Genomic DNA, 102,258 nt, shown 5'->3' with positions numbered 1-102,258 from the left:
GTCCTTGTTACCCTCAGTTCCTAGCGTGTCTCGCTGCTCGCCTCCGGTGAAGCGGTGTTTAGGCCGAGTAACTAACACCCGCAACCCCTTTTTTCAGAAAAATCCGAGTTTTTTCACAGAACTGTTAAAAACCCTTATTTTGAGCGTTTCTGCGCCGGAAGTTTTTTCAAATTCTCTAAAAACTTTTGGAAAAGTAACAGCCCGTTAACCGCTACCCTGTTGTTTTTAAAAGTTATCCACAGGTTTTGAGTGGAATCGGGTGATTTACGCAGGGGGAACAAGGCCGACTCGGGCGAATCCGGTGAATCGGGGATCCGAGTCGGGGAATCGCCTTAACGGATGGCTTTCCAGCCACGATACCCTACCAGCACCACAAAGATCGCCAGATAGGTAAGGGGTTCGACCTGCCATGTCTTTTTCAGCAGTACAAAATGCAGCGCGCCCAAGATCACGGCGGCATAGACGCCCCAGTGCAGCCTGCGCCACACCAAAGGGCCCAACTTGCGGATCGACAGGTTGTTTGATGTCACCGCCAAGGGCAGCAAGATCAGGAAGGACAGAACCCCGACGATTATATAGGGCCGCTTGGTGATGTCCTTAATGATCGCAGACCAGTCCAACTGCTGGTCTAGGAACAAATAGACCGTCAGATGGGCAAATACGTAGAAGAACGCCATCAGGCCAATGGCGCGGCGATATTTGATCAGGTTGATTTTCAGCAGGTCTCGGATCGGGGTGATCAGCAGCCCTAATATCAGGGCCTTTAGGGCATATTCCCCTAACCCGTGTTCCAATGCTTCAACCGGATTTGGGCCCGGGTTTTGCAGTACTGTCCAGAACAGCAATGCGCCCGGGATCAGAAGGATGAAATAGAGGGGCCAAGCGGGAATCGGGCGGAGTGCCCCGTTCACTGTTTGTGAAATCGTCATTGGCTACCTTTATTCAACTATTCGCATTCATTCTTCAGGCATCCATCCCGACAGGATCAGGGCGGATGCCTGTTTTGGGACTTAGAAAAACTTTGACAGGTCCATGCCCTCATACAGGCTGGCCACATCGTCACCATAACCGTTGAACATCTGGGTCGGCTCTTTCTTGGCGAACAACCCGCCGCCGATCACCCGATGGGACGCCTGTGACCAACGCGGGTGGCTGACCTCGGGGTTCACATTGCTGTAAAAGCCGTATTCCCGCGCGTTGATGATGTTCCACGTGGCGGGCGGTTCTTTTTCGGTCAGAGTGATCTTCACAATGGATTTGATGGATTTAAAGCCGTATTTCCATGGCACCACCAAACGCAAAGGCGCGCCGTTCTGGTTCGGCAGCGGTTCATCATACAGCCCTGTGGCCATTATGGTCAGCGGATGCATGGCTTCGTCCATACGCAGACCCTCTACATAAGGCCACGGAAACGATCCGTTCTTTTGGCCGTGCATTTCTTCGGGGCGCTGCAAGGTTTCAAAAGCCACGTATTTGGCATTGCCTTGGGGATCGGCCTTGGCGATCAGGTCGGACAGTTGAAAACCGACCCATGGAATCACCATAGACCACGCCTCTACACAGCGGAACCGGTAGATGCGCTCTTCAAGGGTCATGTCTTTTAGAATATCTTCGAGCGCATAACTGCCCGGATTGTTCACCAAACCGCCGATTTCAACCGACCACGGGTCTGTGGTCAGGGCTTTGGCATATTGGGCAGGGTCACCTTTTCCGGTGCCAAACTCGTAAAAGTTGTTGTAGCTGGTGATGTCCTCCAGCGACGTTGGCTCCGCATCCGTGGACCATTTGCTTTTGGCAGCATTCAAAGCAGCCGCAGCGGGTGTAGCCAATCCGGTTGTAATACCGCCTGCCATTGTCAGGCCAGCAGCCCCTGCCATAAGTTGACGGCGGTTCAGAAAATCCGCCTTTGGGGTTACTTCAGAATATTTCAACGCGGTTTTAAAACGGGCCATAGAAAACCTCCCTTTTCGTGGTCTGTTAGCAGCTTTACCTACAGATAGCCCTGCGCCAATGCAAAACACGCCTGATCACGCGCTTGTTGGAAAGGTTACAAAATCCTGTCACAGCTTGGGCCGTGGATAGATCACATCCATCCCCACCGACCTGCCGTTATTCTGCACAAGCCGCACATGACGCCGTCGGATCGCACGGGGTTCGGTGACACCGACGGAATGGGCAATGATTTCCACCTCTTTAATGATCATCAAAGCATAGGCCGCGACTTTTTCGAACTTGTCTTGGGGCACCAGCCCTTTTTGAAGGCGCGGATCATGGGTGGTGATCCCTGTGGGGCAGGTGTTGCGATTGCACTTTAGCGCCTGAATACAGCCAAGGCTGAACATAAAGCCCCGCGCACTGACCACAAAATCCGCCCCTGCCGCAATGGCCCAGGCCACATCACCGGGGTTCATCAGTTTGCCACTGGCAATCAGCCGGATGCGGTCACGCAGCCCGAATTCTACGATCAGATCAGACACCATCGGCAGGCTTTCGCGAATGGTCACCCCCACCAGATCAATCAAGGGCATCGGGCTGGCCCCGGTGCCGCCATCACCACTGTCCAGCGTAATAAAGTCAGGGGCGCTTTCGATACCACGGGCGCGGATTTCCTCGAACAAGGCCCGGATCGCAGAATCCTCGCTAACCACGGTTTTAATGCCCACAGGCTTTCCCGTCACTTCGCGCACATGGTGAATCGCATCCAGCAACTCGGCCATAGAGCCAATTTCAGGGTGCCGATTGGGCGAGACCGACGCCTCTCCGACAGGAATCCCCCGTATCTTGGCAATTTCTTCGGTCACTTTAGCGGCGGGCAGGATCCCCCCCTTGCCCGGTTTTGCACCCTGCGCCAGTTTGATTTCAAACATGCGCACCTGTTTATGGGCCGCAATCTCGCGCAGCTTATCGTCGGACAGGCTGCCATCGGCATCGCGCACGCCGTATTTGGCCGTGCCGATCTGAAACACCACATCACAGCCCCCTTCCAGATGAAACGGGCTTAACCCGCCTTCACCCGTATTCATCCAGATGCCGGCTTTCTTTGCCCCCCGCGACAAGGCTTCTACCGCTGGACGGGACAAAGCGCCAAAGCTCATGCCAGAGATGTTGAAAAACGAGGGCGCATCATAGGGCTGGCGTGCATAAGGGCCGATTTGTAACGGCTCGGTCTTGGCAGCTTGTTGATCCAACGGCGGGAAGGCCGCATTCACAAAAATCGCAGTGCCTGGGATGGTCAGATCGCGTGTGGACCCAAAAGCAACCGTATTCCCCTTGCCCGAGGCCGCCCGCTTCACCCAATCCCGCTGCGCGCGGTTAAAGGGCAATTCTTCACGGTCCATCGCAAAGAAATACTGGCGGAAGAATTCACCAAGTTCGGTGAAAAGGTTTCGAAACCGCCCGACCACGGGATAGTTGCGCCGCACAGCATCACTGGTCTGGGTGCGGTCAATGATGAACATCACCACAACTGCTGCAAACGCCAGTCCCACCGCACAAATGAACGCAATGGCGAAATAAAACAGAATGCTGGACACAAGGTTCATCAAAAACATGGGGGTGTGGTCTCCGTTACTTTACAGATCATGTTTAGCCCCTGCGCCGCAAAACACAAACGCGCAGCACCACACACCTACGTCAGAAATATTTCAGATAGATGAACAGGGCCGCCGCCAATGTGAACGGCCAGACGATCAAGGCCATGCGTATCGTCAGAAAGATCACAATGCGCAGGATCCACTTGATCAAAGCCCCGCCCCCTATAGTAGTATCATCGGTTGAAAACGCCCCGCACGGAAAGGGTCTGCGGGGCGCTCGCTGTCTTTATACCTTAGTGGACCGGCACATCATTGGGCTTGCGCGGCGTGCGCCCGACCCCGTTGATCACCAGACCGTTGTCATCAACCCCAACCGTCACATTGGACCCGTCCAGCACCTTGCCCGACAGCAGCAGTTCTGCCAACGGGTCTTGCAGCGCCTTCTGGATCACCCGTTTCAGCGGACGGGCCCCGTAAACAGGGTCATACCCCTGATCCGCCAGCCATTTGCGGGCGGGTTCGTCCAGATCAATGGTGATCTTGCGGCCAGCCAGACGATGCTCCAACAACCCCAACTGAATATCCACGATCCCGTCCATATTGTCCCGGCTCAGCCGGTCAAACAGGACGATCTCATCCAGTCGGTTGATGAATTCAGGACGAAAGTGGCCCTGCACCGCCTGCATCACATCCGCTTTGGCCTGTTCGCTGTCCGCACCTTCGGGCAACTGGCTTAGCGCCTGCGACCCAAGGTTACTGGTCAGGATAATCAGCGTCTGTTTGAAATCCACAGTCCGCCCCTGCCCGTCGGTCAGAACACCGTCGTCCAGCACTTGCAACAGCACGTTGAACACATCGGGATGGGCCTTTTCCACCTCGTCAAACAGCACGACCTGATAGGGGCGACGGCGCACGGATTCGGTCAGAACACCGCCTTCGTCATAGCCAACATAGCCCGGAGGCGCGCCGATCAGTCGAGAGACCGCGTGTTTTTCCATGAATTCGGACATATCAATCCGCACCATGGCCTGATCGTCATCAAACAGGAATTCCGCCAGCGCTTTGGTCAGCTCTGTTTTCCCTACGCCAGTTGGCCCAAGGAACAGGAACGACCCCTGCGGACGATTTTCATCCGACAACCCCGCACGGGACCGCCGCACCGCATTTGATACAGCATGCACCGCATCAAACTGACCGATCACCCGCTTGCCCAGATCATCCTCCATGCGCAGCAGTTTCTCGCGGGTGCCTTCCAGCATCTTATCCACGGGAATACCCGTCCAACGCTCGACCACACTGGCGATGTGTTCTGGCCCCACGGCCTCATCCACCATCACATCACTTTCCGCACCTTCGGCAGCGGCTAGCTTTTTCTCCAGCTCGGGGATCACACCATATTGCAATTCGCCCATCTTGGCCAAATCACCCGCACGGCGTGCGGTTTCAAACTGAACCCGTGCATGGTCCAACTCTTCCTTGATGTCCCGCGCACCAGCCAGCTTGTCCCGCTCGGCCTGCCACTGGGCTGTCATTTCAGACGATTGTTCCTGCAACTCGGACACGGATTTCTGCAACGACTGCAAACGATCCTTGGATGCCGCATCTTTTTCGGTTTTCAACGCCTCAACCTCGATCTGCTTTTGCAGCAACTCGCGGTCAATGGCATCCAGAGCCTCGGGCTTGGAATCCACCTCCATACGCAACCGCGCGGCGGCTTCATCCATCAGGTCGATCGCCTTATCGGGCAGGAACCGGTCCGTAATATAACGGTTGGACAGATTCGCCGCCGCAACCAAAGCACTGTCGGAAATCCGAATGCCGTGGTGCAGCTCGTATTTTTCCTTAATACCGCGCAGGATTGAAATCGTATCCGAAACTGTCGGCTCTTGCACAATCACAGGCTGGAAGCGCCGCGCCAAAGCCGCGTCTTTTTCCACATGCTTGCGGTATTCATCAAGGGTGGTCGCCCCGACACAGTGCAATTCCCCCCGCGCAAGAGCAGGTTTCAACAGGTTAGACGCATCCATCGCGCCTTCGGATTTGCCGGCCCCGACCAAAGTGTGCATCTCGTCGATGAACAGAATGATCTCACCCGCAGCCTCGGTCACTTCGGTCAGGATAGATTTCAACCGCTCCTCGAATTCACCGCGATATTTTGCGCCCGCAATCAGTGCGCCCATATCCAGCGCCATCAGCGACTTGTGTTGCAGGCTTTCAGGCACATCGCCATTGATGATCCGCAGGGCAAGGCCCTCCGCAATTGCGGTTTTACCCACACCCGGTTCGCCAATCAGCACAGGGTTGTTCTTGGTGCGACGGCTCAGCACCTGCATGGTGCGACGGATTTCCTCGTCGCGCCCGATAATCGGGTCGATCTTGCCCTCACGGGCCGCCTCGGTCAGATCACGGGCATATTTTTTCAGCGCATCATAGCCACTTTCGGCACTGGCACTGTCTGCCGTCCGCCCCTTGCGCACGTCATTAATGGCAGCGTTCAAATTTTGCGCCGTGACACCGCCATCCTTCAGCAAACTGGCCGCATCGGATTTCACAATCGCAAGCGCCGTTAACATCCGCTCGACAGGGACAAAAGAATCCCCTGCCTTCTGCGCCAGCTTCTCGGCCTCGGCGAAAACCTTGGCAGTTTGCCCGTCCATATAAATCTGGCCGTTGTCGCCGGACACTTTCGGCATCTTGGCAAGGTTCACATCCAGATCCTGCAACACGCGGGACGGATTGCCCCCCGCGGCTTTGATCAGATTGGCCGCCAAGCCCTCACTGTCATCCAGCAGCGCCTTCAGCAAATGTTGTGGTGTAAAGCGCTGGTGATCCTCGCGCATTGCAATGGTCTGGGCCGATTGAATCATCCCCCGAGACCGTTCTGTGAACTTTTCTAAGTTCATGGTCGTCTCCTTTTACAAGCGCTTGCGATGAAATGTGACGCCCTTCAGAGGCACGTCAGGGTGCAAGCCTTACACTCAAGATAGGAAGCCCGCCCCCAACCGACAAGGCCCTGAACCCGTTTCAATGTTCCAAAAATACTCTTTCCCGAAATAGGTCTTTGACGGCGCCTTAACGGATGTTCTTACCGTCCTTGCTAAAAGCATAGGCCACGCAGCCAAAGAGCAGGCACAGCCCGAAAAAGCTGAACAACCACTGATAAGCCAACACTGGTCCGCTTCCAGAGTCTGCAATGGCATAGACCTTGCCCGATACGGATTGCACCAGTCCCGTGCCCCCCATGCCAAACAGGTTTAACAAGGTAACACCCCGCCCCGTCAGATGATCCGGAAAAAAGGTTTTCGCATGGGCAATGATTACAACAAAAGATGCCCCCGACAGCCCAACTGCCGCCAGTAAAACAGTGGACAGCACAATGGAATGCCCGGCAAAAACGAACAACATCCCAATGACGGCCACACCGATCAGATTGCCCCCCAGCACAATCGCCTTACGCGACGGGATCAGACGATCCATCGGGCCGTACAGAAAATTCCCCGCCACCATAGCAAAGCTCATAATCAGGGTGACGACGCCAATCGTTTCCGCACTGGCGCTAAAAACTTCGTCCAGATAGGGGCCAACCCACAGCCCGCGCAGACCCGCAACGGGCACATAATTCACCATCATCATAAGCAGGATCGGCCATAAAACCGGCATCCTCAGCAAATCAAGAACCGTGCCTTTCACTGAAGTTTGCACCTGCGCCGGATCGCGAACCCACACAGCCGCCATAACAGCAATAAACAGGGACGCAGCCGACAGAACCCACATAGTCCCACGCCAGCCAAACCAGTCGAGCGCAAAAGTCAGCGGCAGTGCACTGCCGATATTGCCAATTGTGCCGATCCCCAATGTCACCCCTGCCAGCGTGGCAAACACCGCAGGGGAATAGGAGCGCGCAAATATATAGTAAGAGGCCATCAAAACCGGCGAACAGCCGACCCCGATCAGCATCATTGCAATATTTATGTGAACCGGACTGGTGGCCATGGCGAACACAGCCGCACCGCCGCCCCCGCCCAGCGCAAACAGAACACTCGCCGTGCGCCTTGGGCCAATGCGATCCAGGGCCTCGCCCACAGGGATTTGCATGGCGGCGAACACCAGAAACCACATCCCGCTGGCAAAGGCCAAATCCTCGGGGCCAGCACCGATATCCGCGCCCAAAGCAGGGGCCATCACGGCCAGAAAAGCGCGGTAAAACTGGCTCATGACATAGGCCAAAACAAGAAAAACGATGCCAGCATTCATCTTCGGACTTCCCTCCCGTGAAATCAGAACGCTCAACAGTTAGGGGAATTCACCCCCCTTGCCAATTCGCAAATTCGAAAGGGGAATCAGGCGCTATTGGGCGTCTTTTGAAGTGTTGCGCACGTCATAGGCGGCCACCAGCCCCAGAATGCAGACCAGAAACAGGATCGCCATAAGAACAAACACCCCGTTACCCTCATTTAGAACCGCGCCGGTGACAGATGTCAGCACCGCGCCGAACCCCACAACCGCCGCCCCTGACAACCCCGAGGCACTGCCCGCCAGATCAGGGCGCACGGATAAAGCGCCAGAATTGCTCGACGGTAGGGTCAACCCGTTGCCAATGCCAATAAACACAACGGACCCGAACAGCACGACAGGGTGTAAAAAGCCTGCCACCAACAGGACAAACCCCAAGCCAACACCCGCAATCGCCACAATCCGACCGGCAATCATCATGGACGGCAAAGAATAGCGCCGCGCATAGCGCCCCGATAAAAAGTTACCAAAAACAAAGCCCCCGGTGATTGCCCCCATCCCGACCCCAAGCATCACAGGCGTCAGACCAAAAGCCGATTCCCCGACCAGCGGCGCGCCCGCAAGAAAGGTATAAAACGCCCCGACGGAACAGGCCTGACAAGCCACATGTCCCCAAAACAAGCGCGATCCGAACAAGGCAGGGTAGGTGCGAAACTGGGCCATCAATGTATCGGATTTGGCCGCGTTGGTTTCCCCCAGATCGCGCCAGCACAGCGCGAACACGCCCGCCCCCATCACCGCGAACAGGAAAAAAGTCATACGCCAGCCGAATACTTGGTCCAGAACGCCGCCAATCACCGGCCCCACCATCGGGGCCAGCGCCATAACCATCGCCACATAGCCCATCATACTGGCGGCCTCTTGGGGCGGGGCCATGTCGCGGATCACCGCACGACTAAGCGCCATTCCCGCAATCACCGCCCCTTGCAACAGGCGGAACCCGAGGAATACCCAGATGTTCGGGGCCAGCCAGCACCCTACAGAGGCCACTGTGAAAATCGCCATGGCCCACAGCAGGATCGGCCTGCGCCCCCATCTGTCAGACAAAGGCCCCATAACAATCTGCAACACCGCCGAAATCGCCAGATACCCCGCGATGGACAGGTTCATCAGCCCGTAATCCACCTGAAAATCCCGCGCCATATTCGACAGCGAAGGCAGGAACATATTCAACGACACCACGGAAATGGCGGTCAGCAAAACAAGCGTTACAAAACGCGGCGGAGACTTAGAGGAAGGAAACAATACGGTTCGTCCAATTGCGGTGCACGCCAGATACCACAGCCCCCCCAAACGCGCAAACCTGTTTCAAAGGCACAGGCCTCACAGCCCCGCAAATCCTCCAACCGCCTTGACTTTAGCCAAGCACAATCGCAAACCCCAGAAAACCCTGCAATCGGAGCCTTGCCATGCCTGCTGATGACCGCCTGATAGTCGCCCTTGATGTCCCGAACGTTCTGGATGGTATGGCCATCGCAGACCAGTTGGGCGACAGCGTATCGTTTTATAAAATCGGGCTGGGCATGTTAACAGGCGGCGGGCTTGCGCTGGCCAATGAGCTGAAATCAAAAGGCAAACGCATCTTTCTGGATATGAAATTCTTTGACATCGGCGCCACTGTGGAACGGGCGGTGGCAGGCATCACACAGTTCGATCTGGATTTCCTGACCGTCCACGGCGACCCCCACGTGGTGCGCGCCGCAGTGGCGGGTCGCGGGGACAGTGATCTGAAAATCCTTGCCGTTACCATCCTGACTTCGCTTGATCGCAACGATCTGGATGACTGCCTGATCCAATCGGGCGACATACAGGATCTGGTGGTGCAACGCGCCCGCGCCGCTCTGGTTGCAGGGGCTGACGGGGTGATCGCCTCCCCGCACGAAGCCGCCCTGATCCGCGCCCTGCCCGAGGCTGCGGGCAAACTGATCGTCACCCCGGGCGTACGCCCCACAGGAGCCGCATCTGGCGACCAGAAACGCATTGCAACACCGTCATACGCAGTGGCGCAAGGGGCTGACCACATCGTTGTTGGCCGCCCGATTGTTCAAGCCGCTGATCCCGTGGCGGCCGCACAGGCGATTCTGGCGGAACTGGCGGCGCTCTAAAGCCAGTCTGACGCCAGTTTAATCAAATCCGACAAAACGTAATTTTATCTTTAACCCCGCAGTAACCCTCTGCGGCGATCTTTGCTTCAAATACACAAACGGAGCATGAAATGGATATCTTTACAAAAATCGGACTGGCCGCGATTCTGGGCACCAGCTTGCTGGCGACAAATGCAAAAGCCGGATTGTTCAGTAAAAAAGCAGACTCAATCACACATGCAGCTGAACACATGCCACCTGCGGGCCACGACAGCCGCTGGTGGGTCCATCCCTCGGGCTGTGAATATTCCCGTGCGGGACGGCCCGGTGAAATTGTCTGGTATGTGATCATCAACAGTATCGGCAAACGCAACTGTCCCACAATGATCGTGCAAAAAGCTCACGCCGATTTTCAGCTTTAGCATCACGTGCTGACTGGTATTGGCAGGGGAAATTTGGGATACTCACCCCATGCCGATACCCGCCTTCTGCCGTGACTGTCTGAAACAATGCGCGCCCAAACCGCGCTGTGAACATTGCGCGTCGCCACGGGTGTTGCGCCACAGTGAACTGTTCAATCTGTCCATCGCCCATATGGATTGCGACGCCTTCTATGCCTCGGTTGAAAAACGCGACAACCCTGAAATCCGCGACAAACCCGTGATCATCGGCGGCGGCAAACGGGGGGTCGTATCAACCGCCTGCTACATCGCGCGGATCAACGGGGTGCATTCGGCGATGCCGATGTTTCAGGCACTAAAGCTGTGTCCCAATGCGGTGGTGGTCAAACCCCGTATGGACGCCTACGTCGAGGTTTCGCGCGCCATCAAAGCCATGATGCAGGATTTGACCCCGATTGTGGAACCCCTGTCGCTGGACGAGGCCTTTCTCGACCTGTCCGGCACGGCAAAACTGCACGGTGCGCCGCCCGCGATCATGCTCGCCCGTCTTGTCAAACGGATGGAGGACGAGTTGGGCATTTCAGGCTCTATCGGCCTGTCCCACAATAAGTTTCTGGCGAAAATGGCCTCTGATCTGGATAAACCCCGTGGGTTTTCGGTGATCGGGCAGGCTGAAACGCTGGACCTGATTGCACCGCTGCCGATCAAGAAAATCTGGGGCGCGGGCCCCGTGCTGCAACGCAAACTGCAAAGTGACGGTATCCAGACTTTTGCCGACCTGCGCCGCCGCGACAGGAAGGCGCTTGGCGAACGCTATGGCACAATGGGCGACCGTCTGTGGCATCTGGCCCGCGGTCTTGACCAGCGCCGCATCACAGGGCGCGATCCGGTCAAAAGCATTTCAAAAGAAACCACATTTTTTGAAGACACGGGAAACCTAGACCTGCTGGACGGGCATCTTTGGCGGCTGGCAGAACAGGTTTCAGACCGCGCCAAAGCCAAGGAATACGCAGGCAAAACCGTAACACTGAAAGTGAAAACCGCCACTTTCAAATCGCTCAGCCGGTCGTTCACCCTTAGCGAACCGACCCAGATGGCAGATCGAATCTATTCAAACGCCCGCCAGATGCTGGACGGGGTGATTAGCAAAGGTCCGTTCCGTCTGATCGGTGTTGGCATCAGCCAATTGACCCGCCCCGAAGAGGCCGATCACTATATGGATCTGCTGGAACAAGACGCCGCCAAACGGGCTAAGGCCGAGCGGGCCACCGACGCCATCCGCGAACGCTTTGGCAAAGATGCGATCCTTAAAGGTCGCGCTTTACGCTAACCCCCGCCGCGCGGCGCAGCATCCTATTTTGGGCGGAGCCCAGCAGCACCGCGCCAAATCCGATTACAAGCACCACGATACAAATTTGCAAAAGCTGCTCGTATTTATGCCCGTCATACAGCAGCGCCGAAATGCCATCCTGCGCCCTTAGAACATAGACAAATGCCCCCAAGATCGAGGCCGCAAAGCTGACCAGATAGGCCCAAAGCGCGATGGGGCGCCCTGCGACCAGTCCGACCAACAAAACTGGTGTCAAAAACATCGACGCCGTGCCCGAAACTGCAACTGCGTCAAACAGGCTTTGGTTACCCCAAAGCGTCAGCCCCGCCCCGACCAGCGCAAAGGCGACCATCGCCAAGCGCCCACCCGTCAAGCTGCGCGGCGCAAGGTGCAATTCTTCAACCACCAGCCGCGCAGCCGAAGACAAGGCAGAATCGAGAGTGGATAAGGCCGACACCAACAAGGAAACCATCAGCGCAGCAAACATCCAAGCTGGCAGCATATGCGACCAAGTGCCGATCAGTTGGCCTTCATAAGCGGCCCCATCAAGGGCGGCTTGAATGCCGAAAAACCCGAAAGCAATGATGCAAAGCGTGGAAATCCAAAACGCGTGCAGAAAGCTTTTGCGCATGGTCGCCTCGTCACTGACAAAGCCGCGATCCATCATTACGGGGTCATGCACCGGATAGGAAAACACCTGCAAGAACGCGACCCCCAACAGCACCCAACCAGTATAAGATCCTGATGTCCCGTCTGCGGTGACTGTCGCCAGCAGATCGAATTCGGGGCTGACCACCAGCGCCAGAAAAGCCGCGCCAAAGACCGCCAGAAACAGAAGCATTTGCACAACATCCGTGCGCAGCGCAGCGCTCAGCCCGCCCCAAGCCGAGTAGGCTAGCGCAAGCAGCCCGACCAGTAGCACCACACTGTTTTGCATCTGCGCGAACTGCGGCAGGATCGCAGAGAAGATCAGGCCAATAACAATCAGATTGGCAAACACCTCTGACAACAGGCGCAGGGCGATCACCAGATTATAACAGGTGGTTCCGATTGGGCCGAACCGTTGGTTCAACCACCCCTGCACCGATTGCGCCCCCTTGGCCCGCAACCGCGCAACCACAAAGCCACCGGTCAAAAACGAGATGTAATAAGCCCCATAGGCCAGAACCCCCGCGATGCCATAATAGTAACCCAGAATAGCCGCGTTCATCAGCGAGCGGGCAAAAATCCACGTGGTTACCTGACTAAGCACCAACACCCACAGCCCCGGCGCCGCGCCTGTTTCCGCCTTCCCGCCAAAGAAACTGGCGACACTGACGCGGCGGGGCGCTGCCAGCAGGCTTGCCAGTACGACAAGGGAAAAAACGATAAGAATAGGAATGGGGTGCATGGTCTGTTCCGCAAACAAGGTTGGAAAACCGCCTAGCAGGCAGGTGGATCACGCGCCATTAACTTGACTGTGAACCAAGGCCTATTTTTCGGTAAATTTCAGCTCGATCCGACGGTTCTGCGCCAAAGCCTCTGGCCCTTCGCCGTCTACAATAGGCTGGAATTCCCCAAACCCGTTGGCCGCCAAACGGTTGGCTGGAACCCCAAGATCAGAGATCAGGTATTTCACCACCGACAAGGCCCGCGCCTGACTCAGTTCCCAGTTGTCCCGATATTCACCCAGACCTGACAGAGGAATTTTATCCGTGTGGCCATCGACCCGCAAAATCCAGTCGATTTCGGGCGGGATTTGATCGGCCACATCCAGAATAATGCTGGCCACTTTGGCGATCTCTTCCTTGCCGCGTCCACCCAAATCAGCAGAACCCGCCGCGAACAGAATTTCTGAAGAAAACACAAAGCGGTCGCCCACGATGCGAATGCCGTCCTGCGCTCCTAGAACATCGCGCAAGCGGCCAAAGAATTCAGACCGGAATTTCTTGAGGTCTTTTGCCTCGGCTTCTAGCCGTTCCCGCTCGGCCTCTTCCAGCGCAATGCGTTTTTCGGTTTCGGCCACCCGTTTCTTTTGCTCTGCCGCAACCCGTGCAAGGGCAGTGTTCAAATTCGCCCCAAGAGATTCGATTTGCACCTGACTGGCCGAATCCGCCGCATTGGATGCATCAAGCAAGCCTTGCAAACGATCCAATTGGCTGCGCAATTCTACCGTCTGTTGGTTCAACAATGCCAGTTTGCGCGCCGACTCCTGACTGACCGCCTTTTCAGCCGCCAGTTCCTGACGCGCCACAGAAAGCAATGCCGCCTGCTTTTCCTGCGCCGTCATATTTTCTGCCGCTGCCAAATCCGCCGCCGACAATTCCGCCTTGGCCGCCGCCAACAGGGTCAAGGTGTCCTCGGCCTCTTTTCGTTTCGCCTCAAGCGACAGGGTCATAGCAGTCAATTCATCCTCGGCCCCTTGTAGCTTTTCGCGCAGCGCAGCAGCGGCGGCGGCTTCGGCCAACTTGGCCTTTTCCGCGTCCGACAACCCGTTCACCAGAACCTCTATTCTGGCCCGCAATTCTTCCTCGGTTAGCCCCCGCGCCACCAAATCCGCCTGCGCTTTGGCCAGTGCTTCACCTTGGGCCGCATTGTTGGATTGCGCCGCAGCAAGGGCCGCACGGTCAGCCTCCAAGGCGCTTTGTGCTTGCCCCAATGCGCCACGGGTTTCGGCCAGTTCGGAATTCGTCGTGCTGATCCGCGCCAAAGCATCACTCAGCGATCCGCGCGATTGCGCCAGATCCCCCTGCGTGCTGGCCAGCAGCGCCAGCGCATCGGCAAGCGAGCCTTGTTTGTCACTGACATCCGCACGCAAATCCGCGATCAGCCCTTCCAGAGCCTCGCGTTTTGCGGCGGCCAGACGGGCGGCCTCGGTGCTTGCGTCGATTTCATCCCGTGCCTGTGCCAGCGCCAGTTGCAACGCCTCTTTCTGGGAAAGCACCGTCAAATTGGCCCGCTCCAGCGCGTCTTTATCTGCTAGCAACAGACGGTTCTGGTCTTGCAATGCCGCTTCGCGATCAGCGGCATCCGCTACGGATTGATCCAACGCCGCCGCGCGATCCGTCAGTACCGAGACACGGTTCTGGCTATCAGACAGGCGCGTATCCAGATCGGTGTTGCGGGCCAAAAGGGATGCGACTTGTTCTTCAAATCCTGCAATCTGCGCGGCCTGTTCATCTGATTGTGCGTTCAGCGATGCAATCAGCGCGGCTTGTTGTTGCGCCTGCCTTTGTGCATCCGTCAGACTGGCGTTCAACTGATCCACGTTATCCGAAAGCCCTGCGGCCCGCGTGCGTTCCAGGCCCAACGCATCCGACAGGCCCAGAATTTCCGTAGACAGCGCGTCCAACTCTTTGTCCTGCCCGCTGATTTTTTCCTGCTGAACAAATTGCACCACCATAAAAATGGTCAGCACAAACATCAAAATCAGCAAAAGCGCGGTCATGGCGTCCACGAATCCCGGCCAGATATTCGCTGAAAAGCGGTTCGCCGCGCGGCGGTTCAGGGCCATGGATTACCCCCTGTTCGCCGGATCTTCAGAAGCCGTGATCGCTGCCCGCAGGGTTGACGTCAGCCCCAGCAAATCGCCGCGCAATTCGCTGATGGCCCCTTGGCGGCCCGCGGTCATTTCTTCGAGTATCCGCAGCATCTGGGCGTCGATATTGCGCAGACGCATCTTGGCCTCGGCATCCCAAACTTCGTTGTTTTCCGAACGTGACATCTGTCCAGGCAAGGCGGTCACGGCCTCGATCAGTTGTTTCTGGCCATAGGCAATCTGTTCGGCTAGACGCTCCCCGCCCCCCCGACCAGAAGCGGCCACATCCGCCAGTCGATCCACCACCTGCGCAAGACGTTCGACGCGGCTGTCGGTTTCGTCGCGGCGTTCCTGACTTTGGCGCAAAAGATCGTGCAGGCTTTCGATTTGATAGGTGGTGTGTTCCAGCATATCTGCGATGGCGAAATTCTCAACGCCGCCCATATCCCCGTCGCCCGAGGCAATGCCGATGCGGGTGATCGAGGACAACCATTCCTCTAGCTCGCGGTAAAACCGATTTTGACCGCGACCTGCCATCAAATCCAGCAATCCCACAACCAACGATCCGGCTAGCCCCAGCAAGGACGACCCGAAAGCCGTGCCCATGCCGCCCAATTGCCGTTCCAGCCCGGTCATCAGATTGTCAAACACATCGACCGAGCTGCCGTCTTCTTGCGGTGCAAGAGAACGGATCGTGTCCACAACCGCAGGTACTGTGGTGGCCAGCCCATAGAACGTGCCCAATAGGCCAAGGAAAATCAGCAGATTGATCACATAGCGGGTGATCTCTCGGCCTTCGTCCAGACGCGTGGCGACGCTGTCTTGAATGCTTTGTGTACTGGTCGATGTCAGCGAGGACCGCGCGCTGCGTTTGCGTAACAGATGCGCCAAAGGGGCCAGCAAGCCCGGCGGTTGCACAAACTCGTGACCCGGCCGATCCAGCGCCAGACCTTCGATCCAACTGACCGAACTGACCAGCGTAAACACTTGCCAGAAACAGGCGATGATGCCGAAAACGAACACCAGCCCGATAAAGCCGTTCAGATAGATATTCGCCATAAAGATCGGCAAGAGCGACTGATAGGACAGAAATGCCCCGATTGCGACGATGACGACAAACATCAGCATCATCAGGATTTGCCGCACCGGTTGGGTGAAGTGCGGGTCGATCTTCGTGTCTGCCTTCAACATCGTATTGGAGCCTGCTCCCTGCTTGGGCGTACCCTAACCTGTCCATTCAGTGATGCCAAATGGTATGTTGCACCCGATTTAGCAACTAAACCATTGTAAAAACCCTGTGAAATCCCCAAATAGTGGGTGTAATCCGTGTTCTTTTGGAGGGATCATTTTGGACCAACTACCTGGATTTGAATCTATTGGCCTGACTGCAATTGCGATTTTTGTCTTTGCGATCGTGCTCATTTTCATGATGGTACGTTCCATCCCGCAGGGCGAGGAATGGACGGTTGAACGCTTTGGCCGCTACACCCGAACCCTAAAGCCGGGCTTGCGCTTTTTGATCCCTTTCATGGATAAAGTGGGCGCCAAGATCAACATGATGGAAACCGTGCTGGATATTGACAGCCAAGAGGTCATCACCCGCGACAACGCTATGGTTGTGACCGATGCGGTGACGTTTTATCAAGTGGTCGATGCAGCCGCCGCCGCCTATGAGGTGCGTGATCTCTACCGCGCGTTGGCCAATCTGACACAGACCAACATCCGTTCCGTGCTGGGGTCGATGGATCTGGACGAAAGCCTGTCCAACCGCGAAGTCATCAATGCCAGACTGCTGACTGTGATTGACGAAGCCGCAAATCCTTGGGGCGTGAAAGTCACCCGCGTTGAAATCAAAGACCTCGCCCCGCCGCCGGACATCAACGAGGCCATGGCCCGCCAGATGAAAGCCGAACGGGATAAACGCGCGTCGATTCTGCAAGCCGAAGGCATGAAGCAATCCGCTATTCTGAAAGCCGAAGGCGAAAGAGAGGCCCAAATCCGCGAGGCCGAGGGCCGCAAGGAAGCCGCCTTCCTGGACGCCGAAGCCCGCGAACGTATGGCCAAAGCCGAAGCCGAAGCCACTCGCATGGTGTCTGAGGCCATCGCAGCTGGGGACATTCAGGCGGTGAATTACTTTGTCGCGCAGAAATACACCGAAGCCCTGCGCGATGTGGCCGCCAGCCCATCCGCCAAGACCATCATGATCCCGCTCGAAGCTTCTTCGCTGATCGGGTCTATAGGCGGGATTGCGGATATCGCCAAAGCGGTCACATCCGGCAGCAAAACCTAAACAGGAGTCGTCATGGCTGTTCTTGATATCCTCGTTGGCCTGTCCCCTTGGTGGTGGGTCGCCGCCGCCTTTGTGATCGGGGCGCTGGAAATGCTGACAGGCACCGCGGTGCTGATCTGGATCGCGCTTGCCGCATTGGTGATGGCGGTTCTACACGCTTTGGTGCCCAATATGTCAGGCGAAATGCAACTAACCCTGTTTGCTGTGCTGTCTGTCGGGCTGACCTTTGCAGGCCGCTGGACCGTGCAACGGTTTGGCGACGGGGCCAAAGCCCACGACACATTGAACCAGCGGTCAAACCATTTGATCGGGCGCACTGCAAAAGTGCTGGATTTCGACGCCCCTTCGGCCAGTGGTGCGGTTGAAATCGAAGGCATGCGCTGGCGGGCAAAATGGCCTGCGGGCGCGGCCACCAAACTGGGTGACACCGTCCGTATTCGCAGCGCTGACGGCATGACCCTAAACGTCGAGCCAAGCTAAAATCCTGCCCATCCCCAGCTGTGTCTGCCTAGGATGGGCAAATCAAAAATGTTTTAAACCGTTACGCCCATCTGCAAGACCCGCTGGGTCAACCATTCCAGATCAGGGTCACCAAGGCCCAGTTCGGCCAGATGGCGCGTGACCTCAACCAGATATTCCGTATTCGGACCCCGCCCGCCCACAGCCGAGGCAATCACCTCGGCTTGGCGTTCCAAGGTCAGATCCCCGCAATATTGTACGTGATCGCGATCAATCACATAGGCGTAGCTTTCCACTTGCCGTCCATCGCGCAATTGCACAGGGTGGATTTCCTCAAGATAGGCAGCTGAAACCAACTCGCGTTCGCGCAGATAAGCCAGTGTTTGTTCGGCCGTTTCAGCGGGCACAAAAAATGCGACCCCGTCACAATAGGCATCTTTTGCAGCATCCAGTGCCAACACCAGCCCCGGCTGATCTTCGGTGCCACGATGATGGATCGACCACATGCAAAAGCTGCGCGAATATCCATTCATCCGCGCGATCTGGCGTTCGGAAAATTCAAACCCCGGTTGCCACACCAAAGAGCCATAGCCGAAAACCCAAAAGCCGCTGTTCATATTTGTCACTGGTTCACCTCTTTCAGAATGCTATAACCCGCGCGAAACGGAATTGAAAAGGGGCTGGCCGTGGTTCGTGTTTTCTTTGGTATCTTGATTGTCGTGACGTTAGGCTGGTTCGGCTATTGGTGGATCGGGTCCAGCGCCCAGCAAACTGCGCTGACCAAATGGCTGCAAGACCGCCGCGAAGCGGGCTGGGTTGCGGATTACGACAGTTTGGATGTGCAGGGTTTTCCCAGCCGCTTTGACACCCGCGTGGTCAACCTGAACCTTGCCGATCCGGCCACGGGCTGGGCGTGGCAAGCACCGGAATTTGAAGTTCTGATGCTCAGCTATAAACCCAATCACGCCATTGCCGTTTGGCCCCATGAACAGATCATCGCCACCCCGAAGGAACGCATCACCGTCACATCCGACGACATGCGCTCCAGCATCAAGTTCGACGCCAATACCGATCTGGCCCTGCAAGCAACCACCGCGGAACTGGCCGCCGTGACGCTGACCTCGAATGCAGGCTGGGTTACCGAAATGAAATCCGCAAGCGTTGCGACGCGGCAAGCGGCAGGCGTGGCGTTTGCCCACGATCTTTTCCTCCAAACCAAAGATTTAAAGCCCGCGCGGATTTTCAAAAACATCATCGACCCTGACAATCTGTTGCCTGATGTGTTTGAAACCGTGCGTATTGATGCCACCGCAGGCTTTGATGCGCCGTGGGATCGCCACGCGGTTGAAGGGCGTAAACCCGAACTGACCACGCTGGACATCAAAGAGTTCACCGCCACTTGGGGGCAGTTGGATTTTCAGGCCACCGGTGCTGTTGATTTTGATGCCGAGGGCTATCCCACTGGCAAAATCGCGGTGCGGGCGAAAAACTGGCAGGATATGCTGGATCTGGGCGTCAGCGCGGGGTTTGTCCCAAGCGAGTTACGCAGCACTTTGGAAAGCGGGCTGGGTCTGCTGGCGAAACTGTCGGGCAACCCCGATACAATCGACGCGCCTTTGTCGTTCAAAAACCGCACCATTTCCATTGGACCGTTCCCAATCGGCCGCGCCCCGCAGTTGCGGATCAACCCCTAAACAGGATTAACGGCAATAGCTGCCACCGCCGCGATGTTTGGCCACATCAAAATGAAAATGATCTTGGTGGAACCGGTTGGCGTTCGGGCCAAGCACGGTCTTAAACGGCCCACAGGCTGTTTTGTGCAGACGTTTTAACGTAGGCCCGCTGCCAGTTGAACGCCAATCGCGCAGCACGCTCATGGACGTACCATTTTTCAGGATAAACCCTGAAATATCAATGGCATTACCCTTTGCATGTTCAGACAACCTCCCCCCTTTGGCACTGTTACGATTGCGACAGGAATAGCCTGCGATCACTTGAATTTTTGCCAAACCACCGCCTCTACGCCCGACAGTCGGCTTGGCTTTTTGCTGTACCCAACCATAAAGCGCGCGGGCCGCATCGCAGCCCACCAAAGCCTCACGCGTCAGCTTAACGCCGTCGATTTCGGTGATTTTCACGGGTTTATTTATGCCGCAGCCCCCTTTGCCGCGCACCCGCTTTACCGAATACCCGCGAATGCCTTTGATCCCGCAGACCGAGCCTTTTTTGCGGTATTTCACCGGCTTGCCCGCTTTATCCTTGCGCACAGCCATGGCCAGTTGCAGGTTTGAGGGCCGCGTTTGCGGGCGCGGCGACAGCGCTACCGCTTGCGGATTGGCCAGAACGGTTTTCACCGTCACCAAATTCGGCGGATCATTGGCCAGCGTTTGGGCCGGTTCCTGTGCTTTACTCACTTTGCGCAGGGTGATGTCTTCGGTAATGGTTTGCTCTAGCACCACCTTTTGTATCATGGCGGCGGGGCGGCTTTGTCCTTGATCAAACGGGCGTAATTTGGGGCGGTTCACAAACACAGGCGCGGCGGTCTTATTGTGCTTTGCTTCCAGCGCCAAAGGGCGCAGCACAGGGCGCGCTATCCGATCCTGCGCCGCCGCGGCCACAACAGCCCCGATGCTTAGCATGGCACAGGCCACAGCTATGATCCGCCATCCCGCCAAATTATGCGTCCTTTTTCGGCGCACGTCCGAAATTTGGCGCATCCGTGTCCTGACCTGCATCAATGATGCCACGGCGAATCGCACGGGTGCGGGTGAAATGTTCGAACAGATGATCCCCGTCGCCCCGCCGGATCGCCCGTTGCAGGTCAAACAGTTCTTCGGTGAAGCGGCCCAGAATTTCCAGCGTGGCCTGCTTGTTGTTCAGAAACACATCGCGCCACATGGTCGGGTCGGATGCCGCAATCCGCGTGAAATCACGAAAGCCTGCGGCGGAAAAGTCGATGACCTCTTTGTTCGTCACCCGCTGCAAATCCTCGGCCACACCTACCATAGTATAGGCGATCAGATGGGGTGTGTGACTGGTGACGGCCAGTACCAGATCGTGATGCTCGGCGTCCATCTTTTCAACATTTGCACCCATGGCGGTCCAGAAACGGGTCAGATTTTCCAGTTTTTCGGGATCGGTATCCGGCAGCGGTGTAAACAGGCACCAGCGGTTTTCAAACAGTTCCGCAAAGCCCGAACGGGGGCCGGAATGTTCAGTGCCTGCCAGCGGGTGGGCCGGAATAAAATGCACATGATCGGGCATATGGGGCAGCACGGCGTCGATGATCGCCTTTTTTACCGACCCCACATCCGAAACTGTGGTCCCCTGTTCCAGATAGGGCGCGATTTCTGCCGCGATATCGCCCATCGCACCGACAGGCGCACATAAAACCACCAGATCAGCGCCCGCAACCGCCGCTGCTGCGGTTTCAAACACGGAGTCACACAGACCGATTTCCAGCGCCGTGGCACGGGTTTCAGCCGAGCGCGCATGGCCTACGATTTCACCCGCTAGCCCAGCGCGGCGCATGGCCAGTGACATGGACCCCGCAATCAAACCCAGCCCGATCAGGGCAACTTTGTTGTAAATCTGCGTCACGCCGCCCAACTTTCTTTAAAAGCCGCCAGTACCGCGATCACCCGTTTGCAATCCGCGCCCTTGCCGACCGTGATCCGCAAACACTCTGCCAGACCATAACTTTTCACCGCCCGCACGATCAGACCTTCCGCCCCAAGGGCCGCATCTGCGGCATCCGCCTCGGCTTCGGAACTGAACCGTGCCAACACAAAATTTGCGTTGCTTGGATCACAGGGAATGCCCAGCGCGTTTAACTGTTCGCAAAGATAATCCCGCCACTGGCTGTTCTGCGCGTGGCATTTTTCGGTGTACTCCACATCGCGCACCGCAGCCTCGGCAGCGGCCATCGCGGCGGCATTTACGTTGAACGGACCGCGCAACCTGTGCAGCGTGTTGACGATTTCCGCAGGGCCATAGCCCCAGCCTATCCGTAGCGCCCCAAGGCCGTAAATTTTGGAAAACGTGCGGGTCATGAAGATGTTTTCACGAGTGTCGACCAATGCCGCGTGGCCGTCAAACCCCTCGACATATTCCGCATATGCCCCGTCAAGCACCAGCAGCGCCTGTTCAGGCAGACCATCGGCCAGCCGTGCAATTTCGGATTCAGGAATCATGGTGCCCGTGGGATTGTTTGGGTTGGCCAGAAAAACCAGCTTGGTATTTTCCGTGGCCGCCGCCAACAGGGCATCCACATCCGTGTGACGGTTGGATTCGGGCACAGAAACGGGGGTGGCCCCTGCGCCTTGGGCGCTGAGCTTATACATCAAAAAGCCATGCTCGGTGAACAGAACTTCATCGCCTTCGCCTGCATAGGCCTGACACAGAAAGGAAATCACCTCATCCGAGCCGTTAGCACAGATGATCCGATCCGCGTCCAAACTGTGGATTTCAGCAATCGCCCCGCGCAATTCGGCGTGGTCGGATGACGGATAGACATGCAGATTGCCAGCAACCGCGCGAAAGGCTTGTTTAGCCTTTTCGCTGGCCCCCCAAGGATTTTCGTTGCTGCTAAGTTTTACCGTATTGGACACGCCGTCCACATGGGCCTTGCCGCCCACATAAAGTTCGATGTCCATAATTCCCGGTTGTGGCTGGATGCGCGCCGTCATCTGAATGATCCCTTTTGGCCTTCTGCACATGTGTTTAGCGGCGCAACCCCCCCTGATAAAGGGTTAATAGGGCCTAATAAAACGTCTGCGGGTCGATATCTATGCTGATGCGCAGGTTGTTGGGCGGCTTTATGCTGGCCTGCCACGCTGCCAGTGCGGGTTGCAACTGGGTGCCTTTGGCCGCTTTCACCAAAATACGCACACGGTGCCGCCCGCGCACACGTGCGATCGGCGCGGGCGCTGGGCCAAAGACTTCAGCGTTGATACGGTGCAGAGGTTCGGCGTTGCGCACCATATATTGCGCCACATCAAACACCACCGCCAGATCGGGACCAGACAGCACGATCCCCGCCATTTTACCATAGGGCGGCACCCCCGCCTGTTCACGTTGTGCAGCTTCTGCGGCCCAAAAGGCTTCTTCCTCGCCCGATAGAATCGCCTGAATAACAGGGTGATCGGGTTGCAGGGTCTGGATATAGGCAGTGCCTTTTTTATCGGCCCGCCCCGCACGCCCCGCCACCTGACGGATCAGTTGAAAGGTCCGCTCCGCAGCCCGCAAATCGCTGCCTTGCAGCCCCAGATCCGCGTCGATCACGCCAACGCAGGTCAACAGCGGAAAGTTATGGCCCTTGGCCACCAGTTGCGTGCCGATGATAATGTCGGCCTCGCCGTCTGCGATGGATTTGATCCTCTCTTTCAGACTACGTGCGGTCATGGACATATCAGACGACAACACGGCGATGCGGGCATCGGGGAATCGCGCTTCGGCTTCTTCGGCCAGCCGTTCCACACCGGGGCCGACAGCGGCCAGTTTACCTTCGGCCTGACAGGACGGGCAGACCTCGGGCATGGGTTTGGTTTCACCGCATTGATGGCACATCAGGCGGCCCTGAAAGCGGTGCTCCACCATCCGCGCATCACAATCGTCACAGCCAATCTGATGCCCGCAGGCCCGACAGACCGTCACAGGCGCATAGCCGCGGCGGTTCAGGAACAGCAGGGATTGCTCTTTGCGATCCAGCCGCGCAAAGACCTCGCGCGCAAGCGTGTCAGATATCCAATGCCCGCTGGCCAGTTCATCCTTGCGCAGGTCAATCGCCTGCATATCGGGCAATTCCGCCGCACCAAACCGCTGGGCCAGATCAAAACGTTGGTATTTCCCCGCCTTGGCATTGGCCCAGCTTTCAAGCGAGGGCGTCGCGCTGGCCAACACCACCGTCGCCCCGCAGATAGACGCCCGCAGCACCGCCATATCCCGCGCGTTATATAGAACACCGTCTTCTTGTTTGTAGGATTGGTCGTGTTCCTCATCCACCACAATCAGGCCCAGATTTTGGAACGGCAGGTATAATGCAGACCGTGCGCCGACGACCAGCTGCGCCTTGCCTTCGCCGATCATCCGCCAACACCGGCGGCGTTCGGTGACCGTGACGCCCGAATGCCATTCCGCAGGGCGCGCGCCAAAGCGTTCCTCGACGCGGTCCAGAAATTCAACCGTTAGGGCGATTTCGGGCAGTAACACCAGCGCCTGGCGACCTTGGGCCAGGCATTCGGCCACGGCTTCCAGATACACTTCGGTCTTCCCCGACCCTGTGACACCTTTCAGCAGGGCGGTGGAATAGGTTTGATCCGCCACTTTTTCCCGCAGGATCGCCGATACCCGCGCCTGATCGCCAGTCAGCTTTTTACCTGCCTGTTGCGGATCAAGATGGGGATAGGCCACATCGCGCGGGGTTTCATATTCGATCAAAACCCCCAGCTTGACCAACCCCTTTACCACCGAAGACGTCACCCCCGCCATCGCCGAAAGTTCCCCCGCAGTGAACCGCATGCCGTCATGGTCTTCGAGAACGCCAATCACCTTTTCCCGCGCAGGGGTCATCCGGTCCGGTTCCACATCCCCCAGCCCGTAGATCCGCCGCATTCCGGGCGTATCGGTCAACCCCGGCGCACGGGTGGCCAGCCGCAGCATGGCCGACAAAGGCGTCAGCGTGTAATCCGCGACTTTGGCAAGGAACTTTTGCATTTCCTCGCGCATGGGGGGCACGTCGATCACACCGATGATCGGGCGAATCTTTTTCGGGTCATAGCCGCCCTGCCCCACGCCCCAAACCACACCGATGACCTTGCGCGGGCCAAGGGGGACTTCGACGTAAGCGCCCAGAAAACAGCCGCCAGCGGGGGCCTTATAGTCCAGCAAACGGTCAAGCGGCTGGGCTGTCAGAACAGCCACAAGCTGACCCGCTTCAAAATAGCTTTGATCGGTATATTCAGGCACGATAAGCGGGGTTCTCATTCACGGCGTGTTGCGATAAACCCCAACATGACACCTGCGCAAGCCACGCGCAAGAAACCAACCTGACACAAGGAACCCTTGGGATGAAATTTTTTGTTGATACCGCCGATGTGGATGCAATCGCCGAACTGAATGATCTGGGCTTTGTGGATGGTGTGACAACCAACCCGTCCCTGATCATGAAATCGGGCCGTGACATTCTGGAAGTGACCAAAGAAATCTGCGCCATGGTTGATGGCCCTGTCAGCGCCGAAGTGGTTGCCCTGAACTATGACGATATGATCCAAGAAGGCCGCAAGCTGGCGAAAATCGCTGAAAATATCGCGGTGAAAGTGCCTTTGACCTGGGACGGTCTGAAAACCTGTAAGACCCTGTCTTCTGAAGGCACCATGGTCAATGTGACCCTGTGTTTTTCCGCCAACCAAGCGCTTTTGGCGGCTAAAGCGGGCGCGTCGTTTATCTCTCCGTTCATCGGGCGTCTGGACGATATCAATCTGGACGGGCTGCAACTGATCGAAGATATCCGCCTGATTTATGACAACTATTCCTATGACACTGAAATTCTGGCAGCCTCTATCCGCACTGCAAATCACGTGTCCGATTGTGCCAAAATTGGCGCAGATGTGGTAACAGCGCCACCCAGCGTGCTGCACAGCCTTGCAAAACACCCCCTGACAGACCAAGGTCTGGAAGCGTTTATGAAGGATTGGGCGAAGACAGGGCAAAAGATCCTGTAACGCCCGCAGTAGTTACGAGGCGTAGCGAATGGCAGAGCAAGCGAAACCGCAAGATGCGGTGCGTGAACATATTCTATCCGACCCTATTCAGGTTCTCGAAGACCGCGATATCATGCGCGCGCTTATCTCGGCAGACGAGGTGGCGCGTGGCAAAAATGTTATCGACCTGCGCGCCATCGCGCTGGAACGGCTTGAGGCCCGCCTCAACCGGCTGGAAGACACCCACCGCCATGTGATCGCTGCGGCCTATGACAATCTGGCCAGTACCAACCAGATTCACCGCGCCACGCTGGCGATTCTGGAACCGCTGACTTTTGCGGAATTTCTGGTATTGCTCCAAGACGAACTGGGCCGGATCCTGAATGTGGCCTCGGCCCGTCTGGTTCTGGAAAGTCCTGCCGCCACCCCTGAAATGGAAACACAGCTTCAGGCCGAATTTGGCAGTGGTGTGTGTTTCTGTGCACCCGGGGCTGTGCAAGACTATATTTCACGGGGGCGGGCCACATCGGTGCGCCCCGTTACCCTGCGCACCCTGCAAGACCCTGATCCGGTGCTGTTCGGCGATGCCGCACCAACCGTCACATCCGAGGCCTTGCTGCGTCTTGATCTGGGCAAGGGAAACCTGCCCGCGATGCTGGTGCTGGGGTCATCCACCAACGATCAATTCACTCCGCAAAAAGGCGCAGACCTGCTGGTGTTTTTCGCCAGCGCCTTTGAACGTGTGCTACGCCGCTGGTTGAAATAATGCCAGCCGCAAGCGGCGCATTCGATCTGTTGGGGCGCTGGTTGTCCAGTATTACAGCTTTGCAAGGGGCCTCGGTCAAAACGGTTGAAGCGTATCAGCGCGATGTTTCCGGCTTTCTGGGCTTTTTGACCAACCATCTGGGCGGCGACCTTGGCCTTTCTAAATTGGGCGAAGTGAAAATTGCCGACATGCGGGCTTGGATGGCGTTTGAGCGGCGGCGCGGCGTTGGCCCCCGATCGCTGGCACGCGAGTTATCCGCCGTGAAATCCTTTTACCGCTGGCTTGGTGAATCCGAGGGCGTTGAAGTCACCGCTCCTCTTGCCACCCGCGCCCCGAAATTCAAAGCGCAACTGCCCCGCCCTATGGCGCAGGATCAGGCGAAGGCCATGATCGAAACCGTTGAATTGCAAACGCTGGACGGTTGGACCGGCGCACGCGACGCCGCTGTGATCACGCTGCTTTACGGCTGCGGCCTGCGCATATCCGAGGCTTTGGGCCTGACCTGCGCCGCCGCCCCGCTAGGCGAGACATTGCGAATTCGCGGCAAGGGCGAAAAGGATCGTGTGGTCCCCGTCCTGCCAGCCGCGCGCAAGGCCGTAGACAGCTATCTAGCGCTCTGCCCCTTTAGCCAGACCGCCGACAGCCCGCTGTTTCTGGGTAAAAAAGGCAAAGCCCTGAACCCGCGTCACATTCAAAAAGTGATGGAACAGACCCGCATGCAACTGGGCCTGCCCGCCACCGCCACCCCCCATGCCATGCGCCATTCTTTTGCCACGCATCTGCTGGAAGCAGGCGGCGATCTGCGTGCGATTCAGGAATTGCTGGGCCATGCATCCCTGTCCACAACCCAAGCCTATACCGCGCTGGATCAGGCCCACTTGATGGCCGTCTACAAAAAAGCCCACCCCAAAGGCGGTTAAAGGTCGCCTTTTTTGCAAAAAACTGTATGAAAACGCCCATGACACAACAGATCAAAGCTCTCTCGGTTCATCTCTTCACTGCCACTGGTGCTGTCTTTGCCATGCTGGCCATGTTGGCGGCTGTGGATGCCAAATGGGACCTGATGTTCCTGTGGTTGGTGGTGGCGTTTATTGTGGACGGGATCGACGGGCCACTGGCACGTAAATACGATGTGAAAACAAACTCGCCGCAATATGACGGTATGATCCTTGATTTGATCATCGACTATTTGACCTACATCTTTATCCCGGCCTTTGCCCTGTTCGAAAGCGGCATGCTGCCGGACTGGACTGGTTGGGTTTGTATCCTGATCATCACGTACACCTCTGCCTTGTATATGGTCGACACGCGGATGAAGACCAAAGACAACAGCTTTTCGGGCTTTCCCGCCACGTGGAATATGCTGGTTCTGGTGATTTTTGCGACCGAGCCGAATTTCTGGATTATTCTGTTTCTGGTGGTGGCCTGCGCTATCACAATGTTCACGCCGCTGAAGTTTATCCACCCTGTGCGCACGGAGCGCTGGCGCTGGATCAGCCTGCCTGTGGCACTGGTCTGGACGGCCACCGCTGGCATGGCGGCTTGGGTTAATTTTCACCCCGGCCCGCTGGTCACAACCATACTGGCAGGGACAAGCATTTATTTGTTGATCGCAGGCATCCTGCAACAACTCATCCCGCAGAAATCGTAAAACGGCGGCGTGCCCGTTGAATCCTGCACCCGCTAAATTCGAATTGCGATAACCCCCAAGACGATCACCAAAGCGGCGATCAGCTTTCCCGCGTCTGCCTTATCCTTAAAGGACAGGATGCCAATCAGCACCGCGAATAGCACCGAAACCTCGCGCAGGGCCGTGATCAGGGCAATCGGAGCCACCGTCATCGCCCAAACCGCGATCCAATAAGCCCCGACCGAAGCACAGCCCGCGATCAACCCCAAGGTCCAAACCCGCGGGGAACTGGGCAGCACAGCACGCCCCCGCAGCACCAGCCCGCCGATGGTGAACAGGAACGCATCCAGAAAAAACAACCAGCCCACAAATCCCGAAGCATTGCCCGAGGCCCGCGCGCCCAACCCGTCAAACAACGAATAGCCCGCTGTGCCAACCGCAGCCATAAGGGCAAAAGGGATCAGTCCCCGTTCTTCGCCTTGGGTAAACACACCGCGCGCCATCAGCACAATTCCAAGCCCCACCAAAAGAATTCCGCCGATCTGTGTACCTGTCACCACATCGGACAGGATCACCAGACTGACCGCCAGCACAATCATCGGCGCCGTGCCCCGCGCGATAGGATACACGCGGCTAAGATCACCGCGCATATAGGCCACGGTCAGGAAAGATTTATAGATCAGATGACACAGGATCGACCCTGCTAACAGCCACCAGCTTTCAGGGGCGGGCGCGGGAAACACCGCGATCATCACCAGCCCGATCACCCCATGGGCAATGGATAACAACACCATGCCCTGAAATTTATCATCGCCGAATTTGACAATGGCGTTCCAACTGGCATGCAACAATGCTGCGAATAAAACAGCGCCAAAAACAAAGATCGACATTACAGGCCTTTCACAGCAACAGCGAGTACGCGCCTTCGGCTTGTAGTAATTTCACTTTGGTTTCCACGCCCCCATCCCCTGAAAACCCGCCCAAATGACCGGTCCCAACGACGCGGTGGCAGGGGATGATGACGGGGATGGGATTGCTGCCGCAGGCCTGACCCACAGGCTGTGCAGGCACGCCCAGTTCCGCAGCGATCTCGCCGTAGGTGCGGGTTTCCCCGCGCGGGATCGCCGACATGGCCGCATAGACCTGTTGCTGGAATTCCGTGCCTTTGGGTGCAAGGGGCAGATCGAACCGATCCAGCCGACCTGCGAAATAGGCGGTCAACTGGTCCAGCGCGTCCTGTAAAACGGGCGTAAGCTCACCCTCGGTCCAACCGTCCCAGACAAGTTGCGTGATCGCGCCGTCTTGCTCGATCACCCCAAGAACCCCGACGGGCGTGTTTAAATGTGCTGCATTCATCGCACCAGCTTTCACCTGTTCGCAAGACTTGGCAAGAGGGCAAAAAGCAATCGTCTATTTACCATGTAAAACCGCAGCGCGGCTTAGTAGCACCCGGAATGATCCTCACCCGCGCCAGCCAGATAGATCACCGATGGCGTATTGCCATAACCGCAAACAAACACGTTCACCAAAAACGGCTGACCACTGCGTGCCATGCGACTAAGGCTGCCGCGATTGTTACCTCCTGCGTTCACCATATCCGGTATGCGCGCCCGCAAACCGCGATCAGCAAAGACAGGATCACTTTCATCTTGGGCGTGACGCAGCCCAAACCGATGGAAATTAGCCCGATCCTGTTGCAGCACCCCGCCGAGCGTGGTCACAGGCGCCCCACGGGAAGAACGCATATCTTCGGGTCCGATATAGGCCAGATAATACGCCAGTTCATTCCATTCCTGTGCCTGTAGCGGCAAGGAAAGGACGGTGAAGGCGATCGACAATAAGACTTTTTTCAACATCTAAGTCACCAAAATATTGATTAATATAAGAATTTTCAGGAAAGCTGCTCATAACCCTGACCAGCTTGCACCCGATGAATTCCAATCAATATGAAACCGTCCTCATTCTATCGCAATGATTCGCTCCGATGGCGGGCCTGCCCCGTTTAAGCGAAACGCCGAAAAATAAGGTGTTAGTCGCGCCTACAGGCCCTAATCCCGCAGTCCGTCTTCGCCCAGCAGATGCCGTCCTGCGCGGTCTTCAACCTCGATCACCCAGATGTCCGGATCAAACGACCGCTGCCGCGCTACCGCCGCGTCCACATCTTGCTCTGCCCCTGCGGCCAAAGTAACCCAAACGCGGTTTCCATCCAAATCATAGGACCGCTGGAACAGCGTTGCCGTGCCATCAAGGGGCGCTTGTTTAATCAGAACCGCCCCTGCGGTAGCATCCCCTTTGGCTGTCACAAACGCCGCAATATCAGCCAGAGCAAGGCGGCGCAGATAGGCTTTGACCCAGAAATCACTGGTCACACGGACCATGGATCAGTCTTTCGTGTCTTTAAAATCCAAGCCCATTTCGGTGAACCGTTCGGCTTCGCTTTCCCATTTCGGGCGCACTTTAACCTGTAGGAACAGATGCACCTCAGCGCCCACCAGCTCTTTTAATTCTTCGCGCGATGCCATGCTGACCGCTTTGATGGTTTCGCCTTTGGGCCCCACCGCAATACCTTTGTGGCCTTCGCGGGTCACATAAATCACCTGATCAATCCGCACTGATCCGTCTTTTTTCTGTTCCCAGTTTTCGGTTTCCACCGTCAGGAAATAGGGCAGTTCCTGATGCAATCGCAGCATCAGTTTTTCGCGAGTGGTTTCTGCGGCGATCATCCGCATCGGTACATCGGCGATCTGGTCTTCGGGATACAGCCACGGGCTTAGCGGCAGGGTTTCCGCCAGATAAGTGGTCAAATCTTTAACCCCGTGGCCTTTTTCAGCCGAGATCATAAAGACCTTTTCGAACGGATAAGCGTTGGACAATTCCTGCGTCAACGCTAACAAGCGGGATGCCTCGACCTTGTCGATCTTGTTGATCGCCAGCGCAACTTTGGTGTTCTTGCCAACCTTATTGCCCAGTTCTTCAAGGATCATCCGCACGCCCGGTGACATGCCGCGATGTGCCTCGACCAGCAGAACGGTGATATCCGCATCCCCTGCCCCTGCCCAAGCTGCCGCAACCATGGCGCGGTCCAGATTACGCCGCGTGCGGAACAACCCCGGCGTATCCACAAAAACGATCTGGCTGTCGCCCTCCATCGCGATACCGCGAATACGCGCCCGCGTGGTTTGCACCTTATGAGTCACAATGGACACTTTCGCGCCCACAATACGGTTCATCAACGTGGATTTCCCCGCGTTCGGTTCACCGATCAGCGCCACGAATCCGGCCCGTGTGTCAGTCATTTTCTGTCTCCAACTGCGCCAGAACGGCCTTGGCCGCCTCTTGCTGCGCATTGCGTTTGCTTTCGGCAGAGCCTTGTCCGCTCAGCCCGTTGCTTAATTGTGCTTCGATTTCGAACATCGGCGCATGATCCGGGCCTGTGCGGCCCACTTCTACATATTGCGGCGGCTTCATGCCACGGGCCTGTGCCCATTCCTGCAAGGTGGTTTTGGCATCGCGGGCGTCGTCTTTGGCGGCGTCGATCCGGCTGTCCCACAGACGCAGGATCAACGCGCGGGCCACATCAAATCCGGCGTCGCGGTAGACAGCGGCGATCACCGCTTCCATTGCATCTGCCAGAATCGCCTGTTTACGGCGCCCCCCTGATATCATCTCAGAGCGGCCCATCTTCAGCGCCGCTCCCAGATCCAAATCGCGGGCAATGTCGGCGCAGGTTTCCTTGCGCACCAATGCGTTGAACCGCGGTGCCATCAGCCCCTCAGAGGCTGTGGGATCACGATCCGACAATGCCTCCGCAATCACCAGACCCAAAACACGGTCGCCCAGAAATTCCAGCCGCTGGTTATCAGACCGCGTGGCCGAGGACAGCGACGAATGGGTCACCGCCTGAATCAGGACTTCTGGATCAGAAAAATCATGCCCTAAACGGACACTGAATTCACGGAGTTCGGCAGCCAGCTTCAATTCAACGCCTTAAAGAAACGATCCCCGCGCCATGTCCAGAACGCCAGAATGGAACTGCCCGCAGAAGAGAACATCACCCGATCCGCACGGCCAATTAAATAGGAAGCAGGGACAAAGCCAACGCCATTTGGCTGGCGAAAGCGGCTGTCGGTGGAGTTGTCGCGGTTATCGCCCATGAAGAAATAGTTGCCCTCAGGCACGGTATAAACAGGGGTATTGTCACCCGAACGATCGGCGATGTTCAGGGTCAGATGCGATACCCCATTGGGCAGGGTTTCGACGAATTGTTCCTTAACGCAGTCAGCGCCAAGCCCCACAGCGCCATTGCCACAGGCGGGCAGATTGCCCATCGGGCCTTGTGCGTCATAGGTTTCGACAAAGTTTCCGTCTGGCACCATTTCAACAGCCGTGCCGTTGATTTGCAGAACGCCGTCAATCATCTGGATTTTATCCCCCGGCAGACCGATCAGCCGTTTGATGAAATCCGCCTCGCTGGCGGGGTGTTTGAATACGATAATATCACCGCGCTCGGGCTCTCCACCGAACAGTCGGCCATCCCAGTCTTTGGCAAAGCCGCAAAAGTTGAAACCGCGCAGGGTTGGGCAGGACGCCCAGCTGTAGCCATAGGTGAATTTGTTGACGAACAGGAAATCCCCAATCAAAAGCGTTGATTTCATCGAGCCTGACGGAATCCAGAACGGTTGAAACAGAATGGTGCGGATGATGCCTGCCAGAAACAAAGCCCAAAAGATGGTCTTGAATGTTTCTGTAATACCGCCCGATTTTACGCTTTTATCTGCCATAGTCGCCGCCTGTGTTCTGATGTCTTGGCTACATGACCCTTCAAAGGGATTTAGTCAACTGGTGTAGCCTCGATCACCACAAAGGCCTGCGCCCAAGGGTGATCATCTGTTAGGGAAACATGCACTGTGGCCTTGTGCCCTGCGGGGGTCAGATCGTCCAACCGCTTGGCGGCCCAGCCCGTCAGTTCCATCACCGGCTGGCCGGTGCGCAGGTTGCGCACGGACATGTCTTTCCACGCAATCCCCATGCGCAGCCCTGTACCCAACGCCTTGGAACAGGCCTCTTTGGCGGCCCAGCGTTTGGCATAGGTGCCGACCGTGTCTTTGCGCCGTTCGGCCTTGGCCTGTTCCACATCGGTAAACACGCGGTTGCGAAAGCGGTCCCCGAACCGATCCAGCGTGCCTGCAATCCGGTCGATATTCGCAAGGTCTGTGCCAATCCCAAGGATCATGTGATCCGCGCCGTCAGAATTTTGATGCTGGCAAAGCCGAAGAACCCCGCAAAAGCCAGATTGAACCCGCGCTGCGCCTTTTTATAGCCACGCACGATCCCCGGGGTGGAAAACAGAAAGGCATAGCTGATGAACACCAGAATAGAGGCCATGAACAGCACCCCGAAATATGTGAACAATTCCCCTAAACTTGCATCATGAGGCGCCACAATCGCATAAATGGACCCCCAGCTCAGGATCGCCTTGGGGTTGGTCAGGTGCAGCGCCATGCCTTTGGCAAACAACCGGCGCGGCCCACCGGTAAATGGCGTCCCCACAATTTCATCCGCAGGGCGCAGCGAAGACCGCAGCGCTTTAATCGCCAGAAACAACAGATAGGCCGCGCCAAAATAGCGGATGATTTCAAACACCCAAGCATTGCCCAGCATGATCGCGCCCAGACCCAGCGCCGCGGCCAGCCCCAGACTGGCAGAGCCCGCCAATATGCCCAGCGCCACCATCAAGGCCGCAGACCGCCCCCGTTGCATCGCCGTGCCCGCCACTGAAAGGGTCGCAGGGCCAGGGCTGCCCCCCGCCAAAAGCCAGCCGAACCACAACAGGATGAATTCCGGCGTCAGCATTACAGGCCTGCTCGGGCTTCATCCATCAAGACCCGCATCCGCAGAATGGCATTTTCGAGACCGGTGAAAATTGCCTCGCCGATCAGGAAATGCCCGATGTTCAGTTCCTGTACTTCGGGCAAAGCGGCAATGGGTTTTACCGTGTCATAGGTCAGCCCGTGACCTGCGTGAACTTCTAACCCGAGGTCTGCGCCAAAAGCCGCCATATCGCGCAATTTGGCGAATTCCGCGTCGCGCAGATCAAAGTGACCTTCGGCATGGGCATCGCAGTAAGCCCCCGTGTGCAATTCGATCACAGGCGCACCAATCCGTGCCGCAGCTTCGATCTGGCGCTTGTCAGCGGCAATGAAAATTGACACGCGACAGCCCGCGTCCTGCAAAGGGGCGATGAAATGGGCCAGTTTGTTTTCCTCACGCGCCACCTCCAATCCGCCCTCGGTGGTGCGTTCCTCACGTTTTTCAGGCACGATGCAAACCGCATGGGGTTTGTGACGCAGGGCAATCGCCTGCATTTCATCGGTTGCCGCCATTTCGAAATTCAACGGAACGGTCAGCCCTTTAACCAAGGCTTCGATATCGGGGTCGGTGATATGGCGGCGGTCTTCGCGCAGATGCGCCGTTATCCCGTCCGCACCCGCAGATTCGGCCAGCAAGGCCGCGCGCAGCGGGTCTGGCGTGTCACCGCCCCGCGCATTGCGCACCGTAGCCACATGGTCGATATTCACACCCAGTCGCAATTTTCCCTGCGCCATGAGCCGCTCCTTTTAGTCTGCTTTTTGCTGTCTTTTGACCCGCAGGTCCTGAATCTTTTTCATCAACGCCCCTTTGCGGCGGCGCTGGTAGGCGGCAATCATCGGCTTAGAGGCAAAATAGATCGCCACAGCGCAGATCAGTCCGGGGATGATGCCGCCCACAAGATAGGGCACAAACACATCATAAAAGAACGAGGTCACGCCTTCCCATGGGCTGGGCGGGTAGCCGAACATGGATTTGGCATTGGCAAGGATCGTGCTCCAGGTTTCAACAACCCCATGTTTGACCCTGTGCCAGACCCGACCTTCATGTCCCTCTCCCATCATCCACAGACCTAAGCGAAAGCTGGTGGCTGCGATGAACGGGAAGGTGATCGGGTTGCCAACAAAAGTGCCAAGCAGTGATGCCAGAACATTGCCGCGCAGCACAAAAGCCAGCCCCGCGGCAAGGAAAAAATGCAGCCCGAAAAACGGTGTAAAAGTTACAAAAGTGCCACAGGCAATACCAAGCGCAATTTTATGAGGCGTGTCAGGCAGGCGTTTGATGCGGTGTTTTACATACTCAAAGGCGCGCTTCCATCCTGATTTGGGATAGAAGAACTCTGCAATTGTTTGCAGCCAAGTCCTTTGGTTTCTGCGTTTGAACACGCTCGCGGCACCTTTTGGGCAATCGTTGAACTGCTCTTAACGTCCTTGGCGCCAACACGCCAGAACCCGCAGGTCACTCTGTTTGGTTTTTCCGACTTTTGCGCAACACTTGCGCCACATCCGAATCGGCTTCGACGGCCGTCAGGACGTGCATCAAATGTTCCACATCCCGCACCTCTATATCAATCGTCATTCGGTAAAAATCTTGTTTACGGTCGGTAAATTCAAGGTTCGAAATATTGGCGTTATGTTCGCCGATCAAGGTGCAGATCCGCCCCAATACACCCGCGTCATTGGCCATAGTCACTTCGATAGTGACATTCTGATCGGCAACGCGCTTGCCATCCAGCCAGCGCAAGTCGATCCAGCGTTCGGGGGTGTCTTCGTATTCAACCAGCCGGTCACAATCAATCCGGTGCACCAAAACACCGCTGCCCCGTGTGGCAATGCCGACAATCCGTTCCCCGGGCAAGGGTTGGCAACAGATGCTGGTCTGGGCGAATTGGTCCGCATCCAGACCGATGATCCGTTCAGCGGGTTCTTCGTGGGAAATATCATCCACCCGCACCAGTTCGGGATAGAGAACACTGACCAGTTCTTTGCCGGTCATTTCAGCGCTACCGATTTTCGCCAGCATTTCCTCGGCGGATCCGATGCCCATATGGGCCGCAGCCGTGCCCAGCGCCTTATCGGTGGCTTTCTTGCCGACCCGTTCCAGCGCCACACGGGCCAGTTCACGACCCAGCCGCACAAAGCCTTCGCGGTGTTCTTCGCGCAGGGCCCGTCGAATGGCCGATTTGGCCCGCCCCGTCACCGCAATATCCATCCATGTGGATTGCGGGCGCTGGCCCTCGGCTGTAGTGATTTCCACCGATTGGCCGTTGCGCAAACGCGTCCACAGCGGCACCCGACGCCCATCCACTTTGGCGCCCACACAGGCAGAGCCGATGCGCGTGTGAATAGCGTAGGCGAAATCAATCGGCGTGGCCCCGCGCGGCAGTTTGATCACATCGCCCTTGGGGGTAAAACAAAACACCTGATCCGCGAACATATCCAGCTTCACATGTTCGAGGAATTCCTCGTTCATGTCATTGTTGGCCACGTGTTCGGTCAGTTCTTCGAGCCATTTGAACGGATCAACCGCAAAGGGATTTTCGACCCGCTCGCCGTTGCGATAAGACCAGTGCGCTGCGACTCCTGCTTCGGCAACATCGTGCATTTGCTGGGTGCGGATCTGGATTTCCACCCGTTTGCCATCGCGCCCTGAAACCGTGGTGTGAATACTGCGGTAGCCGTTGGTTTTGGGCTGGCTGACATAATCTTTGAACCGCCCGGGAACTGCCCGCCAGCGGCGATGCACCTGCCCCAGCGCAGCATAAACATCGTCTTCGGTCTTGGTGATGATCCGAAAGCCAAAGATGTCGGACAGACGCGAGAAACCCTCTTTCTTTTCCTCCATCTTGCGCCAGATGGAATAGGGTTTTTTCTCGCGCCCAAACACAGTGGCCTCGACACCGGCCTTGGCCAGCACGTCGCGAATGTCCTGGGTGATCTGCGGCGTGACATCACCGGTTTCTTTGCGCAGGGTCAGGAAACGGCGCATGATGGAATTGCGGGCTTCGGGGTTCAGCACCCGAAAGGCCAGATCCTCTAGCTCTTCGCGCATCCATTGCATACCCATGCGCCCTGCTAGCGGGGCATAGATTTCCATGGTCTCGCGGGCTTTGCGCTCCTGTTTGTCATCCACCATATGACGGATTGTGCGCATATTGTGCAGGCGGTCGCTCAGCTTGACCAGAATCACCCGCACGTCTTTGGACATGGCCAGCAACAGCTTGCGGAAATTCTCGGCCTGTTTGTTATCTTTAGAGGACAGTTCCAGATTGGTCAGCTTGGTGACACCATCCACCAGTTGGGCCACTTCGGTGCCAAAGCGTTTTTCGACGGCCTGATAGGTGGATTTTGTGTCTTCGACTGTGTCGTGCAGCAAGGCGGTGATGATCGTGTCATCATCCAGCCGCTGCTCGGCCAGAATCATCGCCACAGCAATGGGATGGGTAAAATACGGCTCCCCCGACTGGCGCGTTTGCCCCGTATGCATCAGCTTGCCATAGTCATAGGCCGCTTCGATACGTTCCGCGTCGCAGTTCGGGTTATAGGCCTTCATCAGGTCAACTAAGACCTGTGCCGGCACCATTTCAGAGTTGTTTTGAACCGAAGGCCGCATAGGGCCTTATTTCATTTCTTGCGCTTCCATCAGCGCGCGCAACAGGTTCTCTTCAGACATATCGTCGTCAGGTTTGTCCTGTTCAGTGCCCATCAGCAACGCCATTTGATCTTCTTCAGGCTCGTCCACCTCAATCTGGGTTTGATAGCTTTCAATTGCAGCTTCACGCAGTTGATCGGACGTCAGCGTTTCCTCGGCGATTTCGCGCAGGGCCACAACTGGGTTTTTGTCATTGTCGCGGGGCACAGTGATTTCTGCGCCTGTGGTAATTTCCCGTGCCCGATGCGCGGCCAGCATAACCAGCTCGAAACGGTTCGGAATTTTATCTACGCAATCTTCAACTGTTACACGTGCCATATTGGGGCGCTCCGGCGGTTTGGGGATATCAAGGGTGGGCAAATAGCTGCTTTCAGGCAGGATTGCAAGGGCTAAGCCCCTATCGCGGCACACAGAGCCTGCGAACCAGCGTCGATCAGCCCAGCCGCTGAATTTCAGCACGGGCGGTGGCGTCAAAACTCTCAATCATTTCATCCAAACTTAACCCCAACACGGGATGGTGCCAGTCAGGAGAAACATCTTTAAGGGGAATCAGTACGAACAATCGGTCCTGAACACGCGGATGGGGCAGAATCATTTGGTCAGGCGTGCGCTTCATCTGCTGCGTGAGCGATAATTCACGCCATTGTGAAAATGTCGCAGGGTCGGGCAAAATCGCCCCGTCGTAATCTATCAAATCGAGGTCAATAACACGCGCTTCCCATCGCTCGTTGCGCGTGCGGCCAAGTTTTGACTCAACCTTATGTAGTGCCGCTAAAACAGACTCTGCAGAGAGTGAAGTTTCGCAGCACACAGCGGCATTTACGAAATCCGGACCCGAGCCGATCGGGAACGCAGGCGTGCGAAAAAAACCGCTTATCTCAACCGCAAATAGACCATTGCTTGACATATCTTCGATTGCAGCTTCTACTAAATCGACTGAAGCGCCAATTTCGTTTGACAGGTTTGATCCCAGAGCAATTAAGCACTTTGAAAGGACTTTTCGGGCATTTTGTTGTTGCAGTGCCAAAATATAAACCTATTTACCGCGGAACTTCAGCTGGGTCATACAACACGCCAATAAACGACACCGCACCAGCTGAACAGACATTTTGGAAGGATCATTTATGTTCTATCGCGACGAGCGTCTGGCATTGTTCATTGACGGCTCAAATCTCTATGCCGCTGCCAAGGCCTTGGGCTTTGACATCGACTACAAACTCTTACGATCAGAGTTCATGCGTCGGGGCAAATTGCTTCGCGCGTTTTATTATACTGCATTGCTGGAAAGTGACGAATACTCCCCGATCCGCCCGCTGGTTGATTGGCTGAACTACAACGGCTTCAATATGGTGACTAAGCCCGCCAAAGAATACACAGACAGCATGGGTCGCCGTAAGGTGAAGGGAAATATGGATATCGAACTTTGCGTCGATGCCATGGAGCTCGCCCCGTTTGTAGATCATATCGTTCTGTTCTCTGGTGACGGCGACTACCGCCCGATGATTGAATCCCTGCAACGTAAAGGCGTCCGTGTTTCGGTTGTTTCCACAATTCGCAGCCAGCCCCCGATGATTTCCGACGATCTGCGCCGTCAGGCCGATAATTTCATCGAACTGGACGAATTGCGTGATGTAATCGGCCGCCCCCCCCGCCCTGAAGGCGCGGAAGGCCAACGCGACGAAGCCGAATACGAGACTGAAGATTAAGAACAAAGGGCACCGCAAGGTGCCTTTTTTGCGTTTAGAGGCTTGGGTGAATATCAGCCACAAATGCCTGAACTATGCCCAAGCCCTTAAACAACGTTAACCTTACGACGACACCGCCCTAACCCCATAGACTCGCCCCATGACCCGCGATGAATTCAACGATTTCTGCGCCGCCCTGCCCCAGACCACCCATGTGATCCAATGGGGTAATGCGGATGTGTGGAAAGTCGGCGGCAAGGTATTTGCCATTTGTGGCTGGAACGACGGCAAAGACGCGTTCACCTTCAAAGCGGCCCCAATCGCATTTGAAGTTTTGTCAGATCAGCCCGGCATTCGGCCCGCCCCCTATCTGGCCTCTCGGGGGCTGAAATGGTTGCAACATTACGACACGCCCGGCCTGTCTGACACCGCGCTCAAAGAGCATCTGCGTGACAGCTATGATATGGTCGTAGCGAAACTAACCAAAAAGAAACGAAGCGAGCTTAGTTTGTAAGGAACGCAGGTTGCGCAGTCAGACTCCGTAGCTTAGACCAATGCGCAACAACAAGATGAAAACAGGCAAGGAAACCATCCTTCATGGCCCACCCCCAACGCGCGGATGCGCCACAAGCATCCGAGAAAAGCGCACGCGACTGGGCCCAAAGCCTTGCTCAATACCGAAAACCTGACACCGCGCGGGCGGTTTTCGAACTCTGTGCCAGTATTTTTCCGTTTATCGCCCTATGGGCACTGGCTTGGTGGGCGATTTCGATCAGCCCTGTGCTGGCCGTGCTGATCGCAATGGTAAACGCGGGCTTTCTTGTACGGCTCTTTGCCATTCAACATGATTGCGGCCACGGCGCGTTTTTGCAAAACGCCACCGCCTCGAACTGGATCGGGCGCTGTATTGGCGTGCTGACCCTGACGCCATATGCGGTTTGGCGCAAATCCCATTCCCATCACCACAGCACGTCTGGCAATCTGGATCACCGTGGGATGGGGGATGTTCACACCAAAACCGTTGCCGAATATGCGCAACTGACCCGCTGGCAGAAACTGGGTTATCGTCTGTACCGCTCGCCTCTCGTTTTGTTTGGCTTGGGGCCTATCTACTTGTTTGTATTACAAAACCGCATCCCCGTCGGGTTGATGAAAGCGGGATCAAAATACTGGGGTTCTGCGATGGGCACCAATGCGATGATCCTGCTGGCGCTTGGTATCGTTGCTTATTTCGGCGGGATCTGGCCATTGGTTCTGGTCTTTGCCCCCACCATCATTCTGGGCGCCGCTGTTGGGGTCTGGCTGTTCTACGTCCAACACCAATTCGAAGAAACTCACTGGGACCGGGATGACGAATGGAACATCCAAGACGCCGCATTTCACGGCAGTTCACACTATAAACTGCCCGCAGTTTTGAACTGGCTAACTGCCAATATCGGCGTGCATCACGTCCACCACCTGAACTGCCGTATCCCGTTTTACCGCCTGCCAGAAGTCCTGAGCGACCACAGCAGACTGGCCGACATTCAGACCATTACGCTGGCCCAAAGCTTTCAATGCGCCCGCTTGCACCTGTGGGACGAAAATCAACGCCGCTTGCTGTCTTTCGCCCATGCAAACAAACTGATTTCCGAACAACAGCCTCATTACACGCGCTCGGCAGCCTAGGCTGCTTTCGCCTGTGAAATAGCGGTTTCCAGCATCTCGATCGGCATCTTATGTTGCGCCCCGCCCTGATGGCTGGCGTGTCCGAATGCCAGATCGGTCCGGATAAAGTCGACCTGAATAAAGGCTTCGTCCAAGCGGGTAACCAATTGACGGACTTTATCACACAGCTCCACCGCCTGAGCAGCCGAAAAATGGGGCGTTTGTACAGAAAACGACCCGCCGCCGTAATATGAATAAAGGCAGCCTTCTTTTTCGAACAGACGGGACAGCCCCGCGACAAGCTGTTGAACGTAATAGTTAAACCCGTCCTGACTAAGCCGCCCATGCAGCGCATCCAGGTTTTTTAACTGGATCGCCATAACGTTTAAACTTTCAGGATGTTTGCTTTTTAACTGGTACAGATAGTTTTCAAACGCAACTTTGGTAATCAACCCCGCTGGCGCGTCGCCCACTGTCATTGTTGACCGTTCGACCCACCGCCCAAAGGTTTTCTCAATCTCTGAAACATTAACTTCCGGATTGGTTTTGCGATTGCGTAGGGTCGCCAAGCGCAATTCAGCTGCGTGTAAGCGGGTCTCAACCTCAAAGAACTCGAAGGGTTTGACGATGTAATCCAGCGCGCCGCCGGCAAAAGATTTTGACAGGTTTTCCTGATCACTCATCGCTGTCAGTTTAAGGACTGGAACCTCGCTGTACTGCGGCATGCTACGCAACCGCTTCATCAACTCTGTACCTGTCATGCCTGGCATTTGAATGTCCAATAAGAAACATTCAAACGGCTCGCGAGCCTGTTCCACCAAGGTCAAAGCCTCAGCCGCCGAATGCGCGGTTGCAACATCCTCATAGCCAGCATGTGCCAAAAATGCCCCTAAAATTTCCAGAATTTCCGGATCATCGTCTACCGCCAATATCTTCATAGTGCCTGCCTCATTGCGCCAAGCCGTAGACCCCAGATCGGACCCAAGCTTAGCGTATTAGAATTGAAGAAAAAATAGAAACCCACTACCCACATTCAACCCTACCAAGTAAACTTGACTTATCAATTAGTTGATAGAGCTGTTACGGTAATTTTACCGCACAAGTAGTACGAATATGCAACACCTCATCCACACTAAGCGCCACCGAGGCACGCACAAACCGCTTCAAAACGCCAATTGGTGGAATTATCCCTGCCGCAGGCTCGACCTGTGCGGGCAGATGCCCTAGGTATTGGGCCAACCTCACTGTAATGCTGCGGTGAACCCCTGCGCCACACCCTAAAACGGGCCAATTCGATGACCAAACCACCTTTGACCCTCTACCTTGCTGCCCCGCGCGGATTTTGTGCCGGCGTAGACCGCGCCATTAAGATTGTGGAAATGGCCATCGAAAAATGGGGCGCACCCGTGTTTGTGCGCCATGAAATCGTGCACAATAAATATGTGGTGGATGGCCTGCGCGACAAAGGCGCGGTTTTTGTCGAAGAGCTGTCTGAATGCCCTGACGACCGTCCGGTGATTTTTTCCGCCCACGGCGTACCGAAATCCGTCCCCGCCGCCGCCCAAGCCCGCGAAATGATCTTTGTGGATGCCACCTGCCCGCTGGTCAGCAAGGTCCACATCGAAGCGGAACGCCACCATCAAAACGGTCTGCAAATGGTGATGATCGGTCATGATGGCCACCCAGAAACCATCGGCACCATGGGCCAACTGCCCGAGGGCGAGGTCTTGCTGGTGGAAACCCCCGCAGATGTGGCGAAACTGTCTCCCCGCGATGCGAACCAACTGGCCTACATCACCCAGACAACCCTGTCGGTGGATGACACAATCGAAATCGTCAGCGCCCTGAAAGCACGGTTCCCCGCCATCGTTGGCCCCCATAAAGAAGACATCTGCTATGCCACGACCAACCGGCAGGAAGCAGTCAAAGCGGTTGCCCCGTACATCGACGCACTACTGGTGATCGGCGCGCCAAACTCGTCCAATTCCAAACGTCTGGTCGAGGTCGGTAAAACCGCTGGCTGCGCCTATTCGCAACTGGTGCAACGGGCCACAGACATCGACTGGCGCGCGCTCGACGGGATCACTTCTATCGGTATAACTGCAGGCGCATCCGCCCCCGAGGTGCTGATAAACGAGGTCATCGACGCTTTCAAAGCCCGCTATGACGTCACCAGCGAAGTGGTCGAAACCGCCGTGGAAAACGTCAGCTTCAAAGTGCCCCGTGTGCTGCGCGACAACGCCGCCTGATGGCGCTGGCCCTACCGCCGCGCACCCCACTGGCGCTGGCAGCCCTTGGAACTGCGCCATTTATCATCGGCGCAATCGGGGCGGCCACGGATACCGTCTTCACCCCCTTTCCCTCCAGCAGTGTTGAATCCGTCATCCACTACGGCATTGTTATAATGTCCTTTTTGACGGGAATTCTGTGGGGCTTTGCGTCCCACTCCCCAAAGGGTCAGTCGTCTTACGCCTATATCACGGGGGCAATTCCAGCCCTTTACGTGTTTTTCGCCGTAGCTGGCAGCGATGCCGACAAGCTCGAGGCTTTGATGTTCGGCTTTCCAGCCCTTCTCGTCATCGACACGTCGTTTCAAAAATCCACCCTAACCCCGCCTTGGTGGCTAACCCTGCGCATCCCCACCACAATCGTGATCATCGCCTGCCTGACTGTGACCCGCCTGAGTATCTAACCTCCGGTGCGCAGACGAATCCCAGACAAAGCCGATTGATTCCAGCGCCCCATCCATGACACAAACGAACCACCCAATCAGGAGAGCGCCATGTCCCCCGAGTTCCTTGTTACCGCATTGATCGTCTGCCTCGCGCCCGGCATTGGTGTGGTGTTCACCCTGTCTATGTCCTTGGGGGCGGGCCTGAAAGCGGGGCTTTGGGCCGCATTGGGCTGCACCTTGGTCACGGCTTTTCACCTTGGGGCTGCACTGGCTGGTTTGGCGGCTGTGTTACACACTTCGGCGCTGCTGTTTTCAGCCGTGAAATTCGCAGGGGTCGGGTATCTTTTGTATATGGCGTGGGGCACATTGAAAGGCACAGGCGGCCTGTCTGTCAGCCCTGACCGCTCTGCCGCCAACCCGTTAAGGATTGTCTGGCGTGGTATCATCCTGAACCTGCTGAACCCCAAACTACCGATGTTTTTTCTGGCATTCCTGCCCCAGTTCATCACCCCTGACACCGCCAACACAGGTCAGGCAACAGGCCAACTGTTGCAACTGGGGTTTGCTTTTGTGGCCATGACGGGCTTGGTGATGGTTGGCTATGCGCTGGCCGCGGGCAGCCTGCGCCGCTATGTGGTTGAAAGCCCCCGCGCCATGGCGTGGATGCGCCGCACCTTTGCCATCAGTTTTGCAGCACTTGGGGCCAAGCTGGCATTGGAACGCGCCTAAGATGGACCGCCAGACCATAGAAATATATGACGCCAAAGCCGCAGACTACGCCAAGCTGATCACCAGCGACGCGCCCTCCCGTCATTTGCGCGCCTTTATGGAGGCCCTGCCGAAAGGTGGCCACGCCCTTGATCTGGGCTGTGGCCCGGGCAATGCCGCCGCAACGATGCGCGACGCAGGGTTTCGCGTCACCGCCCTCGACGCCAGCGCTAAGATGGTGGAATTGGGCAAGGAACGCTATGGTCTGGACATCACCCTTGGCACTTTTGACGATGTGATCCAGACCGCCGAATATGATGGCATCTGGGCCAGTTTTTCACTGCTTCACGCCCCCCGAGACCACATCCCCCGTCACCTGACCGCGATCCACACCGCGCTGAAACCCCAAGGGATCTTTGTGATCGGTGTCAAAACCGGAACAGGTACCGAACGGGACAGCCTCGGGCGGCAATACACCTATTTTGAACCCGCAGAACTGGACGCCTTGTTGCGCGCCGCCGGTTTCACTCCAACCTCCTCTGCCACCGGCTCTGATACCGGGCTTGCTGGCGACATCTCACCTTGGATTATTGTAACTGCCCATGCCTGACTTATACGCTTACACAGACGGTGCCTGCTCTGGAAACCCTGGCCCGGGGGGGTGGGGCGCCATGCTGATCGCCCGCGATGGTGACACTGTGATCAAAACCCGCGAATTGAAAGGCGGAGAGCCTGACACCACCAACAACCGCATGGAACTTTTAGCTGCGATAAACGCGCTAGAGGCTTTAGAAAAACCCAGCACAATCACCCTTGTGACCGACAGTAACTATGTCAAAGACGGCATCACCAAATGGATCTTCGGCTGGAAGAAAAACGGCTGGAAAACAGCCGCGAAAAAACCGGTAAAAAACGAGGAATTGTGGAAATTGCTGGACGCAGCAACCACCCGCCACAGCATCACGTGGAAGTGGATCAAGGGCCACGCAGGTCACGCTGAAAACGAACGGGCTGACGAACTGGCCCGCGAAGGCATGGAGCCTTTCAAACCCGCCAAACGCAAATGAACCCGCTTGATGCCCTTGATTATGCAGCGGTTTTTGTCTTTGCCCTGACTGGCGCGCTGACCGCCAGCCGTGCCCAGCTTGATATCATCGGCTTTGTGTTTCTGGCCAGCCTTACGGCAGTGGGTGGCGGCACCATTCGCGATCTGTTGCTGGACCGAAACCCGATATTCTGGATCGAAGACCCACGCTATATCCTGATCGCCAGCCTTGCGGCGGCACTGGTGTTTGTCACCGCGCACCGCTTTGAAAGCCGCCTGCGCCTGATCCTGTGGCTCGATGCACTGGCCCTCTCCGTGGCGGTTTCCGCAGGGGTTGGGGTGGCACTTTCAACGGGCCAATCCGCAATCATCGTTGCCTTGATGGGGGCCGTCACAGGTACAATGGGCGGGTTAATGCGCGATGTGGTGGCCAATGAAGTTCCACTAGCCCTGAAACAAGGTGAACTCTATGTCACCGCCGCCTTTGCAGGCGCAATCGCGGCCTTGTTTACGACGGAACTGACCAACCACCTCTTCGCCCCACTGGCCGCCTGCACCGTGGTAACCTTGGTGCTACGCGCAGGTTCCATCGCTTTTGGCTGGCGCCTGCCCGTCTACAAAAGCCGCCCCCCAAAACAATAGTTTTTTGTTTTTCAAACATCCCCGCCGGAGGCTTTAAGTCTCAGTCTCGCCGCCAAAAACAGCGCCCTTGGGAATAGGGAAACCGCGTAAAAAATCCAGAGGCTCCATCGCCCCTTTACCCGCCCGTTGCAAGCGCAGCAAATCCACGGCACCTGTACCACAGGCCACCCGCAAATCAGCGTTCAGCACCGTGCCCGCAGACCCAGAGTCAGCCCCGTCCACAACACGGCTCATCAACAGCTTGACCCGCTGCCCCTCCATCACGCTCCACGCGCCTGGAAACGGGGAAAGCCCGCGAATTTGGCGATCCACTTCGGTGGCGGGCAATGCCCAATCCACGGCGGCTTCGGCCTTGTCGATTTTGGCGGCATAGGTGACGCCGTCTTCAGGCTGCGCCACGGCGGGCATGGACACATCTTTATCCAGAACCGACAGGATCGCATCCCGCCCCAACAGGCTAAGCCGGTCATGCAAACCACCCGTGGTGTCACCGTCAGAAATATCGGTGGTTTGCGTCAAAAGCACCGGCCCCGTATCCAGTCCCGCCTCCATCTGCATCACGCAAACACCGGTCTGCGCATCCCCCGCCAGAATTGCACGGTGGATCGGCGCGGCCCCGCGCCAACGGGGCAACAGGCTGGCGTGAATATTCAGGCAGCCTTTGGCGGGCGCGTCCAGCAAGGCTTGGGGCAGGATCAGCCCATAAGCGACCACCACGGCCACATCCGCCTGCAATGCCGCAAATTCATCCCGATCCGCCGCATCCTTAAAGTTCACCGGATGGCGCACGGTAAGACCCAGCGCCTCTGCCGCTTTTTGTACAGGCGAGGGACGATCCTTCTTGCCCCGCCCCGCAGGACGCGGAGGCTGGCAGTAAACTACACAGACCTCATGCCCTGCCGCAACAATACCTTGCAGGATCGGCACTGAAAAATCCGGCGTGCCCATAAAAATCACTCTCATGACTCGCGTCCGTTTTTCAGGGCCAGCTTGCGGGCCTTGGCCACCAGCATCTTGCGTTTGACCGCACTCAGGTTGTCAAAATACATCTTACCGTTCAGATGGTCGATCTGGTGCTGCACGCTTGTCGCCCAAAGCCCCACCAAATCCTTGCGCGTCTTCACACCGTTTTCATCAAGATAGGTCACCGTCACCCCGCGGGGCCGCGCGATCTTGGCCGAAACCCCCACCAAATTCGGCGAGGCTTCGGTATGTTCGCGCAGCTTTAGACTGGCATCAATAATTTCAGGGTTCGCCATGCGCAGCGGCTTGTCACCCTGTTCCGACGCATCCACCACCGCAAGGCGCTGCATCACGCCGATCTGACAGGCCGCAAGCCCGACACCCGGCATGGCATACATTGTTTCAAGCATATCATCCCAGATCTCCCGCACCTGATCGTCCACCGTTTCAACGGGGTCACAGACACTGCGCAGCCGTTGGTCGGGCCAAGGAATAAACGGACGTATGGTCATGGGGTTTCCTCTAAATAATCAAGCACCAAGCGACCCTCTAGGTGGTCGGCTTCATGCTGTACAATCACGGCGGCATCCCCGTCGAATTCCTGCCTGTGGCGGGCACCGTTAACATCCTGCCAGACCAGCAATATGCGCGCAGGACGTGTAACCGCAACAGGCTGATCTGGAATCGAAAGACATTGTTCCGGCACTGTACGGGTTTCATCCCCCATCGCGGTTATGACGGGGTTCACACAGACAAACGGACAGGGCGCACCCTGTTTCCATTCCGCATCAAACACAAACATACGGCGCAAATCACCCACTTGCGGTGCCGCCAAACCACGCCCCTGCGCGTGATACATGGTATCACACATATCCGCGGCCAGTCGGGCTAAACCGTCATCAAACACTTCCACCGCAGAACACACCTGCCGCAAAACCGGATCAGGATGCATCACAATGGGCAACAGGCTCATTCGCGCGCCCGCTCTTTTTTCAGCTTCAGCATTTTCTTGGTGATCATCGAACGTTTCAACCCGCTCAGGTAATCAATGAACAGCTTACCATTCAAATGGTCGATTTCATGCTGCGCACAGGTGGCCCAAAGCCCGTCGAATTCACGTTCTTGCTGGGCGCCTTGCAGATCAAGAAATTGCACCACAGCCCGCGCAGGCCGTTCTACATCTTCATACATTTCAGGGATCGACAAACACCCTTCGTTGTAGACGTTTTTCTCATCGCTGGTCCAGACAACGGCGGGGTTTATCAGAACCAGTGGCTCCGGCTCTTCTTCCTTGCTGGTGCAATCCATCACAAACAGACGCCGCAACGCACCCACTTGCGGCGCTGCAAGACCAACGCCCGGCGCATCATACATGGTTTCCAGCATATCACGGGCCAAAGCCTGCACATCTGCATCCACTGCTTCCACAGCGGCACAGACCTTTTTCAACAACGGGTCGGGGTGTATCAGGATTTCTTTTACAGACATGCCCGCCATTTAGGATAATCCCAGCCGCCATGCAAGCGTCTGAAAAACCGCTTGCACCTGCTGGTCCAGATCGTAGCATCCGCCAAACTCTAAGACAGGAATAGAAGAATGAGCTTTGACGACATCATCGACCGCCGTGGGACCAAATGTGCAAAATGGGATGCAATGGAAGCGATTTACGGGGTCTCGCCCGATGAAGGTCTGCCCATGTGGGTGGCTGATATGGATTTCCGCTCGCCCGATTGCATCATCAAAGCGGCCCAAGACCTGACCGATCAGGGTATATTTGGCTATCAATCCGACTATTCCGACTATCACAACGCCATCATATGGTGGATGAAAAACCGCCACGGCTGGGATGTGAAAGCCGAAGAAATTTTTACCACCTTCGGATTGGTGAACGCCGTTGGCATGTGCTTGCAGGCCTACACCCAGCCTGATGATGCAGTAGTTCTGTTCACCCCAGTCTATCACGCCTTCGCCAAAGTGATCAAAAACGCAGGCCGCACCGTCAAAGAATGCCAGATGGTCGAACAGAACGGCCGCTATGAACTGGATTTTGACGCATATGATGCCCAAATGACTGGCGCGGAAAAAATGCTGATCCTCTGCTCGCCTCACAACCCCAGCGGGCGGGTCTGGAGCAAAGAAGACCTGCAAAATCTGGCCGCTTTCGCCAAGCGCCACGATCTGCTGATCGTCTCGGATGAAATTCACCATGACATCGTATTTTCAGGCGCCACCCATCTGCCCATGCCGGTGGCAGCCCCCGAATGCATCGACCGTCTGATCATGCTAACCGCGCCTTCAAAAACCTTTAACATCGCGGGCAACCACGCAGGCAATGTGATCATTCACGACGAAAAACTGCGCGCCACGTTTTCGGCCACAATGATGGCCTTTGGCGTCTCTCCCACAATCTTTGGCACCGCCATGACCGCCGCCGCCTATTCTCCCGAAGGTGCGGCCTGGGTTGACGGGCTTGTCGCCTATATCGAAGAAAATGCCCGAATCTTTGACGAAGGCATCAATGCGATCCCCGGTGTCAAATCCATGCCGCTCAGCGGCACCTATCTTGCTTGGGTCGATTTCACCGACACCGGAATGGACATGGCCGAGGTCACAGACCGCGTCCACAACACCGCAAAAATCGCCCCCAACGCAGGGCCGACCTTTGGCACCGGCGGCGAAACTTACCTGCGCTTCAACCTCGGCACCCCCCGCGCCAATGTAATAAAGGCCGTGGACCGCATGCAAAAGGCCTTTGCCGACCTGCAATAAATCCCCGAACCCCCCCTCTTTTTGGGCAAAATATCCAAAACCAACGCTGCGGCATGCCGCGCCTTTACAGGCTGGATCCAAAATGCCGCAGCGCAGCACTTGCAGGCTAAAGCGCAATAATCTACCAATCAGGAAGCCGGATTCGAAACATCATTACCCGAAGGATGCCCAGACATGAGCTTCAAAATACAACCAGCCCCCCTTGCCCGCCCAAACCGCTGTCAGTTGTTTGCCCCGGGCTCTCGCCCCGCGATCTTTGAAAAAGCCGCCGCATCAGACGCGGATGTGATCAACCTTGACCTCGAAGACAGCGTTTCCCCCGCCGACAAGGCACAGGCGCGGTTGAATGTGATCGAAGCCATCAACACCATCGACTGGGGCACCAAAACCCTGTCGATCCGCATCAACGGTCTGGACACGGAATTCTGGTATAAAGACGTGGTCGACATCCTGGAAAACGCAGGCGACCGGATCGACCAGATCATGATCCCGAAGGTCGGTAACGCAGGGGATATCTACGCCGTAGACGCGTTGGTTTCTGCCGTTGAAATGGCCAAAGGCCGCAAAAAACCGATTAAATTCGAAGTCATCATCGAAACCGCCGCGGGTCTTGCCCACGTCGAAGAAATCGCCGCGGCCTCCCCCCGCATGGCGGCCATGTCGCTGGGGGCTGCGGATTACGCAGCATCCATGGGCATGCAAACAACGGGGATCGGCGGCACACAAGACAACTATTATATGGTGCAAAATGCCGATGGCGACGCGCCCCGCGCAACCCACCTGGGCGATCCGTGGCACGCAGTTACCGTGGCCATCGTCTCAGCCTGCCGCACCCATGGCCTGCTGCCTGTAGACGGCCCGTTCGGTGATTTTTCGGACGAAGAGGGCTTCAACGCACAGGCCCGCCGTTCCGCCACGCTGGGCATGGTCGGCAAATGGGCAATCCACCCGAAACAAGTGGCCCTTGCAAACGCGGTCTTCACCCCCTCCGAGGCCCAAATCACCGAGGCCCGCGAAATCCTCGCCGCCATGGAAGAGGCCGAAAAAGCCGGCCAAGGTGCTGCGGTTTACAAAGGCCGTCTGGTGGACATCGCCTCAATCCGTCAGGCACAAGTCATTGTAAAACAGTCAGAAATGATCAATTAACCCAAGGCGCGGGTGGCCTGTTTCACCCGCGCCTTCCCATCCAAAGGACACCCCATGACAGACGCCCCGAACGCAGAGCAAGCCGAATTCTGGTCTGACGGCGCGGGGCTGGATTGGGTCACTTTCGAAAACAAACTGGACGCGCAGTTTGCAGGGGCCAACGCCGCCCTGATCGACGCGGCACGGCCAAAATCGGGCCAATCCGTTCTGGACATCGGCTGCGGCACGGGCGCCACCACACGGGATTTCGCACAGGCCGTTGGCCCAAACGGCAGTGTGCTCGGGTTAGACATTTCCACCTCCATGCTGGCCCAAGCCCGCAAATCCGCCGCATCACAAGGTCTGACAAACACCAGTTTCACCTGCGCCGATGCCCAGACCAGCCCTCTGGAATCAGCCAAATACAATCACATCGTTTCCCGCTTTGGCGTGATGTTTTTTGCCGATCCTGTCGCGGCTTTCACCAATCTTTACAGCGGCCTGACCGCAGGCGGCCAGCTCACGATGGCCTGCTGGGGCCCGTTCAAAGAAAACCCGTGGTTCACGCTGCCCCGCCGCATCGCGACTGATCTGCTCGGCAGCCCCCCTTCGGTTGATCCCCGCGCGCCCGGCCCTTTTGCCTTTGCCGAAGCGGATTATGTGCTTGAAATCCTGACCAAAGCGGGGTTCTCCTCCGCCTCTGTCACCACGCTCGACATCCCGCTTGTCCTGCCCGGCGACGCTGCAAACGCCGCTGAGTTATCCTCCTACATCGGCCCCGCAAACAGCGTAATCCGCGCGCAAAACGGCACCGCAAAAGACAAGGCACAAATCGTTGCCGCCACAAAAACCAAGCTGCAAGCCTTTGAAATCAATGGCACCGTCACCGTGCCTGCCAAAATCCACATTTACACGGCCCATAAACCCGCCTGAGCCAGCGCCCTCCCTATCCATTTTCCACAAATATCCCCGCTGGAGGCACCAAACTTCTGCACCACACCGCCCCCGTGGCACCCCATTGCAATTCCCGCCTCAGACCGCCATATAATGCCTAATCAAAATAACGCTGACGCGGGTGACAATGCAAAACTACCTCGAGTTTGAAAAGCCTCTGGCCGAAATCGAAGGCAAAGCCGAAGAGCTGCGCGCCATGGCACGCCAAAATCCGGAAATGGATGTGGAAAAAGAGGCGCAAGCCCTTGATAAAAAAGCCAAAGACATGCTGGTGGATCTATATCAGAAGCTGACGCCTTGGCGCAAATGTCAGGTGGCCCGTCATCCCGATCGCCCCCAGTGCAGCGACTATATCAACGCAATTTTCACCGAATACACACCGCTGGCGGGGGATCGTAATTTTGCGGATGACTATGCAGTGATGGGCGGGTTGGCCCGACTGGATGACAAACCCGTGATGGTGATCGGCCACGAAAAAGGCAAAGACACCAAATCGCGCATTCACCATAATTTCGGCATGGCCCGCCCCGAGGGCTATCGCAAAGCGATCCGTTTGATGGATTTGGCTGACCGTTTTGGCCTGCCGGTGATCACTTTGGTAGACACCCAAGGCGCCTACCCCGGTAAAGGCGCCGAAGAGCGCGGCCAGTCCGAGGCGATTGCCCGCTCTACCGAAAAATGCCTGTCGCTGGGCGTGCCGCTGATCTCTGTCATCATCGGTGAAGGCGGCTCTGGCGGCGCGGTGGCCTTTGCCACAGCCGACAAATTGGCGATGCTGGAACATTCGGTTTATTCGGTGATTTCCCCCGAAGGTTGCGCATCAATCCTGTGGAAAGACGCCGGCAAAATGCGCGAAGCTGCCGAGGCTTTGCGCCTGACCGCCCAAGACCTGACCAAATTGGGCGTGGCGGATGTTGTGATTCCCGAACCCATTGGCGGCGCGCAACGCCACAAGGAAGACACGATCAACAACGTGAAATCCGCCCTGCTGACCATGCTTGGCCAGCTTGAGAAAAAGAAACCCGACACCCTGCGCAAAGGCCGTCGGAAAAAGTTTCTGGATATGGGTGCCAAAACGCTGGTGTAAATCCCACCAGCACCCCTACTGCAATATCATCCTCGGCGGATCACACCTGTGACCGCGGCCGCGCCCAGTGCCGTAATCACCCAGCCGGTAACTTTTGCCAACCAGCGAATCCACCAGCCGTGCCAGCCCCAAGGGCTGCGCGATGTGGATGGGCCCCAAGCCTCTTCCTGGCCAAGGTTCACGATCGGGATCAGCAGGTCCGCCGCATAGGCAAAGGCCTGAAATGTTTCGTAATCCTGCCCTGCCTGCCCCACCGCGGACCAGAACGCACCGGGGTTTTCAGGATGTTCTAATGTTGCGGCTACCCAAGGAGCCGATATCAGGATCGGGGCCGCCGCAGGGGTCATATCCCCCGCATCCCATGTTTTCTGGAAATAAACACCCAGCCCCAGTATAAGAACAAGCGCCCAAAGGATTACCCGCGACGGACGATAGCCATAGGCGATCAGGAACCAGCCCAAACCGTCGCGCACCGTCATAACACTGCGCAGGGCAAGGCTTGCCGCAGCGCGGTTGGCGGCCCGTTGCAGACGCTCTTTCTCGATCAGAACCTTTTCCGCATCTTCACGGTGGCCAATCCGGTCCAGCACCCGCGCCAGATGTTCGTAGGGTTGCGCCCGAAAGTCGATCCCGTCTGGCCGCCGCGCCAGCCAGTCGAGCCTGACCGCCACAGAAGTATCCGTATGTTGCGCAAAGTCCTGATATTCAAACCCATCAAGGCGGATCGCATGTCCCGATCCCGCGCCATTTGGTTCATCATTCAACCGCCGCGTCTGTGCACCCGACAGGTTGATGATCCCCCCCGACACTTGGTTCTGTTTGAAATACAGCACCCCGCGAATTTCGCAGCGGGTCAGGGACAGGGCGATGGCGTTGCTGCCCTCGGCCCCGTCTGCAATGGAATGGCCCGCCTGATTGGCCGCCGAAACCGCCACGTTGCGGCAATAAAAATCTTCTTCTATGTCGCCGTTCGACAGAATAATCGCCCCATCGGCGCGCAACTCACTGTCTTCGCTGTCAAACGGATAGTCCCCCAGATAGACTGATCCGCCTACCCGCAGGGAGTTTGCAAACAGCGCCGCGCGGCCATTGCCATCAATCTGGGCATCACATATTTGCAAATCCCCACTGATCCGCGCGCCTGGCAAGGCGATTTCCGCCGTGCTGACAAATCCGTTGCGTAAATAAACAGACCCGTCAAACAAGGCGTTATCCGCACTGATGCCAGGGCAAATACAGCCCGACAGGAACACGCCGCGCATCCGTGCGTTCACAAATACCAGTGTTTTATCCATTACACAGCGCGACAGGCTTAGGTCATTGGCGCAATCCACCCCCTGAAAATCCAGCGTACCCGTGATCCGCGCGCCGCGCACACGGATGCCTTTAGCATGGGGGATGGCCGTTGGGTCCAGTTCCAGCAAGATCAGGCGGATCAGCCCTGCGCGGATTTCCACATCCTGTGCATCGGAGTCCGGCAGCTCTCCGTTTCCGATTTCAACCCGCGCACCTGTTGCTGCTTGGTCAACCAATCGGCGCTCTGCGGGAAGTAGGGGTTCAAATTCACGTAAACTCTGCATATGAAACAGCTAACACGCGTCCTTGTCCCAAGAAAGCCCTGCTCATGTCTGATCCTGTTCTTTATGCCATTGGTGATATTCACGGCGATCTGGAGCAAATGTTAATGCTGCACGAACGGATTGCAGCAGATATTGCGGCGCAGGGCATCGGCGCGCATCAGATCATCCATATCGGCGATCTGGTGGATCGGCGGTTCAACAGTAAAGAGGTCATCGACTTTCTGATCAAAGGACTTGCCAAAGGAGAGCCATGGGTGGTGCTAAAAGGCAACCACGACCGAATGATGACCCTGTTTCTGGATCACAAGGCGCAAGACCCGATCCTGCGCAAAGACCTGACATGGCTGCACCCGCGTCTGGGCGGGCTGACCACGCTGGACAGCTATGGCGTTGACGGGTTCGATCACACGCAAGAGGATGAAATTCTGGCCGAGGCACGGGCCAAAGTCCCCGAAGCCCACCGGAATTTTCTGCGCGATCTGCCCAATTTCTACGACACCCCGCGCGCGTTTTTCACCCACGCGGGGATCAATCCCACCCTTCCCCTCTCCAAACAGGTTGAAGACGACCTGATCTGGATTCGCGCGCCCTTTCATGAACACCACGGCCCTTTTGAAAAGCTGATCGTTCACGGCCATACCCCTGTGGATATTGTGACCCATTACGGCAACCGGTTGAACATCGACACAGGCGCTGCTTACGGGCGTAAAATGTCTGCAGTGGTTCTGGATGACAGCGGTATCTGGGAATTGTCGGAAAGCGGGCGCACAGAGATTTTCCGCGAGGAAACCTAACCGCCCGCCCCCGTTATGGCCCGCTCCGTCACAGACGGCAGCCCTTACAGATCGACGATATTCGTCACCGTTTCCCGAAAGAAATCCACTTTCCCCTCGCTTTCATGCGATGTGATATAGGTCTGGCTGCTCACCTCACGCCCACGCACGCCGTAAAAGAACTGCTGGTGAAAACGGGTGAAATGCCAGCCGTTCCCCAGACTATATGTGTCAATTCCCAGCGCTTTCGTGCCTTGCGGAAACACATCCTGCGCCAATTGCCCCAGCAGGGCGATCAGCTCTGGCAGGGTCTTTGCGGTTTGCCAGCTAACATCGGCTTCATCGTCATAATGGTCGATGCGAAAGTCGATGGTTTCTGCCACATGGGTCAACAAGCTGGTGTCCCCTTGCGCAAATTTGTGCAGCAACAGGTGAATCGCCGCATCACTGGTCATAACGCTGGCGGGGTCGGTTCTGGTATGTGTGTTCATCTCTATGGCTCCTGTTTTCAGATAGATGCAGGATGCCACGGGGTAATTGCATTTGATATTGCGATGCGTTCTATATTTAGTATAGTCAATAACTATGCTAGACCTGACATCCCTCACGTATTTCCTAAGCGCTTATGAAGCAGGCACCTTCAGCCGCGCCGCCCGCGCGAATGAGGTCAGCCAGCCCACAGTGTCGATTGCCATCCAAAAGCTGGAAACCCTGCTCGGCGAATCCTTGTTCCAACGCTCAAAATCAGGGCTGACGCCGACAGCGCTCGGTGAGCGGCTGTACCGCGATGCGGCAGGCAGCGTATCCCAGCTTTCCGCGTTGGAAAGCCGTTTGCGCAGCCGCCCATTGCAAAAACTGCGGATTTACTGCCATCCCGACATCCTGCTCGCGCCGTTTGCCCCCACGTTGCACACTGTCAGCCGGGCCTTTGGAAACCTGCAATTCCATTTTTCCAACACGCCCGAGAACAGCGATCTGGCCTATACATCGCAAAGCTGCATACCAAGCGGGCATGGGTTTTTACCGATAATGAGCGAAAGCTACGGCGTGGCCCTGCCGCTGCACCATCCGCTTGCAAGGGCAGAGAGTTTGACGCTTGAGGATTTGGCCGGCCAGCCCTTGATACACCGCCCCTATTGCCCGGGCGCTGACAGATTTGCGGCGGGGTATTCTGATCGGTTTGACGGGACAAAAGACGGGCAAGGCACTGCGCAGCATTCCACACCTGCCCATGCAACCCACGACCAGCAGGTTCTCGACCTGATCGCCGCGGGGCTGGGCATTGCGCTTGTTCCCATGTCCCACGGGAAATCCCATTCCGGCCTTGTTGTGCGCCCGATCACAGGTGCCGATCTTGGCACCCGCACAGTGGGGGTTTCTCATCGCCACACAGTCTTTGCCGCTGATCTGGCAAAACGGCTGGTGGCGGCGACGGGCCTCGGGCTTTAGGTGTTCAGCCCGCTTGTTTGGCCAGTTCCATAGCGCGGCGCAACACGGCGCGGTCGCCGACCACATTAGACAGCAACAACACCAGCCGCGCATTCAGCGCGTGGCTTTCAGCCTCACTCAGGCCTTCGTGGGCGCCTAACAGCTCGGCGTAAAATCCATCGGCATCTTCGATATTGGGCGTAAAGAGTTTATCCACGGGCTTAGCCTCCCATCGCGGTTTTTAGGGCAGCGGTCACATCATCCGCAGTGGGATCAACCCAGCGGGCTGCGATAACCTGATCAGGGCGGATCAAATACACCGCAGAATCTGCATCCCCCAGATAGCGTTCTGCAATCAGGTCTGTCGGGGCCACGATCACATCAACCAAATCCAGCCCGTCATAGGCAAAATCACTGTTCACCGTCAGCAGTTGGAACTTCCCCCCGATCCGGTCAATCAACCAGCCCCGATCTGTGGGCGCATCCACCAGCGTGGCGCCAACCCGCGTGCGCGCTGGCAGGCGGCTGTCGTCCGGCCCGTTCAACGACGACCCGTCATAAACACAAGGCACAGACAACCGACCCGAGTTCACCAGCGGACGCATGGCATCGGTATGTTCTACCAGATCCAGCACGCTTTCGCGGAACAGTTTGGCAATTTCAGTCTTGGGCGTCATAAAATCCGTGGTCCGGCTGGAGTTGAGGATATTCTCATCCGCGCCGTGTTTGCGTTCTTCGTGATAGGTATCGAGCAACCGCGCGCTTGCGTCCCCGTTGATCACCGCAGCCAGCTTCCAGCCCAGATTGTCTACATCCTGCACGCCGCCATTACAGCCCCGCGCCCCGAAAGGGGATACCTGATGGGCACTGTCACCTGCAAAGAAGACACGACCGTGCCGATACTCATCCATGCTCATGCACTGGAAGGTGTAAACGCTGACCCATTCGGGTTCGAATTCCACGCCCTCGCCCAGCATGGCCTGCACTTTGGGCATGTAGTATTCGGGTTGGACCACCGCCTTGCGGTCGATGTTCCAGCCCAGCTGAAAGTCAATGCGCCAGATGTCATCAGGCTGTTTGTGCAGCAGCACCGACTGGCCCCGATTGAACGGCGGATCAAACCAGAACCAGCGTTCCGTCGGGAAATCCGCAGTCATTTTCACATCGCAAATCAAGAAGTTATCTTCAAACACACGGCCCGTGAAATCATGCCCCAACAGGGTGCGCACAGCGGATCGCGCCCCATCACAGGCCACCATATAGTCGGCCTCCAGTCGGTAGGGGCCATCAGGTGTATCCACCTCGAGCACCACATGATCGGGCTGGTTGTCTACCGCCAGAACTCGGTTTTTGCCGCGAATTTCTATCGGCGCGCCGTCAGCTTGTGCGGCGCGAATCCGTTCAACCAGAAACTTTTCAAAATAGGGTTGTTGCAAATTGATAAAGGCAGGGCGTTTGTGGCCTTCCTCGGGTTGCAAATCAAAGTCATAAATCTGCCGTTCATCGCGAAACACACGGCCCACGTTCCAGACCACGCCCAGATCGACCATGGCATCGCCCGCGCCCATACGGTCACAGATTTCCAGCGTGCGTTTGGCAAAACAGATAGCGCGGCTGCCCACACCAACCCCGTCGTGGTCATCCAGAACCACACAGGCCACGCCCTTTAACCCCAGCTCTAGCGCCATGGCCATGCCCACAGGACCACCCCCGACAATCACCACAGGATGGCGGGTTTGCGCCCCCTCATCCTGATCACTCGAGCGTGCATAAGGATACAGCGTGAACGCTGTCTGATATCTTACATCAACCATGGATTACTCCCAATAAGGCGCGGCACTGGGCACGCGCCCGTCCTCCAGATAAAAATCATCCAACTGCGGCGGGGTGATCCCTGCCGCGCTTAACATGGTGTGAACCTGCCCTCGGTGATGCACCTGATGCTGGATCAGATGCAAAAACAGCCAGTCCACACGTTCCTGTTTCACACCGTCCGGGCGCTGCGTTTCGCGCATTTCCCCCAACACGGGTTCCGTCAAACCACTTGCCAAAGCGATCAACCGCCCATCCGCATCACCCTGTGCAAGGCGTAATGGCGCCAAGGCCCGAATATCCTGCCGATCATAAACAGACCGCCCAGCGCCGCCCGCTTCCAGCGCGTCGATGTAATACAGATCCACCTCATAAATGTGGTTCAGCGTGCGGCCAATGGATCCGAAAAACCCCGGACGCGCGTCCCACACCCCCGCGTCGGAGAGCGCCACACAAGCGTCATACAGCACGCCATTCGCCCAAGCGTTATTCTGCGCCATCCTGACAAAAAGCGCCGTCATCCGTGTCATTCGCCCCGTACCAGAACCAGAGGCTGCGCCACGACGATCAGCATCAGCAACACCGTGACCCAGATCAACTGGCGGCGTTCCGTGGCCACTGACGGGTCACTAAAGAACCCGCCAAACGCCCGCAAGCCATGGCCAAACCAGGTAACATAGCCACCACCCGTACGATCATGTTCCCGAATCGACTGGCGCGTCAGACGCCCCATCATTCGGAACATCAGATACACCCAAATGGCAAAAACAATGCCCATAAGGGTCAGAACTGCAATGTTGAGTGGTGGCATGATACTCTCCTTGGTTTAGCCTTGAAGTGCCTCCCACATGTCCAGATCGCGCTGTGCAGTCCAGATGCGGGGATGGGCGATGCCGCGGGCCTCGTCATAAGCGCGCGCAACGTTGAAGGGCAGGCAATGCTCGTAGATGGCATAGTCCTTGAATTTCGGGTCACAAACCTCGCGGCAGGCATCCCAAGCGTCTTTCAGCGTGCCATTACGCGCGGCAACCTGCGCAATAGGCTTAAAGGTGCTGTCCACGAAATCACGTGTCAATTCAATGGCTTCATCCACTGCCGCACGGCCAACCAACGCGTCACCACGCCCGGGAGCAATGGACTGCGGATCATAGGCTTTCACATTGTCCAGCGTCTGGCCCCAATCGCCGAAATACCCATCGCCACAATAACAGGCGGAATGTTTTTCAACAATGTCGCCTGTGAACATAACCTGCTCGTCCGGAACCCAGATCACAGAATCTCCAGCTGTATGGGCGCGACCAATTTGTTTGATTTCAACCTTACGATTGCCCAAATAGACGGTCATGGAATCCGAAAAAGTGGTCGTTGGATAGGTCAGACCCGGAATGCTTTCATGGCCTTCAAACAAGCGGGGGAAACGCTGGAACTCGGAATCCCAATCTTCCTGTCCCCGCTCCATAACCATACCACGGGCCACATCGGACATGATGATCTGATCCGCATTGAAAGCAGACGCCCCAAGAACCCGCACAGCATGATAATGGGTCAGAACCACATGGGTGATCGGCTTGTCGGTAATGCTGCGCACCTTTTCAATCACCATGTTCGCCAGACGGGGTGTTGCCTGCGCTTCTACGATCATCACCGAATCATCGCCAATAATCACACCCGAATTCGGGTCGCCTTCAGCAGTAAACGCCCAAAGATCCTTGCCAACTTCGGTGAAGCTGATCTTTTTCTCTGCCATGTCGCCTTGCGATGCAAAAGCCTTTGCCATTGTCTTGTCCTAACGTGTTCTGTCCAGAAACCACATGGTTTCATCGTTCAAAAAATACTCAAAGCACCGCCCACAACAGGCGGTGCGCTGCCTTACGGAAATTTCACCGCTGGCAGAATTTTTCCGGTGCAATCGCCAAACCCGATGGTGAAACCGTCGCCCTTACAGGCGCCGCGCAACGTCACCGTGTCCCCGTCTTCAAGGAAGGTCCGGCTCTCACCGCTCTCCAGTTCAATCGGCTCTGCACCCGCCCAAGTGATTTCCAGCAAGGCGCCACGCTGGTCTTTTTCCACACCGGAAATCGTGCCAGACCCCAGCAAATCACCCGTGCTCATCTCGCAACCACCGCTGGCGTGATGGGCCAGTTGCTGCGCGGAGGAATAATACATCTCGTTATAGTTGGTGCGGCTGATGACGGTTTCGTCCTTGCCTTCAGGGGCAAGCGCCACTTCCAGATCAATGTTGTACAGCATGGGGCCGGGTTCCTGCAGATAGGGCAGCAATTCGAATTCCCGCTCGGGCGTGGAACACCGGAACGGTTCCAGCGCTGCTTTGGGCACAACCCAAGGGCTGATGGTGGTGGCAAAGGCTTTGGCCTGAAACGGGCCAAGCGGTTGGTATTCCCAAGCCTGAATATCCCGCGCAGACCAGTCGTTCAGCAATACATAGCCAAAGATCATCTCGTCGGCTTCCGCCACAGAAACAGGTTTGCCCATTGCGCTACCAGTGCCCACAACCGCGCCCATTTCCAACTCGATATCCAGACGTTTGCATGGGCCAAAAGATGGCACCGCATCATTTGGGCCTTTCAACTGACCGTTGGGACGGTGGAAATCGGTGCCTGATACAACAACAGTGCTGGCCCGTCCGTTATAGCCGATCGGAATATGCAGCCAGTTTGGTGGCAGCGCGTTTTCCTTGCCACGGAACATGATCCCCACATTGGTGGCGTGGTTCCGCCCCGCATAAAAGTCGGTATATTCGCCCACCACAAATGGCATCCCCATTTGCACATCGGCTTGCGCTATCAAGGCCGCCTCTAGCAGGTCAGAATTGCCAGACAGCGCGTCATCGCCACCCTCGGCCAGCAGGTCTGTCAAACGGGCACGCACTTCGGCCCAGGCGTCTTTGCCAAGATCCATGAATTCATTCAGGAACGGCACGTCAAACACCGGGTCTTCGCCGCCTGCATCAATCAGGCCCTCGTCTTCGAGCACACCCAGATCAACGATCATATCGCCGATGGCAACACAGGGGCTGCCTGCGCCGTCTTCATCCAGAAACACACCATACGGCAAGTTGTTCAGGGGAAACTGGCTTTCGGCTGCGTTCGCGGATTCTATCCAACTTTTGTTCAAACCCAAGGTTTTCTTCCTTCTTTTGTGCAGACCCGACAGGGCCGCCTATTCCATTTCGCGCGGGGCATCCGGTTTGGGCACTCCACGCGTATTCTTGTCAAAACGCTGCTGCGCCCATCCGATACACAGCACAACACCAACCACCAAAGCCAGCAAAAGCACTGCGCCCGTCAGAACGAGCAGATGAAAGCTCAATCCTTCAAACCGGGCGTACCGTCGAATTTCTTTTCAAGCCCGTCCCAGCAATCCACATAGTCATCCTGCAACGGCGCCTCATCCGCGGCAAAGCGGGTCAGTTGCTGCGGGAAGCGCGTTTCAAACATGAACGACATGGTGTTCACCAGCTTCACCGGATCCCAGCTTTCCTTGGTGGCTTTTTCGAACGCGTTGTTGTCCGGTCCGTGGGGCAGCATACAATTATGTAGACTGATCCCACCCGGAATAAACCCTTTGGGCTTGGCGTCATAAATACCATACACGTTGCCCATCAACTCGGACATGATGTTCTTGTGATACCACGGCGGACGGAAGGTATTTTCATTGGCCAGCCAGCGTTCGGGGAAGATCACAAAGTCGATATTCGCAGTGCCTTCTTCGGCTGTGGGGGCTGTCAGAACAGTAAAGATTGACGGATCGGGATGGTCAAAACTGATTGACCCGATGGTGGCATAAGTACGCAGGTCGTATTTGTACGGCGCGTAATTGCCATGCCAGGCCACCACATCCAATGGGCTGTGACCGATTTCGCAGGTGTGGAACTGGCCGCACCATTTGATCGTCACGCGGCACGGCGTTTCTTTTTCCTCAAACGCGGCAACTGGCGTTTTGAAATCCCGTGGGTTCGCCAGACAATTCGCCCCGATTGGCCCACGGTTCGGCAGCGTAAATTTCGCGCCGTAGTTTTCACAGACAAAGCCACGGGCCTGCCCATCAGGCAGCGAGACTTTGAACACCATACCGCGCGGCAGCACACAGATTTCCAACGGTTCCAGATCAATGATGCCGAATTCGGTGAAAATCTTCAATCGTCCGTCTTGTGGCACCACCAGCAGCTCGGAATCGGCGGAATAGAAATATTCGTCCTCCATATCCGTATTGGCCAGATAAACATGGCTGGCCATACCCACCTGCGTGCCCACATCCCCCGCAGTGGTCATGGTGCGCATACCGGTGACAAAGGTCAGCGGTTCATCCGAAAACGGCACCGGATCCCAGCGGTACTGCCCCAAAGACACAACATCGTCGATCACATGAGGCGCGGTTTTCCAATAAGGCATCGCCACTTTTTCAAAGCGGCTGACGTGTTTCACGGATGGGCGGATGCGGTACATCCAGGACCGTTCCAGTGTGGCATGGGGCGCCGTGAAAGGCGAACCGCTAAGCTGTTCGGCATAAAGCCCGTATTCCACCCGTTGCGGGCTGTTGCGCCCGACAGGGATAGCACCGGGCAAAGCCTCGGTTTCAAAATCATTGCCAAAGCCCGGCATATAGCCATCGGTCACTCCGATGTTCGACGGGGCCTGAACAAACCCTTTGGGCTGTGTTTGCTTGTTCATGTTTACTCTCCTCTGCACGGATTCGGCTGTGGGTAGTGTATCGTTGCAAATGCAACGATGTCAATTCAAGACTTTAAACCGCCTCCAACACCAGCCAGTCCCATGTCACCCCTGCCGCGATATTTGCAGGCTGGATCGACCCGACTGCCGCGCGGTGCGTCAGAGTAAACCCCACAACCAATGCCTGCTCTATCGCGACATCCGCAAAACCGCCAAAGCCGGGGCGATCCGCAGGGGCCGGCCCGTTGCGTACCGAAAGTATCACCCGCCCGCCAGTCGCACACAGCCTGCGCAGGTTTGCCATCGCTTCGCCCCGCACCCCCAATTCAAGATGATGCCAGACCCCGTTCAAAACCAGCAGATCGTAGACCGCGTACTGTTCCAAAACTTCGGTCAATTCAGGCAGCCGATCAGCGAACCAGATCAGGCCCAGCGCCTTGTGGCGAATCTGCCCTGCCCGCCGAAACGCTGCCACAGGCTCAACCGCCGTCACTTCATGCCCCTGCGCTGCAAACCACGCCGCATCCCGCCCCGTGCCTGCCCCCAGATCCAGCACGCGACAGGCCGTATCAGGCAAAAACGGCAAAACAGGCGCAAAGGCCTGCGCTGTGTCCAATGCTTCGAACCGGTCGATCAAATCTTCGGCGACAGCGGCATAGCCTGCCAAAACCTGACCGGATGATCCCTCTTGTGACGCCATCCTACACACTCCCCTTGATCCAAACGCCGCCCCGTCGCATACTCGTCTCACTTGCAACGATCCCAGAGCCCCGCCGTGTCCCAATTTTCTCTCGATGATTTCCTCCCCTACCAGCTGGCTGTGGTTTCTTCGCGGGTCAGCCGCGAGTTCTCGGAAATCTACGCGGAACATTTTGACATGACAGTGCCCGAATGGCGGGTGATCGTCCATTTGTATAACGCAGGCCCCGTATCCATCCGTGAAATTCAGGCCCGTGTGGATATGGATAAATCCAAAGTCTCACGCGCGGCCTCCCGTCTGGAAAAAACCGGGTTTATCACCAAAGAAACCAACACCGACGACCGCCGCCTGCTGAAACTTGCCTTAACGCCAGAGGGTCAGAAACGCATGCAGCAGATCATTCCGCTGGCCAACGCATTTGAGTCTAAACTGGTTGAACGCCTTGGCCCTGATGTGGACCAGTTCCGCACAACCCTTCTAAACCTTCTGAAAGAGACCCCATGACCATCACGCTTTACGATTACTGGCGGTCCTCTGCCGCATACCGCCTGCGCATTGCTTTTGGCATCGCAGGACTGGACTATGATGCGGTGCCCGTCAATCTGTTAACCCAAGAACACCGTGCCGCGGAAAATCTGGCCCGCAACCCCCAAGGGCTGGTGCCAACCGTGCTGATCGACGGGCAAACCTTGACCCAATCCCTCGCAGTGATCGAATATCTGACGGACGCAGGGCATTACAATTTCCTGCCCAAGGCCCCCTTGGACAAAGCCTATGTGCGCGCACTCAGCTATGCGATTGCCATGGAAATCCACCCTGTCTGCAACCTGTCCGTCGCCAAATACGCCACACAGCATTCAAACGGCGAAATCACAATGGAAAGCTGGATGCAGCAGTTCATTCCCAAAGGTCTGGCGGGTTTTGAGGCCATGCTGACCCGAAACGGACGTTATTGTCTGGGCGATACCGTCACTATGGCCGACCTGTGCCTGATCCCGCAGATTTACAACGCAACCCGCTGGGGGGGAGACCTGACGGCGTTCCCCAAAACCATGGAGGTTTTCCGAAACCTCGAACGGCTCGACGCAGTGCAGGCGGCTCATCCTGATAAGGTCCAGCCTGCCTAGCCCAGCGTGTCTTGCGGTCTTAGAATTTGGATATTTAAACCAAAAAGAGCCGATAGGGCATGTGCGCTTTATGGCTCTTTTTGGGGGAAATATCCAATTTCACAGTCCCAACATATACCGACGTTAGACGTGTTGCCCGCCGTTCACCTCTATTTCTGTGCCAGAGACATAGGAACTGGCCTGTGTGCATAAGAAATAGATCACATCGGCCACTTCGGAAGGCTGCCCAAGGCGGCGCATGGGCAGACCCTCGACGATTTTATCTGTGCCCGGCGACAGAATGCTGGTTTCCACCTCGCCCGGTGCAATTGCGTTGACCCGCACGCCAAGCGGGCCGAAATCATGGGCCATTTCACGGGTCAGTGCGGCCAAAGCCGCCTTGGACGTGGAATAGGCAGCCCCCGCAAAGGGATGCACCCGCGCACCTGCGATGGATGTTACATTGACCACAGCGCCTTTGGCCGCAGCCAGTTCAGCCTGCAAGCCCCGTGCAAGCACCACAGGGGCGAAAAAGTTCACGTGGAACACCTGCCCCCAAGTGCGCAGATCGGTGTCTATGGTGTTCAACCGCGCGCCTTCGGGGCCTTTCGGGGAAATCCCTGCATTGTTCACCAAGGCGTCCAACTGCCCTGATGGCAACAGTTTCTTTACCTGTTCCACCGCAGCAATCGTGCTGTCAGGGCTGGCCAGATCCACCTGAATGTGATTTTCAGCCCCCCCTGGCCAAGGGCAATGTTCCGAAAACGGATGCCGCGAACAGGTCAGCACGCGCCATCCCTCGGCGCTGAATTTCTTTACCGTCGCATGGCCGATGCCGCGGCTCGCCCCCGTTAGCAACAGGTTTTTGCGTTCCATTTCCACATCCTTCTGGTCTGGAATGAAACCTAGCCCTTGGCGCAAGGTTCGCAAAGGGGTAAATCAGATCAAACTTCAGATAGAGGCCCCACCATGGAGAAATCAAAAGCCATGAAACGCGACAGTATCACCACAGCTAAAATCCTGTCCGACGCGCTGCCCCATATGCAGCGCCACGACGGCTCGATTATTGTGATCAAACTGGGCGGGCATGCCATGTCCTCGCCCGAGGCGATGGCCTCTTTTGCGCGCGATGTGGTGTTGATGCGCCAGTGCAACGTGAACCCCGTTATCGTGCATGGCGGCGGGCCGATGATCAATGAAATGCTGAAAAAACTGGATATCCCGTCCGAATTTATCAACGGCAAACGGGTCACGGATGCGGCCACAGTTGAAGTGGTGGAAATGGTCCTTTCGGGCAAGGTGAATAAATCCATCGTTCAGGCAATCAACGGTCAGGGGGGCCGCGCCGTGGGGATTTCCGGCAAGGACGCCAACCTGATGGTCTGCACACAGGCCGAGGGCGATTTGGGCCTGGTCGGTGATCCACAAACCGTGGATGCTACCGTGGTGATGTCTTTGATCAAAAGCGGTATGATTCCGGTGATTGCGCCCCTTGGCGCTGGAACCAACGGTGAAACATTTAACGTGAACGGCGATACTGCTGCGGGTGCGATTGCTGCAGGTCTAAAGGCCGACCGTCTGTTGTTGCTGACCGATGTTGAGGGCGTCAAAGACGGTGACGGCGACGTGATTACCAGCCTGACCGCCGAGCAGGTGGAAACACTGACCCGCGACGGTGTGATCGCGGGCGGGATGATCCCCAAGACCCAAACGGCCCTTGATGCGGTGCGCGGCGGTGTGAAAGCGGTTGTTATCATGAACGGGCAGCAGGAAAACGCCTGCTTGCTGGAACTGTTCACCACTTACGGTGCCGGTTCGATGATCCGCGCTTAGGTGCAGCACGAAGCCGCCATACGACTGACCGTTTTTATAGGTCTGTTCGCGGTCTTGGCGCTGGCAGAGCATCTGTTGCCGCGCCGGGGCCTGCGGGCGCGAAAGCCGCAGCGTTGGATGACCAATTGGGCGCTGGTGCTGATTGACACGGCAACGCTGCGCCTGCTGGCCTTTGCTGTGCCTGCTTTGGCTGTTGGGGCAGCGATTGATGCCACAGCGCGGGGCTATGGGCTGTTCAATCAGCTCGATTGGCCCCTGTGGCTAGAATTTATCGCTGCGCTTCTAATCCTCGACTTTCTGATCTGGGCGCAGCATTTGATCACCCATAAGGTGCCCGTGCTGTGGCGTTTGCACCGCGTACACCACGCGGACACCGACATGGATGTAACCACGGCGATCCGCTTTCATCCGGTGGAAATTGCCCTGTCGATGCTGTTGAAGATCGGCGCGGTCTATCTGTTTGGTCCCGCTGCCGTGGCGGTGATTGTGTTTGAAGTGATCCTGAACGGCTGTGCCATGTTCAACCATTCAAACCTGCGGTTGCCCCCGCGCGTTGATGCTGTGTTGCGGCTGTTTCTGGTCACGCCAGATATGCACCGTGTGCACCATTCGGACAAACGCAGTGAACACGACAGCAACTACGGGTTTTCGATTTCCCTGTGGGACCGCCTGTTTCGCACCTATATTGCCCAACCCAAAGACAGCCACGACACCATGACCATCGGGCTAAAGTGGCAGGATGAACGTCCTACGCGGCTGGGCTGGTCGCTGAAACTTCCCTTCGTGCGACGATGATCTATGCCGCCGCCCTAACCGCTGCCCAAGCCTGTGGGCTGGACATCTACGGCGGCTTTCACGGCGGGGCAGACGACGGGTTGCCAGCGGATCACCAGACCTTGCTGTTGCTGGGGCCTGCGCCTGATTTCTGGGCGCGGGTGCAGCAGGAACCCGAACTCTGTGATGGGCTGTCTGACCCAATTGACCGCTGGTCCACCCGTGTGATCCACGCTCTTGCCGCACAGTTGAATGCCATGCCGTTTCTACCCTTTGGTGGCCCGCCTTATGCGCCGTTTTTAAGCTGGGCGATGAAGACCAATCGAGCGTGGTCGTCGCCTGTGGGGATGTTGGTGCATGACAGGGCGGGGCTGATGGTGTCTTATCGCGGGGCGCTGGCGTTTCGGGGGCGGCTGGACCTGCCGCCAACCGGTGCCAAACCCTGTGACACCTGTGCAGCGAAACCCTGCCTGTCGGCCTGCCCTGTGGATGCGCTGAGCGCAGATAAGGGCTATAACACTGAGGCTTGTCATGTGTATTTGAATTCACCCGCAGGCCAATCCTGCCTGTCGCAGGGCTGCATCGCCCGCCGCGCCTGTCCAGTCAGCGCGGGCGCGAACCGCAGCGCTGCACAATCTGCACATCACATGTCTTATTTTCACAAACCAACGGCTTTTCCATGAAAACATTGATCCTGACCCGCCACGCCAAATCCAGTTGGGGGGATTTGAACCTGCTTGACCATGAACGCCCCTTGAATGAGCGGGGCCGCCAGTCGGCCACTGCCGTCGGGGCTTGGCTGGCGGCAAAGGGGTATATTCCCGACCAGATCATCAGCTCTAATGCGCAGCGCTGCGTTGAAACATGGGCGCAAATCGCGGCGGAACTGCCCGCCACACCTGCGCCGTCTTTCCATCAACGCCTGTATCTGGCCGCGCCAGTCACCCAATACGAGGCCTTAAAGCAGGCCAAGGGCGACACTGTAATGATGCTGGGCCACAACCCTGGCATCGCCGAATTCGCCTATGGGCTGTTGGGCGCGGCGCAGCCCGATCACCCGAAGTTCCAACTCTATCCCACGGCTGCGACCACCATTATCACCTTTGATATTCCCGACTGGTCCACCCCGTTTATGGGCACAGGCACAGCCGTGGATTTCATAGTGCCCCGCGACCTAACCGACTGAAAGACCACCTTATGAAAAACACCGATCTGATCTGGGATTTAACCGACCGGCACAGCGACAGGTTTGTTGAACTGTCTGACGCCGTGTTTGACACGCCTGAAACCCTGTACACGGAATTCAAATCCGTTGCGGCCCACCGCGCAGCCCTTGCGGAACAGGGCTTTCGCATCACCGATAACGCTGGTGGAATGCCCACCGCTGTGATTGGGGAAGCCGGAACCGAGGGTCCGGTGATCGCCATTTTAGGCGAATATGACGCGCTGCCAGGGCTTAGCCAGTATTCCGGTGAAACCGAACCCCGCGCGATTACAGACGGCGCGCACGGGCATGGTTGCGGTCATAACATGTTTGGCGCGGGGGCATTGCTGGCGGCGACTGCACTGAAAGACTGGATCGAACAGAATAACATAAAAGCCCGTGTGCGCTATTATGGCTGCCCCGCAGAAGAAGGCGGCGCGGCCAAGACCTATATGGTGCGCGCGGGCTTGTTTGACGATGTGGATGCGGCGATCAGCTGGCATCCTGCGCCGTTTCTGGCGGTCAATCAGGAACCGAGCCTTGCCAATGCGCGGATTGATTACACGTTTCACGGCGTCGCATCCCACGCGGCGTTTGAGCCGGATATGGGGCGTTCGGCGCTCGATGCAGTGGAACTGATGAATGTGGGCGTGAATTATCTGCGCGAACACATGCCCGATGCGGCCCGTGTGCATTATGCCTATATGGATGCAGGCGGCGAAGCGGCCAATGTGGTGCAGGCCCGCGCCCAAGTGCGCCAGTTGATCCGTCACCCCGATCTGCCGGGCCTAAAGGAACTGGTCGCCCGTGTGGATAAAATTGCCGAAGGGGCCGCCCTGATGACCGAAACGCGCATGGAACGCAAAGTGTTTTCCGGCGTGTCCAACATGCTGCCTAACCGCCCCCTAGAAGAGGCCATGCAAGCCGCGCTGGAACAGCTTGGCCCTGTGCCGTTTGATGCAGAGGATCGCGCCTTTGCGGCGAAAATTCAGGCGACCCTGCCCAAAGGTGCGGTGGAAAGCAACTTTGCGGTGCTGAACTATACCCCCGCGCCTGATCAGGATATTTCCCTGTGTGATTTCATCCTGCCACTTGATCGCGGCGGAGAGGTGCGGGCAGGTTCAACTGATGTGGGCGATGTCAGTTGGGCGGTGCCAACGGTGCAATGCTGGGGGGCCACTTGGGCCATCGGCACGCCGTTTCACACGTGGCAGGTTGTGGCCCATGGCAAAACGCCGGTAGCCCACAAGGGGATGATCCACGCCGCAAAACTGATGGCGACGACGGCGCGATCCCTGATCGAAAACCCCGACCTGCTGGCAAGCGCCAAGGCCGCCCACGCGGCTCATCTGGCGAAAACGCCCTATGAATGCCCGATCCCGAAGGAGACCCAGCCCCCGATTGTGCAGCCCTCTTAAACCGAAAAACCCCGGCGCTTGGCCGGGGTTTCTTTGTGTGCAGCGAGGTTTTGGATCAGTGACCCAAAATCTGGCTGAGGAACAATTTGGTGCGTTCCGATTTGGGATTGTTAAAGAACTCTTCGGGTTCGTTCTGTTCCACAATCTGGCCCTGATCCATAAAGATCACGCGGTTGGCAACCTGTTTTGCGAAACCCATTTCATGGGTCACACAAAGCATGGTCATGCCTTCTTCTGCCAGTTCCACCATGGTATCCAGAACCTCTTTGATCATCTCAGGATCAAGCGCAGAGGTCGGTTCGTCAAACAGCATGATCCGTGGCTTCATGCACAAAGACCGTGCAATCGCCACCCGCTGTTGCTGACCGCCCGACAATTGGCCGGGGAATTTATCGGCCTGTTCTGGGATCTTAACCTTTTCCAGAAAATGCATCGCAATTTCTTCGGCTTCTTTCTTGGGTGTTTTACGCACCCACATCGGCGCCAGCGTACAGTTTTCCAGAATCGACAGATGGGGGAACAGGTTGAAGTGCTGAAAACACATGCCAACCTCGCGCCGGATTTTGTCGATGTTCTTCAGATCGGATGTCAACTCGATCCCATCCACGATGATATCACCCTTCTGGTGTTCTTCCAGACGGTTGATACAGCGGATCAGCGTCGATTTACCTGAACCGGACGGACCGGCGATAACAATCCGCTCCCCCCGTTGAACGGTCATGTCGATGTCACGCAAAACGTGAAACGCGCCATACCATTTGTTCATTTTGGTGATCTGGATAGCGACCTCTTCAGAGACGCCCATTTTACTGCGATCGATTTCACGATCAGTTGCGACTTGAGACATTGTATAGGCTCCTAATTAGTGGCCGGTCTTGAGCTTGCGCTCGAGGTACATGGAGTACCGGGACATGGAGAAACAGAAGATGAAGAACATCAGCGCGATGAAGCCGTACAGCTCCCATACGATGCCGTTCCAGTTCGAATCTGCGCGAATGGTGTTGGTCAGACCGATCGGATCCAACAGGCCGATGATCGACACCAAAGTGGTGTCTTTGAACAGCCCGATAAAGGTAGACACGATACCCGGGATCGAAATCTTCAGCGCTTGCGGCATGGTAATCAGCCGCGTTGCCTTCCAATAATCCAGACCCAGCGCATCCGCTGCCTCGTATTGACCGGTCGGCAAAGCCGCCAGTCCACCCCGCACCACCTCTGCCATATAGGCCGAAGCAAACAGCGTCACCATGATGATAACCCGCAACACAATGTCAAACGTCGTGCCGGGGGGCAGGAAATAGTTCAACAAGGTCGAGGCCACAAACAACAAGGTAATCAGCGGCACACCACGGATGAATTCGATAAAGCCAACGCAGATTGCCTTGACGATCATCAAATCCGACTGCCGCCCGAGGGCCAGCAGAATACCGATGGGCAGGGACAAAACGATCCCCGTGACGCCGATAATGATCGAAAGCATAAAGCCACCGAATTTTGCGGATTCAACTTCTTCGATGCCAATCGGAAGGATCGCGTGCAGACCCGTTGCAACCGGTCCTGCCAGAACAAGCCACCAGATCACCGGCACCAGCAGGGCCGCAATCACACCGCCCAGAGAGCCGATCATTTTGGACAGATATTCCAGTGCCAAAAACCCCAGAACAAACCCCGCAAGGATCACGACAGGTGTCCAGATTGAACCGCCCCAGAACAGCCAGAAGGCCACAAAAGGATACAGCGCCGAGAACCACAACATTTTGCGTGGCAGGTTGCTGAACAACACAGGTGCCAAAGCCACCAGCATCAGAACAAAGGCTAGATTGACGCGCCAGTACAGGTCTGACGGATAGAATCCGTAGAACAACTGCAAATACCGCTCGCCGATCACAGACCAACAGGCCGCGCCGTGTTCCCGTCCTGCCGCCGCGATGACTTCACGACATTCCCGCAAGGAGGTTGCGGTCCAGGACCCGTGCCAAACCCACGGCAGAACCTCTGCCAGAACCGCCCAAAGGAAATAGATCGAGACCAAGGTCAGGATTGTATTCAGAACGCTGGAAAACAGGTTTTCAACGGCCCATTTGATTGGTCCGGCCGCAGTAGACGGCGGGGATTGTTCAGGCAACATAGTGTCACGAACATAAGCAACAGTTTGTGCATGTGTATCGCTCATATCAACGCTCCCTCAACTTAACGGATTCATTGTACCAGTTCATAATGGTCGAAATGGTCAGGCTGATCGCCAGATAGATCGCCATCAGAATCAGCAGACATTCCATTTCTTTACCGGTCTGGTTCAGCGTGATGCCACCCAGCGTGCCCGTCACATCCATATAACCAACCGCAATCGCCAGAGACGAGTTTTTGGTCAGGTTCAGGTATTGGGAAATCAGCGGCGGGATGATCACCCGCAGGGCTTGGGGCAGGATAATCAGGTTCATCGTCCGGTTCGGGCTAAGCCCCAGCGCAAAGGCTGCTTCTGACTGGCCCTTACTGACCGCCATAATACCAGCCCGCACGTTTTCCGCAATAAAGGCAGCGGTGTACAAACCCAAAGCCAAGGTCAGCGCGATCAACGAGTTGCGCATGTAAATGCCGCCCTGAAAGTTGAAGCCTTTCAGCACAGGCAATTCCAGACCGATCGGACGCCCCAGAATGAAATAGATCACCAGCGTGGGCAGAAAAAAGATCGCCAGTTTGATCCAGAAATTCGGCAGAATTTCCCCCGTTGCCTCTTGCCGCTTGCGCGACCAAGACCCAAAGACAAAAATACCTACGATGGACAGCAAGAACACTGCCACAACGATCATCGAGCCTGAAAACATTTCAGGTTTCGGGATATACAGACCACGGTTTGTCAGTGCGACCGAATCCCAAAGGCTCATGGATGCAGCAGCATCTTCGCCGCGAAAATCCCGAGGCGCAGGAAAGGATTCAATAAAGATCGCCATGGTCAAAACGATCCACAGCAACACAGGCACGTTGCGGATGGTTTCGATGTAAACCGTCATAATCCGCGCGACGATCCAGTTGTTGGAAAGCCGCAAAACACCGATCGCAACCCCCAGCACCGTGGCAAGGGCACAGCCCAGCACAGCCACCAGAAGGGTATTCAACACACCAACCAATGCAGCCCGCCCGTGGGACATCTGGTTGTTATATTCGATCAATTTTTGATTGATGTCATAACCGGCAGCCTCGCCCAGAAAACCGAAACTTAGTGGTTTTCCCAAGGCTGCCAAATTCTGCGCAGCGTTATTCAGTAGCCATCCAACACCCAACAGAAACAACACCAGCGCCACGATCTGAATCGTCATGGACCGATAACGGGTGTCGTAAATAAGTTGACTGAATTGGAAGCCGCCCTTTGGAGGATCGGTAATTGCAGACATGTGTCCACGCTCCCTTGTTCTGTTTTTGAGGTCGCAATTTCCAAGTCCACGCATACACGTGGCGAACTGATTGCGCCTTTTTTTTGTATAGTTCGTTTTTTCTGTCGCCTAAGTGAAATGGGCGCAGCTTATGCTGCGCCCATTCATAGGTCTTAGCGGAAAGGAGGCGTGTAAATCAGGCCGCCATCAGTCCACTGTGCGTTCAGGCCACGGGCCAGACCGATAGGAGTGGATTCGCCGATGTTACGTGCGAAAATCTCGCCGTAGTTACCACCAGCCGCAATTGCGTTTTTCGCCCAGTCAGCGGACAGACCCAGTTGCTCGCCCAGGTTACCTTCGGTACCCAGCAGACGGTTGATTTCCGGGTTGTTGCCCGCAGTCATCGCAGATTCTTTAACGTTTGCGGATGTGATGCCCAGCTCTTCAGCTGCGATCAAAGCGTTCAATGTCCAACGACCGATGTCAGCCCATTGGTCGTCGCCGTGACGTACAAGCGGACCCAGTGGCTCTTTGGAGATGATTTCCGGCAGCAGAGTGTGTGCTGTTGGATCTTCAAAGGTCGCACGTGTCGCAGCCAGACCGGATGCGTCAGTTGTGTACACGTCACACGCGCCAGCAAGGTACTGCTGTTGGGCTTCTGCGTTTGTTTCGATTGGAACAGGCTCGTAAGAGATGTTGTTGGACCGGAAGAAATCCGCCAGGTTCAGCTCTGTTGTTGTACCAGTTTGGATACAAACAGTCGCGCCATCCAGATCTTTCGCAGAAGAAACGCCCAATTCTTTTGGAACCATGAAGCCTTGGCCGTCATAGTAGTTTACACCAATGAATGTGAACTTCAGATCGACGTCACGTGAGAATGTCCATGTGGTGTTACGGGCCAGCAGGTCGATCTCGCCGGAAGCCAGCGCTGTGAAGCGTGTCTTACCAGTTGTCGGAGTGAATTTAACCGCTTGTGGGTCGCCAAGAACAGCCGCAGCAACCGCGCGACAGACGGAAACGTCAAAGCCGTCCCAGTTACCATTGGCGTCAGCAGCAGCAAAGCCTACAAGACCGGTTGTTACGCCGCACTGCAAGAAACCTTTTGCTTTAACGTCGTCGAGTGTCCCAGCAGCTGCAAAGCCTGCGGTCATAGTGGCCGCGGCAACAGCGCCGAAGAATGTTGATTTTTTCATTTTTACCTCTTCCTGATGAGCCACCTATAGGTTGGTGGCATGCTGAGAGTTTACCCAGCTTTTCATACTCTTCCGACATAGCCAAAAAAGTAGCCCCCATACTGTGAGCAGGCGTGTGCAAGGTCAAGGTATTTATCAGGAATTGTTCGCGCGTAAAGTTTACATGCGTGAACAGATTAGGTCAGACTTAGTGACCTTTATTTATTGGGAAAATTCCCACAATCAGGATGGGACTCGATGAAGCAGGAAAACACGCCCAACGGGTTTTGGTCAAATAGGTCAGCATACACTACCTAATAACTCGCTTGACCGCCCGATTTGGACACCGAGGTCATCAATCTGTCGGCGAAAACGAAACTCTGGCGCTTCAGCTCGGCCGTGGCCATCGCCTCTTCATCTTCGCCCCATTGTTCGATTTGCCAAATTTCATCGACCCGAGCCACCTCCCACGCCGCATTCACCTCCATCTCGCGGTGCGCAACGGCCAATGCCAGCACCAGAGAGCCCGAAATCTGCACCAGATCGTGAAAAGCTGCCAATTCAAAGCAGTCGAATCCACCGACAACCGTCCGCAATCTGGCAAGCGATTGATTCGGTTGGTCGATTGGAATGACCCCTTTGGTCACCAAAAGTGGCGCGCCCAGATGGTCTGCAGCCCATTGCAAAGGCGGATCCCAGACTGCCGCCTGACGGGCGATCAATTCTTGCGGGTGGGTTGCGCGGTAACACAACAGATCATTGCCGCCGTAAGCCGCCAGCATATCCACAACCCCGTCAAACTGCGGGCCCATTTTATCAACCGAGACATTGGCCCAGCGGGTTGCAGGCATGGCCGCAGGATTTAACTCCCCCTCAGCCGCATCCCATTCCGTAGCAACCAATTCAGCGGCAGCCTGCGTTGGCAACACCAAATCCTGCTTCAACGGGGTCTTCACCACGCGCCCGTCCAGATGGATCACATAACCCTGATCCGCCTGCGCTACAGTAACATCGGTCCAAAACCGCTTCGCCTTGAAAAAACTCATAATTTACAGCTCTTGATCTTCAAACGGGTCTGATGGGGCTTCTTTCGGATCGAACCCGAAGAAATCCCAAGTTTGTGCCATGTGATCTGGCAAAGGCGCGGTAAAGCTCATCTTTGCGCCAGTGATTGGATGGGGGATCGACAGGGACCGTGCGTGCAAATGCAGCTTGCGACTGACCGAGCCGCCCAACTGCGCGCCCCAGCCTTCGCCGTCATTGGTCTGGCTGTTGGTGCCATATTTGCCGTCGCCAATAATCGGATGACCGATTTCAGCCATATGCGCCCGTAACTGGTGGGTCCGCCCGGTGATCGGCACCAAAGCAACCCAAGCCGCTCGCTGGCCCATAGCCTCGATCACCGCATAATCGGTGGTCGCCCGCTTCGCGCCATCAGTCTTTTCCACCTCATCAGGGTGAATACAATGCATCCGTTCGCCCGCACCATTGGGACCATGGCCACCTGCCTTGATCAGACCATAACGCACGGTGCCCATTTTGGGAAACGGGCTGCCCGCGACAATTGCCCAGTAAATCTTGCGGGTGATACGGGAATGAAAACTGTTCGCCAGCCCTGCCGCTGCACGCCCCGTGCGCGCCATCACAAAAACACCGCTGGTGTCTTTGTCCAGACGGTGTACCAGCTTTGGTTTTGTTTCCATCCCAAAGCGCAGCGCATCGGCCAAACCGTCAATATGGCGCGTTTGACCTGAACCGCCCTGCACGGCAAGCCCCGCAGGTTTGTTTAAAACGATAATGTCATCGTCACGGTAAATCACACTGTCGCGCATCATCTGCGCATCCGCATCCGAAATCACCGCTTCGGGTTTCATCGCAACGGTACCTTCATCAGGCAAGGGCGGCACACGCACCACCTGCCCCGGTTGCAACCGCGTGCTGGCCTTTACCCGGCCTTTGTCCACACGCAGATCGCCCTTGCGGCACATCTTTTCAACGCGCCCCTGACTGACCTGCGGGAACATCCGCCGCAACCAACGATCCAGCCGTTGATCCGCAGCATCCTCGGCCACCGCAATATGTTGTACTCCGCTCATGATAGCACCGCCCGCATAATTATCATTCCGACAAACAGCGCAGCAATCGCGCCCAGAACCGACCCCAGAACATAGACCATGGCAACACCGCCACGCCCCTGTTCCCACAAAAGAATAGCATCCAGTGAAAAGGCTGAAAACGTGGTGAAACCGCCCAGAATTCCGGTCATGACAAAAGGCGCAAACCGCGCCTCGCCAACCCGTTCCAGAAACCAGACCGCAAACAGACCCATCAGAAACGATCCGGCCACATTCACCGCAAACACACCGGCGGGCGCACCGAGGCCCAACACCCGCACCGCCCCTTGAATAGAGCCGTACCGCAGTGCAGCCCCGAGACCACCGCCTATTGCTATTTGAAACACCGTATTCATCCAGACCTCTGCGCTGACGTGCACACCGATCAATCAGGGCACTTTTCGCTTGCAGCCCACACGCCCTTTAGCGGACATGGCTGCTTCTCTGGTTCGCCTCTACAGCAATCCCGACAATCTGTGCAAGGCCTTCGAACTTTTTGCGCTCGAACTCGGACAGGTCTTCAAGGCTGAAAACCTCATTATTCCATCTGGTCCAGTCACGGGTTTCCAATACAGCCTCGCGTACAACAAACACAGACGATACCTTGTGTTTACGGATCAAGTATTCGATCTGACCGATAACAACACTGTCCTGTCCTTCGAACAACCCAACCAAATATTCCCCCGACCGCAGAAAAAAGCCTCCTGTTTTGCGCTCCATACACCGAGCCCAAATGTCTTTCTGGATAGCTTCGACCTGAACGTCGGACTTTAGGGTGTCACATTTACAGGTAAAAAGGATTTGTAATATCAATTTTCCAACGGGCAAATCAGATGTCGAAACGAGGCCCCCCTCAAATTACGCGTTACTCACGTCCGCATTCAACCATAGAGTGAGGTGTATCGCAAACCGGAACAGCTTTTCTACCGTAAGTTGTGCAAACTCAAGGTACGCAACTACACCAGAGAGGCATCAAGTAAAAGCTAACTATTCTTGATAGAACTGCGCAGTTTAGCAAAGTATTCCGTGCGTTTTTTTAACTCACGTTCAAAGCCGCGATCCACCGGAACATAATACACCCCGTGCCGCATGCCGTCGGGGAAATAGTTCTGCCCCGAAAACCCATCCTTCGTATCATGGTCATATTCATAGCCCTGACCGTAGCCTTCGTCTTTCATCAACTGGGTGGGCGCGTTGCGGATGTGTTTTGGCGGCGGCTCTGATCCGGTCTTGCGCGCCGCTTTCACCGCCTCTTTATAGGCCATATACGCAGCATTGGATTTCGGTGCTAATGCCAGATAAATCACCGCCTGCGCCAAAGCCAATTCACCCTCGGGACTGCCAAGTCGCTCGTATGTTTGCCACGCCTGCAAACACAAAGCCTGCGCCTGCGGATCAGCCAGTCCGATGTCTTCAACTGCCATCCGCGTGATCCGCCGCGCCAGAAACCGGGGATCCTCGCCCCCCGCCAGCATCCGACACAGCCAGTAAACACTGGCATCAGGATCAGAACCGCGCACAGATTTATGCAAGGCAGAGATCAGATTGTAATGCTCCTCGCCCGATTTGTCGTATTTCGGCGCACGCCGCGACAGCCGCTTGGATAGATCATCACGGCCGATTTTACCGGCAGCTTTCCATGAAAAACATTGCTCCAGAATATTAATCAGCGCCCGTCCGTCCCCGTCGGCCATTTCCAGAACGGCCTCGCGCGCATCGGCGGTCAATGGCAGCGCGCGCTGCACCAATTGCTCCGCCCGTTGCGCCATCAATTCCAGATCTTTCAGGGTCAACCGCTCCAGCACCATCACCTGACTGCGACTTAAAACAGCGGCGTTTAACTCGAAAGAGGGATTCTCGGTTGTCGCCCCCACCAGAACAATGGTGCCGTCTTCCATATGGGGCAAAAACCCGTCCTGTTGCGCTTTGTTAAAGCGGTGAATCTCATCCACAAACAGAACTGTCCCTCGCCCTGTTTGACGCCGTAACTTGGCCGCTTCAAACACTTTTTTCAAATCGGCCACACCTGAAAAGATCGCGCTTATCTGAACGAACTCCATCTCGGTTTCATCCGCCAGCAATTTAGCAAGCGTGGTTTTCCCAACCCCCGGCGGACCCCAGAATATGATCGAGGACAGCCGACCGCTTTCCAGCATCACCCGCAAAGACCCTTCGACGCCCAGCAGATGCTGCTGGCCAATCACATCGGAAAACCGCCGAGGCCGCAATTGATCTGCCAAAGGTGCATTGCGCGCAGCACCCGTTGCAGCGCCGTCCTCATCGCCCCCCAATGTATCAAAAAGATCTGCCATAACCCCGACCACCCATTTCCAACTGCCCCATAGTGTGACCCGCAAACCCCAAGGACGCAACAAACTTCCCACGGTTTCCCCAGCCACTCGGGCGTTTCAATGTTCCCAAAATACTCATTAAAAAACCCCGCCAGACCACTACAGCCTGACGGGGTTCCTACTGTCCCGAATATTATCGGTTTTTATTCTTCGGTTTTATTCTTCGCTGGCCAACTCGGCTGCAACGCGGGCTTTGTCAGCCTTACCTTTCGCGTCAACATCACGATCAACAAATTCGATGATCGCCATTGGGGCCATGTCGCCGTAACGGAAGCCGGCTTTCATGATACGCACGTAACCACCTTGGCGGTCTTTGTAGCGTGGGCCAAGGATGTCGAACAGTTTGGAAACGTACTGATCTTCTTTCAGCTTGGAAGCGGCCTGACGACGGGCGTGCAAATCGCCACGTTTCGCCAATGTGATCAGTTTTTCCATGATCGGGCGCAGTTCTTTTGCTTTTGGCAAAGTTGTTTTGATTTGCTCATGTTCGATGAGCGAGCCTGTCATGTTCGAGAACAACGCTTTACGGTGTTCGTGTGTCCGGTTCAGGCGGCGGTAACCACGTGCGTGACGCATTTTAGTCTTCCTTGTCTATACTTTGTCTGGCGCACCTGCGTGGGTGTCGCACTCCTTGGGGCAGAATTACCCGGATGTTCCCCACCAGCGTGGGCATTTTGGGGCGCGACCGAAACCGCGCCCCGAATTTTTAGAACTGGTCTTCGTATTTTTTAGCCAGATCTTCGATGTTGTCCGGTGGCCAATCCACGATATCCATACCCAGATGCAGACCCATGCCGGTCAGGACTTCTTTGATTTCGTTCAAAGATTTCCGACCAAAGTTTGGCGTGCGCAGCATTTCGGCTTCGGTTTTTTGGATCAGATCGCCAATATACACGATATTGTCGTTCTTCAGGCAGTTTGCGGAACGCACGGACAGTTCCAACTCGTCTACTTTCTTCAGCAGCAGCGGGTTGAATTCCAGATCGTCTTCTTCTTCTTGACGGGAAGCGGACTCTGGCTCGTCGAAGTTCACAAACACAGACAGTTGATCTTGCAGAATGCGCGCAGCATAGGCCACCGCGTCTTCTGGTGTGATGGAACCATCTGTTTCCAGTTTCAGTGTCAGTTTGTCATAGTCCAGAACCTGACCTTCACGGGTCGGTTGAACATCATAAGACACTTTCACAACAGGCGAGAACAGCGCGTCGATTGGAATGAGGCCGATCGGCGCATCTTCCGGACGGTTCTTGTCTGCGGCCACATAGCCTTTACCGGTTTCCACAGTCATTTCCATGAACAGCGAAGCACCATCGTCGAGGTGACAGATCACGTGCTCTTTGTTCAGGATTTGAATGTCAGCGGTTTCAGAAATATCACCAGCTGTAACAACACCCGGGCCTTTGGCTGCAATCGACACACGTTTTGTGCCTTCTGCTTCCATGCCAACAGCCACACCTTTAAGGTTCAGAACGATGTCGGTTACGTCTTCACGTACACCGGCAACGCTTGAAAACTCGTGCAGAACATTGTCGATCTGTACGGATGTGATCGCAGCACCTTGCAGCGACGACAGCAGAACACGCCGCAGCGCGTTGCCAAGTGTCAAACCAAAGCCACGCTCCAGCGGTTCAGCAACACATGTTGCCTGACGCAGTGGGTCGCCACCTGGTTTGATGTCCAACTGAGTTGGGCGGATAAGCTCTTGCCAATTCTTGTGGATCATAAATCCTCCATTCCTGTCCGCCGATCGGATCCGATTGATCGGGAACGCCCGAGGGTATTGCAATGACGCGGGCCGATCCCTTTGAACCGGCCCGATAATTCTTGACGCTGCGGGTTATACCCGACGACGTTTTGGGGGACGACAGCCGTTGTGTGCGATCGGGGTTACGTCACGAATAGATGTGATGTTGAACCCGACAGCAGCCAAGGCGCGCAATGCGCTTTCACGGCCAGAACCTGGACCCTGAACTTCGACTTCCAGCGTTTTCACGCCATGCTCTTGCGCTTTTTTGCCAGCATCTTCAGCAGCCATCTGTGCTGCATAAGGTGTGGATTTACGCGAGCCTTTGAAGCCCATAGTCCCAGCGGAAGACCATGCGATTGCGTTGCCTTGGGCGTCTGCAATCAGGATCTTTGTGTTGTTGAAAGAGGAGTTAACGTGAGCAACACCAGTGGTGATGTTCTTACGGACCTTCTTCTTTGCGCGAAGTTTTTCACGTGCCATAGTTCAAGCCCTCCTTATTTCTTTTTGCCAGCAATCGCGCGGGCTGGGCCCTTACGCGTACGAGCGTTTGTGTGTGTACGTTGTCCGCGAACAGGCAGACCACGACGATGACGCAGGCCGCGGTAGCAACCCAGATCCATCAGGCGTTTGATGTTCATGGAAACTTCACGACGAAGGTCACCTTCGACGTCGACGTTTGCGTCAATGTATTCGCGAATTTTCAGAACTTCCGCATCGGACAGTTCGTTGATCCGGCGGGTAACATCCAGACCGGTTTCTTCGCAGATTTTTGCAGCGATCGTGTTACCGATGCCGTGAATATATGTAAGGGCGATTGGGACCCGTTTGTGGGTCGGCAAGTTAACGCCGGCGATACGTGCCAAGGGCTCTTCCTTATGGTTGCGGCTCCGTGTTTCCAGAACCTTTTTTCACAACAAAAGCCCAACACCACCACGGCATCAGGCCAGTTCTTATTAGGGTATCTGACGAATCACTGTAATCAGCGAAAAATGACCGATTCCTTAAAGAAGCTGTGCGATACACGCCGTACAAAAGAAGGTCAACCCCTCTGCCAAAAGGTTAGGGCCATAACGCGGCTGTTTTACGCGCCTCATTCGCCCTTCGGGGTTAACAAGGTCTATAAGGCAGCAACCCAAAAAGCCAGCGTTATTTGCCGCACCTTTTAGCAGTGTCACCGCCCCTAATGCGTTACGTTGGCCGTGCAACGCCTGCAAATGTGTCACCTGTCCGCGCAAACAGACACAAAAAACTAAAGACCCAGAAGCTGGGTTCCCCTTGATCCCCCCGCCGCCTCCTTTAAAAGCTGTCTACACACTGCCAGCAGATAAGAGGCTCTTATGAAATCCGGCAAACGATCCCTACTACAAAAGCGCAGCACTTTCGCTGTTATCGGTCTTGGCTCTTTTGGCAGCACGGTAGCCTTGGAACTGGCGCGGTTCGGAAACCATGTGATCGGCATTGATACCAACGAATCTTTGGTTAACAACCACGCCGAGGATTTGACCCAAGCCCTCATTGTTGACGCCAAAGATGACTCCGCCCTACGGGAGGCAGGGGTCGCTGAATGTGATGTTGCGGTTGTCGCCATGGGGGCCGATCTGGAATCCAGCATCCTTGCGGCCATTAACCTGAAAACCATCGGCGTGCCTGTGGTCTGGGCCAAAGCCACCACCAAAACCCATCATCGTATTCTCAGCAAACTGAAAGTAGATCGCATCATCCACCCCGAGGTAGAAGTGGGCCAGCATGTGGCCCAAGTGCTGCACAACCCGCTGGTGCGCGATTACGTCAGCCTTGGAAACGGCTTTCATGTGGTGAATTTCCGTATCCCCGAAACACTCGAAGGCAAAACGCTGGACCAAATGTCCCACAACGAGGATTTCAACCTGCGCTGCATCGGGGCCATGCGGGGGACGGAATATCTGGGGCGCGATGGGGACGCTTGCGAATTGCGCAAAGGCGATTTACTGATCCTTCTGGGCCGCCGCGCCGATCTGCGTAATTTCGCAGCGACCCTGTAATGTCGCCGCGCATTCCCGTTCCGCAGGGCTGGCGCCTGCCAAACCTGCCGCCCCCGATGATGCTTGCCCTGCTCTATCTGTTCTGCATCCTTCTGGGCGCACTTTTGCTGCTGCTGCCTTTCGCCAACACCGGCGGCGTAACCCTTGGCGATGCGATCTTCACCTCTGCCTCGGCTGTGACGGTGACGGGGCTGGCTGTAGTGGATACGGGATCGACCTTTAGCCTGTTCGGGCAGTTTGTCATCATGGTTCTGATCCAGCTTGGCGGGTTAGGCCTGATGAGCTTTGCCGTGCTGGTTCTATCGGCCATGGGCATCCCCATCGGCATGCCTCAACGGCTGATCCTGCGCGAAGACCTGAATCACACCTCTCTGCACAACCTGACCGCCATCGTGCGCATCATCCTAGTGGTCTCACTAACTTGCGAACTGTTAGGCACTGCCCTGCTGGCTTTCGTTTTTGTGCCTGAATTCGGCTGGGCCGAGGGCCTGTGGAATGCACTGTTCCACAGTATTTCCGCATTCAACAATGCAGGTTTTGCGCTGTTTCCAGACAGTCTGTCCCAATGGGTGGATGATCCGGTGATCAATCTGGTGATCCCTGCCCTGTTCATCCTTGGCGGGCTTGGCTTTGTGGTGGTGGCCGATCTGTTCAGCACCCGAAGCTGGGGGCGTTTGACCCTGCACAGCAAACTGATGATCGTCGGCACCGCAATATTTATCCTGTTTGCCTGGTTCTTTTTCGCCGCATTGGAATGGAACAACCCCGGCACCCTTGGGCAACTGCCTACAGTCGGGGCAAAGCTATGGGCAAGCTGGTTTCAGGCGGTGACACCGCGTACAGCCGGGTTCAACACGCTTGACACCAGCGCCATGCATGACAGCACCACCATGATGACCATGTTCCTGATGATCATCGGCGGCGGCAGCGCCTCTACTGCGGGGGGTGTTAAGGTGACCACCGTCATAGTGCTGCTGATCGCCAGCGTCGCCTTTTTTCGCCGCCGCACCGAAATTCAGGTCTTTGGCCGCAGCCTGGGCGTTGAGGAAATCATGAAAGTCATGGCACTGGCCACTGTCAGCACCGTGGTGATTTTTGTCGCCATCTTCATCGTTTCCATTTCCCACGACGGAGAGTTCATCGACCTTGTGTTCGAGGTAACCTCCGCCTTTGGAACGGTCGGCCTGTCACGGGGCGCCACATCTGAACTGGACAGCATCGGCCGCGCGCTGATCATTTGCCTGATGTTTCTGGGCCGCGTCGGCCCCCTGACACTTGGGTTCTTTCTGGCCACCCGCAGTGTGCCACGAGTGAAATATCCCAAAGGTCAAATCCATCTGGGCTAAACCAAAAAGGCCGCCTGTTGATCAGGCGGCCTTTGGTGAAAACTGTCTGGTCGTCGATGGGTTTAATCCATCGCCCCAGCGATCGAGGCTTTGACCTGATCAATCGGGGCCAGCCCGTCGATGCTTTGCAACTGGCCTTTGGCATAATAATATCCGATCAGCGGCGAGGTGTCTTTGTAATAGGCCATCAGACGGGTCTTAAGGCTTTCTTCATTATCATCCGCACGGCGGTTGAATTCCGTTCCGCCACATTTATCACAGACACCCTCTTTGGCGGGTTTCTTGGCTGTGTCGTGATAGCCCGCACCACAGTTCGCACAAGTATAGCGCCCCGTGATCCGCGAAACCAATGCAGCGTCATCCACGCGCATTTCGATCACTGCGTCCAAGGTCTGCCCCTCAGAGTCCAGCAGGTCATTCAACGCATCGGCCTGCGCCAGAGTGCGCGGGAAGCCGTCAAATATGAAGCCACCATCTGCTGTTGCTGTTTCAAGTTGCTCACGGATCAGGCCGATGACGATCTCGTCTGTGACCAGTTCACCGCGATCCATCACGCCAGCAACCATCTTGCCCATTTCAGTGCCAGATGTCCGTGCAGCGCGCAGCATGTCGCCAGTGCTCAGCTGCACCATATTCCGCTCATCCACCAACATCGCGGCTTGTGTACCTTTACCAGCACCCGGTGGGCCAAGCAAAATAATATTCATGTAGATTCCCTTCATATCGCAGCACGCACACAGCTATAACGTTATTTACCCACGCGCGAAATCAAGAAACGTATACTTGCGCATACAGGTCGCACGCAAGGGGGGCACGCCAAACGGAGGCGGTAAAAATGACAAAGGCCGCACAGTAACTTGTGCGGCCCGTCATTTTTCGCCGAAAGATTTCGGTCAAACCCGCGTTAGCGGCCCCGACGCCCACCTTTGGTTTTGCTGCGGCTTTTCCCACGCAGCTTGGATTTTTCGATCAAGCTTTCGTATTGATGCGCCAGCAAATGGGATTGCACTTGTGTGATTGTATCCATCGTCACCGACACAACAATCAACAACGATGTCCCGCCGAAATAAAACGGAATCGACAGCTGCGAGCGCAGGATTTCAGGGAACAAACAGATCGCCGCAAGATAAGCAGAACCCAAAACAAGAAGACGCGCGACCACATAGTCGAGATATTCTTCGGTTTTCTTACCGGGGCGAATCCCTGGGACAAAGCCGTTCTGCTTGCGCAGGTTATCCGCAACATCGTCAGTTTTGAACGACACGTTGGCTGTGTAGAAATAGCTGAAGAACACAATCATGCCCACAAAGAACAACAGATACAGCGGTTGGCCGGGGCCAAAATACGCCAGCAGCGTGTTCATGAACGGGCTGGTTTGTGTGCCCGAGAATGTGGAAATGGTTGTTGGCAACAGCAACAAAGCAGATGCAAAGATCGGTGGAATAACGCCCGCAGGGTTGATCTTGATCGGCAGGTGCGACGACTCGCCCCCGTAGACCTTCATGCCAACCTGACGTTTGGGGTATTGAATATGGATCTTGCGCAAGGCCCGTTCCATAAACACGATGAAGGCGATGACAGCGACGATCATCACCATAACGCCAACGATAACACCGGGTGAAATCGCACCAGAGCGACCAGAGGCAAAGAACTGTGCCAGCGCAGCTGGAAGTTCCGCGATGATGCCCACAAAGATGATCAGGGAAATCCCGTTGCCAATGCCCCGAGCCGTGATTTGTTCACCCAGCCACATCAGGAACATGGTGCCGCCCACCAACGTGATAATCGCAGGCAGTTGGAAGGACAAAAAGCCCGGTGTCGTGACCAGATCGCCTGCTTCCAAGCCGCGGGACATGCCGTAGGCCTGAAAGAACGCCAGCGCCACGGTGCCGTAGCGGGTGTATTGGTTGATCTTCTTGCGGCCAGCCTCACCCTCTTTCTTCAACTGTTCCAGTTGCGGCACCATGGCCGTTAGCAACTGCACAATAATAGAAGCGGAAATATAAGGCATAATCCCAAGCGCAAAGATCGCCATCCGGCCAATCGCACCACCCGAGAACATGTTGAGGATACCGCCAACACCTGTTTGCGCACCCTCCACAAATTCCCGCAGCGCGCCAGCGTCGATGCCCGGAACAGGGATAAACGTCCCGATCCGATAGACAATCAAAAGACCCAAAGCAAACAGGATACGAGATTGCAGTTCTTTCGCTTTACCGAAGGCACCCCAACTTAGATTAGAAGCCATTTGTTCAGCAGCAGAAGCCATGAACGTCCCTTTCATATGGTCGCACCGTGCGGCGTCCCGAATGGTGCGACAAAAACAAAAACGCCGCGAGACCAATCAGCAAGGTCGCGCGGCGCCGAAAAACTTGATCGTGAGTTATGTAAGCGGCAGGTCCACCGCTCACAAGCCCAATTCAAGGGTTTTAACTTTAATTTGAAACGCCAGTGTTCCCAGCGCTTCAGAATCAAGTTGAAACGCTTTAGGCGTCAGCAGCTACTTTTGCTGGCTTGGTGACTGTCAGCTTGCCACCAGCGGCCTCTACGGCCTCTACGGCGGTGCGGGATGCACCTGTGACTGTCAGGTCGATTTTAGAAGTGATCGCGCCTTTGTTCAGAACACGAACGCCGTCTTTAACACGACGAACCAGACCGGATTCAACCAGCACGGTTTCAGTGATCGGCGCAGACGCGTCGATTTTCTTTTCGTCGATGAATTTTTGCAGCAGGCCAAGGTTCACAACAGCATGTGTTTTTGTGTTGATGTTGTTAAAGCCACGCTTTGGCAGACGCTGGTACAAAGGCATCTGACCGCCTTCGTAGCCACCAATAGCCACACCCGAACGGGATTTTTGACCTTTGATACCACGGCCACCCATTTTACCGGTGCCGGAACCAGGACCACGACCAATACGCTTGCGTTTTTTGGTTGCGCCCGGGTTGTCTGAAAGTTGATTCAGTTTCATGTCGCTATCTCCTTTTGCCGGAACTACCCCCGATCAGCGACGAAAGGGCAAACACGGCGTTACGATGTGATTCTGGGACGGAGCCCAGATTGCGGGTGTTTAGAGGGGAAAGGGATGTGTGGCAAGGGTTTGGATTGGGTAAATGGAATATACGTGAAGGGCGTGCCAAAACGACAGGCCTTCGCAGACCTCGGGGGGCGTTTACGCCTCCCATGGGGGAGGTCGGCGCAGGCCGTCCCGCAAGCGGAACGGCCGAATTTCTAACTATACTCAACAGTACAATTTTCATCCAAATAGTGATCGGCAAGCAACTTCATCACGACCTTACGCACGGTGGCGATGTCCTTGCTTTTCGCCACGCTAACCCTCAGCTCACAACCACCTATGCCGCAAATTGTGTCCGCCGCTTCCATCCCACCCATTTCAGCCACGCCATTAACTTCAATCTCAGAATACAAATCTTCTGCAAAGTTTCGAACCTTATGGCGCTGTGATGACGTCGTATTTTCAGGGAATTTTAGAAGGATTATTCGTTGAACTGCCATTTCTTACCACTACAATAAAAAAACGCCCCCGCAAAGCGGAGGCGTTAATCTCAAGCCGTAGGTCGGGGTTTACCCCGACACCACTCAACCTTTTTCTTCGATGATCTCTACCATGTGAGACACCTTAGCAACCATACCGCGCACAGCAGGTGTATCTTCCAGCTCACGGGTTTTGTGCATTTTGTTCAGGCCCAGACCGATCAGCGTTTGACGCTGTTTTTCGGGGCGACGGATCGGGGAGCCGATCTGTTTTACAACGATTGTTTTAGCCATTGAACTTAAGCCTCCGCAGCTTCGGCGTCTGCAGGTGCATCCGCAGGAGCGTCAGTTTTTGGCAGAATGTCAGAAACTTTCTTGCCACGACGTTGTGCAACATTGCGCGGGCTGGATTCTTTACCCAGACCGTCCATAGTTGCACGGATCATGTTGTACGGGTTGGCCGAACCGATGGATTTGGACACAACGTCCTGAACACCCAACATTTCGAACACAGCACGCATAGGACCACCGGCGATGATACCAGTACCTTGTGGTGCAGAGCGCATCACAACTTTACCAGCGCCATGACGGCCTTCCATGTCGTGGTGCAATGTACGGCCTTCACGCAGCGGAACGCGGATCATTTTGCGTTTCGCAGCTTCGGTAGCCTTACGGATCGCTTCGGGGACTTCTTTGGCTTTACCTTTACCAAAACCGACGCGACCTTTTTGGTCGCCAACAACGACCAGCGCAGCAAAACCAAAGCGTTTACCGCCTTTTACTGTTTTGGATACGCGGTTGATCGCAACAAGGCGATCCTGAAATTCCGGGTTTTCGTCGCGATCGCGACCCCGGCGATTGTCATCTCTAGCCATCATTGGCCTCCTAGATAGTGTGGGGAATTCCCCAAATATTCCAATCCTAGTGGGACGACACCGCCGCCCCCTGGATCATCGAGGTGGGCATAAAGCCCACCTACAGATCTTAGAACTTAAGACCGCCCTCACGGGCTGCGTCTGCAAGCGCTTTAACTTTACCGTGGAACAAGAAACCGCCACGGTCGAAATAACAGGTGTCAACACCGGCTTTTTTCGCACGTTCCGCCAACAGCGCGCCAACTTTGGCGGATGCTTCGACGTTGTTCTTGCCAACGATACCCAGATCTTTTTCCAAAGAGGAAGCAGATGCTAGGGTTACGCCATTCACATCATCAATCAATTGAACGCTGATGTTCTTGGACGAGCGGTGTACGCTCAAGCGGGGGCGGCCAGCAGCCACCTTCCGCATTTTGCTCCGGTTGCGCATACGGCGCTTAAGGAACAGAGTTCTCTTGCTAATAGCCATCTTATGCGCTCCTTACTTCTTCTTACCTTCTTTGCGGAAGATATATTCGTCTTTGTACTTAATGCCCTTGCCTTTGTAAGGCTCTGGCTTGCGGTACTGACGAATGTTTGCAGCAACCTGACCAACAACTTGCTGGTCGATACCTTCAACAATGATTTCAGTCGGCTTGGGTGCAGTTACCGTAATGCCTTCCGGCACTTGGTATTCAACGTCATGCGACAGACCCAGCGCCAATTTCAGGACAGTGCCCTGCATGGACGCACGATAACCAACACCGTTGATTTCCAGCTCTTTCTTAAAGCCAGTCGTCACGCCGGTTACCAGGTTTGCGATCTGTGTGCGGCTCATACCCCATTGCTGACGCGCCCGTTTGGACGTGCCACGAGGTTTGATCGACACACCGTCATCACCAACTGTAAGCGTTACATCATCTGTAGCCTTGAAGGTACGTGTACCTTTAGGGCCTTTTACTTCTACGGTCTGGCCGGACACAGAGGCAGTTACGCCGCTGGGCAGCTCGACCGGTTTTTTACCAATTCGAGACATACCAAACTCCTTAGAAGATTGTGCACAAGACTTCGCCGCCGATATTGGCTGCGCGCGCTTGTGCGTCTGACATAACACCCTTGGATGTCGATACAATTGAAACGCCAAGACCTTGACGAACCGAAGGAATGTCCTTCACGTTTGAATAAACGCGACGGCCAGGGGTCGAAACCCGCTTCAGTTCTTTGATCACGGGCACACCGTCGAAGTATTTCAAAGAAATCTCCAACTCTGGGTGACCGTTAGCGCCTGTGCCAGCTTCATAGCCGCGAATGTAACCTTCGCTCTGGAGAACATCCAGAACCCAGCCACGCAGTTTGGAAGCAGGTGTTTTCACTGTGGATTTGCCGCGCAGTTGAGCGTTGCGAATACGTGTGAGCATATCACCGATAGGATCGTTCATATGTACTTCTCCTTACCAGCTCGATTTGACCATGCCAGGGATCTGACCGTCAGACGCCAATTGGCGCAACGCGATCCGGGACATTTTCAGTTTACGATAATACGCCTTAGGACGACCGGTTACTTGGCACCGGTTGTGCAGACGTGTGGCAGAGGAATTGCGAGGAAGTTCCGCCAATTTCAGGCGGGCCTTGAAACGCTCTTCCATAGGAAGATCCATGTTTGTCGCGATTTCTTTCAGCGCGGCACGTTTGGCAGCATATTTAGCCACCAGCGCCTGACGCTTCACTTCGCGTTGGATCATTGCAGATTTAGCCATGATGTTTTCTCCTGTCCGCGATTAGCTTGTGAAAGGCACGTTGAAGTGCTTCAAAAGGCTTTTCGCTTCCGCGTCTGTGTCCGCATTCGTGTTGAATGCGATGTCCATGCCCCACATCACGTCTACTTTGTCGTAGTCGATTTCTGGGAACACGATGTGCTCTTTCAGGCCCATGGCATAGTTGCCACGACCGTCAAAGCTCTTGGCCGAAACGCCGCGAAAGTCGCGAACGCGAGGCAATGCAACCGTGATCAGGCGATCAAGGAATTCATACATCTGATCGCCACGCAACGTAACTTTCACACCCAAAGGCATGTCTTCACGAACGCGGAAACCAGCGATGGATTTCTTTGCTTTGGTGATCACTGGTTGTTGACCGGCAATTGCAGCCATGTCCTCAACAGCAGAGCGGATTTTCTTAGAGTCGTTAACGGCTTCGCCAACGCCCATGTTCAGAACGATTTTCTGAAGCTTGGGAATTTGCATGTCGTTCTTATAACCGAACTCTTCTTTCATGGCGGCGCGGATGGTTTCCCGATACGCAGCCTTCAGGCGTGGAGTATAATCAGTCATTGATCACTTCTCCCGATTTTTTGGCAAAACGAACTTTTTTATCACCGTCCATTTTGAAGCCAACCCGTGTCGGGCCGCCATCTTTAGGATCGATCAAAGCAAGATTGCTCAGTTGGATCGGCATCTCGGTTGGTACGCGACCACCCTGAGAGTTTTGTGTCTGGGCTTTGTGACGGATCGCCACGTTCACACCAGAAATGATAGCCTTACCGGTGGTCGGGTTTACAGACGAAATTTCGCCTTCTTTCCCTTTGTCCTTACCGGTCAGAACGATGACTTTGTCACCTTTGCGCAGTTTAGCAGCCATTACAGCACCTCCGGCGCAAGCGAGATGATCTTCATGAAGTTCTTGGAGCGAAGCTCGCGAACCACTGGGCCGAAGATACGTGTGCCAACTGGCTCACCCGCATTGTTCAGGATAACTGCAGCATTGCTGTCAAAGCGGATTGCTGTGCCGTCTTCACGACGGACTTCTTTAGCGGTGCGCACAACCACTGCTTTGCGAACGTCGCCTTTTTTCACGCGACCGCGTGGAATGGCTTCTTTCACAGAAACAACAATAATGTCGCCAACGGAAGCGTACTTCCGTTTGGAACCGCCCAGAACCTTAATGCACTGAACACGGCGAGCACCGCTGTTGTCAGCCACTTCAAGATTGGTCTGCATCTGGATCATGGTAGATACTCCGACCTTTGGGGACCTAAATGCAGTCTAGGCCCCAGGGTTTCGATTAACTGATGGTTTCAGCAGGGCCTCAAGAGGCGTCTGACAGAACTTCCCAGCGTTTGGTCTTCGAAATTGGCGCGCATTCCTGAATCCGGACTTTGTCACCAACTTTGAATTGCTCGTTCGCATCGTGAGCCCGGTATTTTTTGGACTTACGGATGGTCTTTTTCAGAACCGGATGTGTGAAACGACGTTCAACAGAAACAGTCACTGTTTGTGTGTTTTGATCGCTGGTCACAGTTCCAGAGAGGATACGTTTAGGCATTGTTCATACCTCCCTTATTCAGCCGCTGCTTGCGCAGCTTTTTCGTTCAGAATTGTGTTCACGCGCGCAACAGAGCGGCGGACCACGCGTACACGTGCAGTGTTTTCCAGCTGGCTTGTCGCCGCTTGGAATCGCAGGTTGAACGCTTCTTTTTTAAGTTCGACGAGTGCAGTACGCAGTTCGTCCGGGGATTTTCCCCGAAGTTCGTTGGCATCCATAGCCATTTCCTTTTTTTCAACATCATTGGAAGGCCGCTGCAAAAAGCGTCACCCTGATTCCAATGGAGTGGATGATGAACGCGCTCTATAGGCGGGATACGGGGACGTGGCAAGCCTTTTAAATGCAGTGGCACAGTGCGGGCGGGGCGCTCCTGCTCCAGACGCTGTTTCAAATGTGTGGCGCCACCTATGAATACGTCTAAAACCGTGATCCGTTTATCCCTTAAAAGCCCAGTGATTAACCTTTGTTTCAATAAACACAGCACTTTCTTTGTGCCGGGCGCCTCGCGGCATGCACCCGTGCAGGTGAAAGTTTTTTGCATTTCACGACCCAACCGACAGTTGGTTTTTACACGGTCTTTATCATGTTATAGGGTGCTTTACTGTTACTAGGAGTGGTTTTGATGCTTACCGCGCGCGACTGCACCGACTATTCAATCCGGGTTGGCAATACTGGACCAAACGATCAGCCAATCCCAGAAGGCGGAACGCTAACGGGCACAGACGGCGATGATCTGGTTGATCTGGCCGGTATCGAAGACCTAAACCGCATTGACGGAGGCACGGGCGCTGGCCGCTTCCCCGACGCACCCAACATCACAGTTAGATTTTCACACAAGGGCGGGGTAAAACCGTCAACTGGCCCCTACCCGTTCGCCCGCTCTAACGCGCGGCGTTCCAGCACATCCGTCTGGGGCAGCCACTTGTATTTCGTGTCGCCCGCAACCGTTCCCCAATACAACAGCCCGCCAAACCGCCAAGGATCAAGGATAATCGCATCGCGCATGGTGCCGCCTTTGACGCCGATCAAAACCGTGGAATGGTCAATCCGGAACGCCACATCAGAATTGGCAATAGCGCGGTGCAGATCAAGTGTTTGGAAATGTTCAGCCGCCAAGCGGTTTTCCATATCTTCGGCCCAATGCCAGCACAGCCCACGGGGGCGTCTGCCTGCATTCACCTTGGTGTTGTGGATCAACGGCGGGTCGGTGATGCCATATTCCACCGCCAACTGACGCGGATAGTTAAAGGCGATCGTGGCTGCCCGCGCCGCCTCGGCCGGATCAACCTCGGGACCAAGAGCCAGAATTCGGGCTTCCAGCTTTGCAATATCGGATTGCTGCACCGGCGGCATGCGATCAGGACCAGAGCCCCCGCAAGCGGCCAGTATTAAGGTGAATAGAAGCGGTAGAACGATAGAACGACGGGTAAAAATTGCACTGCCCTCGGATCTTGAAGTCATTTGCGGCACGCTACCAACGCAATGCCAGCCTGTCGAGAGAGGACACGGTCACATTTCCGTCTAAGGCTTTTCGATTAACGCATAGTTAAAGCTGACCGAAATCCGCTCTTCGTCGGACATGTTCATAGGAACCTCATGACGTAGCCAGCTTTCCCACAACAACACATCAGACACTTTCGGCGCCACGTAATGGAACGTTTTCAAACCGGACCCGGCATCTTTCTTGCGCGTCGGCGCGGCCATCATCATAGCCAGACGGGGGTCTTCGAATTTGATCGCACTGGCATCGGACGGCATGGCCACATAAGTGGTGCCGCTGATCACCGAATGGGGGTGAATATGCGAGGTGTGTATGCCGCCCGTCGGCAGGATATTGATCCACAAGCTGTCGAGCTTAAGCGCCCGCCCGTCCAGATCAAACGCCAGATCTTCGGCAAAGGCAGCCACGTGGGCGTCCAGCACGTTGACCAAATCCTTAAAGATCGGAAAACGCCACGGCAAATCATCCAGACTGGCGTAGCTGGTATACCCCGGAAAGTCGTTTTCCTCGCACCATTCCTGCCCAGCCTCGTCGTCATCGGCGATGGACAGGCAGGTTGCCTCCAGCTCATCGGCATCAATCGGCGCGCCTTGTTCAGACAATTGCGCACGGTACAGGCGGGTCACAAAGAGGGAATCAATCTGGCTCATGTCCCGTGCATAGCCGATGCTATCACGGCGGCCAACACGACAAATTTAACAGCTCGGTAAAACTACTGCTGGCCAAGCCCGCAGATCAAGCGCACAGTCGCCCCATGCCAGTCAAAGAAACATTCGCAATCGCCGACATCCGCATTCCGGTCAAACGCAAAAAAACCCTTGAACCCGCCAAGGTCGAGGCGCTTGCCGAGGACATATTAGAAAACGGCCAGACCACCCCCGTGCGTGTGCGCGAAGGGAAAACCGGCGGCTATGTTCTGATCGAGGGATATCACCGCGTCGAAGCCATGCGGGCACTCGGCGAAGAACAGATCGTCGGCTACATCGTCCACGCCCGTCTGCACTAAGACTGATTAAGCCTTCGTAAAATCGAACGGCCGCTGTGTTCCCACGCGCCCGTCAACCAGCCTTATTCAAAACACCCTGACAGAAATAGAAAAGACCCCCGACTTTGCAGCCGAGGGTCCAAAATTTGTGTTGTAGGTCGGGCTTCAGCCCGACACCACTTACCAGTCTTCGCGTTGAACGACGCGGGTTTTAACCGGCAGCTTCATTGCAGCAAGGCGCAGGGCCTCACGGGCAACAGCATCGGTAACACCGTCGATTTCAAACATGATACGGCCTGGTTTAACTTTGGCTGCCCAAAATTCAACAGAACCTTTACCTTTACCCATCCGAACCTCGGTTGGTTTTTTGGTTACTGGCAGATCGGGGAAAATCCGGATCCAAACACGGCCCTGACGTTTCATGTGCCGTGTCATCGCGCGGCGAGCCGCTTCGATTTGACGGGCAGTGATACGCTCAGGCTCGATGGTTTTCAGACCATATGACCCAAAGTTCAGATCGGAACCGCCCTTGGCCAGACCGTGGATACGGCCCTTAAACGCCTTGCGGAATTTGGTACGCTTTGGTGATAGCATCTATCTTCTCCTTAGCGACGAGGTGGACGCGATGGTCCGCCTTCTTGCATTTCAGCCTGACGACGTTCGCGTGCGGATGGATCATGTTCCATGATCTCGCCTTTGAAAATCATCACTTTGATACCGATGATACCATATGCAGTCAGACCTTCGGCCCGTGCATAATCGATATCCGCGCGCAATGTGTGCAACGGAACGCGACCTTCACGATACCATTCAGTCCGCGCGATTTCAGCACCACCAAGACGACCGGCACAGTTGATACGAATACCAAGAGCACCCATGCGCATTGCGTTCTGTACAGCACGCTTCATGGCGCGACGGAAAGACACCCGGCGTTCCAGTTGTTGTGCAACAGATTCAGCAACCAGCTGTGCGTCCAGTTCCGGCTTGCGAACTTCAACAATGTTGAGGTGCAATTCGGAATCTGTCAGATTTGCCAGCTTCTTGCGCAGTGTTTCGATGTCAGCGCCTTTTTTACCGATGATCACACCCGGACGTGCCGAATGGATTGTCACGCGGCATTTTTTGTGCGGACGTTCGATGATCACACGAGCGATACCTGCTTGCGCGCATTCTTTCTTGATGAATTCGCGGATCTTCAGGTCTTCATGCAACAGATCGCCGTATTCACGCTTGTTGGCGTACCAGCGGCTGTCCCATGTGCGGTTGACTTGCAGACGGAAGCCAATTGGATTGATCTTTTGACCCATTATGCTTGCTCCTCTGCTGGCTGACGCACCAGAATTGTAACTTGTGCGAAAGGCTTCAGGATGCGGCCATACCGACCACGTGCCCGAGGACGTCCACGTTTCATGACAAGGTTTTTGCCAACATAAGCTTCGGCGACAACCAGTTCATCCACATCCAGACCGTGGTTGTTTTCAGCATTCGCAATCGCGGATTGCAGTGTCTTGCGAACATCAGCAGCGATACGTTTTTTGGAAAACGTCAGGTCGGCCAGGGCTTTTTCAACTGGTTTGTTGCGGATCAATTGCGCCACAAGGTTCAGCTTTTGCGGGCTGGTTTTCAGCATACGAGAAACGGCATACGCTTCGTTCTCTTCTACGCGACGGGGATTTTTAGACTTTCCCATGGCTTATTTCCGTTTCGCTTTTTTGTCCGCAGCGTGCCCATAGTATGTGCGCGTTGGGGAGTATTCACCGAACTTCTGGCCGATCATGTCTTCGGACACGTTGACGGGGATGTGCTTTTTGCCGTTGTAAACGCCAAAAGTCAGACCCACGAACTGTGGCAGAATCGTCGAACGACGAGACCAGATTTTGATAACTTCTTTGCGGCCGGATTCCCGAGTCTTTTCTGCTTTCTTAAGCACATAAGCATCGACGAAAGGGCCCTTCCATATTGAACGAGGCATCTATTAACGACCCTTCTTCTTGGCGTGACGGGACCGGATAATGAATTTATCCGTAGTCTTGTTTGAACGAGTGCGTGCACCCTTAGTTGGTTTACCCCAAGGCGAAACAGGGTGACGACCACCGGATGTACGACCCTCACCACCACCATGCGGGTGATCGACAGGGTTCATAACCACACCACGAACACTCGGGCGGATGCCTTTGTGACGGTTGCGGCCCGCTTTACCGAAGTTCTGGTTGCTGTTGTCAGGGTTAGAAACCGCACCAACAGTTGCCAGGCATTCTTGACGAACGATGCGCAGCTCGCCCGAGGACAGGCGGATCTGTGCGTAGGACCCGTCACGACCAACGAACTGAGCATAAGTACCAGCGGCACGTGCAACCTGGCCACCTTTGCCTGGTTTCAGTTCGATGTTGTGAATGATTGTCCCGATAGGCAGACCTGTGAACGGCATTGTGTTGCCCGGCTTCACGTCAGCCTTTGCCGAAGAGATCACCTGATCACCAACAGCCAAACGCTGTGGTGCGATGATGTAAGCCTGCTGGCCATCTTCGTATTTGATAAGTGCGATGAACGCGGTCCGGTTCGGGTCATATTCGATCCGAATTACCGTGGCCGGTACATCCATTTTGTTCCGTTTGAAATCAACGATACGGTACAGGCGTTTCGCCCCACCGCCTTTGCGACGCATCGTGATCCGCCCAGTGTTGTTCCGACCGCCATTCTTGGTCAAACCCTGTGTAAGGGCTTTGACCGGACGACCTTTGTACAACTCTGAACGGTCGATCAGTACCAGCCCACGCTGGCCTGGCGTCGTCGGTTTATACGACTTAAGTGCCATTCTTACTGTCTTCCGTTTTTTGAAGCAGGGGCTAACCTGCTTAATTTAAGGACCCCGAAGGTTCCAGTGTATAGGCCCCCGAAGGTGCCCGATTTAGGGGGGCGCAAATTTTAAACGCCCAAAACAACAACGCCCCAGACGAATCTAGGACGGTGCGGATGGTGGCTTGTAGGAAAGAGCACCCAAAGGGTCAAGTGTTAAAGGGGTTTTCTTTGCTTTGGGCTTTGGCACAGCCCTGAAGTTTACTGATCCCAGTTATACCCAACACCAAAAGAGGGCGCAATCCGCGCCCCCTTATCCGGTACCCCACCTGATACTCAGAACAGGAAGTCATCCTTGGCAATCTCAACACTTGCATCATGGGTGACGGTGATCAAGTCGTCCCCATAAGCCACTTTTGTCAGCGTGTCCGAAACCTCGGTGATATCAAGCTGGCGGTATTTCAGATCGGTGGCCGAAAGATCAATCATATCTTCCTCGGTGAAGAATTTAATCTTGTCCGCGCCATCACCGAAATCAAAGACAAAGCTATCTGCCCCTGCCCCGCCCTTCAGCTTGTCATTGCCAACGCCGCCCGTCAGCACATCGTCACCGGCGCCACCTTTGAGGGTGTCATTGCCTGCGCCGCCATTGATCGCATCATCTTTCGCGCGGCCTTTGATTGTGTCTGCCAACAATGATCCGTTCGCCACACCTTTGTGGAAGTCGCCTTTTCCGTCCACACGCGCGCCCAGATCAATCATGGTCGTTGTGCCGGAAACTTCGTAAGACACCGCCAGCATGGGATTGCCGGTGCCACTGTCTGCGGCAGATACAAACTGGATCACTTCGGGGGAAAGATCGCCGTTGGTACTGCTCTCGATATAGGTGGCAAACTTCGCCTTGGTCGGGTTTGTGATGTCATACACCATGATACCGCTGTCCCGCTCCAGACCGATAAAGGCAAAGTCCTTGCCCCCAAAAGAGCCGACCGTGATGGCTTCGGGTTCTGGTCCTTTGTTGTCGGACCGGTTTTCATCCACAACACCGCTGTCATCAGATGGGAAATCGTCATTGTTAAACGCATTTGGCACACGGTGCTGCGCGATCAACTGTTCGAAATCATCACCACTGTCAAAAACAAGCGTGCCATTGGCGTTAAAGATCGAAAAGCTGCGGCTGCCGTAGGAATGCAGAACGTCAATATCGCCGTCCCCATCGGTGTCCCCGTCAATGATCGAAATGGTCAGCCGCTCTAGTCCGGTTGTATCCACACTGTCGTCGATGCTAACACCCGTGACTTCGCCGTCCAGAATATCACCAATACGCGCAGCTTCGCCGCCTTCATCCCAGTCGCCCCGATCATCGCCTTCATTTGCGGTCAGGAAATAGGTTTCCCCCTTAAACGATGTCACCGCAATGGCGTCAGGCATGTACAAGCCTTGGGTGTTTTGCGGAACAATGCTGATTTCACCATCGTCGTCATTGGCGTCCATGCCATTGCCCGTTAGCGAATGATCTTTGGTGCCAAGGGGCAGAATATCGGTAAAGGCGCGGGCTTGAACATCAAACACGGCAACAGCATTGGCTTCTTGCAGGGTCACAAACAGATTGCCTGTTGCAGGATCAATCGCGATATATTCTGCCTCAAAATCATCAGAAGCGGTTTCGCCCGGAAAAATCCGAACGCCAAGATCGCGCAGATCGTCTTCCATACCGTCAAATGACGTGAAATCATAAGTTTGGGCAACCAGTTCACCGTCAACAAATTCAAGGACCGAAATGCCCCCTTTGGCCTGTGTCGCCAGATCCCCATCAAATTCCGCTTCAATCGCAGTGTAAATCTGGGTGCCGTCTTTGCTAAAGGTCACCATGTCGGGCAAAGTGCCAACTTCGGCCACACCCAAAAGCTTTAGCCCGTTGATGCCATAAACCGCAATCTTACCCGCCGAAGGTTCACCATCAACCGGATCAACTTCAATCGCTACCGCAATGTTACCGCCGTTTGCAGCCACAGAATTCACCCCTGCAAACCCGTCAATCTCGGTCAGGTCAAGCGCCCCGATTTTGCCGCCAGTTAAAACGCTAAAGACATCAATTCTGTCTTCTTCGCCGTTGGTTACAAACACATTGCCGCCCTCAAAGGCAACAACCTCAGAGCCAGCCTCACCAACGCCGGAATCAAAAGTTTGCAGCACGGAAATGCCATTTTCGGTTGCGAGTTTATTGTACATGATGCCCCTCGGCCTGAATTGAAATCAGGTGCCGAGTAGCCCAACCATGCAACAGATTCACAAAGCCCGTGTAACAAAGCACGCACATCGCCCTGTTATGCTGTTTCACATACAAAAAAGCCCCCAGCTTTCGCCGAGGGCTTTTTCTAACATTTTTCAGACGACTTAAAGTCCGGTAGACACGTCGATTGTGTTACCTTCTTCAAGGGTCACATAGGCTTTTTTCACGTCTTTGCGTGTGCCCAGTTTACCGCGGAAGCGCTTAACCTTGCCTTTGGTGATGGATGTGTTCACAGCCTTCACCTTGACATTAAACAGACCTTCAACAGCCTCTTTAATTTGTGGTTTGTTCGCGTCGATCGCTACTTCGAAAACAACAGCGTTATGCTCGGAAGCCATTGTTGCTTTTTCAGTGATGATCGGCTTGCGGATCACGTCGTAGAGTTCAGCTTTAGTTGTCATTTCAACCGTGCCTCCAATGCTTCAACGCCAGCTTTGGTCAGAACCAAAGTGTCGCTTTTCAGGATGTCATACACGTTGGCACCTTGGCTTGGCAGAACATTCACGCCGTCGATGTTACGGGCAGCCAATGCAAAGTTTGCATTCACTTCCGAACCATCAACGATCAGAGCGCGCTTCCAACCGAGGTTTTTCACGGCTTTCGCCAATTCACCAGTTTTTGCAGACGCCATGTCAGCTGTGTCGATGATAACCAACTCGCCAGCTGCGTATTTTGCGGACAGTGCGTGGCACAGCCCCAATTTACGGAACTTTTTAGTCAGATCATGCGCGTGGCTACGAGGCGTTGGGCCTTTGTAAACACCACCACCGCGAAAGATCGGCGCCGAGCGTGCACCGTGGCGTGCGCCACCCGTGCCTTTTTGGCGATAGATCTTTTTGGTGGAATAGCTGACTTCCGACCGTGTTTTAACTTTGTGTGTACCGGCCTGGCGTTTTGCCAGTTGGTAGCGCACAACACGGTGAAGGATGTCTTTGCGTGGCTCCAGGCCAAAGATCGCCTCGTCGAGGTCGACCGAGCCCGCTGAACCAGCGTCCAGTTTGATCACGTCGAGTTTCATTCTCCGCCTTCCTTCTTCTCAGCGTCAGCAGCAATTTCTGCTTCGGCAGTTTTCAGAGCAGCTTCTTCAGCGGCAGCAGCCTCGGCAGCAGCAGCTTCTGCGGCTGCAGCTTCTTCAGCGGCAGCTTCGGCAGCGGCTTCTTCAGCAGCTTTGGCAGCGGCAGCAGCGGCAGAACGCAGCGCAGCTGGCAGGATAGCACTGTCAGGGAACGGCTTTTTAACCGCATCTTTAACAGTAACCCAACCACCTTTAGAACCCGGAACAGCGCCTTTGATCATCAGCAGACCGCGTTCGCTGTCTGTTTTGATCACTTGCAAGTTCTGAGTCGTCACGCGGGCAGAACCCATGTGACCAGCCATTTTCTTACCTTTGAAAACCTTACCAGGATCCTGACACTGACCTGTGGAACCGTGGGACCGGTGAGACACGGAAACACCGTGTGTCGCGCGCAGACCACCAAAGTTCCAACGTTTCATCGCACCGGCAAAACCTTTACCGATGGACGTGCCAGACACATCAACAAACTGACCTTCAAAGTAATGATCCGCGATGATTTCTTCGCCGACTTCGATCAGATTGTCAGGGGAAACGCGGAATTCCGCGATTTTCCGTTTTGGTTCAACCTTGGCAGCAGCAAAATGCCCACGCATAGCAGCGGAAGTGCGTTTTACTTTTGCAGCACCAGCACCAAGCTGAACGGCGGAATAGCCATCACGTTCACTTGTGCGTTGTGCAACAACTTGCAGGTTTTCCATTTGAAGAACGGTTACAGGAATCTGTTTGCCGTCTTCCATAAACAAGCGGGTCATGCCCAACTTCTTTGCGATAATACCAGAGCGCAACATATTATTCATGCCCCCTTAAAGTTTGATCTCGACATCCACACCAGCAGCAAGATCAAGCTTCATCAGCGCGTCTACTGTTTGTGGAGTCGGGTCAACGATATCAAGCAACCGCTTGTGTGTACGAATTTCGAATTGCTCACGAGATTTCTTGTTCACGTGTGGGCCACGCAAAACAGTGTATTTCTCGATGTGGTTCGGCAGTGGGATTGGCCCACGAACCTGCGCACCGGTACGTTTAGCAGTGTTGACGATCTCTTGTGTGCTGGCATCCAGTACACGATAGTCAAATGCTTTCAGCCGGATACGGATATTTTGGCTTTGCATATCATTCGCCCTTTCAGGCTACGAGTTGATAGGACGACAGCTGGCTCATTCCAACTGCCCTCGTCGAACCCAAAAGGCGGGACCGAATCCCGCCTTCTTAGGCATTCGCAATGCGAATTGGCGTCCAATACACATGGTTTCCAACAGTGGCAAGGGAAACTTTCCGCCAAAGACTAAGTAAACGAATTCTTGGGAAAATATCCGACGTCAGCAAGCCGTAGAAAACCTGAACACATTGGGCGCCCTGACTGGCACAAAACCACAAAAGGCTACACTCCATCCACATCCATAGGTGTACAACGCAAAACGGCCACCCTGCAGGATGGCCGTTCTTATTTTCAACCAACAATCCGGTAGAACCGGTTGGGTCATTTAGTCGAGGATTTTGGAAACAACACCGGAACCAACGGTGCGGCCGCCTTCGCGGATCGCAAAGCGCAGGCCGGCTTCCATAGCAACAGGTGCGATCAATTCAACGTTGAACTTCAGGTTGTCGCCTGGCATCACCATTTCTGTACCTTCTGGCAGCTCAACTGTGCCCGTAACATCTGTTGTACGGAAGTAGA

At 55.7% G+C, this 102,258-nt stretch carries 121 protein-coding genes and 1 pseudogene; 36 read left to right on the top strand and 86 right to left on the bottom strand.

What is annotated here, in order from left to right; all coding sequences use genetic code 11:
• A partial coding sequence (locus tag GGE09_RS21015) for a hypothetical protein (RefSeq protein WP_309748117.1) occupies positions 1 to 208 on the top strand: 208 nt, incomplete at its 5' end.
• Positions 209 to 332: 124 nt separating this feature from the next.
• Here GGE09_RS21015 and msrQ read toward each other — a convergent pair.
• The 6 genes from msrQ to GGE09_RS20985 all read right to left on the bottom strand — a co-directional run bounded on the left by msrQ (position 333) and on the right by GGE09_RS20985 (position 9,071).
• Complete coding sequence (msrQ, locus tag GGE09_RS21010) at positions 333 to 929, bottom strand: protein-methionine-sulfoxide reductase heme-binding subunit MsrQ (RefSeq protein ID WP_309748116.1); 597 nt, start codon at positions 927 to 929, stop codon at positions 333 to 335.
• An 81-nt stretch (positions 930 to 1,010) separates the two neighbouring features.
• Entirely contained in the window at positions 1,011 to 1,952 is a 942-nt protein-coding gene (gene msrP / locus GGE09_RS21005; protein WP_309748115.1) for a protein-methionine-sulfoxide reductase catalytic subunit MsrP, read from the bottom strand.
• A 108-nt stretch (positions 1,953 to 2,060) separates the two neighbouring features.
• Positions 2,061 to 3,542: an FMN-binding glutamate synthase family protein gene (locus GGE09_RS21000; protein ID WP_309748123.1), complete on the bottom strand. Its 1,482-nt coding sequence runs from the start codon at positions 3,540 to 3,542 to the stop codon at positions 2,061 to 2,063.
• A 284-nt stretch (positions 3,543 to 3,826) separates the two neighbouring features.
• Positions 3,827 to 6,436: an ATP-dependent chaperone ClpB gene (gene clpB, locus GGE09_RS20995; protein WP_309748114.1), complete on the bottom strand. Its 2,610-nt coding sequence runs from the start codon at positions 6,434 to 6,436 to the stop codon at positions 3,827 to 3,829.
• Positions 6,437 to 6,605: 169 nt separating this feature from the next.
• Positions 6,606 to 7,787: an MFS transporter gene (locus GGE09_RS20990; protein WP_309748113.1), complete on the bottom strand. Its 1,182-nt coding sequence runs from the start codon at positions 7,785 to 7,787 to the stop codon at positions 6,606 to 6,608.
• 93 nt (positions 7,788 to 7,880) lie between these two features.
• The gene (locus GGE09_RS20985) at positions 7,881 to 9,071 is read right to left on the bottom strand and encodes a multidrug effflux MFS transporter (protein ID WP_309748112.1); all 1,191 of its coding nucleotides are present in this window, start codon (positions 9,069 to 9,071) and stop codon (positions 7,881 to 7,883) included.
• A 164-nt stretch (positions 9,072 to 9,235) separates the two neighbouring features.
• Here GGE09_RS20985 and pyrF point away from each other — a divergent pair, with 164 nt between their 5' ends.
• The 3 genes from pyrF to GGE09_RS20970 all read left to right on the top strand — a co-directional run bounded on the left by pyrF (position 9,236) and on the right by GGE09_RS20970 (position 11,641).
• Positions 9,236 to 9,931, top strand: coding sequence for an orotidine-5'-phosphate decarboxylase (gene pyrF / locus GGE09_RS20980; protein WP_309748111.1), 696 nt, complete (start codon positions 9,236 to 9,238; stop codon positions 9,929 to 9,931).
• A gap of 110 nt (positions 9,932 to 10,041) precedes the next feature.
• Positions 10,042 to 10,332, top strand: coding sequence for a hypothetical protein (locus GGE09_RS20975; protein ID WP_309748110.1), 291 nt, complete (start codon positions 10,042 to 10,044; stop codon positions 10,330 to 10,332).
• Positions 10,333 to 10,387: 55 nt separating this feature from the next.
• Positions 10,388 to 11,641, top strand: coding sequence for a DNA polymerase IV (locus GGE09_RS20970; RefSeq protein ID WP_309748122.1), 1,254 nt, complete (start codon positions 10,388 to 10,390; stop codon positions 11,639 to 11,641).
• On the opposite strand, the gene GGE09_RS20965 is transcribed toward GGE09_RS20970, so the two are convergent.
• The 3 genes from GGE09_RS20965 to GGE09_RS20955 form a co-directional block, all read right to left on the bottom strand.
• Positions 11,619 to 13,031 (bottom strand): sodium:proline symporter, encoded by a 1,413-nt coding sequence (locus GGE09_RS20965; RefSeq protein WP_309748109.1) that lies wholly within the window; start codon positions 13,029 to 13,031, stop codon positions 11,619 to 11,621. The genes GGE09_RS20970 and GGE09_RS20965 overlap by 23 nt on opposite strands.
• Positions 13,032 to 13,112: 81 nt before the next feature.
• Positions 13,113 to 15,134: a peptidoglycan -binding protein gene (locus GGE09_RS20960; protein WP_309748108.1), complete on the bottom strand. Its 2,022-nt coding sequence runs from the start codon at positions 15,132 to 15,134 to the stop codon at positions 13,113 to 13,115.
• Between the two features lie 3 nt (positions 15,135 to 15,137).
• Positions 15,138 to 16,349: a biopolymer transporter ExbB gene (locus tag GGE09_RS20955; protein ID WP_309748107.1), complete on the bottom strand. Its 1,212-nt coding sequence runs from the start codon at positions 16,347 to 16,349 to the stop codon at positions 15,138 to 15,140.
• 157 nt (positions 16,350 to 16,506) lie between these two features.
• Between GGE09_RS20955 and GGE09_RS20950 the strand changes: the two genes are divergently transcribed.
• Both GGE09_RS20950 and GGE09_RS20945 read left to right on the top strand, forming a co-directional pair.
• A complete protein-coding gene (locus GGE09_RS20950) occupies positions 16,507 to 17,448 on the top strand; it encodes an SPFH domain-containing protein (protein WP_309748106.1) in 942 nt (313 codons plus the stop codon).
• Positions 17,449 to 17,460: 12 nt separating this feature from the next.
• On the top strand, positions 17,461 to 17,928 hold the full coding sequence (locus GGE09_RS20945; protein WP_309748105.1) for an NfeD family protein: 468 nt from the start codon (positions 17,461 to 17,463) through the stop codon (positions 17,926 to 17,928).
• Between the two features lie 53 nt (positions 17,929 to 17,981).
• Here the strand turns inward: GGE09_RS20945 and GGE09_RS20940 are convergent, their stop codons facing one another.
• Positions 17,982 to 18,524 carry a gamma-glutamylcyclotransferase gene (locus tag GGE09_RS20940; RefSeq protein WP_309748121.1) on the bottom strand — a complete coding sequence of 181 codons (543 nt, stop codon included), beginning with the start codon at positions 18,522 to 18,524 and terminating at the stop codon, positions 17,982 to 17,984.
• Between the two features lie 69 nt (positions 18,525 to 18,593).
• Here GGE09_RS20940 and GGE09_RS20935 point away from each other — a divergent pair, with 69 nt between their 5' ends.
• Positions 18,594 to 19,601 (top strand): DUF2125 domain-containing protein, encoded by a 1,008-nt coding sequence (locus GGE09_RS20935; protein WP_309748104.1) that lies wholly within the window; start codon positions 18,594 to 18,596, stop codon positions 19,599 to 19,601.
• 6 nt (positions 19,602 to 19,607) lie between these two features.
• Here GGE09_RS20935 and GGE09_RS20930 read toward each other — a convergent pair whose 3' ends face one another.
• The 4 genes from GGE09_RS20930 to GGE09_RS20915 form a co-directional block, all read right to left on the bottom strand.
• Positions 19,608 to 20,582, bottom strand: coding sequence for an extensin family protein (locus GGE09_RS20930; protein ID WP_309748103.1), 975 nt, complete (start codon positions 20,580 to 20,582; stop codon positions 19,608 to 19,610).
• A 1-nt stretch (position 20,583) separates the two neighbouring features.
• A complete protein-coding gene (locus GGE09_RS20925; protein WP_309748102.1) occupies positions 20,584 to 21,507 on the bottom strand; it encodes a prephenate/arogenate dehydrogenase family protein in 924 nt (307 codons plus the stop codon).
• Positions 21,504 to 22,595: a histidinol-phosphate transaminase gene (gene hisC, locus GGE09_RS20920; RefSeq protein ID WP_309748101.1), complete on the bottom strand. Its 1,092-nt coding sequence runs from the start codon at positions 22,593 to 22,595 to the stop codon at positions 21,504 to 21,506. The genes GGE09_RS20925 and hisC overlap by 4 nt, the downstream gene beginning before the upstream one ends.
• A gap of 73 nt (positions 22,596 to 22,668) precedes the next feature.
• Positions 22,669 to 24,891 carry a primosomal protein N' gene (locus GGE09_RS20915; protein WP_309748100.1) on the bottom strand — a complete coding sequence of 741 codons (2,223 nt, stop codon included), beginning with the start codon at positions 24,889 to 24,891 and terminating at the stop codon, positions 22,669 to 22,671.
• An 83-nt stretch (positions 24,892 to 24,974) separates the two neighbouring features.
• On the opposite strand from GGE09_RS20915, the gene fsa reads away from it, so the two are divergent.
• The 4 genes from fsa to GGE09_RS20895 are packed head-to-tail and all read left to right on the top strand — an operon-like array spanning position 24,975 to position 28,024.
• The gene (gene fsa / locus GGE09_RS20910) at positions 24,975 to 25,628 is read left to right on the top strand and encodes a fructose-6-phosphate aldolase (protein WP_309748099.1); all 654 of its coding nucleotides are present in this window, start codon (positions 24,975 to 24,977) and stop codon (positions 25,626 to 25,628) included.
• A gap of 28 nt (positions 25,629 to 25,656) precedes the next feature.
• Positions 25,657 to 26,373, top strand: a complete 717-nt coding sequence (locus GGE09_RS20905; RefSeq protein ID WP_309748098.1) for a DUF484 family protein — start codon at positions 25,657 to 25,659, stop codon at positions 26,371 to 26,373.
• Positions 26,373 to 27,293, top strand: coding sequence for a tyrosine recombinase XerC (locus GGE09_RS20900; RefSeq protein ID WP_309748097.1), 921 nt, complete (start codon positions 26,373 to 26,375; stop codon positions 27,291 to 27,293). The genes GGE09_RS20905 and GGE09_RS20900 overlap by 1 nt, the downstream gene beginning before the upstream one ends.
• Positions 27,294 to 27,331: 38 nt before the next feature.
• Positions 27,332 to 28,024, top strand: coding sequence for a CDP-alcohol phosphatidyltransferase family protein (locus GGE09_RS20895; RefSeq protein WP_309748096.1), 693 nt, complete (start codon positions 27,332 to 27,334; stop codon positions 28,022 to 28,024).
• Positions 28,025 to 28,056: 32 nt separating this feature from the next.
• Here the strand turns inward: GGE09_RS20895 and GGE09_RS20890 are convergent, their stop codons facing one another.
• The 14 genes from GGE09_RS20890 to folK all read right to left on the bottom strand — a co-directional run bounded on the left by GGE09_RS20890 (position 28,057) and on the right by folK (position 38,549).
• Positions 28,057 to 28,893, bottom strand: a complete 837-nt coding sequence (locus tag GGE09_RS20890) for a peptide ABC transporter permease (RefSeq protein ID WP_309748095.1) — start codon at positions 28,891 to 28,893, stop codon at positions 28,057 to 28,059.
• 10 nt (positions 28,894 to 28,903) lie between these two features.
• Positions 28,904 to 29,359 (bottom strand): methylated-DNA--[protein]-cysteine S-methyltransferase, encoded by a 456-nt coding sequence (locus GGE09_RS20885; protein ID WP_309748094.1) that lies wholly within the window; start codon positions 29,357 to 29,359, stop codon positions 28,904 to 28,906.
• 83 nt (positions 29,360 to 29,442) lie between these two features.
• The gene (locus tag GGE09_RS20880) at positions 29,443 to 29,859 is read right to left on the bottom strand and encodes a hypothetical protein (RefSeq protein ID WP_309748093.1); all 417 of its coding nucleotides are present in this window, start codon (positions 29,857 to 29,859) and stop codon (positions 29,443 to 29,445) included.
• 192 nt (positions 29,860 to 30,051) lie between these two features.
• Entirely contained in the window at positions 30,052 to 30,381 is a 330-nt protein-coding gene (locus GGE09_RS20875; RefSeq protein WP_309748092.1) for a DUF1491 family protein, read from the bottom strand.
• 3 nt (positions 30,382 to 30,384) lie between these two features.
• Complete coding sequence (gene era, locus GGE09_RS20870) at positions 30,385 to 31,299, bottom strand: GTPase Era (protein WP_309748091.1); 915 nt, start codon at positions 31,297 to 31,299, stop codon at positions 30,385 to 30,387.
• A complete protein-coding gene (gene rnc / locus GGE09_RS20865; protein WP_309748090.1) occupies positions 31,292 to 31,981 on the bottom strand; it encodes a ribonuclease III in 690 nt (229 codons plus the stop codon). The genes era and rnc overlap by 8 nt, the downstream gene beginning before the upstream one ends.
• Positions 31,978 to 32,784 carry a signal peptidase I gene (lepB, locus tag GGE09_RS20860; RefSeq protein ID WP_309748089.1) on the bottom strand — a complete coding sequence of 269 codons (807 nt, stop codon included), beginning with the start codon at positions 32,782 to 32,784 and terminating at the stop codon, positions 31,978 to 31,980. Before lepB ends, rnc begins: the two co-directional genes overlap by 4 nt.
• A gap of 50 nt (positions 32,785 to 32,834) precedes the next feature.
• Positions 32,835 to 33,236 (bottom strand): holo-ACP synthase, encoded by a 402-nt coding sequence (gene acpS / locus GGE09_RS20855; RefSeq protein ID WP_309748088.1) that lies wholly within the window; start codon positions 33,234 to 33,236, stop codon positions 32,835 to 32,837.
• Positions 33,233 to 33,856 (bottom strand): LysE family translocator, encoded by a 624-nt coding sequence (locus tag GGE09_RS20850; RefSeq protein ID WP_309748087.1) that lies wholly within the window; start codon positions 33,854 to 33,856, stop codon positions 33,233 to 33,235. Before GGE09_RS20850 ends, acpS begins: the two co-directional genes overlap by 4 nt.
• Positions 33,856 to 34,608, bottom strand: coding sequence for a pyridoxine 5'-phosphate synthase (locus tag GGE09_RS20845; RefSeq protein WP_309748085.1), 753 nt, complete (start codon positions 34,606 to 34,608; stop codon positions 33,856 to 33,858). Before GGE09_RS20845 ends, GGE09_RS20850 begins: the two co-directional genes overlap by 1 nt.
• A gap of 12 nt (positions 34,609 to 34,620) precedes the next feature.
• The gene (locus GGE09_RS20840; RefSeq protein ID WP_309748084.1) at positions 34,621 to 35,256 is read right to left on the bottom strand and encodes a DUF2062 domain-containing protein; all 636 of its coding nucleotides are present in this window, start codon (positions 35,254 to 35,256) and stop codon (positions 34,621 to 34,623) included.
• Between the two features lie 73 nt (positions 35,257 to 35,329).
• Positions 35,330 to 37,453 (bottom strand): bifunctional (p)ppGpp synthetase/guanosine-3',5'-bis(diphosphate) 3'-pyrophosphohydrolase, encoded by a 2,124-nt coding sequence (locus tag GGE09_RS20835; protein ID WP_309748120.1) that lies wholly within the window; start codon positions 37,451 to 37,453, stop codon positions 35,330 to 35,332.
• A gap of 36 nt (positions 37,454 to 37,489) precedes the next feature.
• Complete coding sequence (rpoZ, locus tag GGE09_RS20830; protein WP_309748083.1) at positions 37,490 to 37,840, bottom strand: DNA-directed RNA polymerase subunit omega; 351 nt, start codon at positions 37,838 to 37,840, stop codon at positions 37,490 to 37,492.
• Between the two features lie 115 nt (positions 37,841 to 37,955).
• Entirely contained in the window at positions 37,956 to 38,549 is a 594-nt protein-coding gene (folK, locus tag GGE09_RS20825; RefSeq protein ID WP_309748082.1) for a 2-amino-4-hydroxy-6-hydroxymethyldihydropteridine diphosphokinase, read from the bottom strand.
• A gap of 97 nt (positions 38,550 to 38,646) precedes the next feature.
• Here folK and GGE09_RS20820 point away from each other — a divergent pair, with 97 nt between their 5' ends.
• The 3 genes from GGE09_RS20820 (at position 38,647) to GGE09_RS20810 (ending at position 40,875) form a co-directional block, all read left to right on the top strand.
• A complete protein-coding gene (locus GGE09_RS20820; RefSeq protein WP_309748081.1) occupies positions 38,647 to 39,228 on the top strand; it encodes an NYN domain-containing protein in 582 nt (193 codons plus the stop codon).
• Positions 39,229 to 39,367: 139 nt separating this feature from the next.
• Positions 39,368 to 39,721, top strand: a complete 354-nt coding sequence (locus tag GGE09_RS20815; protein ID WP_309748080.1) for an MmcQ/YjbR family DNA-binding protein — start codon at positions 39,368 to 39,370, stop codon at positions 39,719 to 39,721.
• A gap of 83 nt (positions 39,722 to 39,804) precedes the next feature.
• Complete coding sequence (locus tag GGE09_RS20810; protein WP_309748079.1) at positions 39,805 to 40,875, top strand: fatty acid desaturase; 1,071 nt, start codon at positions 39,805 to 39,807, stop codon at positions 40,873 to 40,875.
• Here the strand turns inward: GGE09_RS20810 and GGE09_RS20805 are convergent.
• A complete protein-coding gene (locus tag GGE09_RS20805; RefSeq protein WP_309748078.1) occupies positions 40,872 to 41,792 on the bottom strand; it encodes a response regulator in 921 nt (306 codons plus the stop codon). The two genes, GGE09_RS20810 and GGE09_RS20805, sit on opposite strands and share 4 nt — an antisense overlap.
• Before the next feature lie 357 nt (positions 41,793 to 42,149).
• On the opposite strand from GGE09_RS20805, the gene ispH reads away from it, so the two are divergent.
• The 6 genes from ispH (at position 42,150) to GGE09_RS20775 (ending at position 45,923) form a co-directional block, all read left to right on the top strand.
• Positions 42,150 to 43,103, top strand: coding sequence for a 4-hydroxy-3-methylbut-2-enyl diphosphate reductase (ispH, locus tag GGE09_RS20800; protein WP_309748077.1), 954 nt, complete (start codon positions 42,150 to 42,152; stop codon positions 43,101 to 43,103).
• Positions 43,103 to 43,546, top strand: a complete 444-nt coding sequence (locus GGE09_RS20795) for a DUF3429 domain-containing protein (protein WP_309748076.1) — start codon at positions 43,103 to 43,105, stop codon at positions 43,544 to 43,546. Before ispH ends, GGE09_RS20795 begins: the two co-directional genes overlap by 1 nt.
• 90 nt (positions 43,547 to 43,636) lie before the next feature.
• Entirely contained in the window at positions 43,637 to 44,257 is a 621-nt protein-coding gene (locus GGE09_RS20790) for a LysE family translocator (RefSeq protein ID WP_309748075.1), read from the top strand.
• A gap of 1 nt (position 44,258) precedes the next feature.
• Complete coding sequence (locus tag GGE09_RS20785) at positions 44,259 to 44,846, top strand: class I SAM-dependent methyltransferase (protein ID WP_309748074.1); 588 nt, start codon at positions 44,259 to 44,261, stop codon at positions 44,844 to 44,846.
• Positions 44,839 to 45,303 (top strand): ribonuclease HI, encoded by a 465-nt coding sequence (gene rnhA, locus GGE09_RS20780; protein WP_309748073.1) that lies wholly within the window; start codon positions 44,839 to 44,841, stop codon positions 45,301 to 45,303. The genes GGE09_RS20785 and rnhA overlap by 8 nt, the downstream gene beginning before the upstream one ends.
• Positions 45,300 to 45,923: a trimeric intracellular cation channel family protein gene (locus tag GGE09_RS20775; protein WP_309748071.1), complete on the top strand. Its 624-nt coding sequence runs from the start codon at positions 45,300 to 45,302 to the stop codon at positions 45,921 to 45,923. The genes rnhA and GGE09_RS20775 overlap by 4 nt, the downstream gene beginning before the upstream one ends.
• 33 nt (positions 45,924 to 45,956) lie before the next feature.
• Here the strand turns inward: GGE09_RS20775 and fmt are convergent, their stop codons facing one another.
• The 4 genes from fmt to def (GGE09_RS20755) are packed head-to-tail and all read right to left on the bottom strand — an operon-like array spanning position 45,957 to position 48,374.
• Positions 45,957 to 46,886, bottom strand: coding sequence for a methionyl-tRNA formyltransferase (gene fmt, locus GGE09_RS20770; protein WP_309748070.1), 930 nt, complete (start codon positions 46,884 to 46,886; stop codon positions 45,957 to 45,959).
• Positions 46,883 to 47,398 carry a peptide deformylase gene (gene def, locus GGE09_RS20765; RefSeq protein WP_309748069.1) on the bottom strand — a complete coding sequence of 172 codons (516 nt, stop codon included), beginning with the start codon at positions 47,396 to 47,398 and terminating at the stop codon, positions 46,883 to 46,885. The genes fmt and def (GGE09_RS20765) overlap by 4 nt, the downstream gene beginning before the upstream one ends.
• Positions 47,395 to 47,859: a peptide deformylase gene (def, locus tag GGE09_RS20760; RefSeq protein WP_309748068.1), complete on the bottom strand. Its 465-nt coding sequence runs from the start codon at positions 47,857 to 47,859 to the stop codon at positions 47,395 to 47,397. The genes def (GGE09_RS20765) and def (GGE09_RS20760) overlap by 4 nt, the downstream gene beginning before the upstream one ends.
• On the bottom strand, positions 47,856 to 48,374 hold the full coding sequence (def, locus tag GGE09_RS20755; protein ID WP_309748067.1) for a peptide deformylase: 519 nt from the start codon (positions 48,372 to 48,374) through the stop codon (positions 47,856 to 47,858). Before def (GGE09_RS20755) ends, def (GGE09_RS20760) begins: the two co-directional genes overlap by 4 nt.
• Positions 48,375 to 48,482: 108 nt before the next feature.
• On the opposite strand from def (GGE09_RS20755), the gene GGE09_RS20750 reads away from it, so the two are divergent.
• The 4 genes from GGE09_RS20750 (at position 48,483) to GGE09_RS20735 (ending at position 52,821) form a co-directional block, all read left to right on the top strand.
• Positions 48,483 to 49,655: a MalY/PatB family protein gene (locus GGE09_RS20750; protein ID WP_309748066.1), complete on the top strand. Its 1,173-nt coding sequence runs from the start codon at positions 48,483 to 48,485 to the stop codon at positions 49,653 to 49,655.
• Positions 49,656 to 49,829: 174 nt separating this feature from the next.
• The gene (locus GGE09_RS20745; protein ID WP_309748065.1) at positions 49,830 to 50,801 is read left to right on the top strand and encodes a CoA ester lyase; all 972 of its coding nucleotides are present in this window, start codon (positions 49,830 to 49,832) and stop codon (positions 50,799 to 50,801) included.
• A 54-nt stretch (positions 50,802 to 50,855) separates the two neighbouring features.
• Entirely contained in the window at positions 50,856 to 51,713 is an 858-nt protein-coding gene (locus tag GGE09_RS20740; protein ID WP_309748064.1) for a class I SAM-dependent methyltransferase, read from the top strand.
• 148 nt (positions 51,714 to 51,861) lie between these two features.
• The gene (locus tag GGE09_RS20735; protein ID WP_309748061.1) at positions 51,862 to 52,821 is read left to right on the top strand and encodes an acetyl-CoA carboxylase carboxyltransferase subunit alpha; all 960 of its coding nucleotides are present in this window, start codon (positions 51,862 to 51,864) and stop codon (positions 52,819 to 52,821) included.
• A gap of 26 nt (positions 52,822 to 52,847) precedes the next feature.
• Here GGE09_RS20735 and GGE09_RS20730 read toward each other — a convergent pair whose 3' ends face one another.
• Complete coding sequence (locus GGE09_RS20730; RefSeq protein ID WP_309748060.1) at positions 52,848 to 54,353, bottom strand: hypothetical protein; 1,506 nt, start codon at positions 54,351 to 54,353, stop codon at positions 52,848 to 52,850.
• Positions 54,354 to 54,445: 92 nt separating this feature from the next.
• Here GGE09_RS20730 and GGE09_RS20725 point away from each other — a divergent pair, with 92 nt between their 5' ends.
• The gene (locus GGE09_RS20725) at positions 54,446 to 55,195 is read left to right on the top strand and encodes a metallophosphoesterase (protein WP_309748059.1); all 750 of its coding nucleotides are present in this window, start codon (positions 54,446 to 54,448) and stop codon (positions 55,193 to 55,195) included.
• Between the two features lie 44 nt (positions 55,196 to 55,239).
• Here the strand turns inward: GGE09_RS20725 and GGE09_RS20720 are convergent, their stop codons facing one another.
• Positions 55,240 to 55,665, bottom strand: coding sequence for a hypothetical protein (locus GGE09_RS20720; protein WP_309748058.1), 426 nt, complete (start codon positions 55,663 to 55,665; stop codon positions 55,240 to 55,242).
• Between the two features lie 94 nt (positions 55,666 to 55,759).
• Between GGE09_RS20720 and GGE09_RS20715 the strand changes: the two genes are divergently transcribed.
• Positions 55,760 to 56,623, top strand: coding sequence for a LysR family transcriptional regulator (locus GGE09_RS20715; protein WP_309748057.1), 864 nt, complete (start codon positions 55,760 to 55,762; stop codon positions 56,621 to 56,623).
• Positions 56,624 to 56,627: 4 nt separating this feature from the next.
• Here GGE09_RS20715 and GGE09_RS20710 read toward each other — a convergent pair whose 3' ends face one another.
• The 9 genes from GGE09_RS20710 to GGE09_RS20670 form a co-directional block, all read right to left on the bottom strand.
• Positions 56,628 to 56,819, bottom strand: coding sequence for a DUF2783 domain-containing protein (locus GGE09_RS20710; protein ID WP_309748056.1), 192 nt, complete (start codon positions 56,817 to 56,819; stop codon positions 56,628 to 56,630).
• A gap of 4 nt (positions 56,820 to 56,823) precedes the next feature.
• Positions 56,824 to 58,416 (bottom strand): FAD-dependent oxidoreductase, encoded by a 1,593-nt coding sequence (locus GGE09_RS20705; protein WP_309748055.1) that lies wholly within the window; start codon positions 58,414 to 58,416, stop codon positions 56,824 to 56,826.
• A 3-nt stretch (positions 58,417 to 58,419) separates the two neighbouring features.
• A complete protein-coding gene (locus GGE09_RS20700) occupies positions 58,420 to 58,944 on the bottom strand; it encodes a DinB family protein (protein WP_309748054.1) in 525 nt (174 codons plus the stop codon).
• The gene (locus GGE09_RS20695; protein ID WP_309748053.1) at positions 58,941 to 59,225 is read right to left on the bottom strand and encodes a hypothetical protein; all 285 of its coding nucleotides are present in this window, start codon (positions 59,223 to 59,225) and stop codon (positions 58,941 to 58,943) included. The genes GGE09_RS20700 and GGE09_RS20695 overlap by 4 nt, the downstream gene beginning before the upstream one ends.
• A gap of 15 nt (positions 59,226 to 59,240) precedes the next feature.
• Positions 59,241 to 60,191, bottom strand: coding sequence for an MBL fold metallo-hydrolase (locus GGE09_RS20690; protein ID WP_309748052.1), 951 nt, complete (start codon positions 60,189 to 60,191; stop codon positions 59,241 to 59,243).
• A 92-nt stretch (positions 60,192 to 60,283) separates the two neighbouring features.
• Positions 60,284 to 61,555, bottom strand: coding sequence for a fumarylacetoacetase (gene fahA, locus GGE09_RS20685; protein ID WP_309748051.1), 1,272 nt, complete (start codon positions 61,553 to 61,555; stop codon positions 60,284 to 60,286).
• A 39-nt stretch (positions 61,556 to 61,594) separates the two neighbouring features.
• On the bottom strand, positions 61,595 to 61,744 hold the full coding sequence (locus GGE09_RS20680; protein ID WP_309748050.1) for a hypothetical protein: 150 nt from the start codon (positions 61,742 to 61,744) through the stop codon (positions 61,595 to 61,597).
• Positions 61,741 to 63,105: a homogentisate 1,2-dioxygenase gene (gene hmgA, locus GGE09_RS20675; protein ID WP_309748049.1), complete on the bottom strand. Its 1,365-nt coding sequence runs from the start codon at positions 63,103 to 63,105 to the stop codon at positions 61,741 to 61,743. Before hmgA ends, GGE09_RS20680 begins: the two co-directional genes overlap by 4 nt.
• A 73-nt stretch (positions 63,106 to 63,178) precedes the next feature.
• Positions 63,179 to 63,805, bottom strand: coding sequence for a class I SAM-dependent methyltransferase (locus tag GGE09_RS20670; protein WP_309748048.1), 627 nt, complete (start codon positions 63,803 to 63,805; stop codon positions 63,179 to 63,181).
• Between the two features lie 75 nt (positions 63,806 to 63,880).
• Between GGE09_RS20670 and GGE09_RS20665 the strand changes: the two genes are divergently transcribed.
• The gene (locus GGE09_RS20665) at positions 63,881 to 64,309 is read left to right on the top strand and encodes a MarR family winged helix-turn-helix transcriptional regulator (RefSeq protein ID WP_309748047.1); all 429 of its coding nucleotides are present in this window, start codon (positions 63,881 to 63,883) and stop codon (positions 64,307 to 64,309) included.
• Positions 64,306 to 64,932 (top strand): maleylacetoacetate isomerase, encoded by a 627-nt coding sequence (maiA, locus tag GGE09_RS20660; protein ID WP_309748046.1) that lies wholly within the window; start codon positions 64,306 to 64,308, stop codon positions 64,930 to 64,932. Before GGE09_RS20665 ends, maiA begins: the two co-directional genes overlap by 4 nt.
• Positions 64,933 to 65,055: 123 nt before the next feature.
• Here the strand turns inward: maiA and GGE09_RS20655 are convergent, their stop codons facing one another.
• Complete coding sequence (locus GGE09_RS20655; protein WP_309748045.1) at positions 65,056 to 65,787, bottom strand: SDR family oxidoreductase; 732 nt, start codon at positions 65,785 to 65,787, stop codon at positions 65,056 to 65,058.
• A 93-nt stretch (positions 65,788 to 65,880) separates the two neighbouring features.
• On the opposite strand from GGE09_RS20655, the gene argB reads away from it, so the two are divergent.
• From argB to GGE09_RS20630, 5 genes are read left to right on the top strand one after another with little or no spacing between them, the layout of a single operon-like run.
• Entirely contained in the window at positions 65,881 to 66,744 is an 864-nt protein-coding gene (argB, locus tag GGE09_RS20650; protein ID WP_309748044.1) for an acetylglutamate kinase, read from the top strand.
• A complete protein-coding gene (locus GGE09_RS20645; RefSeq protein WP_309748043.1) occupies positions 66,745 to 67,539 on the top strand; it encodes a sterol desaturase family protein in 795 nt (264 codons plus the stop codon).
• Positions 67,536 to 68,201, top strand: coding sequence for a ferredoxin (locus GGE09_RS20640; RefSeq protein WP_309748042.1), 666 nt, complete (start codon positions 67,536 to 67,538; stop codon positions 68,199 to 68,201). Before GGE09_RS20645 ends, GGE09_RS20640 begins: the two co-directional genes overlap by 4 nt.
• Positions 68,198 to 68,704, top strand: coding sequence for a histidine phosphatase family protein (locus GGE09_RS20635; RefSeq protein WP_309748041.1), 507 nt, complete (start codon positions 68,198 to 68,200; stop codon positions 68,702 to 68,704). Before GGE09_RS20640 ends, GGE09_RS20635 begins: the two co-directional genes overlap by 4 nt.
• Positions 68,705 to 68,715: 11 nt before the next feature.
• On the top strand, positions 68,716 to 70,140 hold the full coding sequence (locus GGE09_RS20630; RefSeq protein WP_309748039.1) for a M20 family metallopeptidase: 1,425 nt from the start codon (positions 68,716 to 68,718) through the stop codon (positions 70,138 to 70,140).
• A gap of 55 nt (positions 70,141 to 70,195) precedes the next feature.
• On the opposite strand, the gene GGE09_RS20625 is transcribed toward GGE09_RS20630, so the two are convergent.
• The 13 genes from GGE09_RS20625 to rpsM form a co-directional block, all read right to left on the bottom strand.
• Positions 70,196 to 70,987 carry an amino acid ABC transporter ATP-binding protein gene (locus GGE09_RS20625; RefSeq protein WP_309748038.1) on the bottom strand — a complete coding sequence of 264 codons (792 nt, stop codon included), beginning with the start codon at positions 70,985 to 70,987 and terminating at the stop codon, positions 70,196 to 70,198.
• 15 nt (positions 70,988 to 71,002) lie between these two features.
• Positions 71,003 to 72,313 carry an amino acid ABC transporter permease gene (locus tag GGE09_RS20620; RefSeq protein ID WP_309748037.1) on the bottom strand — a complete coding sequence of 437 codons (1,311 nt, stop codon included), beginning with the start codon at positions 72,311 to 72,313 and terminating at the stop codon, positions 71,003 to 71,005.
• 1 nt (position 72,314) lies between these two features.
• A complete protein-coding gene (locus tag GGE09_RS20615; protein WP_309748035.1) occupies positions 72,315 to 73,532 on the bottom strand; it encodes an ABC transporter permease subunit in 1,218 nt (405 codons plus the stop codon).
• Between the two features lie 152 nt (positions 73,533 to 73,684).
• Positions 73,685 to 74,704 (bottom strand): amino acid ABC transporter substrate-binding protein, encoded by a 1,020-nt coding sequence (locus tag GGE09_RS20610; protein ID WP_309748034.1) that lies wholly within the window; start codon positions 74,702 to 74,704, stop codon positions 73,685 to 73,687.
• Between the two features lie 293 nt (positions 74,705 to 74,997).
• Complete coding sequence (locus tag GGE09_RS20605) at positions 74,998 to 75,729, bottom strand: ATP12 family protein (RefSeq protein ID WP_309748033.1); 732 nt, start codon at positions 75,727 to 75,729, stop codon at positions 74,998 to 75,000.
• A 3-nt stretch (positions 75,730 to 75,732) separates the two neighbouring features.
• On the bottom strand, positions 75,733 to 76,779 hold the full coding sequence (locus tag GGE09_RS20600; RefSeq protein ID WP_309748032.1) for an RluA family pseudouridine synthase: 1,047 nt from the start codon (positions 76,777 to 76,779) through the stop codon (positions 75,733 to 75,735).
• Positions 76,776 to 77,153: a fluoride efflux transporter FluC gene (locus GGE09_RS20595; protein ID WP_405048572.1), complete on the bottom strand. Its 378-nt coding sequence runs from the start codon at positions 77,151 to 77,153 to the stop codon at positions 76,776 to 76,778. The genes GGE09_RS20600 and GGE09_RS20595 overlap by 4 nt, the downstream gene beginning before the upstream one ends.
• 67 nt (positions 77,154 to 77,220) lie before the next feature.
• Complete coding sequence (locus GGE09_RS20590) at positions 77,221 to 77,517, bottom strand: hypothetical protein (protein WP_309748031.1); 297 nt, start codon at positions 77,515 to 77,517, stop codon at positions 77,221 to 77,223.
• A 263-nt stretch (positions 77,518 to 77,780) separates the two neighbouring features.
• The gene (locus tag GGE09_RS20585; RefSeq protein ID WP_309748030.1) at positions 77,781 to 79,109 is read right to left on the bottom strand and encodes a replication-associated recombination protein A; all 1,329 of its coding nucleotides are present in this window, start codon (positions 79,107 to 79,109) and stop codon (positions 77,781 to 77,783) included.
• Between the two features lie 195 nt (positions 79,110 to 79,304).
• Complete coding sequence (gene rplQ / locus GGE09_RS20580; RefSeq protein ID WP_309748029.1) at positions 79,305 to 79,724, bottom strand: 50S ribosomal protein L17; 420 nt, start codon at positions 79,722 to 79,724, stop codon at positions 79,305 to 79,307.
• A 130-nt stretch (positions 79,725 to 79,854) separates the two neighbouring features.
• On the bottom strand, positions 79,855 to 80,871 hold the full coding sequence (locus GGE09_RS20575) for a DNA-directed RNA polymerase subunit alpha (RefSeq protein WP_309748028.1): 1,017 nt from the start codon (positions 80,869 to 80,871) through the stop codon (positions 79,855 to 79,857).
• 114 nt (positions 80,872 to 80,985) lie between these two features.
• The gene (rpsK, locus tag GGE09_RS20570; RefSeq protein ID WP_069301459.1) at positions 80,986 to 81,375 is read right to left on the bottom strand and encodes a 30S ribosomal protein S11; all 390 of its coding nucleotides are present in this window, start codon (positions 81,373 to 81,375) and stop codon (positions 80,986 to 80,988) included.
• 14 nt (positions 81,376 to 81,389) lie between these two features.
• Positions 81,390 to 81,758 (bottom strand): 30S ribosomal protein S13, encoded by a 369-nt coding sequence (gene rpsM / locus GGE09_RS20565; RefSeq protein WP_309748027.1) that lies wholly within the window; start codon positions 81,756 to 81,758, stop codon positions 81,390 to 81,392.
• 474 nt (positions 81,759 to 82,232) lie between these two features.
• Here rpsM and GGE09_RS20560 point away from each other — a divergent pair, with 474 nt between their 5' ends.
• On the top strand, positions 82,233 to 82,916 hold the full coding sequence (locus tag GGE09_RS20560; protein WP_309748026.1) for a TrkA family potassium uptake protein: 684 nt from the start codon (positions 82,233 to 82,235) through the stop codon (positions 82,914 to 82,916).
• Positions 82,916 to 84,262 carry a TrkH family potassium uptake protein gene (locus GGE09_RS20555; RefSeq protein WP_309748025.1) on the top strand — a complete coding sequence of 449 codons (1,347 nt, stop codon included), beginning with the start codon at positions 82,916 to 82,918 and terminating at the stop codon, positions 84,260 to 84,262. Before GGE09_RS20560 ends, GGE09_RS20555 begins: the two co-directional genes overlap by 1 nt.
• Positions 84,263 to 84,324: 62 nt before the next feature.
• Here the strand turns inward: GGE09_RS20555 and GGE09_RS20550 are convergent, their stop codons facing one another.
• From GGE09_RS20550 to GGE09_RS20470, 17 genes are all read right to left on the bottom strand, one after another.
• Entirely contained in the window at positions 84,325 to 84,969 is a 645-nt protein-coding gene (locus tag GGE09_RS20550) for an adenylate kinase (protein WP_309748024.1), read from the bottom strand.
• 197 nt (positions 84,970 to 85,166) lie between these two features.
• A complete protein-coding gene (gene secY / locus GGE09_RS20545; RefSeq protein ID WP_309748023.1) occupies positions 85,167 to 86,531 on the bottom strand; it encodes a preprotein translocase subunit SecY in 1,365 nt (454 codons plus the stop codon).
• 217 nt (positions 86,532 to 86,748) lie between these two features.
• Positions 86,749 to 87,231, bottom strand: a complete 483-nt coding sequence (gene rplO, locus GGE09_RS20540; protein WP_309748022.1) for a 50S ribosomal protein L15 — start codon at positions 87,229 to 87,231, stop codon at positions 86,749 to 86,751.
• A gap of 260 nt (positions 87,232 to 87,491) precedes the next feature.
• Positions 87,492 to 87,776, bottom strand: coding sequence for a hypothetical protein (locus GGE09_RS20535; RefSeq protein WP_309748021.1), 285 nt, complete (start codon positions 87,774 to 87,776; stop codon positions 87,492 to 87,494).
• A gap of 84 nt (positions 87,777 to 87,860) precedes the next feature.
• On the bottom strand, positions 87,861 to 88,049 hold the full coding sequence (rpmD, locus tag GGE09_RS20530) for a 50S ribosomal protein L30 (RefSeq protein WP_309748020.1): 189 nt from the start codon (positions 88,047 to 88,049) through the stop codon (positions 87,861 to 87,863).
• A 5-nt stretch (positions 88,050 to 88,054) separates the two neighbouring features.
• Positions 88,055 to 88,630 carry a 30S ribosomal protein S5 gene (gene rpsE / locus GGE09_RS20525; RefSeq protein ID WP_309748019.1) on the bottom strand — a complete coding sequence of 192 codons (576 nt, stop codon included), beginning with the start codon at positions 88,628 to 88,630 and terminating at the stop codon, positions 88,055 to 88,057.
• A 109-nt stretch (positions 88,631 to 88,739) separates the two neighbouring features.
• Complete coding sequence (gene rplR, locus GGE09_RS20520) at positions 88,740 to 89,099, bottom strand: 50S ribosomal protein L18 (RefSeq protein ID WP_309748018.1); 360 nt, start codon at positions 89,097 to 89,099, stop codon at positions 88,740 to 88,742.
• Positions 89,100 to 89,111: 12 nt separating this feature from the next.
• Positions 89,112 to 89,645, bottom strand: a complete 534-nt coding sequence (rplF, locus tag GGE09_RS20515; protein WP_309748017.1) for a 50S ribosomal protein L6 — start codon at positions 89,643 to 89,645, stop codon at positions 89,112 to 89,114.
• A 10-nt stretch (positions 89,646 to 89,655) separates the two neighbouring features.
• Positions 89,656 to 90,048, bottom strand: coding sequence for a 30S ribosomal protein S8 (gene rpsH / locus GGE09_RS20510; protein ID WP_309748016.1), 393 nt, complete (start codon positions 90,046 to 90,048; stop codon positions 89,656 to 89,658).
• A 12-nt stretch (positions 90,049 to 90,060) separates the two neighbouring features.
• A complete protein-coding gene (gene rpsN / locus GGE09_RS20505) occupies positions 90,061 to 90,366 on the bottom strand; it encodes a 30S ribosomal protein S14 (RefSeq protein WP_309748015.1) in 306 nt (101 codons plus the stop codon).
• Positions 90,367 to 90,387: 21 nt separating this feature from the next.
• Positions 90,388 to 90,939, bottom strand: coding sequence for a 50S ribosomal protein L5 (rplE, locus tag GGE09_RS20500; protein ID WP_309748014.1), 552 nt, complete (start codon positions 90,937 to 90,939; stop codon positions 90,388 to 90,390).
• Positions 90,932 to 91,246, bottom strand: coding sequence for a 50S ribosomal protein L24 (gene rplX / locus GGE09_RS20495; RefSeq protein WP_309748013.1), 315 nt, complete (start codon positions 91,244 to 91,246; stop codon positions 90,932 to 90,934). Before rplX ends, rplE begins: the two co-directional genes overlap by 8 nt.
• The gene (gene rplN, locus GGE09_RS20490; RefSeq protein WP_309748012.1) at positions 91,246 to 91,614 is read right to left on the bottom strand and encodes a 50S ribosomal protein L14; all 369 of its coding nucleotides are present in this window, start codon (positions 91,612 to 91,614) and stop codon (positions 91,246 to 91,248) included. Before rplN ends, rplX begins: the two co-directional genes overlap by 1 nt.
• A 79-nt stretch (positions 91,615 to 91,693) precedes the next feature.
• The gene (gene rpsQ / locus GGE09_RS20485) at positions 91,694 to 91,930 is read right to left on the bottom strand and encodes a 30S ribosomal protein S17 (protein WP_309748011.1); all 237 of its coding nucleotides are present in this window, start codon (positions 91,928 to 91,930) and stop codon (positions 91,694 to 91,696) included.
• A gap of 14 nt (positions 91,931 to 91,944) precedes the next feature.
• Complete coding sequence (gene rpmC / locus GGE09_RS20480) at positions 91,945 to 92,148, bottom strand: 50S ribosomal protein L29 (protein WP_309748010.1); 204 nt, start codon at positions 92,146 to 92,148, stop codon at positions 91,945 to 91,947.
• Positions 92,149 to 92,794: 646 nt separating this feature from the next.
• Positions 92,795 to 93,391: a hypothetical protein gene (locus tag GGE09_RS20475; protein ID WP_309748009.1), complete on the bottom strand. Its 597-nt coding sequence runs from the start codon at positions 93,389 to 93,391 to the stop codon at positions 92,795 to 92,797.
• A 60-nt stretch (positions 93,392 to 93,451) separates the two neighbouring features.
• On the bottom strand, positions 93,452 to 94,081 hold the full coding sequence (locus GGE09_RS20470; RefSeq protein WP_309748008.1) for a 2OG-Fe(II) oxygenase family protein: 630 nt from the start codon (positions 94,079 to 94,081) through the stop codon (positions 93,452 to 93,454).
• A 104-nt stretch (positions 94,082 to 94,185) separates the two neighbouring features.
• Between GGE09_RS20470 and GGE09_RS20465 the strand changes: the two genes are divergently transcribed.
• Positions 94,186 to 94,437 (top strand): ParB N-terminal domain-containing protein, encoded by a 252-nt coding sequence (locus tag GGE09_RS20465; RefSeq protein ID WP_309748007.1) that lies wholly within the window; start codon positions 94,186 to 94,188, stop codon positions 94,435 to 94,437.
• Positions 94,438 to 94,596: 159 nt separating this feature from the next.
• Here the strand turns inward: GGE09_RS20465 and rplP are convergent, their stop codons facing one another.
• The 11 genes and pseudogenes from rplP to tuf form a co-directional block, all read right to left on the bottom strand.
• Positions 94,597 to 95,010 (bottom strand): 50S ribosomal protein L16, encoded by a 414-nt coding sequence (rplP, locus tag GGE09_RS20460; protein ID WP_309748006.1) that lies wholly within the window; start codon positions 95,008 to 95,010, stop codon positions 94,597 to 94,599.
• Between the two features lie 11 nt (positions 95,011 to 95,021).
• Positions 95,022 to 95,723: a 30S ribosomal protein S3 gene (gene rpsC, locus GGE09_RS20455; protein WP_309748005.1), complete on the bottom strand. Its 702-nt coding sequence runs from the start codon at positions 95,721 to 95,723 to the stop codon at positions 95,022 to 95,024.
• Positions 95,723 to 96,106 carry a 50S ribosomal protein L22 gene (rplV, locus tag GGE09_RS20450; protein WP_309748004.1) on the bottom strand — a complete coding sequence of 128 codons (384 nt, stop codon included), beginning with the start codon at positions 96,104 to 96,106 and terminating at the stop codon, positions 95,723 to 95,725. Before rplV ends, rpsC begins: the two co-directional genes overlap by 1 nt.
• 3 nt (positions 96,107 to 96,109) lie before the next feature.
• Positions 96,110 to 96,388: a 30S ribosomal protein S19 gene (rpsS, locus tag GGE09_RS20445; protein WP_309748003.1), complete on the bottom strand. Its 279-nt coding sequence runs from the start codon at positions 96,386 to 96,388 to the stop codon at positions 96,110 to 96,112.
• Between the two features lie 3 nt (positions 96,389 to 96,391).
• Entirely contained in the window at positions 96,392 to 97,231 is an 840-nt protein-coding gene (gene rplB / locus GGE09_RS20440; protein WP_309748002.1) for a 50S ribosomal protein L2, read from the bottom strand.
• A 317-nt stretch (positions 97,232 to 97,548) separates the two neighbouring features.
• Positions 97,549 to 99,444: a choice-of-anchor I family protein gene (locus GGE09_RS20435; RefSeq protein ID WP_309748001.1), complete on the bottom strand. Its 1,896-nt coding sequence runs from the start codon at positions 99,442 to 99,444 to the stop codon at positions 97,549 to 97,551.
• Positions 99,445 to 99,609: 165 nt separating this feature from the next.
• Positions 99,610 to 99,906, bottom strand: a complete 297-nt coding sequence (locus GGE09_RS20430) for a 50S ribosomal protein L23 (protein WP_309748000.1) — start codon at positions 99,904 to 99,906, stop codon at positions 99,610 to 99,612.
• Positions 99,903 to 100,523: a 50S ribosomal protein L4 gene (gene rplD, locus GGE09_RS20425; RefSeq protein ID WP_309747999.1), complete on the bottom strand. Its 621-nt coding sequence runs from the start codon at positions 100,521 to 100,523 to the stop codon at positions 99,903 to 99,905. Before rplD ends, GGE09_RS20430 begins: the two co-directional genes overlap by 4 nt.
• Positions 100,520 to 101,368 carry a 50S ribosomal protein L3 gene (gene rplC / locus GGE09_RS20420; RefSeq protein ID WP_309748118.1) on the bottom strand — a complete coding sequence of 283 codons (849 nt, stop codon included), beginning with the start codon at positions 101,366 to 101,368 and terminating at the stop codon, positions 100,520 to 100,522. The genes rplD and rplC overlap by 4 nt, the downstream gene beginning before the upstream one ends.
• A 15-nt stretch (positions 101,369 to 101,383) precedes the next feature.
• Positions 101,384 to 101,692, bottom strand: coding sequence for a 30S ribosomal protein S10 (gene rpsJ / locus GGE09_RS20415; protein WP_069301434.1), 309 nt, complete (start codon positions 101,690 to 101,692; stop codon positions 101,384 to 101,386).
• Positions 101,693 to 102,064: 372 nt separating this feature from the next.
• Positions 102,065 to 102,258, bottom strand: a pseudogene (gene tuf, locus GGE09_RS20410) (elongation factor Tu); the annotation flags it as partial.

Origin of the sequence: Roseobacter sp. N2S (genome assembly GCF_031454055.1) — a bacterium.
GTDB lineage: Bacteria > Pseudomonadota > Alphaproteobacteria > Rhodobacterales > Rhodobacteraceae > Amylibacter.
This window is presented reverse-complemented; position numbering and strand designations above follow the sequence as displayed.

What these genes read in the sequence shown, in the direction of transcription:
- msrQ (WP_309748116.1), bottom strand. Translation starts at nt 929, where the DNA reads ATGACGATTTCACAAACAGTGAACGGGGCACTCCGCCCGATTCCCGCT.
- msrP (WP_309748115.1), bottom strand. Translation starts at nt 1,952, where the DNA reads ATGGCCCGTTTTAAAACCGCGTTGAAATATTCTGAAGTAACCCCAAAG.
- GGE09_RS21000 (WP_309748123.1), bottom strand. Translation starts at nt 3,542, where the DNA reads ATGAACCTTGTGTCCAGCATTCTGTTTTATTTCGCCATTGCGTTCATT.
- clpB (WP_309748114.1), bottom strand. Translation starts at nt 6,436, where the DNA reads ATGAACTTAGAAAAGTTCACAGAACGGTCTCGGGGGATGATTCAATCG.
- GGE09_RS20990 (WP_309748113.1), bottom strand. Translation starts at nt 7,787, where the DNA reads ATGAATGCTGGCATCGTTTTTCTTGTTTTGGCCTATGTCATGAGCCAG.
- pyrF (WP_309748111.1), top strand. Translation starts at nt 9,236, where the DNA reads ATGCCTGCTGATGACCGCCTGATAGTCGCCCTTGATGTCCCGAACGTT.
- GGE09_RS20975 (WP_309748110.1), top strand. Translation starts at nt 10,042, where the DNA reads ATGGATATCTTTACAAAAATCGGACTGGCCGCGATTCTGGGCACCAGC.
- GGE09_RS20965 (WP_309748109.1), bottom strand. Translation starts at nt 13,031, where the DNA reads ATGCACCCCATTCCTATTCTTATCGTTTTTTCCCTTGTCGTACTGGCA.
- GGE09_RS20960 (WP_309748108.1), bottom strand. Translation starts at nt 15,134, where the DNA reads ATGGCCCTGAACCGCCGCGCGGCGAACCGCTTTTCAGCGAATATCTGG.
- GGE09_RS20955 (WP_309748107.1), bottom strand. Translation starts at nt 16,349, where the DNA reads ATGTTGAAGGCAGACACGAAGATCGACCCGCACTTCACCCAACCGGTG.
- GGE09_RS20945 (WP_309748105.1), top strand. Translation starts at nt 17,461, where the DNA reads ATGGCTGTTCTTGATATCCTCGTTGGCCTGTCCCCTTGGTGGTGGGTC.
- GGE09_RS20940 (WP_309748121.1), bottom strand. Translation starts at nt 18,524, where the DNA reads ATGAACAGCGGCTTTTGGGTTTTCGGCTATGGCTCTTTGGTGTGGCAA.
- hisC (WP_309748101.1), bottom strand. Translation starts at nt 22,595, where the DNA reads ATGACGGCGCGCATCCAGCCACAACCGGGAATTATGGACATCGAACTT.
- GGE09_RS20915 (WP_309748100.1), bottom strand. Translation starts at nt 24,891, where the DNA reads ATGAGAACCCCGCTTATCGTGCCTGAATATACCGATCAAAGCTATTTT.
- fsa (WP_309748099.1), top strand. Translation starts at nt 24,975, where the DNA reads ATGAAATTTTTTGTTGATACCGCCGATGTGGATGCAATCGCCGAACTG.
- GGE09_RS20905 (WP_309748098.1), top strand. Translation starts at nt 25,657, where the DNA reads ATGGCAGAGCAAGCGAAACCGCAAGATGCGGTGCGTGAACATATTCTA.
- GGE09_RS20900 (WP_309748097.1), top strand. Translation starts at nt 26,373, where the DNA reads ATGCCAGCCGCAAGCGGCGCATTCGATCTGTTGGGGCGCTGGTTGTCC.
- GGE09_RS20895 (WP_309748096.1), top strand. Translation starts at nt 27,332, where the DNA reads ATGACACAACAGATCAAAGCTCTCTCGGTTCATCTCTTCACTGCCACT.
- GGE09_RS20890 (WP_309748095.1), bottom strand. Translation starts at nt 28,893, where the DNA reads ATGTCGATCTTTGTTTTTGGCGCTGTTTTATTCGCAGCATTGTTGCAT.
- GGE09_RS20885 (WP_309748094.1), bottom strand. Translation starts at nt 29,359, where the DNA reads ATGAATGCAGCACATTTAAACACGCCCGTCGGGGTTCTTGGGGTGATC.
- GGE09_RS20880 (WP_309748093.1), bottom strand. Translation starts at nt 29,859, where the DNA reads ATGTTGAAAAAAGTCTTATTGTCGATCGCCTTCACCGTCCTTTCCTTG.
- GGE09_RS20875 (WP_309748092.1), bottom strand. Translation starts at nt 30,381, where the DNA reads ATGGTCCGTGTGACCAGTGATTTCTGGGTCAAAGCCTATCTGCGCCGC.
- era (WP_309748091.1), bottom strand. Translation starts at nt 31,299, where the DNA reads ATGACTGACACACGGGCCGGATTCGTGGCGCTGATCGGTGAACCGAAC.
- lepB (WP_309748089.1), bottom strand. Translation starts at nt 32,784, where the DNA reads ATGGCAGATAAAAGCGTAAAATCGGGCGGTATTACAGAAACATTCAAG.
- acpS (WP_309748088.1), bottom strand. Translation starts at nt 33,236, where the DNA reads ATGATCCTTGGGATTGGCACAGACCTTGCGAATATCGACCGGATTGCA.
- GGE09_RS20850 (WP_309748087.1), bottom strand. Translation starts at nt 33,856, where the DNA reads ATGCTGACGCCGGAATTCATCCTGTTGTGGTTCGGCTGGCTTTTGGCG.
- GGE09_RS20845 (WP_309748085.1), bottom strand. Translation starts at nt 34,608, where the DNA reads ATGGCGCAGGGAAAATTGCGACTGGGTGTGAATATCGACCATGTGGCT.
- GGE09_RS20835 (WP_309748120.1), bottom strand. Translation starts at nt 37,453, where the DNA reads ATGGTGCCGGCACAGGTCTTAGTTGACCTGATGAAGGCCTATAACCCG.
- rpoZ (WP_309748083.1), bottom strand. Translation starts at nt 37,840, where the DNA reads ATGGCACGTGTAACAGTTGAAGATTGCGTAGATAAAATTCCGAACCGT.
- GGE09_RS20820 (WP_309748081.1), top strand. Translation starts at nt 38,647, where the DNA reads ATGTTCTATCGCGACGAGCGTCTGGCATTGTTCATTGACGGCTCAAAT.
- GGE09_RS20815 (WP_309748080.1), top strand. Translation starts at nt 39,368, where the DNA reads ATGACCCGCGATGAATTCAACGATTTCTGCGCCGCCCTGCCCCAGACC.
- GGE09_RS20810 (WP_309748079.1), top strand. Translation starts at nt 39,805, where the DNA reads ATGGCCCACCCCCAACGCGCGGATGCGCCACAAGCATCCGAGAAAAGC.
- GGE09_RS20805 (WP_309748078.1), bottom strand. Translation starts at nt 41,792, where the DNA reads ATGAAGATATTGGCGGTAGACGATGATCCGGAAATTCTGGAAATTTTA.
- ispH (WP_309748077.1), top strand. Translation starts at nt 42,150, where the DNA reads ATGACCAAACCACCTTTGACCCTCTACCTTGCTGCCCCGCGCGGATTT.
- GGE09_RS20795 (WP_309748076.1), top strand. Translation starts at nt 43,103, where the DNA reads ATGGCGCTGGCCCTACCGCCGCGCACCCCACTGGCGCTGGCAGCCCTT.
- GGE09_RS20790 (WP_309748075.1), top strand. Translation starts at nt 43,637, where the DNA reads ATGTCCCCCGAGTTCCTTGTTACCGCATTGATCGTCTGCCTCGCGCCC.
- GGE09_RS20785 (WP_309748074.1), top strand. Translation starts at nt 44,259, where the DNA reads ATGGACCGCCAGACCATAGAAATATATGACGCCAAAGCCGCAGACTAC.
- rnhA (WP_309748073.1), top strand. Translation starts at nt 44,839, where the DNA reads ATGCCTGACTTATACGCTTACACAGACGGTGCCTGCTCTGGAAACCCT.
- GGE09_RS20775 (WP_309748071.1), top strand. Translation starts at nt 45,300, where the DNA reads ATGAACCCGCTTGATGCCCTTGATTATGCAGCGGTTTTTGTCTTTGCC.
- fmt (WP_309748070.1), bottom strand. Translation starts at nt 46,886, where the DNA reads ATGAGAGTGATTTTTATGGGCACGCCGGATTTTTCAGTGCCGATCCTG.
- def (WP_309748069.1), bottom strand. Translation starts at nt 47,398, where the DNA reads ATGACCATACGTCCGTTTATTCCTTGGCCCGACCAACGGCTGCGCAGT.
- def (WP_309748068.1), bottom strand. Translation starts at nt 47,859, where the DNA reads ATGAGCCTGTTGCCCATTGTGATGCATCCTGATCCGGTTTTGCGGCAG.
- def (WP_309748067.1), bottom strand. Translation starts at nt 48,374, where the DNA reads ATGTCTGTAAAAGAAATCCTGATACACCCCGACCCGTTGTTGAAAAAG.
- GGE09_RS20750 (WP_309748066.1), top strand. Translation starts at nt 48,483, where the DNA reads ATGAGCTTTGACGACATCATCGACCGCCGTGGGACCAAATGTGCAAAA.
- GGE09_RS20745 (WP_309748065.1), top strand. Translation starts at nt 49,830, where the DNA reads ATGAGCTTCAAAATACAACCAGCCCCCCTTGCCCGCCCAAACCGCTGT.
- GGE09_RS20740 (WP_309748064.1), top strand. Translation starts at nt 50,856, where the DNA reads ATGACAGACGCCCCGAACGCAGAGCAAGCCGAATTCTGGTCTGACGGC.
- GGE09_RS20735 (WP_309748061.1), top strand. Translation starts at nt 51,862, where the DNA reads ATGCAAAACTACCTCGAGTTTGAAAAGCCTCTGGCCGAAATCGAAGGC.
- GGE09_RS20725 (WP_309748059.1), top strand. Translation starts at nt 54,446, where the DNA reads ATGTCTGATCCTGTTCTTTATGCCATTGGTGATATTCACGGCGATCTG.
- GGE09_RS20720 (WP_309748058.1), bottom strand. Translation starts at nt 55,665, where the DNA reads ATGAACACACATACCAGAACCGACCCCGCCAGCGTTATGACCAGTGAT.
- GGE09_RS20715 (WP_309748057.1), top strand. Translation starts at nt 55,760, where the DNA reads ATGCTAGACCTGACATCCCTCACGTATTTCCTAAGCGCTTATGAAGCA.
- GGE09_RS20705 (WP_309748055.1), bottom strand. Translation starts at nt 58,416, where the DNA reads ATGGTTGATGTAAGATATCAGACAGCGTTCACGCTGTATCCTTATGCA.
- GGE09_RS20700 (WP_309748054.1), bottom strand. Translation starts at nt 58,944, where the DNA reads ATGACACGGATGACGGCGCTTTTTGTCAGGATGGCGCAGAATAACGCT.
- GGE09_RS20695 (WP_309748053.1), bottom strand. Translation starts at nt 59,225, where the DNA reads ATGCCACCACTCAACATTGCAGTTCTGACCCTTATGGGCATTGTTTTT.
- GGE09_RS20690 (WP_309748052.1), bottom strand. Translation starts at nt 60,191, where the DNA reads ATGGCAAAGGCTTTTGCATCGCAAGGCGACATGGCAGAGAAAAAGATC.
- hmgA (WP_309748049.1), bottom strand. Translation starts at nt 63,105, where the DNA reads ATGAACAAGCAAACACAGCCCAAAGGGTTTGTTCAGGCCCCGTCGAAC.
- GGE09_RS20670 (WP_309748048.1), bottom strand. Translation starts at nt 63,805, where the DNA reads ATGGCGTCACAAGAGGGATCATCCGGTCAGGTTTTGGCAGGCTATGCC.
- maiA (WP_309748046.1), top strand. Translation starts at nt 64,306, where the DNA reads ATGACCATCACGCTTTACGATTACTGGCGGTCCTCTGCCGCATACCGC.
- GGE09_RS20655 (WP_309748045.1), bottom strand. Translation starts at nt 65,787, where the DNA reads ATGGAACGCAAAAACCTGTTGCTAACGGGGGCGAGCCGCGGCATCGGC.
- argB (WP_309748044.1), top strand. Translation starts at nt 65,881, where the DNA reads ATGGAGAAATCAAAAGCCATGAAACGCGACAGTATCACCACAGCTAAA.
- GGE09_RS20640 (WP_309748042.1), top strand. Translation starts at nt 67,536, where the DNA reads ATGATCTATGCCGCCGCCCTAACCGCTGCCCAAGCCTGTGGGCTGGAC.
- GGE09_RS20635 (WP_309748041.1), top strand. Translation starts at nt 68,198, where the DNA reads ATGAAAACATTGATCCTGACCCGCCACGCCAAATCCAGTTGGGGGGAT.
- GGE09_RS20630 (WP_309748039.1), top strand. Translation starts at nt 68,716, where the DNA reads ATGAAAAACACCGATCTGATCTGGGATTTAACCGACCGGCACAGCGAC.
- GGE09_RS20625 (WP_309748038.1), bottom strand. Translation starts at nt 70,987, where the DNA reads ATGTCTCAAGTCGCAACTGATCGTGAAATCGATCGCAGTAAAATGGGC.
- GGE09_RS20620 (WP_309748037.1), bottom strand. Translation starts at nt 72,313, where the DNA reads ATGAGCGATACACATGCACAAACTGTTGCTTATGTTCGTGACACTATG.
- GGE09_RS20615 (WP_309748035.1), bottom strand. Translation starts at nt 73,532, where the DNA reads ATGTCTGCAATTACCGATCCTCCAAAGGGCGGCTTCCAATTCAGTCAA.
- GGE09_RS20610 (WP_309748034.1), bottom strand. Translation starts at nt 74,704, where the DNA reads ATGAAAAAATCAACATTCTTCGGCGCTGTTGCCGCGGCCACTATGACC.
- GGE09_RS20605 (WP_309748033.1), bottom strand. Translation starts at nt 75,729, where the DNA reads ATGAGTTTTTTCAAGGCGAAGCGGTTTTGGACCGATGTTACTGTAGCG.
- GGE09_RS20600 (WP_309748032.1), bottom strand. Translation starts at nt 76,779, where the DNA reads ATGAGCGGAGTACAACATATTGCGGTGGCCGAGGATGCTGCGGATCAA.
- GGE09_RS20595 (WP_405048572.1), bottom strand. Translation starts at nt 77,153, where the DNA reads ATGAATACGGTGTTTCAAATAGCAATAGGCGGTGGTCTCGGGGCTGCA.
- GGE09_RS20590 (WP_309748031.1), bottom strand. Translation starts at nt 77,517, where the DNA reads ATGGAGCGCAAAACAGGAGGCTTTTTTCTGCGGTCGGGGGAATATTTG.
- GGE09_RS20585 (WP_309748030.1), bottom strand. Translation starts at nt 79,109, where the DNA reads ATGGCAGATCTTTTTGATACATTGGGGGGCGATGAGGACGGCGCTGCA.
- rplQ (WP_309748029.1), bottom strand. Translation starts at nt 79,724, where the DNA reads ATGCGTCACGCACGTGGTTACCGCCGCCTGAACCGGACACACGAACAC.
- GGE09_RS20575 (WP_309748028.1), bottom strand. Translation starts at nt 80,871, where the DNA reads ATGATCCACAAGAATTGGCAAGAGCTTATCCGCCCAACTCAGTTGGAC.
- rpsK (WP_069301459.1), bottom strand. Translation starts at nt 81,375, where the DNA reads ATGGCACGTGAAAAACTTCGCGCAAAGAAGAAGGTCCGTAAGAACATC.
- GGE09_RS20560 (WP_309748026.1), top strand. Translation starts at nt 82,233, where the DNA reads ATGAAATCCGGCAAACGATCCCTACTACAAAAGCGCAGCACTTTCGCT.
- GGE09_RS20555 (WP_309748025.1), top strand. Translation starts at nt 82,916, where the DNA reads ATGTCGCCGCGCATTCCCGTTCCGCAGGGCTGGCGCCTGCCAAACCTG.
- GGE09_RS20550 (WP_309748024.1), bottom strand. Translation starts at nt 84,969, where the DNA reads ATGAATATTATTTTGCTTGGCCCACCGGGTGCTGGTAAAGGTACACAA.
- secY (WP_309748023.1), bottom strand. Translation starts at nt 86,531, where the DNA reads ATGGCTTCTGCTGCTGAACAAATGGCTTCTAATCTAAGTTGGGGTGCC.
- rplO (WP_309748022.1), bottom strand. Translation starts at nt 87,231, where the DNA reads ATGAAACTGAATCAACTTTCAGACAACCCGGGCGCAACCAAAAAACGC.
- GGE09_RS20535 (WP_309748021.1), bottom strand. Translation starts at nt 87,776, where the DNA reads ATGGCAGTTCAACGAATAATCCTTCTAAAATTCCCTGAAAATACGACG.
- rpmD (WP_309748020.1), bottom strand. Translation starts at nt 88,049, where the DNA reads ATGGCTAAAACAATCGTTGTAAAACAGATCGGCTCCCCGATCCGTCGC.
- rpsE (WP_309748019.1), bottom strand. Translation starts at nt 88,630, where the DNA reads ATGGCTAGAGATGACAATCGCCGGGGTCGCGATCGCGACGAAAACCCG.
- rplR (WP_309748018.1), bottom strand. Translation starts at nt 89,099, where the DNA reads ATGGCTATTAGCAAGAGAACTCTGTTCCTTAAGCGCCGTATGCGCAAC.
- rplF (WP_309748017.1), bottom strand. Translation starts at nt 89,645, where the DNA reads ATGTCTCGAATTGGTAAAAAACCGGTCGAGCTGCCCAGCGGCGTAACT.
- rpsH (WP_309748016.1), bottom strand. Translation starts at nt 90,048, where the DNA reads ATGAACGATCCTATCGGTGATATGCTCACACGTATTCGCAACGCTCAA.
- rpsN (WP_309748015.1), bottom strand. Translation starts at nt 90,366, where the DNA reads ATGGCTAAATCTGCAATGATCCAACGCGAAGTGAAGCGTCAGGCGCTG.
- rplE (WP_309748014.1), bottom strand. Translation starts at nt 90,939, where the DNA reads ATGACTGATTATACTCCACGCCTGAAGGCTGCGTATCGGGAAACCATC.
- rplX (WP_309748013.1), bottom strand. Translation starts at nt 91,246, where the DNA reads ATGGCTGCTAAACTGCGCAAAGGTGACAAAGTCATCGTTCTGACCGGT.
- rplN (WP_309748012.1), bottom strand. Translation starts at nt 91,614, where the DNA reads ATGATCCAGATGCAGACCAATCTTGAAGTGGCTGACAACAGCGGTGCT.
- rpsQ (WP_309748011.1), bottom strand. Translation starts at nt 91,930, where the DNA reads ATGCCTAAACGTATCCTCTCTGGAACTGTGACCAGCGATCAAAACACA.
- rpmC (WP_309748010.1), bottom strand. Translation starts at nt 92,148, where the DNA reads ATGGATGCCAACGAACTTCGGGGAAAATCCCCGGACGAACTGCGTACT.
- GGE09_RS20475 (WP_309748009.1), bottom strand. Translation starts at nt 93,391, where the DNA reads ATGACTTCAAGATCCGAGGGCAGTGCAATTTTTACCCGTCGTTCTATC.
- GGE09_RS20470 (WP_309748008.1), bottom strand. Translation starts at nt 94,081, where the DNA reads ATGAGCCAGATTGATTCCCTCTTTGTGACCCGCCTGTACCGTGCGCAA.
- GGE09_RS20465 (WP_309748007.1), top strand. Translation starts at nt 94,186, where the DNA reads ATGCCAGTCAAAGAAACATTCGCAATCGCCGACATCCGCATTCCGGTC.
- rplP (WP_309748006.1), bottom strand. Translation starts at nt 95,010, where the DNA reads ATGCTATCACCAAAGCGTACCAAATTCCGCAAGGCGTTTAAGGGCCGT.
- rpsC (WP_309748005.1), bottom strand. Translation starts at nt 95,723, where the DNA reads ATGGGTCAAAAGATCAATCCAATTGGCTTCCGTCTGCAAGTCAACCGC.
- rplV (WP_309748004.1), bottom strand. Translation starts at nt 96,106, where the DNA reads ATGGGAAAGTCTAAAAATCCCCGTCGCGTAGAAGAGAACGAAGCGTAT.
- rpsS (WP_309748003.1), bottom strand. Translation starts at nt 96,388, where the DNA reads ATGCCTCGTTCAATATGGAAGGGCCCTTTCGTCGATGCTTATGTGCTT.
- rplB (WP_309748002.1), bottom strand. Translation starts at nt 97,231, where the DNA reads ATGGCACTTAAGTCGTATAAACCGACGACGCCAGGCCAGCGTGGGCTG.
- GGE09_RS20435 (WP_309748001.1), bottom strand. Translation starts at nt 99,444, where the DNA reads ATGTACAATAAACTCGCAACCGAAAATGGCATTTCCGTGCTGCAAACT.
- GGE09_RS20430 (WP_309748000.1), bottom strand. Translation starts at nt 99,906, where the DNA reads ATGACAACTAAAGCTGAACTCTACGACGTGATCCGCAAGCCGATCATC.
- rplD (WP_309747999.1), bottom strand. Translation starts at nt 100,523, where the DNA reads ATGAAACTCGACGTGATCAAACTGGACGCTGGTTCAGCGGGCTCGGTC.
- rplC (WP_309748118.1), bottom strand. Translation starts at nt 101,368, where the DNA reads ATGTTGCGCTCTGGTATTATCGCAAAGAAGTTGGGCATGACCCGCTTG.
- rpsJ (WP_069301434.1), bottom strand. Translation starts at nt 101,692, where the DNA reads ATGCAAAGCCAAAATATCCGTATCCGGCTGAAAGCATTTGACTATCGT.